Annotated in this window: 90 protein-coding genes, 5 pseudogenes and 2 riboswitches (2 of these 97 running past the window's edge); of the genes and pseudogenes, 49 read left to right on the top strand and 46 right to left on the bottom strand. The window is 70.9% G+C overall.

All coding sequences use genetic code 11. From position 1 onward, the window contains the following. Nucleotides 1-16, bottom strand: a pseudogene (locus G472_RS31400) (transposase) (its annotated part extends 288 nt beyond the left edge of the window); the annotation flags it as partial. Between the two features lie 103 nt (nt 17-119). Here G472_RS31400 and tnpA point away from each other — a divergent pair. From tnpA to G472_RS0105205, 7 genes and pseudogenes are all read left to right on the top strand, one after another. Continuing rightward, nucleotides 120-593 carry an IS66-like element accessory protein TnpA gene (tnpA, locus tag G472_RS0105230; protein ID WP_029007526.1) on the top strand — a complete coding sequence of 158 codons (474 nt, stop codon included), beginning with the start codon at nt 120-122 and terminating at the stop codon, nt 591-593. Continuing rightward, nucleotides 590-937 (top strand): IS66 family insertion sequence element accessory protein TnpB, encoded by a 348-nt coding sequence (tnpB, locus tag G472_RS0105225; RefSeq protein ID WP_029007525.1) that lies wholly within the window; start codon nt 590-592, stop codon nt 935-937. Before tnpA ends, tnpB begins: the two co-directional genes overlap by 4 nt. 79 nt (nt 938-1,016) lie before the next feature. Beyond that, nucleotides 1,017-2,447: pseudogene (gene tnpC, locus G472_RS31395) on the top strand (IS66 family transposase); the annotation flags it as partial. Nucleotides 2,448-2,752: 305 nt separating this feature from the next. Continuing rightward, the gene (locus G472_RS38700) at nt 2,753-2,938 is read left to right on the top strand and encodes a hypothetical protein (RefSeq protein ID WP_156927002.1); all 186 of its coding nucleotides are present in this window, start codon (nt 2,753-2,755) and stop codon (nt 2,936-2,938) included. Continuing rightward, nucleotides 2,925-4,997, top strand: coding sequence for a recombinase family protein (locus G472_RS0105215; RefSeq protein WP_029007524.1), 2,073 nt, complete (start codon nt 2,925-2,927; stop codon nt 4,995-4,997). The genes G472_RS38700 and G472_RS0105215 overlap by 14 nt, the downstream gene beginning before the upstream one ends. 19 nt (nt 4,998-5,016) lie before the next feature. After that, nucleotides 5,017-5,250: pseudogene (locus tag G472_RS37940) on the top strand (transposase domain-containing protein); the annotation flags it as partial. Next, complete coding sequence (locus tag G472_RS0105205) at nt 5,247-5,630, top strand: DUF3024 domain-containing protein (protein ID WP_029007522.1); 384 nt, start codon at nt 5,247-5,249, stop codon at nt 5,628-5,630. The pseudogene G472_RS37940 and the gene G472_RS0105205, both read left to right, overlap by 4 nt. 12 nt (nt 5,631-5,642) lie before the next feature. On the opposite strand, the pseudogene G472_RS31390 reads toward G472_RS0105205, so the two are convergent. The 4 genes and pseudogenes from G472_RS31390 to G472_RS0105195 form a co-directional block, all read right to left on the bottom strand. Next, nucleotides 5,643-7,004: pseudogene (locus G472_RS31390) on the bottom strand (ISL3 family transposase); the annotation flags it as partial. Nucleotides 7,005-7,399: 395 nt separating this feature from the next. After that, a complete protein-coding gene (locus G472_RS40785) occupies nt 7,400-7,594 on the bottom strand; it encodes a hypothetical protein (RefSeq protein WP_156927021.1) in 195 nt (64 codons plus the stop codon). A gap of 1,238 nt (nt 7,595-8,832) precedes the next feature. Continuing rightward, nucleotides 8,833-9,039, bottom strand: a pseudogene (locus tag G472_RS37935) (DDE-type integrase/transposase/recombinase); the annotation flags it as partial. Nucleotides 9,040-9,112: 73 nt separating this feature from the next. Continuing rightward, nucleotides 9,113-9,796, bottom strand: a complete 684-nt coding sequence (locus G472_RS0105195; protein ID WP_029007521.1) for a response regulator transcription factor — start codon at nt 9,794-9,796, stop codon at nt 9,113-9,115. Nucleotides 9,797-9,941: 145 nt separating this feature from the next. On the opposite strand from G472_RS0105195, the gene G472_RS36770 reads away from it, so the two are divergent. Beyond that, on the top strand, nt 9,942-12,332 hold the full coding sequence (locus G472_RS36770; RefSeq protein WP_084536454.1) for an ATP-binding protein: 2,391 nt from the start codon (nt 9,942-9,944) through the stop codon (nt 12,330-12,332). Nucleotides 12,333-12,343: 11 nt separating this feature from the next. Here G472_RS36770 and G472_RS40500 read toward each other — a convergent pair whose 3' ends face one another. From G472_RS40500 to G472_RS0105170, 4 genes are all read right to left on the bottom strand, one after another. Next, entirely contained in the window at nt 12,344-22,459 is a 10,116-nt protein-coding gene (locus G472_RS40500) for a beta strand repeat-containing protein (protein WP_035691093.1), read from the bottom strand. A 775-nt stretch (nt 22,460-23,234) separates the two neighbouring features. Next, a complete protein-coding gene (gene torA / locus G472_RS0105180) occupies nt 23,235-25,706 on the bottom strand; it encodes a trimethylamine-N-oxide reductase TorA (protein ID WP_035691092.1) in 2,472 nt (823 codons plus the stop codon). Between the two features lie 45 nt (nt 25,707-25,751). Further along, complete coding sequence (locus G472_RS31375) at nt 25,752-26,372, bottom strand: TorD/DmsD family molecular chaperone (RefSeq protein WP_051340447.1); 621 nt, start codon at nt 26,370-26,372, stop codon at nt 25,752-25,754. A gap of 44 nt (nt 26,373-26,416) precedes the next feature. Further along, a complete protein-coding gene (locus G472_RS0105170; protein WP_029007519.1) occupies nt 26,417-27,598 on the bottom strand; it encodes a NapC/NirT family cytochrome c in 1,182 nt (393 codons plus the stop codon). A gap of 138 nt (nt 27,599-27,736) precedes the next feature. Here G472_RS0105170 and G472_RS0105165 point away from each other — a divergent pair, with 138 nt between their 5' ends. Beyond that, nucleotides 27,737-28,444, top strand: coding sequence for a response regulator transcription factor (locus G472_RS0105165; RefSeq protein ID WP_029007518.1), 708 nt, complete (start codon nt 27,737-27,739; stop codon nt 28,442-28,444). On the opposite strand, the gene G472_RS36765 is transcribed toward G472_RS0105165, so the two are convergent. The 4 genes from G472_RS36765 to G472_RS0105145 all read right to left on the bottom strand — a co-directional run bounded on the left by G472_RS36765 (nt 28,398) and on the right by G472_RS0105145 (nt 32,720). Beyond that, nucleotides 28,398-31,166 carry an ATP-binding protein gene (locus tag G472_RS36765; protein WP_051340445.1) on the bottom strand — a complete coding sequence of 923 codons (2,769 nt, stop codon included), beginning with the start codon at nt 31,164-31,166 and terminating at the stop codon, nt 28,398-28,400. The two genes, G472_RS0105165 and G472_RS36765, sit on opposite strands and share 47 nt — an antisense overlap. Nucleotides 31,167-31,340: 174 nt before the next feature. After that, nucleotides 31,341-31,463 carry a hypothetical protein gene (locus G472_RS40495; RefSeq protein ID WP_281173321.1) on the bottom strand — a complete coding sequence of 41 codons (123 nt, stop codon included), beginning with the start codon at nt 31,461-31,463 and terminating at the stop codon, nt 31,341-31,343. A 50-nt stretch (nt 31,464-31,513) separates the two neighbouring features. Beyond that, on the bottom strand, nt 31,514-32,074 hold the full coding sequence (locus G472_RS36760; protein WP_051340444.1) for a hypothetical protein: 561 nt from the start codon (nt 32,072-32,074) through the stop codon (nt 31,514-31,516). A gap of 226 nt (nt 32,075-32,300) precedes the next feature. Beyond that, nucleotides 32,301-32,720, bottom strand: coding sequence for a hypothetical protein (locus G472_RS0105145; protein ID WP_029007517.1), 420 nt, complete (start codon nt 32,718-32,720; stop codon nt 32,301-32,303). Between the two features lie 137 nt (nt 32,721-32,857). On the opposite strand from G472_RS0105145, the gene G472_RS0105140 reads away from it, so the two are divergent. Next, nucleotides 32,858-33,646 (top strand): helix-turn-helix domain-containing protein, encoded by a 789-nt coding sequence (locus G472_RS0105140; protein WP_029007516.1) that lies wholly within the window; start codon nt 32,858-32,860, stop codon nt 33,644-33,646. A gap of 7 nt (nt 33,647-33,653) precedes the next feature. On the opposite strand, the gene G472_RS0105135 is transcribed toward G472_RS0105140, so the two are convergent. The 4 genes from G472_RS0105135 to G472_RS0105110 form a co-directional block, all read right to left on the bottom strand. After that, nucleotides 33,654-34,064, bottom strand: a complete 411-nt coding sequence (locus G472_RS0105135) for a DUF1636 domain-containing protein (protein ID WP_029007515.1) — start codon at nt 34,062-34,064, stop codon at nt 33,654-33,656. Beyond that, complete coding sequence (locus tag G472_RS38690) at nt 34,061-35,779, bottom strand: DUF6925 family protein (RefSeq protein ID WP_245593395.1); 1,719 nt, start codon at nt 35,777-35,779, stop codon at nt 34,061-34,063. Before G472_RS38690 ends, G472_RS0105135 begins: the two co-directional genes overlap by 4 nt. Further along, nucleotides 35,776-37,701 carry a TonB-dependent receptor plug domain-containing protein gene (locus G472_RS0105120; RefSeq protein ID WP_051340443.1) on the bottom strand — a complete coding sequence of 642 codons (1,926 nt, stop codon included), beginning with the start codon at nt 37,699-37,701 and terminating at the stop codon, nt 35,776-35,778. Before G472_RS0105120 ends, G472_RS38690 begins: the two co-directional genes overlap by 4 nt. Nucleotides 37,702-37,819: 118 nt before the next feature. Further along, nucleotides 37,820-38,043, bottom strand: a riboswitch (cobalamin riboswitch). Between the two features lie 289 nt (nt 38,044-38,332). Further along, nucleotides 38,333-39,235 (bottom strand): LysR family transcriptional regulator, encoded by a 903-nt coding sequence (locus tag G472_RS0105110; protein WP_029007513.1) that lies wholly within the window; start codon nt 39,233-39,235, stop codon nt 38,333-38,335. Nucleotides 39,236-39,329: 94 nt separating this feature from the next. Between G472_RS0105110 and G472_RS0105105 the strand changes: the two genes are divergently transcribed. Together G472_RS0105105 and G472_RS0105100 are read left to right on the top strand one after the other, a co-directional pair. Then, complete coding sequence (locus G472_RS0105105; RefSeq protein ID WP_029007512.1) at nt 39,330-40,172, top strand: hypothetical protein; 843 nt, start codon at nt 39,330-39,332, stop codon at nt 40,170-40,172. A 35-nt stretch (nt 40,173-40,207) separates the two neighbouring features. Beyond that, nucleotides 40,208-40,795, top strand: a complete 588-nt coding sequence (locus G472_RS0105100; RefSeq protein ID WP_029007511.1) for a YceI family protein — start codon at nt 40,208-40,210, stop codon at nt 40,793-40,795. A 48-nt stretch (nt 40,796-40,843) separates the two neighbouring features. Here the strand turns inward: G472_RS0105100 and G472_RS0105095 are convergent, their stop codons facing one another. Next, complete coding sequence (locus G472_RS0105095) at nt 40,844-42,451, bottom strand: hypothetical protein (RefSeq protein WP_156927000.1); 1,608 nt, start codon at nt 42,449-42,451, stop codon at nt 40,844-40,846. A 180-nt stretch (nt 42,452-42,631) separates the two neighbouring features. Between G472_RS0105095 and G472_RS0105090 the strand changes: the two genes are divergently transcribed. Beyond that, complete coding sequence (locus G472_RS0105090) at nt 42,632-43,354, top strand: pirin family protein (RefSeq protein ID WP_035691091.1); 723 nt, start codon at nt 42,632-42,634, stop codon at nt 43,352-43,354. A gap of 7 nt (nt 43,355-43,361) precedes the next feature. Here the strand turns inward: G472_RS0105090 and G472_RS0105085 are convergent, their stop codons facing one another. Then, nucleotides 43,362-44,117 carry an IclR family transcriptional regulator gene (locus G472_RS0105085; protein WP_029007508.1) on the bottom strand — a complete coding sequence of 252 codons (756 nt, stop codon included), beginning with the start codon at nt 44,115-44,117 and terminating at the stop codon, nt 43,362-43,364. Between the two features lie 166 nt (nt 44,118-44,283). On the opposite strand from G472_RS0105085, the gene G472_RS0105080 reads away from it, so the two are divergent. From G472_RS0105080 to G472_RS0105040, 9 genes are all read left to right on the top strand, one after another. Beyond that, complete coding sequence (locus G472_RS0105080) at nt 44,284-45,849, top strand: ABC transporter substrate-binding protein (protein ID WP_051340500.1); 1,566 nt, start codon at nt 44,284-44,286, stop codon at nt 45,847-45,849. A gap of 81 nt (nt 45,850-45,930) precedes the next feature. After that, nucleotides 45,931-46,872 (top strand): ABC transporter permease, encoded by a 942-nt coding sequence (locus tag G472_RS0105075; RefSeq protein WP_029007506.1) that lies wholly within the window; start codon nt 45,931-45,933, stop codon nt 46,870-46,872. 11 nt (nt 46,873-46,883) lie between these two features. Then, on the top strand, nt 46,884-47,813 hold the full coding sequence (locus G472_RS0105070; RefSeq protein WP_029007505.1) for an ABC transporter permease: 930 nt from the start codon (nt 46,884-46,886) through the stop codon (nt 47,811-47,813). Beyond that, the gene (locus tag G472_RS0105065) at nt 47,813-49,432 is read left to right on the top strand and encodes an N-acyl-D-amino-acid deacylase family protein (protein WP_029007504.1); all 1,620 of its coding nucleotides are present in this window, start codon (nt 47,813-47,815) and stop codon (nt 49,430-49,432) included. Before G472_RS0105070 ends, G472_RS0105065 begins: the two co-directional genes overlap by 1 nt. A gap of 8 nt (nt 49,433-49,440) precedes the next feature. Further along, on the top strand, nt 49,441-49,827 hold the full coding sequence (locus G472_RS0105060; protein ID WP_035691090.1) for a RidA family protein: 387 nt from the start codon (nt 49,441-49,443) through the stop codon (nt 49,825-49,827). Between the two features lie 24 nt (nt 49,828-49,851). Beyond that, nucleotides 49,852-50,910: an alanine racemase gene (locus G472_RS0105055; protein WP_029007502.1), complete on the top strand. Its 1,059-nt coding sequence runs from the start codon at nt 49,852-49,854 to the stop codon at nt 50,908-50,910. Nucleotides 50,911-50,927: 17 nt separating this feature from the next. Further along, nucleotides 50,928-51,968 carry an ABC transporter ATP-binding protein gene (locus G472_RS0105050; protein WP_425387972.1) on the top strand — a complete coding sequence of 347 codons (1,041 nt, stop codon included), beginning with the start codon at nt 50,928-50,930 and terminating at the stop codon, nt 51,966-51,968. Then, nucleotides 51,965-52,951: an ABC transporter ATP-binding protein gene (locus tag G472_RS0105045; protein ID WP_029007500.1), complete on the top strand. Its 987-nt coding sequence runs from the start codon at nt 51,965-51,967 to the stop codon at nt 52,949-52,951. Before G472_RS0105050 ends, G472_RS0105045 begins: the two co-directional genes overlap by 4 nt. A gap of 338 nt (nt 52,952-53,289) precedes the next feature. Beyond that, a complete protein-coding gene (locus tag G472_RS0105040) occupies nt 53,290-54,447 on the top strand; it encodes a glycosyltransferase family 4 protein (RefSeq protein ID WP_211100138.1) in 1,158 nt (385 codons plus the stop codon). Between the two features lie 117 nt (nt 54,448-54,564). On the opposite strand, the gene G472_RS36755 is transcribed toward G472_RS0105040, so the two are convergent. From G472_RS36755 to G472_RS37920, 3 genes are all read right to left on the bottom strand, one after another. Beyond that, entirely contained in the window at nt 54,565-55,542 is a 978-nt protein-coding gene (locus tag G472_RS36755) for a PRC-barrel domain-containing protein (protein WP_051340442.1), read from the bottom strand. A gap of 37 nt (nt 55,543-55,579) precedes the next feature. Next, a complete protein-coding gene (locus G472_RS37925) occupies nt 55,580-56,044 on the bottom strand; it encodes a peptidoglycan-binding domain-containing protein (RefSeq protein ID WP_084536451.1) in 465 nt (154 codons plus the stop codon). A gap of 62 nt (nt 56,045-56,106) precedes the next feature. Beyond that, nucleotides 56,107-56,277 carry a DUF1328 domain-containing protein gene (locus tag G472_RS37920; RefSeq protein ID WP_029007498.1) on the bottom strand — a complete coding sequence of 57 codons (171 nt, stop codon included), beginning with the start codon at nt 56,275-56,277 and terminating at the stop codon, nt 56,107-56,109. A gap of 304 nt (nt 56,278-56,581) precedes the next feature. Between G472_RS37920 and G472_RS0105020 the strand changes: the two genes are divergently transcribed. The 5 genes from G472_RS0105020 (at nt 56,582) to G472_RS0105000 (ending at nt 62,083) form a co-directional block, all read left to right on the top strand. Continuing rightward, complete coding sequence (locus tag G472_RS0105020) at nt 56,582-57,436, top strand: alpha/beta fold hydrolase (RefSeq protein WP_029007497.1); 855 nt, start codon at nt 56,582-56,584, stop codon at nt 57,434-57,436. A gap of 44 nt (nt 57,437-57,480) precedes the next feature. After that, nucleotides 57,481-59,415 (top strand): hypothetical protein, encoded by a 1,935-nt coding sequence (locus G472_RS0105015; protein WP_051340441.1) that lies wholly within the window; start codon nt 57,481-57,483, stop codon nt 59,413-59,415. A gap of 75 nt (nt 59,416-59,490) precedes the next feature. After that, nucleotides 59,491-60,393, top strand: coding sequence for a penicillin-insensitive murein endopeptidase (gene mepA / locus G472_RS31340; RefSeq protein ID WP_051340440.1), 903 nt, complete (start codon nt 59,491-59,493; stop codon nt 60,391-60,393). Next, a complete protein-coding gene (locus G472_RS0105005; RefSeq protein ID WP_029007495.1) occupies nt 60,390-61,460 on the top strand; it encodes an alpha/beta fold hydrolase in 1,071 nt (356 codons plus the stop codon). Before mepA ends, G472_RS0105005 begins: the two co-directional genes overlap by 4 nt. Nucleotides 61,461-61,486: 26 nt before the next feature. After that, nucleotides 61,487-62,083: an exopolysaccharide biosynthesis protein gene (locus tag G472_RS0105000; protein WP_029007494.1), complete on the top strand. Its 597-nt coding sequence runs from the start codon at nt 61,487-61,489 to the stop codon at nt 62,081-62,083. Between the two features lie 10 nt (nt 62,084-62,093). Here G472_RS0105000 and G472_RS0104995 read toward each other — a convergent pair whose 3' ends face one another. From G472_RS0104995 to G472_RS0104970, 6 genes are all read right to left on the bottom strand, one after another. Beyond that, a complete protein-coding gene (locus G472_RS0104995; protein WP_029007493.1) occupies nt 62,094-65,159 on the bottom strand; it encodes an efflux RND transporter permease subunit in 3,066 nt (1,021 codons plus the stop codon). 4 nt (nt 65,160-65,163) lie between these two features. Continuing rightward, a complete protein-coding gene (locus G472_RS0104990; RefSeq protein ID WP_029007492.1) occupies nt 65,164-66,249 on the bottom strand; it encodes an efflux RND transporter periplasmic adaptor subunit in 1,086 nt (361 codons plus the stop codon). A gap of 153 nt (nt 66,250-66,402) precedes the next feature. Further along, nucleotides 66,403-66,885 carry a DUF3306 domain-containing protein gene (locus G472_RS36750; RefSeq protein ID WP_051340438.1) on the bottom strand — a complete coding sequence of 161 codons (483 nt, stop codon included), beginning with the start codon at nt 66,883-66,885 and terminating at the stop codon, nt 66,403-66,405. Then, nucleotides 66,882-67,397: a DUF3305 domain-containing protein gene (locus G472_RS0104980; RefSeq protein WP_035691087.1), complete on the bottom strand. Its 516-nt coding sequence runs from the start codon at nt 67,395-67,397 to the stop codon at nt 66,882-66,884. Before G472_RS0104980 ends, G472_RS36750 begins: the two co-directional genes overlap by 4 nt. Beyond that, on the bottom strand, nt 67,397-68,026 hold the full coding sequence (locus G472_RS31330; protein ID WP_051340437.1) for a biotin/lipoate--protein ligase family protein: 630 nt from the start codon (nt 68,024-68,026) through the stop codon (nt 67,397-67,399). Before G472_RS31330 ends, G472_RS0104980 begins: the two co-directional genes overlap by 1 nt. 9 nt (nt 68,027-68,035) lie before the next feature. Then, the gene (locus tag G472_RS0104970) at nt 68,036-68,479 is read right to left on the bottom strand and encodes a hypothetical protein (RefSeq protein ID WP_029007490.1); all 444 of its coding nucleotides are present in this window, start codon (nt 68,477-68,479) and stop codon (nt 68,036-68,038) included. Nucleotides 68,480-68,674: 195 nt separating this feature from the next. Between G472_RS0104970 and G472_RS0104965 the strand changes: the two genes are divergently transcribed. Genes G472_RS0104965 through G472_RS31325 form a run of 5 tightly spaced genes read left to right on the top strand, consistent with a single transcriptional unit; the run spans nt 68,675 to nt 74,164 of the window. After that, on the top strand, nt 68,675-69,292 hold the full coding sequence (locus G472_RS0104965; RefSeq protein ID WP_029007489.1) for a TorD/DmsD family molecular chaperone: 618 nt from the start codon (nt 68,675-68,677) through the stop codon (nt 69,290-69,292). Between the two features lie 17 nt (nt 69,293-69,309). Then, nucleotides 69,310-69,528, top strand: coding sequence for a twin-arginine translocation signal domain-containing protein (locus G472_RS0104960; protein ID WP_029007488.1), 219 nt, complete (start codon nt 69,310-69,312; stop codon nt 69,526-69,528). A 14-nt stretch (nt 69,529-69,542) separates the two neighbouring features. Further along, nucleotides 69,543-72,434, top strand: coding sequence for a formate dehydrogenase subunit alpha (locus G472_RS0104955; RefSeq protein WP_029007487.1), 2,892 nt, complete (start codon nt 69,543-69,545; stop codon nt 72,432-72,434). Nucleotides 72,435-72,449: 15 nt separating this feature from the next. Next, nucleotides 72,450-73,094, top strand: a complete 645-nt coding sequence (gene fdh3B / locus G472_RS0104950; RefSeq protein WP_029007486.1) for a formate dehydrogenase FDH3 subunit beta — start codon at nt 72,450-72,452, stop codon at nt 73,092-73,094. Further along, nucleotides 73,091-74,164: a formate dehydrogenase subunit gamma gene (locus G472_RS31325; protein ID WP_084536449.1), complete on the top strand. Its 1,074-nt coding sequence runs from the start codon at nt 73,091-73,093 to the stop codon at nt 74,162-74,164. The genes fdh3B and G472_RS31325 overlap by 4 nt, the downstream gene beginning before the upstream one ends. Before the next feature lie 631 nt (nt 74,165-74,795). Here the strand turns inward: G472_RS31325 and G472_RS0104940 are convergent. The 8 genes from G472_RS0104940 to lysS form a co-directional block, all read right to left on the bottom strand. Continuing rightward, nucleotides 74,796-77,840, bottom strand: coding sequence for an NACHT domain-containing protein (locus tag G472_RS0104940; protein ID WP_029007485.1), 3,045 nt, complete (start codon nt 77,838-77,840; stop codon nt 74,796-74,798). A gap of 12 nt (nt 77,841-77,852) precedes the next feature. After that, on the bottom strand, nt 77,853-78,737 hold the full coding sequence (locus tag G472_RS31320) for a pentapeptide repeat-containing protein (protein ID WP_035691084.1): 885 nt from the start codon (nt 78,735-78,737) through the stop codon (nt 77,853-77,855). Between the two features lie 918 nt (nt 78,738-79,655). Further along, on the bottom strand, nt 79,656-79,832 hold the full coding sequence (locus G472_RS0104925; RefSeq protein ID WP_156926999.1) for a hypothetical protein: 177 nt from the start codon (nt 79,830-79,832) through the stop codon (nt 79,656-79,658). Nucleotides 79,833-79,880: 48 nt separating this feature from the next. Then, a complete protein-coding gene (locus G472_RS31315) occupies nt 79,881-80,213 on the bottom strand; it encodes a hypothetical protein (protein WP_051340434.1) in 333 nt (110 codons plus the stop codon). Nucleotides 80,214-80,233: 20 nt separating this feature from the next. Continuing rightward, complete coding sequence (gene hflX, locus G472_RS0104915) at nt 80,234-81,559, bottom strand: GTPase HflX (protein ID WP_035691082.1); 1,326 nt, start codon at nt 81,557-81,559, stop codon at nt 80,234-80,236. Between the two features lie 258 nt (nt 81,560-81,817). Next, nucleotides 81,818-82,723 (bottom strand): ion transporter, encoded by a 906-nt coding sequence (locus G472_RS0104910; protein ID WP_029007481.1) that lies wholly within the window; start codon nt 82,721-82,723, stop codon nt 81,818-81,820. Between the two features lie 78 nt (nt 82,724-82,801). Then, nucleotides 82,802-84,994, bottom strand: coding sequence for a helicase-related protein (locus tag G472_RS0104905; RefSeq protein WP_029007480.1), 2,193 nt, complete (start codon nt 84,992-84,994; stop codon nt 82,802-82,804). A gap of 78 nt (nt 84,995-85,072) precedes the next feature. Continuing rightward, nucleotides 85,073-86,551 (bottom strand): lysine--tRNA ligase, encoded by a 1,479-nt coding sequence (lysS, locus tag G472_RS31310; protein WP_084536485.1) that lies wholly within the window; start codon nt 86,549-86,551, stop codon nt 85,073-85,075. A 322-nt stretch (nt 86,552-86,873) separates the two neighbouring features. Between lysS and msrB the strand changes: the two genes are divergently transcribed. Both msrB and G472_RS0104890 read left to right on the top strand, forming a co-directional pair. Next, nucleotides 86,874-87,353 carry a peptide-methionine (R)-S-oxide reductase MsrB gene (gene msrB / locus G472_RS0104895; protein ID WP_029007479.1) on the top strand — a complete coding sequence of 160 codons (480 nt, stop codon included), beginning with the start codon at nt 86,874-86,876 and terminating at the stop codon, nt 87,351-87,353. Further along, a complete protein-coding gene (locus tag G472_RS0104890; RefSeq protein WP_029007478.1) occupies nt 87,350-88,351 on the top strand; it encodes an LLM class flavin-dependent oxidoreductase in 1,002 nt (333 codons plus the stop codon). Before msrB ends, G472_RS0104890 begins: the two co-directional genes overlap by 4 nt. On the opposite strand, the gene G472_RS0104885 is transcribed toward G472_RS0104890, so the two are convergent. Next, nucleotides 88,352-89,116, bottom strand: coding sequence for a sulfite exporter TauE/SafE family protein (locus G472_RS0104885; protein WP_029007477.1), 765 nt, complete (start codon nt 89,114-89,116; stop codon nt 88,352-88,354). 122 nt (nt 89,117-89,238) lie between these two features. Here G472_RS0104885 and gcvA point away from each other — a divergent pair, with 122 nt between their 5' ends. Then, nucleotides 89,239-90,120, top strand: a complete 882-nt coding sequence (gene gcvA, locus G472_RS31305) for a transcriptional regulator GcvA (RefSeq protein WP_035691079.1) — start codon at nt 89,239-89,241, stop codon at nt 90,118-90,120. Nucleotides 90,121-90,269: 149 nt separating this feature from the next. Here the strand turns inward: gcvA and G472_RS0104875 are convergent, their stop codons facing one another. Further along, nucleotides 90,270-92,714, bottom strand: a complete 2,445-nt coding sequence (locus G472_RS0104875) for a heavy metal translocating P-type ATPase (RefSeq protein WP_425387971.1) — start codon at nt 92,712-92,714, stop codon at nt 90,270-90,272. Nucleotides 92,715-92,953: 239 nt separating this feature from the next. On the opposite strand from G472_RS0104875, the gene G472_RS0104870 reads away from it, so the two are divergent. Further along, nucleotides 92,954-93,421, top strand: a complete 468-nt coding sequence (locus G472_RS0104870) for a DUF411 domain-containing protein (protein WP_245593394.1) — start codon at nt 92,954-92,956, stop codon at nt 93,419-93,421. A gap of 25 nt (nt 93,422-93,446) precedes the next feature. Here G472_RS0104870 and G472_RS36745 read toward each other — a convergent pair whose 3' ends face one another. After that, the gene (locus G472_RS36745) at nt 93,447-95,522 is read right to left on the bottom strand and encodes a tetratricopeptide repeat protein (protein ID WP_156926998.1); all 2,076 of its coding nucleotides are present in this window, start codon (nt 95,520-95,522) and stop codon (nt 93,447-93,449) included. Nucleotides 95,523-95,580: 58 nt separating this feature from the next. After that, nucleotides 95,581-96,612 (bottom strand): agmatine deiminase family protein, encoded by a 1,032-nt coding sequence (locus G472_RS0104860; RefSeq protein WP_029007473.1) that lies wholly within the window; start codon nt 96,610-96,612, stop codon nt 95,581-95,583. Between the two features lie 190 nt (nt 96,613-96,802). On the opposite strand from G472_RS0104860, the gene G472_RS0104855 reads away from it, so the two are divergent. After that, a complete protein-coding gene (locus G472_RS0104855) occupies nt 96,803-97,798 on the top strand; it encodes a glycosyltransferase family 61 protein (protein ID WP_029007472.1) in 996 nt (331 codons plus the stop codon). 234 nt (nt 97,799-98,032) lie between these two features. On the opposite strand, the gene G472_RS0104850 is transcribed toward G472_RS0104855, so the two are convergent. The 6 genes from G472_RS0104850 to G472_RS31295 form a co-directional block, all read right to left on the bottom strand. Further along, the gene (locus tag G472_RS0104850; protein WP_029007471.1) at nt 98,033-98,866 is read right to left on the bottom strand and encodes an ABC transporter permease subunit; all 834 of its coding nucleotides are present in this window, start codon (nt 98,864-98,866) and stop codon (nt 98,033-98,035) included. After that, nucleotides 98,863-99,885, bottom strand: a complete 1,023-nt coding sequence (locus G472_RS0104845) for an ABC transporter permease subunit (protein WP_084536447.1) — start codon at nt 99,883-99,885, stop codon at nt 98,863-98,865. The genes G472_RS0104850 and G472_RS0104845 overlap by 4 nt, the downstream gene beginning before the upstream one ends. Nucleotides 99,886-99,898: 13 nt before the next feature. Further along, nucleotides 99,899-101,050: an ABC transporter ATP-binding protein gene (locus G472_RS0104840; RefSeq protein ID WP_029007469.1), complete on the bottom strand. Its 1,152-nt coding sequence runs from the start codon at nt 101,048-101,050 to the stop codon at nt 99,899-99,901. 108 nt (nt 101,051-101,158) lie between these two features. Further along, the gene (locus G472_RS0104835) at nt 101,159-102,262 is read right to left on the bottom strand and encodes a polyamine ABC transporter substrate-binding protein (RefSeq protein ID WP_029007468.1); all 1,104 of its coding nucleotides are present in this window, start codon (nt 102,260-102,262) and stop codon (nt 101,159-101,161) included. A gap of 434 nt (nt 102,263-102,696) precedes the next feature. Next, entirely contained in the window at nt 102,697-104,505 is a 1,809-nt protein-coding gene (atzF, locus tag G472_RS0104830; RefSeq protein ID WP_029007467.1) for an allophanate hydrolase, read from the bottom strand. Then, a complete protein-coding gene (locus G472_RS31295; RefSeq protein WP_084536446.1) occupies nt 104,477-105,292 on the bottom strand; it encodes a GntR family transcriptional regulator in 816 nt (271 codons plus the stop codon). Before G472_RS31295 ends, atzF begins: the two co-directional genes overlap by 29 nt. Before the next feature lie 370 nt (nt 105,293-105,662). Between G472_RS31295 and G472_RS0104820 the strand changes: the two genes are divergently transcribed. The 12 genes from G472_RS0104820 to G472_RS31285 form a co-directional block, all read left to right on the top strand. Beyond that, nucleotides 105,663-106,790 (top strand): BMP family ABC transporter substrate-binding protein, encoded by a 1,128-nt coding sequence (locus tag G472_RS0104820; protein ID WP_029007466.1) that lies wholly within the window; start codon nt 105,663-105,665, stop codon nt 106,788-106,790. A 32-nt stretch (nt 106,791-106,822) separates the two neighbouring features. Further along, complete coding sequence (locus G472_RS31290) at nt 106,823-107,875, top strand: ABC transporter permease (RefSeq protein WP_051340433.1); 1,053 nt, start codon at nt 106,823-106,825, stop codon at nt 107,873-107,875. Nucleotides 107,876-107,878: 3 nt separating this feature from the next. Further along, entirely contained in the window at nt 107,879-108,805 is a 927-nt protein-coding gene (locus G472_RS0104810) for an ABC transporter permease (RefSeq protein WP_029007465.1), read from the top strand. A gap of 36 nt (nt 108,806-108,841) precedes the next feature. Then, complete coding sequence (gene biuH, locus G472_RS0104805; RefSeq protein WP_029007464.1) at nt 108,842-109,525, top strand: biuret amidohydrolase; 684 nt, start codon at nt 108,842-108,844, stop codon at nt 109,523-109,525. Further along, the gene (locus G472_RS0104800) at nt 109,522-111,063 is read left to right on the top strand and encodes an ABC transporter ATP-binding protein (protein ID WP_051340430.1); all 1,542 of its coding nucleotides are present in this window, start codon (nt 109,522-109,524) and stop codon (nt 111,061-111,063) included. The genes biuH and G472_RS0104800 overlap by 4 nt, the downstream gene beginning before the upstream one ends. 12 nt (nt 111,064-111,075) lie before the next feature. Then, entirely contained in the window at nt 111,076-111,744 is a 669-nt protein-coding gene (locus G472_RS0104795; protein ID WP_029007462.1) for a cysteine hydrolase family protein, read from the top strand. Continuing rightward, on the top strand, nt 111,744-112,088 hold the full coding sequence (locus G472_RS0104790; RefSeq protein ID WP_029007461.1) for a cupin domain-containing protein: 345 nt from the start codon (nt 111,744-111,746) through the stop codon (nt 112,086-112,088). Before G472_RS0104795 ends, G472_RS0104790 begins: the two co-directional genes overlap by 1 nt. A gap of 40 nt (nt 112,089-112,128) precedes the next feature. Further along, nucleotides 112,129-112,521, top strand: a complete 393-nt coding sequence (locus G472_RS0104785) for a c-type cytochrome (protein ID WP_211100137.1) — start codon at nt 112,129-112,131, stop codon at nt 112,519-112,521. 135 nt (nt 112,522-112,656) lie between these two features. Further along, a complete protein-coding gene (locus G472_RS0104780; RefSeq protein ID WP_051340428.1) occupies nt 112,657-112,923 on the top strand; it encodes a hypothetical protein in 267 nt (88 codons plus the stop codon). A 71-nt stretch (nt 112,924-112,994) separates the two neighbouring features. Next, nucleotides 112,995-113,369 (top strand): hypothetical protein, encoded by a 375-nt coding sequence (locus G472_RS0104775; RefSeq protein ID WP_029007458.1) that lies wholly within the window; start codon nt 112,995-112,997, stop codon nt 113,367-113,369. 116 nt (nt 113,370-113,485) lie between these two features. After that, a riboswitch (SAM riboswitch) is annotated at nt 113,486-113,564 on the top strand. Nucleotides 113,565-113,657: 93 nt separating this feature from the next. Next, a complete protein-coding gene (locus G472_RS0104770) occupies nt 113,658-114,653 on the top strand; it encodes an aliphatic sulfonate ABC transporter substrate-binding protein (RefSeq protein WP_035691074.1) in 996 nt (331 codons plus the stop codon). A gap of 14 nt (nt 114,654-114,667) precedes the next feature. Then, a protein-coding gene (locus G472_RS31285; RefSeq protein ID WP_211100136.1) for an ABC transporter permease crosses the window boundary here: on the top strand, nt 114,668-115,343 show its 5' portion. 164 nt of this gene lie beyond the right edge of the window; the window shows 676 of its 840 coding nt (coding positions 1-676); its start codon is at nt 114,668-114,670; its stop codon lies beyond the right edge, outside the window.

Genomic DNA, 115,343 nt, shown 5'->3' with positions numbered 1-115,343 from the left:
GGGAGCGCTCCAGCAGGGCGGTCGTATCCCTCCGGTGAGCGCCGCCTTGCGGGTCGGATGTTGAAGGCGGAGGTTTGCGTGGCGCGTCATCGCGCGGACGCAAACGAGTGGCAAACGTCATGGCTTACCAGCGGATCGAGGTTTTGACGGGGAACGAGCGGCGGCGGCGCTACACGCCGGCGGAGAAGGCACGGATGGTGGAGGAGGCGTTCCGGCCGGGCGTGGTGGTGATCGAAGCGGCGCGGCGGTTCGGGGTTCACGAGAGTCTGCTGTACCGCTGGCGGCGGCTGATGACGGCGGCGGCCGGGGCGGCGGAGTTCGTTCCGGTGACCATCACGCCGGAGCCGGCGGAGGGGGCCGAGGCACCCCATTCTTCCGAGCCGGAGATGGCGACCGCCGCGATGCCGCTCCCGGCGCCGGTCTCCCCGCCATCACCGCTTCCGATGACGCCTGCGATGACGGCGGCCGGGCAACGCCCGGCGATGGAGATCGCCCTGCCCGGCGGGGCGCGGGTGCGGCTGGACGGGGCGGTCGATCCGGCCCTGGCGATGGCGGTGCTGGCCGCACTGGCACCGTCGCGGCGGGCGCCATGATCCCGGTTCCGAGCGGCGTGCGGGTGTGGCTCGCCACGGGGCACACCGATATGCGCAAGGGCTGGGCGTCGTTGGCCCTGCTGGTCCAGGAGCGGTTCCGCCAGGACCCCCACAGCGGCCATCTCTTCATCTTTCGGGGGCGTCGTGGCGACCTGGTGAAGGTGATCTGGCATGACGGCCAGGGAAGCTGCCTGTTCGTGAAGAGGCTTGAGCGAGGCCGCTTCGTCTGGCCCACCCCGGCGGACGGCGCGGTCGCCATCTCGGTCGGGCAGATGGGCTACCTGCTCGAAGGGATCGATTGGCGCAACCCGCAGAAAACCTGGCGTCCGACGGCTGCCGGATGAGTGCGGCATTCTGAATCAGGCCGCGGCTCAGGCCCAGGAAATCCAACGGTTTGAGGGCGTTTCGCGGTAAACTGGCGCCATGCCTGCCGCCCCGCCGCCCGCATCGCTTGCCGACGAGAACGCCGCCCTGCGCGCTGCCTTGGCGGCCGCCGAGGCGCGGGCGGACGCTGCCGAGGCCGAGGCGGCCCGGGTCAAGGCGGAAACCTCCAACGCCGCGGCCATGATCGCCCGCTTGAAGCTGGAGATCGCCCAGCTGCGCCGCGAGCTCTACGGCGCGCGCTCCGAACGCAAGGCCCGCCTGCTCGACCAACTCGAACTCCAGTTGGAGGAGTTGGAGGCAACCGCCAGCGAGGACGAACTGGCGGCCGAACGTGGCGCCGCCAAGGCCACGACCGTCCGCTCCTTCACCCGCAGCCGGCCGGCCCGCAAGCCGTTCCCCGGGCACTTGCCGCGCGAGCGCGTCGTGGTGCCGGCCCCGACCGAGTGCCCGTGCTGCGGGTCGGACAAGCTGTGCAAGCTGGGCGAGACGGTGACCGAGACGCTGGAGAGCATTCCGCGGCAGTGGAAAGTGATCCAGACGGTGCGCGAGAAGTTCAGCTGCCGGGCCTGCGAGACCATCACCCAGCCGCCGGCGCCGTTCCATGCCACACCGCGGGGCTGGGCCGGCCCAAGCCTGCTGGCGATGATTCTCTTCGAGAAGTTCGGCCAGCACCAGCCGCTGAACCGCCAGGCTGAGCGCTTCGCCCGCGAGGGTGTGGAGCTCAGCCTGTCGACCTTGGCCGACCAGGTCGGCGCCGCGGCGGCCGTGCTGACGCCGCTGCACGACCTCATCGCCGCCCATGTGCTGGCGGCCGAACGGCTGCACGGCGACGACACTCCGGTGCCGGTGCTGGCCAAGGGCAAGACGGATACCGGCCGCATCTGGGTGTACGTCCGCGACGACCGGCCCTTCGGCGGCCAAGCACCCCCTGCGGCGCTGTTCCATTACTCGCGCGACCGCGGCGGCGCCCATCCCGAGGCGCACTTGGCGGGCTTCACCGGAGTGCTCCAAGCCGATGCATTCGCCGGCTACAACCGCCTGTACGACGCCGACCGGCAGCCGGGGGCGATCACGGACGCACCCTGCTGGGCGCACGCACGCCGGAAATTCTTCGTGCTGGCCGACATCGCCACGGCCCTGAAGCGGCGCAAGGACGCGTCGATCTCGCCTTTGGCGCTGGAGGCGGTGCGGCGCATCGACCGGCTGTTCGACATCGAGCGCGCCATTGCCGGGCTGGGGCCCGCCCAGCGTCTGGCCGCCCGCCAGGAGCACAGCGCGCCGTTGCTGGCCGAGCTGGAAACCTGGATGCGGGGGGAGCGCGCCCGCCTGTCCCGGCATGCGCCGGTGGCCAAAGCGATGGACTACATGCTCAAGCGCTGGGACGGCTTCGCGCGGTTCCTGAAGGACGGCCGCATCTGCCTGACGAACAACGCGGCGGAACGGGCCCTGCGCGGGATCGCCATCGCCCGTCCATTCTGCCCATGCCGGGCAGGATGTTGATGTCCATTACCGCTGGCACCCGCTGCATGGTCGCCGTGTCCGGGTGAAGTGGAGCGAGGCGCGCGCCACCGGCCGTCTCGCTTTCGTTGAGGCGGCGCCCGGCATCATCACCGTGTTGCCGGAATGGATGCTGGACCCGGTAGCCTGCGCCGCGATGGAATCCGGCGCACCGCGGGTCGCGGTGGAAGCGCTCATCAGCCTTCAGCGTCAGCTGACCGACGGTGGATTCAGGCGAAGCTCCTCGGACGATTCGAACATCGTCCGGGAGAAGCGACATGAAGACGCCGTCAGCATCAATGCGGCGGGCCACAGCGCGGCGCCAGCTCAGCATGGTCTTCGACACGGCACGGCTGCGAGCGATCACCCCTGCCGACCGCGCCGCAGCGGTGGTCCAACTGGCCCTTCTCCTGATGGAAGCCGCAGGCGCCGGAACCGGGGAGCGTGACGATGATGAACGCTGAACTCCTCCCGCCGTCGGTGCTCAAGCGCAAGGCCGTGGTCTACGTCCGCCAGTCCACCCAGGCGCAGGTCCAGACCAACCTGGAGAGCAAGCGCCGGCAGTACGAACTCGTCGATGCGGCCAAGCGCCGGGGGTTCCGTCGGGTCGAGGTGATCGACGACGATCTCGGGCGCTCCGCCAGCGGCACCACGGCGCGGCCCGGGTTCGAGCGGCTGGTGGCGTCGCTCTGTGCCGGCGAGATCGGCGCCGTGCTGTGCCTCGACGCCTCCCGGCTCGCCCGCAACGGACGGGACTGGCACCACCTGCTCGAACTCTGCGGGCTCGTCGAGGCCAGGGTCATCGACCTGGACGGCGTCTACGATCCGGGGCGGCCGAACGACCGGCTGCTGCTGGGCATGAAGGGCAGCATGAGCGAGTTCGAGCTGGGAGTGCTGCGCTCCCGGATGCTCGATGCCGCCCGCAGCAAGGCGCGGCGGGGCGAGCTGCGCATCAGCGTGCCGATCGGCTATGTCTGGCACCGCGAGATCGGTCTGGGCTTCGATCCCGATCTGCGGGTTCAGGAGGCGATCCGCCTCGTCTTCGCCCGCTTCCGGGAGCTGGGCAGCGCTCGCCAGGTCCTGCTGTCGCTGGCGGCGGAGGGGGTCTGCTTCCCGCGGCCGTCCGATGGCAAGAGGCTGGTCAGCTTCGACTGGACGCCGATCCGCTATCGCAACGTCATCAGCGTGCTCAAGAACCCCTTCTACGCCGGCGCCTACGTCTATGGAAAAAGCCAGCAGCGCACCGAAATCGTCGAAGGGCGGGCGCGGAAGAGCTATGGCCACGGCAAGCCGCTTGAAGAGTGGGAGGTTCTGCTGAAGGATCACCACGAGGCCTACGTGGACTGGGAGGAGTTCGAACGCAACCAGGCCCTGCTCGCCGCCAACGCCTATGGCCGGGCCGGCGGCGCGAAATCAGGGCGTGGGGGCCGCGCCCTGCTGATCGGAGTCCTGAGCTGTGCCCGGTGCGGACGGCGCCTGACCGTGTCGTATCGCGGCCGCCAGCCCAGCCAGGCCATATACCGTTGCGAACGTCCCCACCAGATGCTGGGGCTGCCACGATGCCTCGGGTTCGGGAGTTCCCGGGTGGACGAGGCGGTTGCCGGTGAACTTCTGCGAGCCGTCGAGCCGATGGCGATCGAGGCCGCGCTGGAAGCTGAGCGAAGGCATATGGAGCACCAGACCGAACGACGGCGGATAGCGGAGCTGGACCTGCAGAAGGCGCGCTACGAGGCGTCGCTGGCGGAACGACGCTACGCCGCCTGCGATCCCGACAACCGGCTGATCGCCGCGCAACTGGAAAAGAACTGGGAAGCGGCGCTTCGGCGTGTCGAGGCCTGCGAGGCGCGGGTCGCGTCCGTGTCGGCTCCCGTTTCGGTGGCCGACGTTCCGGATTTCGCCGGACTGGCGGACGATCTGCAGGCCGCCTGGAACGCACCGACGGTGACCACGAGGGCGCGCCAGCGGTTGCTCCGAACCCTCATCGTCAACATCATCGCCGATGTCGATGAGGCGGCGCGCGAAGTCATCCTCACCATTCACTGGCAGGGCGGCCAGCACTCGCAGCTGCGTCTCACCAAACCGAAATCCGGCGAGCACGGTTGCCGAACGCCCGAGGAGGCGATGGCGGTGATCCGCAGCATGGCGGCGCGCTGGTCCGATGCGGAGATCGCCGCGCAGCTGAACCGGATGGGCATGCGCACCGGACAGGGGAAATCCTGGACCGGACACCGTGTCGGCTCGCTGCGCCGGGTCCGTGGCATTCATGCCTACCGGTCCGCGGAGAAGGATGGCGAATGGCTGACCCAGTACGAGGCTGCGGCGGCGCTCGGCATTTCGCGCCACCGCCTTGTCCGGCTCATCAATGCCGGCCTGATCGTCGCCGAGCAGGTGGTGCCCGGCGCTCCCTACCAGATCCGCGCTTCCGACCTTCAGGACCAACGGGTCCTTGCCGCTATCGGACGCAAAGGAGAGCCATGCCGCCTCGCTTCCAAGGATCAACTCTCAATGTTTCCAGATACTTGAAGAAGAGGGGTACAATGAACGCACCATCGCGCTTGGAAGAAAATCGTGGCTGTTCTGCGGCTCTGACCGCGGCGGCCAGCGCGCCGCCGTCCTATACGGGCTGATCGTGACCGCGAAGATGAACGATGTCGATCCCCAGGCGTGGCTCGCCGACGTACTGGCCCGCATCAACGACCTGCCCCAGAACCGCCTCCACGAGCTCCTGCCCTGGAATTGGCGGCGGCCGGTGGAATCCGGGGAGATCGCCGCATGACCCCTCGAAGCCGATCCGCGGGATTGGCGGCATCCGAAAAGGCCGCTATCACGGCCGCATGCCAGAGCTTCATCGGTGAGGTGCTGAAACCCCGCTTCCTGCCGAGCATCCGTCCGACCGAGTTCAACTACCCCATAGACATCCTCGGCAAATGGCATGGAAACCGTTACCGGTTCCTCCAACGGTACCGATCCGGCTTCCCGGAAAATCTCGGCGAGGAGTTCGAAAGTCCGTTCGCCCGCCTCGACTGGATCGGCCGCGACCGCTTCGACATCCAATGGTTCCGCCACACCGGAACGTGGCACCGCCTCTACCACGACGTGTCGCTGACCGAAGCCTTGGAGATCCTGGAAACCGACCAGGTCCTGCATCCTCTATAGCACCACTCCCGCGGCGCTCGCCGGATGCTTACGGGCGGTCACGAAACGGCGCTGATCATCATCGAGCCTGGAGACCTCACCGGTCAGCAGGCGCACCGCTTTGCGTGGCGTCGGCGGCTCAGGCGCCTTGTCCGGCAGCGGCTTTCGGGGGGAACGCTTTGCCTTGGCAGGCGGGTCTTGCCGCCGCCGCTGGGTTCCCCAGTTCCGCACGACGGTGTACTGCCCGGCGAAGCCACGGTCCTTGAGCTCCCGCCACAGCGCGGCGGCGTTATGGCAGCCGGCCTGCCAGCGCTCCTCCAGGTAAGCGCGATGCGGGTCGAGGATGCTGGTGCCGCGGTCGTAATGCCGCCACGTCGGCGCACGCCCCGCGCGCAGCCAGCGGCCCATGGTCTTGCGCTCGACGCCGAGGCTGCGGGCGACCGCGCGGATGGACATCCCTTGCTCGCGCAGGCGAGCCGCTTCGGCAAAGCGCGCGTCGCGATGCTCCTGCGCAGCAAGCGAGCGCCGTTCCGACGTGCTCAGGCGCCGCTCCGGTGCGGGCGCCGCCGGCGCTGTGGGCTCTTCCGAGGGCGCCGGCCCGGACGGGGGCCTCGCGGAACGTGCCGCCTCCCGCAGATCGCGATGATGACGCTCCAGGATCCGTTGCAGGGCGTCGCTGCTGTTGCGCAGGAGATGCCACCGGTCGGCGATCTGGAGGGCGTCGGGGGCTCCACGGGCCGCGCCGTCGGCGTAGGCCCCGGCACGATCGCGCACGACGACCGACACGCTGGGATGCGCTGTCAGCCACGCCGCAAGCGTGTCGGCGCTACGATCTGGCAGCAGGTCGATGACCCGCCGGCGCTCCAGATCGCACAGGATGGTGCCGTAGCGATGACCCTTGCGCCAAGCCCAGTCGTCCACCCCGAGCACCGTTACCGGAGGAGCCGATGGGAGGTCGCTGGACCGCACGCGCCGCAGCAGTGTCGTGCGGCTGATCGGCACGCCCATGGTTGCGGCATGACGGGCTCCGGGATTGCCACCAAGCGCCGGGCCGATGGCCCGGTGCACCGCGCGCAACCGGTCAGTCTGGCGCGCCCGCGGACAGGCAACGTCGGGCAGCGCTTCGGCGAAAGTGCGGCGAGGGCATGCGGGTGCCGAGCAACGGAAGCGGCGGACCCGGACAAGCAGGAGGGTCGGATGGCCGAAGCTCGCCATGTCGCCAAGGCTGCGCCAATACGAGCCGTGAACCCGCCGGGACGAGGTGCCACAGCCGGTACAGGACGCCGAGGGGGCGGTCATCTGCGTGCGCAGTGTGATCCGAGGAAGGTCGGGGTCGATCTGGTCGAGAACCTGAAGAGAGGAGAGAAAGCCGAGAGAGTGCACAGAGATGTTCAAGAATACGACCGTGTCGGAGAAGCCTTCCTTCTATATGGCCATCTCGCAGCCCGGCGCAGGTCGCCACCCATTTCGGATGCCTCCTCATGCCGGTTTCAACCGCCAATCGATCACACGAAACTTTCAAGAGCCCAGTGTGCAAGCCGATGCACACCCGCCTCCCGCTTGATACGGTGTTCACCGTGTTCCGGTGTTCCTGCGGCCCCGAACCCCGCATGGATGCTGGCTTCTAGACGAAACACGCAGGATTTCCCAAGGGTGTTCCGCGAACATGATGGAACATACGGCGGTGTTCCCGCCCCATAGGGGAACACCCTTCCGAAAGCAGGTGTGCACGAGTACCCGCCTCACGCCACGTCGCCGCCCCGCGTCCAGCGGACGGTGTCCGAGTTCGTCTAGTTGGCTCTCCTCCTGGGGCTACCAGATGATTTCCACGGCGCCCGCGGCTTCCAAGTCTGCCACAAGTCGATGCCGAGTTGTGCCGCCTTCTGCCTCAGCCGCTCCGGCCTCTCATAGAAGCCGAACAGCAAGCCGGGCTCCGCGGCGCTGGCGTGCCGGACGAAGTGCAGGCCGAATGTTGTCTTGCCGATCCCCCGTCGGCCCCATCAGGGCGGTGATGGTCGCTTTGAAGAGCCCGCCACCGATGATGGCGTCCATCCCATCACGCTGACCCTCGTCATAAGCGCATCCTGGATCTGGGACGCCCGAAATCCGTCCGCGTCGCCTGATCAGCGGTGGCGCTGGGACGAGTTCTTGCCTTGTTCACTTCGCTGATACATCTATGCCGCAGCCCTCAAGCAACAAATGAGGGTGGAACTCTGCACAATGGCCCAGTTTCCGCGTGGTGGTCAGCCATCCGACGTTGGCCATAGACTCATGTTCCTACTTCCACGGGCCAACGATCAGTGCCATCCTACTGCTCCACGCACGGCGAGCCGGCGCGGACGCGTCCTCGCTGGGAGCCGGATTCTCATAGACTTAGGGGCTAGGCTGAACGTCCTGGTCCCCCAGCCGCCAATCACTGAGCACCGTCGAGCTTGCGCCGTTAGGCGGACAGAATGGGAAGAACGGGAGCGCCGACGCTGGCACGCCGCTTCCAGGTCCTACCCGCAAGCCTTTCCCATCTCCAAGCGAGCAACCCGCCCTTGGTCGGCGGCCAGCCTGGGCATCGTAGCTTCCACGGATCGATGAACCTGCGCATCCCTTCCGATTGCCTCTCCGAGTTCCACCATCGATGCTCGTTGGCGGCCACCAGTTGCTCGCGACTGTCGCTGCGACCAAGTCCATGAGGCTTAGGGGGCCCGGCGGAGTCATATTACCCAATACGTGAAACTGTAGCACACACCGTCTCCTTGACCGTGGCACGCTGTGACCCACATACTCGCAACGAACCGCCCGAACGCTATGATTTCCGCGTAGCAGCCGGAGGGCTGGGAGGCAAGCCAGGGAATCCTGGCGCCCCAGCCAACCAACCCCTTAAAAAAAACAAACAGTTCCGAGGGGTTCGGAGGCGGTGGAACGTGTTGCAACGCCTTGCAACACAGTTCGTTCTGAATCAAGGCGCTACCACCGAGTCACAAACATTCCGTGCAGCACGGATGCAACACGGACGCTGCGCCACGTTCGCCCCTGGTCATGGCGCGATTCGTCCGGTCCAATCCGGGGTGAGCCTGCATTCGGTCTGCATATCGGCCGCCGGGGGCGTGACTTGAACTCACCCTCACCGCGCGCCCGCTCGCAAGGGGCAACCATGACGGTACGCCGTCGCCGGTGAGGACGTGGCCACAATGCTGGCTACGCAGCGCGCGTCGTTTCAATGCACCCTACTCTCTTGGATCGATCGGAAACGCTGCGCGTGACGGGCCGACTTGAAGCGCTTCATCTGCCGCTCGCGTTGTCGGGTCGGCTGATGCGAGTTCTCGGCACGGTTGTTAAGCCCCTTGTGCCGGCGGTGCTCGCAGCGCAGCGTCAGGTCCCTCTTGGCCACGGCGCAGGACTTCAGCGTATCCGTGATCAACACTCGCGGTGCCCGACCTCACCGCAGAGGCCCGACCAGCCCGAACCTGACGGTACCGTCCGAATACAGTTGCCGACAAACCCGGCACGGTTCAGCCATTGCCCGCCAGTGCGTAGCCGACGCCGCGGACGGTGACGATCGGCGCCTCGCGCCCGCTGGCCTGGCGCATCTTGCGGCGCAGACGGGTCATCAGCGTGTCCACCGTGTGCTCGCTCACCGCGTCCGACGCGCGGTTGCTGATGACGTCCAGCAGGTATTCGCGCGACACCGGCCGCGGCCGGAAGGCGGCCAGGGCGGCGAGGATGTTGAATTCCCCCGTCGTCAGCGGCAGGAAGGCGCCGTCGGGACCGAACAACTCGCGCCGTACGAGATCGAGCGTCCAGCCGTCGAAACGCAATGGTGCATCGCCCGGTCCGGCGCGGCGCAGGAGGTTGCGCACCCGCGCCACGAGCTCCCGCAGGTCGACGGGCTTGGTCACGTAATCGTCGCCCACGCTCTCCAGCGCCTCGACCCGGTCGGCGGGTTCGTTGCGCATCGTCACGAAGATCAGGCCGGCGCGGTCGCGCAGCCCCAGGCGGCGGGCCAGCTCGACCCCGTTGGCATCGGGCAGGTTGATGTCCAGAAGGATGACATCCGGCCGTTCGCGGGCGAGCAGGTCCTGCATCGCCGCACCATCGGCCGCCTGGATCACGCGCAGTCCGGCCTCCTCCAGGCTGTGGGCGTACAGCAGCCGCAGTTCCACCGCGTCTTCCACCACGAGAACCGTCGCCGCCATCGCGTCCCGGACCGCTTCCCTGTCGTCCTCAAGAGCGGCCGACCATACACGAGCCTCGTCGCTCCCGCCAGCGTGCGATTTTCCCTGAACAAACCGCCGGAAATGGGCGACAAGAGAGCGGATCGGTTGGAAGCAGCGATTGGCCATGGCCGGAAGAAAATTCGCCCCACGAACCATCGTTCTTTGCCTCTTCTGCGTCGTGATGTACTACGGCGCGGCTCGACTGAGCGCCGACTTGGCGCGGGTGCCGGGATCCAACTGGACGGCGATCTGGTTCAGCTCGGGCGTTGGCCTGCTGTGCGTCCGCGCGTTCGGGACGGCGGGACTGGTGTCCGTGGTGTCGGCATCGCTGATGACGTCGATGATCTATTACGGTGTCCGCACCGGCCACCCCCTGCCGCTGGCCCTGGCCGCGTCGGCGACCACGGCGCTCCTCGACGTGATGCAGGTGTGGCTGGCCAACCGCGCCGTCCGGCGCCGGGACCTCCCCGAGCCGGGCGCCGGCGTTCCCTACGGCGGGCTCATCGCGTATCTGACGAACGTGTGCGTCCTGCCGCCGCTGGTGACCTGCACCCTGCTCGTCTTCAAGGACCCGCTGCTGGGCATCGGCCGCCCCAGCGCCGACGGCACCGCAACGGGCATCCTGACCACGCTCTTCGTCGTCGTCACCGGCAACGCCATCGGCCTGTTCCTGCTGGCACCGCTCACCGTGGTCTGGCGCCGCCGCCGTACGCTGGCCGGGCGGTGGCGGGAGCTTGCCGTCCTGCTGGCGCTCGTGCCTCTGCCCATCCTCGCCTCGACGGTCACCATCCCCCACGTCGCCGTGCTGGCCATGGCCGTGGCCCTGCTGGCGGCGCTGCGGCACGGCCTTCCCGGCTCGGTGCTGGCGATGCTGGTGCTGACGCTCGCCGCGGTCGGCACGATGATGGCGCGCCAGGGTCCCTTCCCCGTCGACCGCCCGGACCTGGCGGTGTTCGGATTCGCGCTGGTGACCGTCGTGCTCGGCGTCGCGTTCCACGTCGTCGGCGGAGCGATGGACGAACTGGCCCACCAGCGCACGATGCTGGAACGGCTGGTCGCCACGCGCACCCGGGCGCTCGAGGTCAAGTCGGCGGAACTGGCGGCAGCGGCCGACCGCAAGGCCGTGTTCCTCGCCTGGCTCAGCCACGAGGCGCGCACGCCGATGAACGCCGTCCTCGGCATGATCCGCCTGCTGCGCCGTGACGGGCCGGCCGGGGACTGGGACCAGCGGCTGGGAATCGCCGAGAACGCCGGGCGCCACCTCGTCCAGGTGCTCGACAACGTGCTGGAGCTGTCGCGCCTGGAGGCGGACCCGGCGGACCTGCGGCCGGAGCCGGCGGACCTCGCCGGGCTCGCCGGCGACGTCGTGGCGCTTCTCCAGCCCGAAGCCGGAGCGAGGGGACTGCGCCTGTCGCTGGTCCTCGGGGACGGAGCGGACGCCGGGCACCGGGTCGATCCCCTGCGGGTCCGCCAGATCCTGTTCAATCTGGTCGGCAACGCCGTCAAGTTCACCCCGGCCGGACAGGTCTGCGTGCGTCTGCGCACCGAGCCCCGGAGCGGCGGAGCCGACCTCGTGGTGCTGGAGGTCGAGGACACCGGCCCCGGTGTGCCGCTGGCCCAGCGTGAGGCGATCTTCCAGCCCTATGCCCGGGCCGGCCGCAGCGGCGCCTCCGGTGCCGGCCTCGGCCTGGCGATCGTCCGGCAGATCGTCGAGGGGATGGGTGGACGGATCGCCGTCACCGCGGGGACGCCGGGCGGCGCCCTGTTCCGGGCGGAGTTCCCGGCGGAGCGGACGCCCCTGGCCCCCGCGTCGGCCGGCGGCCCCGCCGCCCCGCCGCCGGCGCCGGCGCTCGACATCCTGGTCGTCGACGATGCCGTGGAGAACCGGATGGTCGTGGACGGCTACCTCACGCCGGGCGGGCACCGCATCGTCCACGCCTCGAACGGCGAGGACGCCTTGCAGCTCATGGCCCGGCGCCGCTTCGACCTGGTGCTGATGGACATCCGCCTGGGCGGCATGGACGGGGTCGAGGTGACCCGCCGCATCCGCGCCATGGCCGATGCCGACGCCGCGCACACCCCCGTCGTCGCCCTGACGGCCAACGCCAATCCCGGCGACCGCGACGTCTACGCCGCCGCCGGCATGGACGAGGTGCTGACCAAGCCCGTCGATCCGCTGGCGCTCCAGGCGGTCATCGCCCGCCACGCCCCGTCGAACGGTGTCGGCGTCGCCCGGTCCGCGCCGACCCCGGCGATGAGCGCGCTGTTCGCCGGGGTGGCAGCCACCCTGGCGCGGGAACTGGCCGGCCTCGGCGACGGCGACCGCGGGCGGATGGCCGCCATCGCCCACCGCCTGCGGGGGTCCGCCGCCACCTACGGGCATGACGCGCTGGCGGCGGCGGCGGCGACGCTGGAGGACGCCGCCGCGGCGGCGGACCCGGCGGCCCTGGCCGAGGCCGCCGCCGCGGTGCGGCGGGAACTCGCCGCCGTCGCCGGACGGGAGGACGCCGGCTGACGGCCGGCGGATCACCCCCCGGTCCCGAGGACGAGGATGTCGGCGGCGCTCAGCGTACGCACGTTGAGGGTGGCGATGGCCACCGCCGCTCCGGCGCCGCTGCCGTCCGCGTCGAACGACAGGACTCCGGTCGCGGTGTCGAACACCAGCCAGTCGTCGGCGTCGCCCGGCCGGTCCAGCGCGAAATTGGCCGCCGCCAGGGCACCGGCCGGAAGGGCGCCGAAATTCGGGCCGACGATGGCGATGCGATCCTCGCCCGCGGTGAAGTCCGCGATCACATCCGCCCCGACGCCCGGCGCGCCGATGACGAACAGGTCCGCGCCCAGCCCGCCGTACAGGGTGTCCGTCCCGAGATTGCCGGCCAGGACGTCGTTGCCCTGGCCGCCGTACAGGACATCGTCCCCCTGCCCGCCGTACAGGGTGTCGCCACCGAGCTGGCCGTAGAGCACGTCGTCGCCACGGTTGCCGTAGACGAGGTCGCCGTCCTGGCCGCCGAAAACGGTGTCCCGGTCCTGGCCGCCGAACAGGGTGTCCGCCCCCTGGTTGCCGTACAGCACGTCGTCCTGCTGGTTGCCGTACAGAACGTCGGCCCCGACGCCGCCGAAGACGGTGTCGAAGCCGGTACCGCCGTACAGCACGTCGTCACCGCCTTCAGAACCGACGAGATCGTCGCCGGCACCGCCATCCAAGGTGTCGTCGTCGGCTCCCAGCACCATGTGCTGCCCGGCGGCGTCGCCCGTGACCATCTGCGAGCCCTCGCCGCCGACCACCCGCACCGCGCCCGCCACCACCGCGAAGCCGACCCGATCCAGTTGCAGGACGGTGCCGGGGGGCAGGTTGCGCGCGTCGATGACGAGGGCGACCGAATCGTCGCCGCTTGCCGGACCGGCGATGACGATGGGCGCGTTCGGCGCTCCACCCGTCACCGTGGGCGTAATGGTGCGCACGGTCACCCCGGCCCCGCCGCTCCGGGTCGCCGTGTAGGCGGCGATGGCGGCGACGAAGGAGTCGCGCTCCGTTCCCTCGGGCACGATGGTGGAGACCGCTTCCGAGAGCGCGGCTCCCGCCGCGTCCGGCGATTGGGGATCCCGCGGCCCGCCGGTGCCCAGCGTCACGCCGGCCGGCACCGTCGCGGACATGCCGCCCTCCAGCGGCACCGTCTGCCCGCCTTCGGTTCCGGTTCCGGTCCCGCCTCCGGTCCCGGTCCCGCCGCCGCCGCCCGTGTCCCCGCCGCCACCGGTGCCGGGCGCCGGCGCGGTGTCGTCGTTGACGATGACCCCGGTTGCCGTCGCGGTGTCGATGACACCGGCGGACGGGTTGGACAGGGTGATGGTGAACGCCTCGTCCGCTTCCGGGTTCCGGTCGTCGGCGACGGCGAGGGTGAACGTCTTCGCGGTCTCGCCGTCGGCGAAGACGACGGTGCCGCTCAGCGCCGTGCCCGCGGCGAAGTCGCCGCCGTCGGCCGGGTGCGCGCCCGAACCGGTGATGGCGTAGTCGACCGACACCGTGCCCGCATGGTCGCGGGTCCGCGTCACCGTGACGGTGTAGGTGGCACCGCCGTCCTCACCCTCGACGCGGCTGGCGGGATCGATGGCGACGGCGAAGTGCGGCATCAGACCGGTCACCGTCAGCCCACCGTTGGCCACGGTGAAGGTGTCGGGCGTGAAGATGCCGTCCAGGACCAGGGTGAAGTCGCTGCCGGGCGTGGAGTCGAAGCCGATGTGCAGCGTCGTCACCCCGCCGGCGTGGCTGACCTCGGCCTCCGAGGCACCGACCGTGGCGCCGTCCCCTTCGGTGATGCGGTCGACGCCCAGATACAGCACGTCACCGTTGTTGAGGTCGGTGATTCGCGACGTACCGCGGGGCGGTCCGTAGTACGTGAAGACGAAATGGTCGTTCCCGCTGCCGCCGGACAGCAACATGTCTCCCCGCCTGATCATGAACACGTCGTCCCCGGCACCGCCGTCCGCCGTGTCGTCGCCGTCGTACAGGTCGAGGATGTCGTTGCCCGCCCCGCCGATGATGGCGTCCGCCCCGGCGGTGGCGATGACCCGGATGGCGCCGCTGGCCGACGAAGCGTCCAGCGCCAGGGAGGCGGCGTCGGCGAACGCGTACTCCACGACATCGGCGGACCCGGCGATCCGGTAGTCGCCGCCGCTGGCGCCGGTGATCGTCTCGAAGCCGACGACCCTGCCGAGATCGTGCGTACCGGGGTCCAGGTACAGCGTGTCATCGCCGCTGCTGCCGGTGAGCGACACCGTCGCCAGGTCGATCCCCGCCGGGAGGTGGAAGGCGGTGTCACCGCCTTCGGCCAGGACGATGGCCTCGAACCCGATCACCTCTGCGGCGAAGGGCGCGGCGTTCAGGATCAGGGTGTCGGTTCCTTCGCCGCCATCGATCGTCCCGGCGCCGTAAGACCCGTTGTAGAGATCGGGGACGATGCGCACCGTGTCGTCCCCGGCACCGGCGGCCAGATACGGCGTGTACGACACGGTGAACCGGTCGGCCCCGTCACTGCCCACGAACACCATGGGCCAGACGTTGGCCGCGGCGGTCACATCCGTGGCTTCGGTAAGGTGCACCGCCTCCACGCCGGTGAGCCGGCCTTCGAGGTTGACGGTGCCGCCGCCGGTGATGACCAGCACGTCGCCACCGAGCCCACCGTTGATGATGGCACTCCCCAGGTCGGCGGCGCTGCCGGTGATGGTGTCGTCGAGCCCGGTGGTCGGGCCGGTGGCGGCGGTGTGCGTGTCGGGTGAGACGACCGCGTTCGGCCCGGTCACCGTGACCGCCGAGCCGTGCGCCACCAGGGCGCCGTCGTCCACGGCGAGCATCGCCGGATGGAACCGGCCCATGAGGTCGATGGTGACGTCGGCTCCGGCGGTGCCGTCGGTGCCGATGTACAGCCGCGTGTTGGCGCCGTCGTAGGTGCCGAGCTGCACCTGACCGCGGGTCAGCGTGTCTCCCGTTCCGGTCTCTGCCAGGATCTCGAAGTCGGACAGGCCGTCGACCTCGATCCGGTCGTCGGCAAGCCGGACGGTGTCCAGGCCGTTGCCGCTGGCGGCGAAGCGGTAGACGTCGCGCCCGGCGCCGCCCTCCAGGGTGTCGTTGCCGGCGCCGCCGCGCAGGGTGTCGTCCCCGCCGCCGGCCTGCAACCGGTCGTCGCCGGCGCCGCCCATCAGGGAGTCCGCGGCGTCGGCCGCCGAGACCCAGACATTGCCGGCCGCGGCCGAGCCGTCGAACACGAGGCGCCCACCCTCGACTTCGACATAGAAATTCGCGCCCGCCGTGCCGGCGCCGAGGACGATGGTGCGGTCGCCCGAATCGCCGTTGATGCCGCGGACGTTGGTCACGTCGGAAAAGTCGAAGTTGCCGCCGCCCCGGATCGAGAAGCTGGCGCCGCCGGCGTCGATGACGTCGCCGGCCAGCGCCGTCGCCGTGGTGACGAAGCGGTCCTGTGCCAGGGCCGTGATCGTCTCCGGAGCGTCGGTCAGGGTGTAGGTGACCGGCCCCGGATCGTTGTCGAGGATGGTGGCGGATGCCTTCTCGACGACGATCGTCCCGCCCATCGGCAGCGAGAGCATGAACTCGAAGAGCTTGGGCTCCTCGTGCCAAAGATCGTCGACCAGCCCGAACGTGAAGGTCTTCGTCGTCTCCCCGTCTCCGAAATAGACGTAGCCCCCCAATGGGGTGCCGGCCGTGAAGTCCTGCCACGTCGCAGCGCCGGGGATGAAGCTGTAGTACACGGAGGCGGAGCCGGTGAGATCACCGCTGCGCGTCACCGTGACGGTGAAGTGGTCGGAGCCGGCCACGCCTTCGATCGGGGTCGCCGGATCGATGGCGATGGAGAAGCGGATATCCAGGCCGGTGACCGTCACCCCTTCCGTTCCGGGCAGGAAGTGGGAGGCGGTGTAGGTGCCGGGCAGCACGACCAGGGCGTCCGGATTGGCCCCGAAGCGCAGCGTCGTGTCCCGGCCGGAGGTGCCCACCACCAGCTCGTCGGCGCCCACGGGGCTGCCGTCGTCGGTGCGCACGGTGGCGACCGTCCCGCCGAGGATGCGGTCGCCGTTGTTGATGTCGCCGATGCGCAGGGTGCCGTTCCCGGCAAGGAGGAACAAATCGGCGCCTGCGCCGCCCGTCGCGACGACGCTGCCGCCGAGGAAGTGGATCTCGTCGTTGCCGGCACCGCCGGCGACGGTATCCCCGTCGTCGGCGTCGATGGTGTCGGCGCCGCGGCCGCCCGTCACCCGGACGGCGGCGCCGGCCGAGGCGACGTCCAGCGGCCGCACCGCCGCCGACCCGTCGAGGACGCCCCGGCCCCCGCCGCCGAAGGTGACGGTGAGCGGGAGGGCCGCGAAAGCGGCGTCGGCGCCCAGGGTGAGCGTGACGTCCTGCCCGGTGGTCAGGATGCCGTCGAGACCGGTGGCGTGGCCGAGGTCGAAGATCCCGTCGCCGTCGAGCACCAGGGCATCGACGCCGTCACCGCCGGACAGCGCCGTCACCGTCGCCGCCTGCGCCGCGTCCAGGGTGAGCACGTGGTCGCTGCCGTCGGTGAGGATGATCGTCTCGAACCCGGTCGCGAACGGCGCGACCGTTCCGGCCACCACCAGCGTGTCGCTGCCGTCGCCGCCGTCGAAGACCGCCCCGGTGCCGTCCCCCTCGGCGCGCACCGTGTCCGCGCCCGCGCCGGCGTTCAGGACCGCCGGTGCTCCGACGGTCAGGAAATCGTCGCCGGCGCTGCCGGTGACGGAGGTCAGGCCGGCCATGCCGGCGGCCGACACCGTTGCCGCCTGCGTCAGGACGAGCGCCTCGACGTTGGTGACACGGGTTCCCGGATCGAACGCCCCGCCGCCGCTGACCACCAGGATGTCGTCGCCGTCGCCGCCGTCGATGGTGGCGCTGCCCAGGTCGGCGGCGCTGCCGGTGATGGTGTCGTCGAACGGGGTCGTGAAGGCGGCGGACAGCCGGTCCGGCGTGATCACGGCGTTGGGCCCGGCCACGGTGATCGCCACGCCCTGCGCCACCAGCCCGCCGTCGCGGACCCCCAGTCCCTGCGGCATGATTCCGCCGGCCAGGTCCAGCACGAGGTCGGCGCCGGCGACATCGTCGATGCCGATGAAGACGCGCGTCCGGTCCGCACCCGGAGTGGCGACCCGGACCTCGCCGCGGCCGAGCGAAGTCCCGTCCCCCCGCTGCTCCAGCACCGTGAAATCGACCAGGCCGTCCACCTCCAACCGGTCCCCGCGATGGAGGTGGACCAGGTCGATCCCGTTGCCGGACGCCGCATAGCGGTAGACGTCGTTGCCGCCGCCGCCGTCCAGGACGTCGTTGCCGTGGCCGCCGACCAGGGTGTCGTCCCCGGTCCCGCCGGAGACGATCAGGTTGCGCAACGACGCCGACGCGTCGACGGTCATGGCGCCGTCCAGACCGCTGAAGTCCAGGGTCGCGCCGTCGATGAGCGTGGTGGCGCCGAGGCGGATCGTCGCCGGGGCGCCGTCGCTGCTGATGGTGTGGGCGTTGCTGACGCCGCCGAGATCGAAGGTGCCCCCGCCCCGGAGCCGGAGCCGCCCGTGGTCCGCGTCGATCACGTCGCCGTTCAGGGTCTCGGCCGTCGCGACGAAGACGTGGGCGACACTGCCGGTCAGCCGGTCCTCGCCCTCCGTCAGCGTCACCATGACCGGGGGAAGGTCGTCCTCGACGATCGTCCCGGATGCCTGCGATCGGACGAAAACGCCGCCGTACGGATCGATGAGTGTGACCGTAAAGGACCGGTCGCCGTCATTGTCCGCGTTGTCGGCGACGAACAGGGTGATGATCTCCTCGCTTTGACCCGCGCGGAACCCCACCATGTTCACCAGCGCCGAGCCGCCCCCGTCGAAGTAGCCCAGGCCGGGAATGTACACGCCGGAGAAGTTTCCCATTCCGGAAACGGTGAACGTCACGCTGCCGGGTTGCGAGATGTCACCGTCGCGCGAAAAGATCAGGGAGACGGTGTTGGTGGGGTCCCCCTCGATCCGCCGGCCCGGCGCGACCGACACCGAAAAGAGGGAGTGCGTCCGGGCCATCGCCAGGCCGGTGGCCGTCGTATCGAAGAAGGAGGCGTCATACGTCCCGTCCAGCAGGACGGTGCGGTTGGGCCCGCCGTCGGTGGCCCCGAAGGTCAGCGTCGTCGTGCCGCCGTCCGCCCGGACCGCAACCTCCCCCGCCCGGACCGCGGAACCGTCGCCGTTGCCGACCCACGTCAGGCCCGTCGCAAGGATCTGATCGCCGACGGAGAAATCGGCGATGCGCGTCGTGCCCGACGGGCCGATGACGAACCGGTCGGCCCCGGCGCCGCCCCGCAGCGTGTCGCCGGCGTCGCCGGTCAGCGTGTCATCGCCGCTGCCGCCCACCAGGAGGGACCCCGCGCCATCGGAGTCCATCACCAGGGCCCGCCGCGACCGGGAGCCGTCGACCGTGCTCCCCCTGTCCGTGGCGACGACCACCGACAGCGGCGCCGCCGCCGGGTCGTCGTCGGACCCCAGCGTGACGGTAGCGGCGGCGCCGGTGACCTGCATCCGCTCGATCCCGGTGGCGTGGCTGAGGTCGAAGGTGCCGCCGCCCGTCAGGGTCAGGGAGTCGAACCCGTCACCGCCGGAGAGGGCGGTGAGCGTCGCCGTCTGTTCCGCCGTCAGGGTGAGCGCATGATCGCTGCCGTCCTCCAGCGTGATCACCTCGAAACCGACCGGTACCGCCGACAGCACGGACGCCGCCACCACCAGCCGGTCCGTCCCTTCGCCGCCGTCGAACGTGCCGGTGACGGTGCCGCCCACCACGCGCACGGTGTCCGCCCCCGCACCGGCATGCAGCGCCACCAGCGGTCCCACCGTCAGGTCGTCGTCGCCGTCGCTTCCGGTGACCGTCTTCAGGCCGGCCATCCCGGTCACCGTCACGGTCGTTGCCGCCGCCAGCGCCAGCGCCTCGACGCCGACGATCCCGGCGCCGAGGGTCAGGGTGCCGCCGCCGGTCACCACCAGCCGGTCCTCGCCGGTCGAGGCGTCGATAACGGCATCGGCCAGATCGTCGGCGCTGCCGGTGATCGTGTCGTCCGCGGCGGTCGTCGTGCCGGTGGCGGCCGTCCGCTCGGTGGGCGACACCACGGCACCCGGCCCGGTTACGGTGATGGCGGCCCCCCTCGCCACCAGGCCGCCGTCCTCGACGGCGAGAAGGTCCGGCGTGATGGTGCCGACCAGATCGATCACGATGTCGGCACCGGGGGAATCGTCGGTGCCGATGAAGAGCCGCGTGCGCGCGCCGTCGCTCACGCCCAGCTCCACCTCGCCGCGAGCGAGCGTTCCGCCGGTCCCGGTGCCGGACCTGAGGGTGAGCTCGCTCAGCCCGTCGACCTCCAGCCGGTCGCCGCCGAAGACCAGCAGGTCGACCCCGTTGCCCGACGCCGCGTAGCGGTAGACGTCCCGCCCGCCGCCACCGTCCAGCGTGTCGTTGCCGGCCCCGCCGCGCAGGGTGTCTTCGCCCCCGCCGCCGGACAGGGCGTCCGCACCGGCTCCGCCCGCCAGGGAGTCGGCCCCGGGCCCGGCCGTCACGACCAGGGCGCCGACGGCGGCCGTGCCGTCGAGCAGCAGCGGCCCGACGACGTCCACCACCTCCAGCTCCGCCCCGTCCGCCGCGGTGCCGGCGCCCAGAACGATGGTGCGGGCCGCACCGTCACCACCGATGGAGCCGACGTTGGTCACGCCGGCGAAGTCGAAGGTGCCGCCGCCCCGCAGCGAGAAGGCCCCGCCCCCGGCGTCGATGGTATCGCCGGCGAGCGCCGCCGCCGTGGCGACAAAGACGTCCGCGGCGCCGCCGCTCAGTGTTTCGGCCGCGTCGGTCAGGATGCGCGTCGTTCCCGCCGGGTCGTCGTCGGCGATGGTCGCGGTGGCCCGCCCGACGGCGATGACGGCGCCCGTCGGGGACAGCAGCTCGACCGCGAAGGTCTCGTCACCCTCGTAGCGGGTGTCGTCGGCCACCACCAGGGTCACGGTCTTCGTCGTCTCGCCATCGGCGAAGGTGATCGTTCCCGTGAGCGGCGCATCGGCGGCGAAATCATCGCTGCCCGCGGCGTTGGCGCCGGTGGGGACGACACGGTAGGCGACGCTGACGGCACCGGAGAGGTTCATGGCCCGCGTCACCGTCACGGTGAAGCGGTCGCCGCCGGTCTGCCCTTCCGTGGCCCGGGACGGCGCCACCGCGACCGAGACGCTGGGTGCAAGACCGGTCACGACGAAGGCGCTGCCATCCCACACGAGGTTCTCGGCGCGGACGACGCCGGTGATCTCGACGGTGGCGTCGCCGCCGGGAACGGTATCGATGCCGACGGACAGGCGGGTGATGCCGCCCTCGCTGCGGACCTCGACAGCGCCGGCCTCGACATCGAGGCCGTCACCGTCGCGGAGGGTCACGGCACCGAACTGCAACCGGTCACCGTTCGCGAGATCGGTGATCCGGTACACGGAATTGGCAAAGGGGTCCGGCGGGGCGATCACGAAGGTGTCGTTGCCGCCACCGCCCGTCAGGGTGTCCGAACCGCCGCCGCTGTTGAAGGTGTCATCCCCGGCGCCGCCGATCAGGCGGTCCGCGCCGTCGTCGGTCAGCACCGTCATCGCTTCGGGGCTGGCGGATCCGTCCAGGACGACGGCCTCGTTCCCGGGATTGATGGACTCGAGGTCGTAGGTGACGGGGCCGGCTCCGTTCACGCCGCCGGCCCCGACGACATAGGTTCCCCCCCGGCCCACGACCGTCTCCACCCCGGTCATCCCGACGAGGTGGACGGTGCCGCCGTTTTCGAACACGACCGTGTCGTTGCCGTTGCCGCCGGAGATCGTCCGGATGCCGTCGAGAAAGCCGATGTCGATGTCCACCCGGCGGTCGCCGCCGTCGGCGAGAACGATCGCCTCGACGTCCTGCAGCGTTCCCGCGAACCGGTCGGTCTCGACGATCAGCGTGTCGGTGCCGGCGCCGCCCTTGAAGGTGCCGTCGACCACCCACTTGTCGCCGGCACCGGCCGAGGTGTGGCGGATGGCGCGGATGGTGTCGTCGCCGTCGCCCGCGTCGAGCGTGCCGACGATGGCGAGCGCCACATCGTTGTTTCCGCTGCTGCCCCGGACGCTCATCAGTTCCGTGCCGCTGGCCAGCACGATGCCCGCGTCGTCTTCCAGCCGGATCAGATCGACGCCGGTGAGGTTGCCGGTCAGATCGGCGATGCCCGTGCCGGTCACCACCAGCTCGTCGTAACCTTCGCCGGCGTCGATGGTGGCGCTGTCGAGGACGCTGGCGTCGCCCGTGATGGTGTCATCGCCCGGTCCGGTGACGACGGTCTCGCCCGGCCCGGTGACGGTGATCGGGACGCTCCTCAGCATCAGGGCACCACCGACCGCCACCAGCATGGCGGCCGGCAGATTGCCCTCGATGGCGATCTCGATGTCGGCTCCGGGCACCGTGTCGGTGCCGATGTACAGCGCCGTCGCGTACCCGTCGTACCAGCCGACCTGCACCTGCCCGGCCAGCAGGGATCCGCCGGTCCCGGTGGCCTCCAGGACCGTGAACGCGGCGATGCCGTCGACGACGATGCGGTCGTCCATGCCGAACGTCACGATGTCCACGCCGTTGCCGGAGGCGGCGTACGCGATGACGTCGGCGCCCGGACCGCCGTCGATGCGGTCGTTCCCGCCGCCGCCGCGCACCGTGTCGTTCCCTCCGGTGGTGCTGATCTGGTCGTCACCGGCGCCACCGATGACGTAATCGTCCAACACGTTGCATTGCAGGAGGAGCGAGCCCCTCTGCATGGCCGACCCGTCGATCGTCACCGCAACGGCGTTCATGAAGAGAAACCGGCCGGTCAGGCGCCCGTCCTGCGATGAGTCGGGGCCGAGGATGATCCCGATGCGGTCGTTGCCGCTGTCCGTCAGCCAGATCTGGGAGAGGTTGGATACGTTCGTCAGGTCGAACGTCCCGGGCCCGACAAGTCGCACCATGCCGCGTCCGGCGTCGATCACGTCGCCGACGAGATTGTCCGCGGTGGTCACGAACGTGTCACCGGAACCGCCGGTCAGGGTTTCGGGATCGCTGGTCAGCGTGTATTCGGCCATGGGGAACTCCTGCTGGGCGCGGCAGGCGTTCCGGAGGAAGGGGCGCCCGCCGGGACTCCGGTGGGCGAACCGGAGGTGGTGCGGTGCCGGCAGGGCTAACACAATGGGCGAGGCGGCGCGTTCAACCCACGTTCAGAATGGGGGTTTTCGCTTCAACGCACGTTGAAGATGATCGCATCGGCCAATGAACGATGACGCCGGAACGACATGGCCGCGGCGACGTTCGCATCTCACCCCTATTCCTTGCTCGATCGTGCCCCGGCACGTGGAGAATGAGCGAGCGGGATTGGTCCTCGCTCTCCGGCGGGTTGAGCAGGGTCAGGTCGCCAGGGCGGGCAAGCTGAGGGCAGCGCAATGCGCTGCCGTGCCTTTTCGACGCGATCGATGCCGTGCTGGCGGACGACACCGGCGGGTTCGGGCGTTCTGCCCTCCCGCAGACGCCCAGACGCCGCGCCGCCGAGCGGGCCGTATTCGGGCCCGTTGAGAAGCGGCAACATGAGAAAGATCGAAACACCCTCCGATGCTCGGATGGTGACATTGCGCCGGAGGCGCCTTCATGTCCTCCGCCATGCAGTAATAGCAGCGGAAGCGGCAGCGGCCGGTCAGGGACACCCGCGGATACGACACGGTCCGACCGAACGGATCGATCAGCGGCTCGGCAGGCGCCACCTGCGTCTCGGCCGCACCGGCCATGGTGCACCGGGGTGGTTGTCGCAACGATCCGCTCCGGCGGCCGGGAGCGTGTGCTTCCGGCCGCCGGGGCGCGGGCATCGGCTCACGCCCGGGCGGGCGTGTCGAACACGGTGACTGCCGGGGCCGTACCCTTGTACAGCTCGACCTCGGCCATGCAGGTGTGCGCCGATGTCGCCTGTCCCAGCTTCGACGTGGGGATGTCCGGCGTCAGCACGTTGGGATCACCGTACTTGCACAGGGTGCCGGGCTTGCCGCCCTCGGCCGGGTCGTACCAGGCGCCCTCCTGCAACTCGATGACGCCCGGGCGGATGTCGTCGGTGACCACCGCACCGGCCAGGCACTGGCCGCGCCCGTTGAAGACCCGCACGATGTCGCCGGTCGTGATGCCGCGGGCGGCGGCGTCCGCGGTGTTGATGCGGCAGGGCTCGCGGTCGTTGACGGCGTAGAGTTCCCTCACCTTCGTGCCGTTCAACTGCGAATGCAGGCGGTACTGCGGGTGGCTGGAGTTGACGTGCAGCGGGAACGTCCGGTCCCGCTGGCCCAGCCATTCCACGGGTTCGAGCCAGGTAGGGTGCGGCGGGCAGTCGTCGTAGCCCATCTTCTCGATGGCCTTGCAATAGATCTCGATGCGCCCGGACGCGGTGGGCAGCGCATCGACGACGGGATCCTCCCGGAAGTCGGCATACTTGGTGCGCCGCACCGCCGATTCGGGAATCTCGAACTCGACGACGCCGGTCTTGTTCCAGAACGTGTCGAAATCCGGCATCGGGATCTTCTTGGCGGTGGCTTGTCGCAGCGCGTCCTCATAGACCTCGCGAACGCGGTCCAGCTCCGACTTGCCTTCCGAGAACTCGGGCTCCACACCCAGCCGCCTGGCAAGCTCGACGAAGATGTCGTAGTCGTTGCGCGCCTCGAACACCGGATCGATGAGCTGCTTCATCGCCACGATGGCCTTGCGGGACACCACCCCCACGCGCTCGATGTCGTTGCGCTCGACGCTGCTGGTCGCCGGCAGCACGATGTCCGCGTGCCGGGCGGTGGCCGTCCACTGAAGGTCCTGAACGACGAAGGTCTCGATCTTCGCCCAGGCTTCAACCATGCGGTTGCGATCCTGGTGATGGTGGAACGGGTTGCCGCCGGCCCAGTAGCAGAGCTTGATGTCCGGGTAGACGTGCGTGCTGCCGTTGTGCTCATACGTCGTGCCGGGATGCAGCAGCATGTCGACGACGCGGGCGCAGGGAATGGTGGTGGTTCCCTTCTCCTTCGGCCACTCCTTGATCTCCTTGCGCTTGCCGATCTGCAGCGAGCCGGCGAGTCCCGGTGCGTTGGCCGTCGGCGTGCCGGCGTTGTCCAGGTGATAACGCTGGCAGAAGCCGCCGCCCGGAAGCCCCACCTGACCGACCATGGCGGCCAGGGTGACGAAGGCCCACGGGAACTGTTCGCCGTACTGCTGGCGTTGCGGCGTCCAGCCGCTGACCAGCATGGACCGGCCCTTGGTCAGGCGGCGCGCCAGGTCGCGGATCGTCTCGGCCGGCAGTTCGCAGAGCGCGGACGCCCACTCCGCGGTTTTCGGCGTGCCGTCCTTCTCGCCCAGCAGGTACTGCGCGAAGATCTCGAAGCCCGTGGTGTAGTTCGCCAGGAACTCCTCGTCGTGCAGGTTCTCCACCAGCAGCGTGTGGGCCATCCCCAGCGCCAGTGCCACGTCGGAATGGGGCCGCACCGGCAGCCACTCCGCATCGAGGATCTTGCACCCTTCGGTGCGCACGGGATCGATGAAGACGGCGGCCTTCCCCGCCTTCTTCATGGCCTCGAACCAGCCGTACTCGCCATGATCGGGGATCGCGGCGGATATCTGGTTGTTCTTCAGCGGATCGCAGGCCCAGAAGACGATCAGGTCGGTGTTGTCGAGAATGGTCTGGTGGCTGGTCTGCGGCCCTTCGGCATCGAACGATCCGACCACGTAGGGCATGATCGCCTCGATGCCCGCCTTCGAGTAGTTGCTCGACGACACCACGCTGCCACCGGTCAGGTTCATCAGGCGCTTCAGCATCGTCTGGGGATTGCCGACACGACCGATCGGCCCCCAGCCGTAGGTCCCGGTGTAGATCGACCATGGGCCGAAGTCCGTCTGCACCCGCTTGATCTCGCCGGCCACCAGATCAAGCGCCTGCTCCCAGGTCACCCGGACGAAATCGCCGGCGCCGCGGGTTTCCGGCGACGCCCCCGGCCCCTTTTCCAGCCAGGCGCGGCGCACCATCGGATAGCGGATGCGGGTCGGCGAATAGACCTGGTCCCAGGCGCCGAGGAGCTGCGGGCTGGGGTGGGGGTCCTTCTCCCACGGGCGCAGCGACACGAAGCGGCCGTTCTCGATCTTCGCCCAGAAGGCACCCCAGTGCGAGGCTTGCAGATACTCGCCGTCCGGCAGCGCGCCGGTTGCCGCGCGTGCCGCGGACCACCCGAATGGCAGCCCGGACATGGCGCCGAGCGCCGCCGCCGCCGATGCCGTTTGCAGGAAGCGGCGGCGGGATACGCGCATCTTTTCCAGTTCCATCATGGGACCCATCCTTGTTTTGAAGACCATCGTCAGGAAGCGGTGTGTTCAGGCGGCGAGCGCCCGGGCGCCATCATCGAGCAGAGTGGCGAGCACGGCGGCGAGCGGCGCGTAGAAGAGCGACCGGTCATACCGGGCGCAGCCGCGCGCGAACGCCGGCACCCATTCGGCCATCCGTTCGCGCAGGGCCGCCGCGTCGGGAGCATCGGCCCCCGCGGCGCCATCGCGCGTGAGACGGGCCAGCAGTGACAGCTCGACGGCGATGTGGTCCGGTGGTTCGACGAAACCGTCCGCCGTTTGCAGCCCGCAGGCGGCGAGCAGCGCCGCCATGGCGCCCACCGGTTCCTGGAACAGGCGCCCGGCGCCGCGGTAGGCGGACTCGAACGGCGGGGCGCCGGCCGCACCGCCGATCCCGAGGAACAGTTGGCAATAGCCGCGGTTGAGCAGGACCGTCGCCTCGTCATCCGACACCGGCGCCAGCACCGCGTCCAGGGCGCAGCGCAGGTCGGGAGCGTAGCGCGGGTCGGCCGCAAGGGCCTGCAGCGGACCGAACGCACCGTTCAGGCGCAGGGTGTGAACATCGTCGTAATCGAGCGCCGCCCCGAAGTAGCCGGCCAGTTCGCCGTAGACGTCGGCAAGCACGGGGGCCGGGAAGGACCGGTAAGACATGGTCAGGGTTTCCGTGTTGTGGGCAGAGGGGAGCGTGGCGCGGCTCACGAGCCGTGCTTCACCATGTCCTTCGCCCGGAATTGGAAGTAGGTTTGAAGGAACCGCACGTCTTCGGCGCTGAGCGCGGTGCTGTCCTTCATGTCCTTGATGACGCCGATCCACTGGTTGGCCAGGAAATGGTCGCCGTGCGGCTCGCTGTGGCAGGATCCGCAGGCCGCGTTGGCCATCTCCGCGCCGTAGGCGTTGAGAGCCTTGTCGTCGGCCGTGAACGCCGCCGTCCTGACCCAGCCGGTCACGCTGCCCTGCTGCCAGGACAAGCCGGTGTCCGGATCGGTTTCCGCCTCGCCCCGGAGGACGACCCCGTCGGCGAATTTCGCGGACATGCTGACCTGGAAGATGCGCCGGGCCCGGGCGGCGACGAGGAGGCGCCCGGCACCGTCCTGAATCCACCCCCGGATTTCCACCCTGGCGAAGTCGCCGCTGCGCTCCAGCACCTTGACCCGGGTGAGCGGGAAGACGGTGCCGTCACCCTTGCCGGGTGTGCCCTGCGGACGCTCGGCATGGATCTCCGTGCTCTCGAAGGAATACAGCACGTCGGCGCGGGCGCTCCGGGCCGGAGCGGCCTCCTTCAGTTCCGTCAGCAGCGCGCGGTAGCCGCTCGACATGTCCGGCAGTTTGTGCGCGATCCCCTTGTGGCAGGAGATGCAGGTCTGCCCCTGATCCATGCCCTTGGTCATGAGGCTCTGCGCCTTGGGACGCTGCTTGTGGATGTCCATGGCGTCCCGGGAATGGCAGGAGCGGCACTCGCGCGAGTCCGTCGCCTCCATCCTGGCCCACACGGCCTTGGCCATGTGCAGCCGGTTCTTCTCGAACTTCTCGGGCGTGTCGATGGTGCCGAGGACCGTGTGATAGACGTCCTTCGCCGCGGTGACCTTGGCGATCATCTTGTCGATGAAGGGCTTCGGCACGTGGCAGTCGGCGCAGGTGGCACGCACGCCCGACGCGTTGCTGAAGTGCGGGGAGTTCCGGTATTCCTGATAGACGGTCGCCTGCATCGAATGGCAAGAGATGCAGAATTCCAGCGAATTTGTCTTATCGATGGCGACTGAGAACGCCCCCCAGGCCGCCAGAGCCCCACCGGCAGACAGCACGGCAACAGACACCATCGTGCCGATACCTACAGGCTTTTTAAGCCATTGCCGTAGTTTGTTGACCTTCCCCAACATTCCCGGTCTCCTGCTCATCAGTCGCTTGTGGGGTATAGGAGGATTGAGATATCAGACACTTGTGAATGCCGTTTCGGCCTGATATGAACAGGATATGATCAGGACGTTATGCCGCAGGTTTCGTGTTGGAGGGTTCGAATGGCAACCGCGTCTCACCTCGTTGTTGTCGATGACGAACCGGTCGCGCGCGAGTCACTTGCCGCTTATCTCAACCGCGAAGGATTCCGGGTCAGCACCGTCAAGGACGCGCAAGAGTTGCGAAGGATTCTCGACCGGGAGACGGTCGAACTGGTTCTGCTGGACATCGGGCTTCCCGATGAGGACGGGCTGAGCGTCATACGGGGGCTGCGCGCCCGATCCGACGTGCCGGTCATCTTCGTCACCGGCAAGACGGACGAGATCGATCGCGTGCTGGGGCTGGAACTGGGGGCCGACGATTACGTCACCAAGCCCTTCTCGCCGCGCGAACTGCTGGCCCGGGTGCGCACCGTGCTGCGCCGCACGTCGGACGTTGCGCATTCCATGCGAAGGACGGTCGTACGGCGCTTTGCCGGATGGACCTTCGATGTGTCGCAGCGCCGCCTCACCTCATCCGAGGGGCAGGAGGTGCGCCTCACCCGCGGCGAGTTCGAGCTGCTCGACACCCTCGTGCGCCATTCCGGCCATGTGCTGTCGCGCGACGCCTTGCTGGACGACATCAGCCACCGCGACGGGGCGCCGAACGAGCGGACGGTGGATGCCCTGATCGCCCGTCTGCGCCGCAAGATCGAAGAAAACCCGGCCGATCCGCGCCTGATCGTCACGGAGCACGGGGTGGGCTATCGGTTTGCCGCTCCCGTGACGTGACCACGCCGGCCCAGGCGTGCCGAAGCGCCGCGATGGCGGCCGGGACAGCGGCCGCAATCGCATCCGCGTGGCTCTGAAGGTCGCCGGGGCTGCCCGTCGCGGCTTGCTCGGCCAGGCGCGCCACCTGTGCCAGATCGTGCAGACCCACATTTCCGGCCGCGCTTTTCAGCCGATGGGCGGCATCACCGAACGCCGGGCCATCGCTGCCGGCCGCCGCCCGCGCCGCTTCGGCCACCAGTTCGGGAGCGGTGGCAACGAACAGATCGACGATGCGGCCGGCCGGGCCGATGCCCAGGTCCTCGGCACGCTCCTCCAGCAGTGATCGGGTGTCGGCGGCGGTCGGGTGTTCCGCCACGTCCGGGGCGCCGATGGCGTTCGCGAGCACCCGCTCCAGGTCGTGCCGGCGGAACGGCTTTTCGAGGAAGCCGGTCATCCCCGCGGCAAGGCACTGCTGCCTGCGCTCGTTGGCGACGTCGGCGGTCAGCGCCACGATCGGCACCTCGCGGCGGGTCGCGTGCCCCAGGGCGCGGATGGCGCGGGCCAGGCCGATGCCGTCCAGGCCGGGCATGGCAAGGTCGCTCAGAACCACGTCGTAGTCGTGTTCCGCGGCCAGTGCCGCAGCGGTGAGACCATCCCCGGCGTGGGTGACCCTGTGTCCCATGCGCTCCAGCATCGTGATGGCGACCTCGGCGTTCACCGCATTGTCCTCGACCAGCAGGACCGACAGTTCCGGGAGCGGCTCGGCGACGACGGACCGCGCCGCGGAGCGCGGCGCCGAAGCGGCCCTGCGGAAGCCGATCACCACCGTGAACGTGCTGCCCCGGTCCGGCGTGCTGGCGACCGTGATCTCGCCGCCCATCATGCCGACGATGCGCTTGCAGATGGCCAGGCCCAGCCCCGTTCCACCGAACCGCCGGGTGATCGACGAATCGCTCTGGGAGAACGGGTCGAACACGTGTTCCACCGCCTCCGGCGTCATGCCGATGCCGGTGTCGGCGACGGTGAACTCCAGCCACACCCGATCCGGGTCGGAGGATCGGTCCGGGCAGCGGGCGCTCAGCACGACGCTGCCGGCCGGGGTGAACTTCACGGCGTTGCCGACGAGGTTGAGAAGGACCTGACCGAGCTTGGCCGGATCGCCCATCAGCCAGGCGGGCAGGCCCGAATGGGCGCAGCGGAACGTCAGGCCCTTGCCATTGGCCTGGGGGGCCATCGTCCCGGCGACGGTCTGCAGAAGCTCCCGGGGGCTGAAGGCGATGGTTTCCAGCTCCATCCGCCCGGCCTCGATCTTGGAATAGTCGAGGATGTCGTTCAGGACGGCCAGCAGCAGGGTGCCGGATGTGGAGATCGCGTCGAGCCAGCGTCTCTGCTGCTCCGACAGGGACGTGGTGCCCAGCAACTGGGCCATGCCGAGGATGCCGTTCAGGGGTGTGCGGACCTCGTGGCTCATGGTGGCGAGGAAGGCGGTCTTGGCCCGGTTGAGTTCGTTGGCGCGCCGGATCTCGCCGTCCCGCACCTCGTCGAGCAGGCGATGCAGATGCTGCGCGCGCAGCGCACGGACGCGCAGATCCTCCAGCGCACCGGCCATGGCCCCCGTCTCATCGGGGTAACCGGTGGCGGGAACGGGCGTGTCGAAGTCCTGCCGCGATAGCCGGCCGATGGTGGCGACCAGCGTGGCCATGGGGTGCGACAGCCGGCGCCGGACCGCGACGATCGAGAACCCGCCCAGCAGGAGGCTGATGCCGGCCAGACCGGCCATGCCCGCGAGCATCAGGAAGGCCCTCGCCTTGCGCTCCTCCGCGTGGTCGATGGCCAGGTCGAGCGCATGCTCGCCCAGCGCCAGGATGGCGTCGTAGGCGGAGACACAGAGCCCGGACCACTGGGCGGCCGGCATGGCCGGCGTGCCGGACCCGTCCAGGCCATAGACCACCTCGTCCATGCGCCGCTGGACGGCTTCGGTCACCAGGCGGCCGTTCCGGACATCCTCCACAAGTTGAGCGGGGGCGCCGGGGCGGCGCAGAAGGGTCTCAAGGTCGCGCCAGAGGGATGTGTAGGCGCCGACGTCCTCGCGCCAGGCCGCCATCTGCTCGCGATCCAGCGGTGCGTTGCGCTGAATGTTCGGGCGGAATGTGGAACAGGGGCGTCCGTAGCGTTCACGGATCAGGTAGGACGACTGCCGCACCTGCACCAACTCGGCAATGGTCGGATCGAGCATCCGCACGGTGTTGCCCACGGCAATGGACACATCGCCGAGCCGTCCGACAACGTCGAACATCGCCTGGCGCCAGGGTTCCGCCGGGGCCATGTCACGGTCTTCCAGGGGAAGCCGGATTTGCTCATCCACCAGAATCCGCAAGCGCCCGAGGTTCGCGTGGGACTCGTGCGCCGCCGCAAGCATGGCGTCCCGGTCGCCGATGTCGGTTCCGACGATCGAGGCCAGTGCGGAGGCGTAGAAGGCGTCGACCTTCCGGTGGGAGTCGTCAACGTACCGGCGCGCCTCGTCGTGCGACAGGACGGCCACGCCGGTCACCCCGACCTCGAAGCGGATGCCGACCATCGATTGAAAGATGATGCGATCCGCGTGCGTCAGGGCGACGATCCGTTCCGCGTCGCGATAGGCCAGCCATTCCCGCCCGGCCAGCAGAACGGTGATCAGCCCCAGCGCCAGGATCGACATCCAGTGCAGGACAAGGACAAGCCGGGCCAGAGACTGCTTGAACACGCCGTATTCCTCCTGGCCGGGCGAGACGGGAGGTGTGGACCCGCCGCGGCGCGGTCCCCCTCCATATCATGCGGCCAGGGGCACCGGGCCGGCAATTCGCATCACGGGGCCGGCCCCGGCGCACGCCGCGCCGTCGAGGAGCCAGCCGGATCCGCACGCCCGAGGGGACCGGGATCATGCCGGCCGTCCCGACAGTGCGGCGATCACCGTGCCGACCGGGGCCGGATCGACCGGCCCGGTGATGCGCAAGCGCTCCGTCGCGAACTTGATCCCGATCCGGCCGGCTGGTGGGGCCATGGACGTCGCCGTCGGCTCCGCCACCTCCTCCGGTGCCGGAACCCGCCGAGTCACATGAGGGCAAGAATACCCTTCACCCGCTCCTGGTATTCGGGCTCCCGAATCAACCTTTTGTCCCGGAGGGCGGCAAGATCGCGCAGCTTGGCCTCAGCCTCCTCCCGCGTGAGGCGCTGGGGAAGCGCCGATGGCGGCGCCCCGGATGCCAGAGGGTTCGGGCGCTCGGGCGGGATCATCGCGACCGAGACGGAGCCGGGGTAAACGTAGGCTGCGCCACTTCCCATATCGACAGCCGCACCGATGATGCCGCCGGCCACGATGTTCCCGAACGTGGCGCCGGCCGTGGAGGATTGCAGAACGGCACTGCCCTTGTCACCGTCCGGGTGCTCACACGTGACGGTGAGATCGCCATACGCCTTGGTGATCGTTGTCGACCCCGGCGTCTTCGGAACGGTCCACGCTCCTTTTTCATTGGCCAGCTTGCATTCCGCTCCGCCCTTCGGCGCCGTATCGACGGCGACCGCCTGCGTATTTCCGGCTGTAATGGATGCGCACGCAGAGGACGCGAGCAGGGCAATCAGGCAGAGGATGTTTCTTTTCTTTACCAATGGCATGTCGATAGCGCCTCATGAGGGAATTTCCCGGAGAAAAAAGATTTAAAATGCGTGCAACACAAATGCAACTCCCTTTATAAGGGCGGCGTCCCGACGAAAGGGATCTCCCCGGCGTGCGCCGGGCAGGAACACCCTCGACGGTTCAGGCGACGAATGATCAAGAATCACCCGTCCGACGTGCCGGACATCACGCGGGTCCACCGCTCCGTGCGGTCCGGACGTCCCGTCACTCCGCCGGCACCGGGTCGGGACGGATCGTGGCGCGGCGCAGGCCGATGATCTTCAGTTCGGCGAAGCACGCCACGGCCGCGGCCTGCCCGATCATGAAGGCGATCCCCGCGTCGGTCGGCGCGATCCAGCCCGTCAGCAGCAGGGCGATGCTGTCGACGACCCACAGCAGGTCGCCGACGATCAGGGCCACGACCACGCGGCGCGATACGGCGGAGCGCGTACCGAGGTAGGCGAGCAGCGCCGCAAGGAGCAGGAGGATCGCTCCCGCGGTGCCGACCAGCGCCGGCGGCAGACCGAGGATGGCGGCCTGCGGCTGGGCCGTGAGCAGCAGGACCGGGCCCATGACGCCGCACGCGGCGGCGTCGGCCAGGAGCACGCGGCGCAGGAAGGGCTGCACGACGACGGCGGTTCTCATGACGCTCTCCTCCGAAGGTCGGACCGGCGGCGCCGGGTCGGCGGCCGGGATGGGCGCATGATCGGGCCGGGGCCGGCGCGGCGTCGATAACCCCGGAGGTCATTGGCGGGCGGCGGAGCCGGAGCTACCATCCCCCCATGAACCGAACCGCTGTTCCCGTCGGGGATCTGCTGCGCACCTGGCGCCGGCGCCGGGGGCTGAGCCAGCTCGACCTCGCCTGCGAGGCCGACATCTCCACCCGCCACCTCAGCTATGTGGAAACCGGACGCGCGCAGCCGAGCCGGCCGATGCTGCTCCATCTCGCCGAGCGGCTGGAGGTCCCGCTGCGCGAGCGCAACGCCTTGCTGCTCGCCGCCGGCTACGCTCCCGTCTACGCCGAACGCCCCCTGGACGACCCGGCGCTGGCAGCCGCGCGCCGGGCGGTGGAACTGGTGCTGTCCGGGCACGAGCCCTATCCGGCGCTGGCCGTGGACCGGCATTGGACGCTGGTGACGGCCAACCGGGCCGTGCCACCCCTCCTTGCCGGGGCATCGGCCGCATTGCTGCGCCCGCCGGTGAACGTGCTGCGCCTCAGCCTGCACCCGGACGGGCTGGCGCCGCGGATCGAAAACCTGCGGCAGTGGCGCGACCACCTTCTCGTCCGGCTGCAACGCCAGGTCGACGTGTCCGGCGACCCCGTGCTGGCGGACCTGCGGGCCGAACTGGCCGCCCTGCCCTGCCCCGACACCGCCGCCCCAGACGGCGAAGCCCTGTCCGACGTGGCGGTGCCGTTTCGCCTGCTCACCGGCGACGGCGTGCTCAGCTTCATCAGCACGACGACCGTCTTCGGGACGGCGGTCGACATCACGCTGTCGGAACTGGCGGTGGAAGCCTTCTACCCCGCCGACGCCACAACGGCCGAGGCGCTGCGCCGCGCGGCGGGATGACGCGGGTTCAGCCGCCCTCCCCCTCCGTCCCCGCCGGACCGGCCGGGGCGGGGAGCGGGGGCACTCGGGCGACGAAGCGGCCCTTCACGCCCTCCGGCCACTGGCGGAAGGGGACGACTCCGTCGTCGGCGGCGGCGTACGCCTCCACATACGCGGCCAGCGTATGCGCCGTGTCGGCCGTCGGGGCCAGGTCGCCCAACACGTACGCCATCTTGCCCGGCGCCCGGACATGCACGGCGCAGGAGCGCTTGCAGCTCATCAGGCAGCGCATGGTGGACAGCCGGACGTCCGCCGTGCCGGCACGGCCGGCCAGCGCCGTGCGCAGCGCCCCGGCCAGCACGGCGCCGGCCGTCGGGCCGTCCTCGGTCGGCGGGACGTCGGGGTGGCGGCAGGTTTCACAGACGATGACCTCGGTCATGCGCAGGGTCCTTCGGCGTCGGTGGGAAGGGGTTCGCCGGCCTCGGCGGCAGCCTGGAGTGCGGCCACCCGGGCCACCATGCGGCCGGCGCGGTCCAGCGGCCCGACACTCTCCGCCGGCCGGCCGGCGGCCAGGGCCGCCCGCACCCGGCGCTTCGTCGCGACCAGGCCGGGATCGGCATAGCGCTCCCACAGGGCCCGGAAGGCGGCGTGGCGGGCGGCGTCGAAGGGGGTCGGCCGGCCGAGGGCGTCCTTCAGCGGGTGCGGCGGGAACAGGTGCATGCAGGGCACCCAGCCCTCGGGGATGGTGGCGGTGGCGGCGTGGGTGCGGCCGGATTTCAGCAGCTTCGGCAGGACATGGGTGTGCGGACCCTCGGGACTGCGCCCGCCGGGCGGCGGAATGGGCTGCTTCACCTCGATCCGCCCGAACCGGCAGAGGAAGACCCGCTCCGGGCCGAGGTCCGGCAGGGCCGGCCACAGGGGGTTGCCGGGGTCGAGCAACGGGCGGCCGGCGGCGGCCCGCAGGGCGGCCAGGGTGGCGGGATCGCGCGTGCGCACGCAGACGTCCGCCTGCGCCACGCCCAGCCCCAGGTCGAACAGCACCGCGTCGCGGTCGGCGGGGTCGACGGCGTCGGCGTCGGGGCCCAGCTCGCGCACCACCGTGCGGCCGGACGCGGCGCAGGCCGCCGCCGGCAGGCACAGGGCCACGGCGTGATTCCACCCCGCGGTGAACGCCGTCTCGTAGGGAACGGGGCGAACGTCGGCGGCCGGGGTGACCCGCAGGGCGCCGCGCGCCGTGGACACGCTCGCCGTCCCGTCCGCCCGCCGGTCGAGGGCGGCCGCCTCGTCCGGGTCGCGCAGGAACTCCGCGACGGCGCCGAAGGTGCCGAGGCTCCAGTGGGTGGCGGGGTCGGCGATGGCGTCGCCCAGCAGCGCCGGCAGATCGGGAGCGGTGGTCATCAGGCCTCCGGATGAGAGGAAGAGCGGTGGACGGCGACGCCGTAGGCGTCGGCGATCAGCCGGTCGGTCAGCACCCGGTCCGGCGGTTCTTTGGCCGGTAAGGCGATGGCAGAAGCGGGCGGCGCGCGGGCGTCCGTCGAAGGTGGGGGTGCCGCCGGACGGCTCCGGCAGCAGCGTCGTCTTGCCGACACCGTCGGGGCCGATCAGGCCCGGCATCCATCCCGGCCGCACCGTCAGTGACACCCGGTCGACGATGGTACGCCCGTCCGCCGGAACGGTCAGGTCGGTGGCGGTGATGCGCATCAGCCATCCCCCCGCCGCAGGGACCACACCGGCCGGATGAGGAACGGTACCCCGACCGGCGCGGTGACCACGCCCGGCTTCAGCTCCGGCCGGGACGGCGGCAGGCGGGCGGCAATGTCGGCAGCCAGCGTCAGGGCTGCCCCCGCCGGACCGGCCACGAGCAGCAAGCCGGCCGGGGTGCGCGCACACCGGTGGCCGCACCGGGTCCGGGCGCAGGGGCACGAACTCCTCCGCCGCGCCCCGGTTCACCGGCACCGCCGCGGCCGGCGCCGTGACGGTCGATGCGGTGGGCTCCCGCGCCAGCCGGGTGACGGAGGCGATCCGGTCGGGATCGACCAGCCGCAGGACCGGCTCGTCGGCGCACAGGTTGAGCGAGACGATGCGCTGCGGCGCCGCCGCCGCGCCGGCCGACGGCACCGCCGCGCGTGCCGCGGCGATGGCGGCCCGCCTCACAGCGAGAACCGCAGGCCGACGTAACCGGCGCGCCCCGGCGTGCCGTAGGTCCACACCTCCTGATACTCCCGGTCCAGCAGGTTCTCGACCCGGCCGAACACCGTCACCGTGTCGGTCAGCCGGTAGGAGGCGGCCAGATTGACCAGCGTGTAGGCCGACAGGTCGACCACGGTGCGGTTGTAGGCCGCATCGAAGGCCCAATCCGTCTGCGGGCCGTTGTAGACGACGCCCAGATTGACATCCGCCCGGTCCCCGGCGAAGCGGTAGCCGACGTTCAGGCTGGCGAGGTGGCGCGGCCGGCGCAACAGCCGGGCGCCCGTCGCGTCCTCGCCGTCGGTGAAGGTGTAGGCGGCGCGCAGGGTCACGCCGTCCAGCGGCCGCACGCTCACCCCCAGCTCCACGCCGTCGATGCGCGAATCCCCCGGCATGTTGGCGGAACTCGCGCCGGTGCCGGTGATCAGGTCGGTGATGCGCTGGCGGAAGTAGGTGGCGTCCACCACCGCCCGCCCGCCCCACAGGGGCTGGTCGATGCCGACGTCCCAGCCCGTGCCCTTCTCGGGCCGCAGGTCGGGGTTGCCGCGGTAGGTCGCGGTGTAGCCGTACAGCTCGAACAGGGTGGGGTTCTTGACGCCGGTGCCATAGGAGGCGCGCAGCTTCGTCTCCGGCCCCTCCACCGTGTATGCGGCGGTGGCGCGCCAGGTGGTGGCGTCATCGAACAGGTCGTTGCGGTCGTGCCGCACACTGCCCGACAGGTACAGCCGCTCGAACAGGCCGAGCCGGTACTGACCGACCAGCCCCGTGGACGCGATGGACCGGTCGAAGAAGGACCAGACGCTGGTGCTGACGGCCTTGTCGGCCTCGCGCTCGATGCCGGCGGTGAACACGTGCTCCGCCGGCTCGGTGGTCACCGTCAGGCTGGTCTGGTAGTCGAGGCGGGTCTTGCGCCCCTCGTAATGACCGGTGACCCGTCCCGCCTCGCGGTAATCGCGGTCGTGGTCGCTGACGGACACGCCGGCCACATGCTCCCACCGGCCGTCCAGGAACAGCGCGCGCCCCTGGATGCGGCCGAAGGCTTGCCGGCCCACCGTGTCCTGATCGGCGTCGACGGCACCGGCGCCACCGATGAAGCCGTCGGTGTCGGTGCGGAAGCGGGTGAAGCGGCCGGTCGCGGTGATCTCCGTCGTGTCGGTCGGCCGGACACCGAAGCGGGCCGACACGGTGCCGTTGCGGTGGCCGTCCGCCTCGGTGTTGCCGAGCCGCCGGTCGGCGACCGAGGTGCCGCGGGTGGTCACCCCCTGCACGCTGACGCGGGCGTCGAAGCGTTCGGTGCCCATGCCGGCGGCGGCGTGGCCGGCGCGGGTGCCGAAGGAGCCACCCTCGACCGCGGCGCTCAGGCCGGGGGCGCCGTCGCCGCGCCGGGTGGTGACGGCGATCACGCCGCCCAGGGCGTCGGAGCCGTAGAGGGCGCTCTGCGGGCCGCGCAGCACCTCGATCCGCTCGATGTCGCCGGCCAGCAGGTTGGCGAAATCATACTCGGACCCGGCGGAGGGGTCGTTCATCTCGATCCCGTCGACGATCACCAGGGTCTGGTTGCCCTCCGCCCCGCGGATGCGGACCTGGGTGGTTCCGCCCATCGGGCCGGTGCGGTTGACGGCGAGGCCGGGCACCTCGCGCAGGATGTCGGACACGACCCGGGTCTGGCGCCGCTCCAGCGCGTCGCCGGTGATGATGGTCAGCGCGCTGCCCACCTCGGCGGCGGGGGTGGCGGTGCGGTTGGCGGTGACCGACACGGGCGGCAGCAGCAGCGCTTCGTCGGCGCGGGCGGGGGCGGTCAGCGCACCGAAGGCGGTGCCCGCCAGCAGCGCGGCGATGGTCAGGCGAGCGCGGGCAACGGGACGCGGGAAGCGAACGGGGACTGTCATCGGGAAACCTCGGGCGCAATGCCGGTGGCACGTCACCGCGAAACAAGGTTCCCGGACGCCGTCTGAGCGACGGCAGCCGAATTCCCGTCCATCGGCACACCCCGTCCGACGCGTTCGCGTGTGACCACGAGCGACGGCAGGTCTCCTGGCTCGCGGGTCAGTGCCGGTTCGTCGCCTTCCCGGGACCCGAGACCCCAGTGGCCAATCGACGAACGGCTCGCCGCTTACAGTTGCGGGGGCAGCCGCGGCATAGGCTTCTTCCGGTAGCGCCGTGCGCCGCGGACAAACCGCACCGTGTTCCCTTTTCAGCCCTTGCGGGCAACCGTCGCCGCGGACCCTAGGGGGAAGCGGCGGACCCGTCAACCGATCTTTGCCGACGCCCGCCCGGCGGAGCCGGCGGGACGGCGTGTCATAGAATGGCGAAAATGGACACAGATCGTCGCTTGCACGGGCGCAGCAGAAGGCGATGAATGGGACCGCGATAGATCGTTCACAAACCAAAGGTCCGGGGACATGCAGATCCGGTTCCGCGGCGTTGCCCTGCTGCTCTTCGTGCTCAGCGTCTTCCTTTTCGTCATCATGAACGGTTCCGGCTACCTTCTGTCGTAGGGCGACACACGCATGGCGCGCATCAATTACCCAGCCGCCCCTCCAGACGGTCCCGTTCGCCGGCGAACGCGTCGGCCATGACATCAAGGAAGGCGCGCACCCGGCCCATGTGGCGCAGGTCCTCGTGGGTGAGCAGCCAGATGGCCCCCGTCACCGCGTCGATCACCGGCCCGCGGCGGCGGAACGCCGGTGTCCCGTCCGCCATGCCGCAGGGCAGCAGACCGAGTCCGAGGCCGGCGCGCACCGCCTCGATCGCCACGGCGACGGAGTTGACACGGTGGCCGATGCACTCCGGCGGGACCGTCTGCTTGTACCAGCGGGCGAGCGCGGTGTGGTCGAAGGACTCGTCCAACCCCACCCAGACGTGGCGGGCCGGATCGTCGCCGCGGTCCGCCCCGTCGAGATAGGCGGGGGCACCGTAGACGGCGAAGGCAAGGCCCGACACGGCACGGCCGACCAGGGTCTCCGGCGGGCGGTTGGTGGTCCGGATGGCCACGTCCGCCTCGCGGCGCGTCAGGCTGAGCGATGCCTCGGCCACCACCAGATCGACGCGCAGATCCGGGTAGCGCCGCCGGAACGCCGCCAGATGCGGCGGCAGCACGTACAGGGCGAGAGAGTCCACGGTGGTGACCCGCAGGGTGCCGCCGATGCGCGAATCCCGGCCCGACAGGCGGCGGTGGGCCGTCGCCAGATCCTCCTCCACCTTCAGCGCCACCCGGTGCATCTCCTCGCCCGCCGCGGTCAGGACGTAGCCGCCCGGCCGCTTGTCGAAGAGTTGCACCTCCATGGCCGACTCCAGGGCGGCGATCCGGCGCAACACCGTGCTGTGGTTCACCCCCAGCGTCCGCGCCGCCGCGGACAGGGAGCCGTGCCGCGCCACCGCCAGCAGGTAGCGCAGGTCACCCCAGTCATCCCGCTCGTTCATGCAGAATCCTTCTGCAAATAATGTCAGTTCCCGCTCATCTGCGCACAGCATAGGGTTTCCGCACCGCACCCGCCACCACGATCCCGCCCCGCCGATGACCGACCTGATCCATGATCCGTTCATCCAGTCCAGCGCCTTGCCGCTGCTGTTGAGCCTGCTGGCCGTTGGCCTGATCCACACGGTCCGGCCGGGCGGCGCGCTGCCGGCGGCCGGCATCGGCGCCACCTATCTCGCCGTTCACGCCCTGGTGGTCGGCGTCCCCGCCCTGCCCCCGCCGTCCGGTATGGGAAAGCTGTTCTGGGCTGCCGTCGCCGGCGTCGCCCTCGGCGCGCTCATCGACGCCGCGGGATGGCGGGGCCGCGCCGGCGGCGCAGCGGTGGCGACCTGGCTGGCCGCATCGCTGGTGTGGATCGCCTGGCCGGTCCTCGACTCCGCCGCGGCGGCGGTGGGCCTGGCGGTGCTGCTGGCTGCGGGGATGGGCGTGGTGTTCGGCACCGGCGGCGCCCCGGCGGACAGCCCCGTCGCGTCGGCGGCGGTCCCCCTGGCCCTCGGGTTGGCGGTGGGCGGAACGGCGCTGTTCGGCTCCTCCGCCTCCATCGCCCAGACGGGCCTGGCCCTGGCGGCGGCGGCCGGCGGCTTCCTCCTGTGGAACTGGCCGGTGGGGCGCCATGGCGCCGGGGCGTCGCTGCGCATCGCCGCGGGCATCGCGGTGCTGCTGGCGGGCATGCTCACCTTCTTCACCGGAGCGGACGCCGCCGTCCTCCTGCTGGCTCTGCCCGCCCTGCTGGCCGGGCGCCTGCACCGCCACTTGCCGTTCGACCGCACCGCGGCCGGCCGCGCCGCCGCCGGGGCCGTCCTGACGGTCGCCGCCGTGCTGCCGGCGCTGGCCGCGGTCGCCGCCGCCTACGCGCTGGGCGGCGGATCGTCGCCCTACTGACCCCCTCGTTCCCATCACGCAAGGACGTCGACCTCATGAAGATGCAGACCCTGTTCGCCGCCGCCCTGCTGGGCACCGTCGCGCTGTCCGGTGCGGTGCCCGCCGCCGCGGCCCCCGTCGCCTACACGGTGGACCCGGCGCACACGGCGGTAGTGTTCCTCGTCGACCACCTGGGCTTCGCCAGCGCGATCGGCCGGTTCAACACCGTGTCGGGCGAGATCGCCTTCGACAAGGAGGCGATGGAGAACAACCGCGTCACGGTCACCATCGACACCGCCAGCATCGACACCAACCACGCCAAGCGGGACGAGCACCTGAAGTCGCCGGACTTCTTCAATGTGAAGGAGTTTCCGCGAATGACCTTCACCAGCACGCGGGTGGAGAAGACAGGCGACGGCGCCGGCCGGCTGCACGGCGACCTCACGCTGCTGGGGGTGACCCGGCCGGTGGTGCTGGACGTCACCTTCAACAAGGACGGGGTCAGCGCGGCCAGCCGCAAGGAGACGGTCGGTTTCTCCGCCCGCGGCACGATCCGCCGGGGCGAGTTCGGCATGTCCTACGGCGCCCCCAACATCGGCGACGAGATCCAACTGCTGATCGAGGTGGAAGCGGTCAAGGGCTGACCGCCCGCCGGCCCTCCCCCGCCGCAGGCGGGGGACGAGCGGATCGGTCTACGGACGCGCCCGTTCGCGCCCCCGCCGGATGGCGACCTCCGCCGACAGGCGGGCGATCGCGGTCATGATGGGTATGTCGCGCAGCGGCCGCCCCGCCAACAGCGCGCGGGCGGTCACGGCAAAAGCCGCCCAGTCGACGCCGCCCGGCGCCTCCTTCATGGCCAGGGCGATCCACGCCATCCGCTCCGCCCACCTGGCGCGGCGCACCTCGAACACCCGGTCGAGAACGTCGGACACCGCCTTCGCGGTGATCCGCGTGCGGCCGGTGAGCGCCGCGGCGACAGCCGGGTCGTCCTCGAACCACGAGGACACGAAAGGATAGATGTTCGGCCAGGAGCCGCTGCTCGCCAGAAGCGGTGCGTCCCCCTCCGGCCCCAGCCAGCGGGTCGGCAGCGCCGCGCACAGCGAGTCCACCAGCGCGGGGATGTCCGCGTCCTGCGGCCGGAGCGTCGCGATGCCCGCGCTCTCCACCACATCCAGCAGCCCGAACGGCGGCAGTTCGCCGCTGGCGGCGTTGACGGCCAGCGCGTGGGCCATCACGGTCTCCGCATAGCCGATGCCGGAGGGCAGCAGGCCGACCTGCTCGGCCACCTGCGCCAGCAGGGATTCGGCGTCGCGCCTGGTGCCGCCGTGCTGCACCCAGGCGTCCCGGATCCCGTGCTCCGCCTTCACCAGAATCGCGGCGACGGCGTACCGCCGCCCCTCGCGCACGAGGATGAACAGCGACTGGGCGCCGGCCCCGTCGACGCCCGTGGCATATACGGTCTGCACCTTGGCCGGCGCCAGGGGTTCCACCGAGACTCCGCGGGAGCGGGCCGCGGCGATCACCGCATCGACCGCCGGGCGTTCCCCCTCGGGCAGCCAGGTCCGGGCCATGATCAGACGCCGCAGCATGGTGCCGGACACCTGGCCGCTGCGCACGGCATCGCCCAGCAAGGCGACCACGGCGGCACGGGTGTCCGCGGCGGACTCGAACAGCCAGGCCAGGACGGCTTCGCGCAGAATCTCCACATCCGGTGCGAAGGTGGCCACGGCGAACGGACCGCGCTGCGCCGACGGCACGGCGGCAATAAGATCCCGGAGCTGGGCGGCATAGATGAACACGTCGCCGGCCTCCGCGGCCAGTTCGGTCAGGTGCCCGATCAGGGCTTCCGGCCCCCCCGGAACCGACGCTTCCGGACCCGCCGCGTCGAGCCGTGCGGCGAGGTGGTGGTGCAGCGCGTCGCCGAGATCCAGCCGGGCGGCGGAGAACGCACCCGCCAGGCTGACCAGCGCCCGGGTGTCGAACGCTTCTTCCTGCGCAAGATCCAGCACGCCGGCGCGCAGGGTCGCGACACGGGCAATCGCATCGGGGTCCCCGTTCTCGGCATCGATCCCGATCGCCTCCAGCGCCGCGTTCACCATCAGCAGGATGGCATCCAGCACCGGGCCGTCCGGCGGCTCCCGCCGGGATTCCGTCGCGAACAGCTCGACCAGCGCATCGGCCAGCTCCGGCCGGGACTGGGCCACCGTCACGGCCATCGCCACCGACGATCCGGGACGCCCCCGCTTCAGCTCTCGGGCAACCTGCCGGGCAATCTCGATGAGGGGAACGGAGCGTGGCATTGCGGTGGTCTTCGCTTGTGCGCAGGAATGGATCGGATGCTAGGGCAGCGCGCCTGTGCCCGAAAGGGCTTCCGGCATTATTGCAAGATCAGGGACAATATGATCCGGAATCGCAATATTAAATCGCGCTGCGGCAACGACTATCTTCCGGTCAGACCAACCCGCACCGGGGAGAGCATCATGCACACCACCGCTTCCGGCCCGATCGTCGTCCGCCGCGCCGCGGACCGCGGACTCGCCGATTTCGGCTGGCTGGACAGCCGGCATTCCTTCTCGTTCGGCCACTATCATGATTCGCGGCACATGGGCTTCGGGGCGCTGCGGGTGATCAACGAGGACCGCGTGGCCCCCGGTGCCGGTTTCGACACCCATTCGCACCGGGATATGGAGATCATCTCCTACGTGCTGGACGGGGCGCTGGAACACCGGGACAACCTGGGCACCGGCTCGGTCATCCGCCCCGGCGACGTCCAGCGCATGAGCGCCGGCACCGGCATCGCCCACAGCGAGTTCAACCACGCGCCCGACGCGCCCGTGCACTTCCTGCAGATCTGGATCATCCCGGAGCGGCGCGGGCTGGAACCCGGCTACGAGCAGAAGACCTTCCCCGCCGCCGAACGGCGCGGCACCGCCCGCCTCGTCGCGTCGCGCGACGGCCGCGACGGCAGCCTGACCGTGCACGCGGACGCCGACCTCTACGCCTCCCTGCTGGCGCCCGGCGACACCGTCGCGCTCGACCTGCGGCCGGGCCGGCGCGCCTGGGTCCAGGTGGCCCGCGGTACGGTGACGCTGAACGGCGTGGACCTTGGTCCGGGAGACGGCGCCGCGGTGACCGGCACCGCCCGCCTGGACCTGACCGGCACCGGCGACGGCGGCGAAGTGCTGATCTTCGACCTCGCCTGATGCTCCGTCACGCCAGCGACAGCCGGCGGCCGCTGGCGCGCAACGCCTCGATCATGGCGGCCAGGTCGTCCTCTCCGGTGTCGGCGGGGACGACCAGGCAGATGGTCGCCACGCAGCGTCCGCCGACGTCGCGCACCGGCGCCGCCAGGCAGGTGGTGAAGCGGTCGACCAGCCCGGTGGTGCGGGCATAGCCGGCGGATTTGGCCCGCGCCACCTCGGCCACGAAGTCCTCCGGCGCCGTGACGCGGCCGTCGGGCAGGACGAAGTCGTCGGGCGGGATGAACGCCTTCACCTCCTCCAGCGCCAGATGGTCGACCAGCAGGCGGCCCGAGGCCGTCCACGGGATGGGTACCTTGACGCCCACGTCGGAGCTGATGCGGAAGGTGCGGCTGCCCGGCTCGTTCAGCACCACGGTGTATTTGTCACCCTCCAGCGTGCAGTACTGCGCCGTCTCGCCGGTCTGCTCCACCAGCCGCTTCACCTCGCCCCGCGCGGCACGGATACGGTCGCCGCCCTCCAGGTAGGCGCTGCCGTAGAAATGCATGGCCGGCCCGAAGAACACCGTCCCGTCGCCGTCGCGCGGTTCCAGCCAATGGGCGTCCACCAGCCGGTTGACGATCTCGTAGATGGTGGAACGCGGCGTGCCCGTGTCGCGGGCGATGTCGGCGATGCGCACCGGCCCGCGCCGCTGGTGCAGATAATCGAGAATGGCGATGACGCGGTCGATGCCGCGCGCCCGTCCGGTGGCCTGTTCGATGGTCAACGATTCCCCCTGTCCGCTGCCGGCATCGTTTTGGACTTGCCGCCATCCTTTGTCCAGTATACCGTTCTCTTGTCCGAGATACAAGAACACAGTCCGAAATATCGGACATTCCGATAGGCCCGGCACTGTGGCCGAGACGGACGGACCCAACAAACAGGGGGAGATCATGAACCTGATCAGCAGACGCGCGTTCTCCATCGCCGCCGTCGGGGCGGCGCTGACCATCGGCGCGGCGCCCGTCACCGGGCAGCCGGCCCGGGCGCAGGCTGCGCCCTCCGGCTCCGTCGTCACGGTGGCGACCATCGGCGAGCCGCCGACCCTCGACCCGGTCGGCGTGACCTCCGATCTGGTCAGCATCATCACCCAGCACATGTTCGAGACGCTCTACACCTTCGACGGGGAGTGGAAGCTGACGCCGCTGCTGGCCGCGGCGGCGCCGACGGTGTCGGACGACGGGCGGACCTACACGATCCCGCTGCGCACCGGCGTCACCTTCCACGATGGCAGCGCCATGACCGCGGCCGACGTGGTGGCGTCCCTGGAGCGCTGGACCAAGGTATCGCCGCGCGGCAAGACCACCGCGCCCATCGTGGACTCCATCACGGCGGCCGACGACGCCACCGTCGTCATCACCCTGAAGGAGCCGTTCGCGCCGCTGACCGCGCTGCTGGCCATGAACAACGGCGCCGCCGCCATCGTCCCGTCAGAGGTGGTCGACGGCGCCAACCCGCTGAAGGCGCTGGTCGGCAGCGGCCCCTACCGGCTGCTGGAGCACCGCCCCGACCAGTACATCCGCCTGGTCCGCTTCGACGCCTACGCCTCGCCCGAGGGGGAGCCCAACGGCTACGGCGGCCGGCGTGAGGCGAAGATCGGCGAGGTGCGCTTCGTGCCCGTGCCCAACGCCACCACCCGCGTGGAAGGCATGCTGGCCGGCCAGTACCAATTCGCCGACAGCCTGCCCACCGAGATGCTGGGCCGCCTGAAGCAGGGCGCCAACGTCGAGCCGATCATGGTGAAGCCCTTCGGCTTCCCGCTGATGATCATGAACTCCCGCACCCCGGTCACGGCCAACCAGACCGTGCGCCAGGCGGTGCTGGCCGCCCTGTCGCCGAACGAGATGATGCTGGCCGCCTTCGGCGACCCCGCGTTCTTCGCCCTGGAAGGCTCGATCTACGCCCCCGGCACGGCGTTCCACGACGCCGCCAGCGCGGCGGGCTACAATCAGCACGACCCGAAGAAGGCCGGCGATCTGCTGAAGCAGGCCGGTTACAAGGGCGAGCCGATCCGCATCCTCACCTCCACCCAGTATGACTTCCTCTACAAGATGAGCCTGGTGGCGCAGGCCCATCTGCAGCAGGCCGGCTTCAACGTCGACCTGCAGGTGCTGGACTGGGCGACGCTGGTGCAGCGCCGCGGCGACGAGAAGGCGTGGGACGCCTTCTTCACCTATCACACCTTCGTGCCCGAACCGTCGCTGATCACCTTCGTCAACCCCGCCTATCCGGGCTGGTGGGACACGCCGGAGAAGCGCGCCGCGCTGGCCGCCTTCAACACGGAGATGGATCCGAGTGCCCGCCGGGCCCGCTGGGCCGACCTGCAAACCCTGTTCTACACGCAGGTTCCCACCATCAAGGTCGGTGAGTTCTACAACCTCGCCGCCGCCGGCACCGCGCTGAAGGGATACACCCCCATGCCCTGGCCGTTCTTCTGGAACGCCGAACTGGCGAAGTGACGTCCGCCCGCGGGGGCGCCGGGCCGGGAACCCGGCGCCCCCGCCCGGCACACCGTGCCCATCCATCGGGAACCGTTCGCGATGCTCGTCTACGTCGTCCGCCGCATGGGCGGGATGCTGGCCGTGATGCTGATCGTCGCGGCCGTGGTCTTCGTGATCGCCCGCGTCGTGCCGGGTGACCCGGCCGCCGTCATGCTCGGCGCCGCCGCCACGCCGGAGGACATCGCGGCCCTGCGCGCCCGCCTCGGCCTGGATGAGCCGCTGGCCGTGCAGTTCGTGCTGTACCTGAAGCAGATCGTCACGCTGGACCTCGGCCATTCCATCTTCCTCGACCGTCCCGTGGCGCAGGCCCTGTGGGAACGGGCGGAGCTGACCACCTTCCTCACCCTGATGGCGGTGGGCATTGCCGTGCTGATCGGGGTGCCCGTGGGCATCGTCTCCGCCGTGGCGCGCGGGCGCGCCGTCGATCAGGTGGCGGTCGGGCTGGCCATGCTGGCCGCCAGCATCCCCAGCTTCTGGATCGGCCTGACGCTGATGAAGTACCTGGCGGTCGACCTGCCCTGGTTCCCGGTGTCCGGCTACGGGCCGCCCGACGCCACGCTGGGGGAGCGGCTGCACCACCTGGTGCTGCCGGCGGTGGCCCTGGGCATTCCCAACTCGGCCCTGATCCTGCGCTTCACCCGCACCAGCATGCTGGAGGTGCTGGGCGACGATTACGTCCGCACCGCCCGCGCCAAGGGGCTGCCGCAGCGGGTCGTGGTTCTGAAGCACGCCCTGCGCAACGCCATGATTCCGATCCTCACCGTCATCGGCCTGACCACCGCGGTGATGATCGCCGGCGCCATCGTCACCGAGACGGTGTTCAGCCTGCCCGGCGTGGGCAACCTGGTGGTCTCCGCCGTGCTGCGCCGCGACTACCCGGTGATCCAGGGGGCGCTTCTGGTGGTGTCCGGCCTCTACGTCCTGATCAACCTCGCCGTCGACCTGCTCTACGCCGCCGTCGACCCGCGCATCCGCTATTGAGGGAGGCCGTCATGGCAAGCCTGCCCGCCGCCGGCGCCCCGCCCGCCGCCACCGGTTCGGCGCCCGGTCCGGCCCCCCGACCGGCGGCCCCCCGCGGCCGGTCGCCGCTGGCGCTGCTGCTGCGCCGCCTGTTCCGCCGCCGCATGGTGCTGGTGGCGGCGGTCCTGCTGGCGGCGATCGTCGCCTGCGCCGTGGCGGCCCCGTGGATCACCCCCTACGACCCCATGAAGATGGCCATCCTCAACCGGTTGCAGGCGCCGGGGGCGGCCCACTGGTTCGGCACGGACGAGTTCGGGCGCGACGTGCTGGCGCGCGTCCTGCTGGGGGCGCAGCTTTCGCTGCTGGTGGGGGCGCTGGTGGTGGTGGTGGCCACCGTTCTGGGCACCGCGATCGGCCTGCTGGGCGGCTACGTCCGCCGGCTGGACGGGCTGTTCATGCGCTTCACCGACGCGTTGATGGCGTTCCCCGACATCCTGCTGGCCATCGCCTTCATGGCCGCGCTGGGACCGTCGCTGTTCAACGTGGTGCTGGCCCTGGGCATCGTCTACACGCCCCGCGTCGCCCGGGTGGTGCGCGCCGCCGTGCTGGTGCTGCGCGAATTGCCCTTCGTGGAAGCGGCCACGGCGCTCGGCGCCTCGACCCCGCGCATCGTGCTGGTGCACGTGCTGCCCAACCTGCTGTCGCCGATCATCGTCCAGGCCACATTCATCTTCGCCTACGCGATCCTGACCGAGGCGGCGCTGTCCTTCCTCGGCGTCGGCGTGCCGCCGACCACGCCGACCTGGGGCAACATGATCGCCGGCGCCCAGCAGTACGTCCGCCAGGCGGACTGGCTGATGCTGTTCCCCGGCATCGCCATCGTGCTGACGGTTCTGTCGCTCCAGGTGGTCGGCGACGGCCTGCGCGACGCCCTGGACCCCCGCCTGCAGAAGGTGACGTGATGAGCCATCCCCCCGTCCTGATCCGCGGGGCGCGGGTCGTCGACGGCACCGGCGCGCCGTGGTTCCGCGCCGACGTGCTGACCGCCGGTGATCGCATCGCCGCCGTGGGTCCGCGCCTGGACGCACCCGACGGCGCCACGGTGGCGGACGCCGCCGGGTGCTACCTCGCCCCCGGCTTCATCGACGCCCACGCCCACGACGATCTGGTCTTCCTGCGCCGGCCCGACCGGGCGGAGAAGGTGGCGCAGGGCGTCACCACCGTGGTGGTCGGCAACTGCTCCTTCGGGCTGTACCCCCGCGACCCCGCCGCACCGCCGCACCTGCGCGACCATTTCGCCGGCCTGCTGGGCACCGTGGCCGACGACGAGGTGTTCACCGACTTCCGCGCCTACAAGGCGGCCGTCGACGGTGGCGCCATCAACATGGTGTCCCTGGTCGGCCACGCCGCCCTGCGCCTGGCCGTCATGGGCTGGGAGCGGCGTGCCGCCACCGCGGCGGAGCGCGACGCCATGGCCGCCCTGCTGGCGGAGCAGTTGCGCCAGGGCGCACACGGCCTGTCCCTCGGCCTCGTCTACCCGCCCAGCGCCTGGGCCGACCGGGCGGAGCTGGTGCGGCTGGCCGAGGTGGTGGCGGAGCACGGCGCCCTCCTGGCCGCCCACATCCGTTCCTACGAAGGCGGGCTGACCGCCTCGGTGGAGGAGTTCCTGGACCTGCTGAAGGCGGGCGGGGCGGCGGGACTGCTGTCCCATCTCCAGGCCGCCGGGCGCCCCTATTGGGGCAGCCTGCCGCGCACGCTGGAACGGCTGGAGACGGCGCGGCGCGACGGCATCGACGTCAGCACCGACATGTACCCGTACCCCGCCGGCTCCTCGACCATCCTGCAGCTCCTGCCGCCCTCGGCCCAGGCCGGCGGCACCGACGCCCTGCTCGCCCGCCTCGCCGACGCCGGGGAGCGCACCGCCCTGCGCCGCGCCGTCGAGGACGGCGACGCCCCGAACGATCCCGGCTGGGAATCCAAGGTGCGGCTGATCGGTTGGGAGAACGTGCGCATCGGCGGCGTGTCGGAGCCGGCCCTGCGGGCCATGGAGGGGCTGTCCCTGGCCGAGATCGCCGCGGCGCGCGACGAGGCGCCGTTCGAGACGCTGGCCGGGCTGGTCATCGCCGACCGCGGCCGCACCAACATCGTGATGTTCCAGCTCGACGAAGGGGACCTGCGGGCGGTGCTGACGCACCCCCTGCACATGCTGGGCTCCGACGGGCTGCCGCGCGAGGGCGGGCGGCCGCACCCGCGCGCCTTCGGCAGCTTCCCGCGCTATCTCGCGTCCATGCGGCGCGAGTGCGGCGGCCCCGGCCCGGAGGAGGCGGTGCGCCACATGACCGCCGTGCCGGCCCAGCGCTTCGGTCTGGCCGACCGCGGCCTGGTGCGTCCGGGCATGGTCGCCGATCTCGTGCTGTTCGGCGACGACGTCGCCGACGGCGCCACCTTCGAGAACCCCACGCTGCCGCCCCGCGGCATCACCGACGTCCTGGTCTCCGGCGCCTTCGTGCTGCGCGCCGGGACCCCGACCGGCGCGCGCCCCGGGCGCGTGCTGACCCGCAACGGAAGAACGCAACAGTGAGAGACACCATGTCCAATCGCACGGCGATCTTCGCCGACAAGGGTGCGAAGCCGGCCGGCCAGTACAGCCACGCCATCGTCGCCAATGGCTTCGTCTTCGTGTCCGGCCAGGGGCCGCACCACCCGGAGACCGGCGAGAAGCCGGCCGACTTCGCCGGCGAGGTCCGCCAGACGCTGCGCAACCTGGAGATCATCCTGCAGGCGGCCGGCACCGACCTGTCCCGCGTCGTGAAGGTCAACGCCTATCTCACCGACCTCGCCCGCTTCCGCGAGTACAATGCGATCTACAGCGAGTTCTTCCCCGACCAGCCGCCGGCGCGCACCACCGTCGGCTGCCTGCTGAACGACATCCAGGTGGAGATCGACTGCATCGCCGTTCTTCCCGGCGCGGCGTAACCCGAGACGAGGGAGGCCATCACCATGCGCGTCGACGAGCTGGACACACCGGTTCCCGTCATCGACCTGGACCGGGTCGAGCACAACCTGGCGAAGATGCAGGCCTATTGCGACCTGCACGGGCTGAAGCTGCGGCCGCACATCAAGACCCACAAGCTGCCGGCGTTCGCGCGGCGCCAGCTTGAGCTGGGGGCGGTCGGCATCACCTGCCAGAAGATCGGCGAGGCGCGGGTGATGGCCGAGGCCGGCTGCGCCGACATCCTGTTGACCTACCCCGTCGTCGGAGCCACCAAGGTGGCGCCGCTGGCGGAGGTCGCCGCCCGGACGCGGCTGACGGTGGCGCTGGACAACGCCGTGGCCCTGGAGACGGTGGCCCGGGCGGCGCACCTGGCCGGCACGGAGATCGGCGTGCTGGTGGAGTTCGATTCCGGTGACGGCCGCTGCGGCGTGCAGTCGGCGGACGAGGCGCTGGAACTGGCCCGGCGCGCCCACGGCAACGGCCCGCTGGCCTTCCGCGGCTTCATGACCTATCCCCACGGTCCGCGGACGGCGCCGTTCCTGGCCGCCGCCCGCCCGCTGTTCGAGGCGGCCGGCATTCCGGTGGAGACGGTGTCGATCGGCGGCACGCCGGGTTGTTGGGACGCCCACCTGGTGGAGGGGGCGACCGAGCTGCGCGTCGGCACCTACATCTATCATGACCGCGCCACCGTCGGCGCCGGCGTGGCGGCGCCGGAGGACTGCGCCCTGCACGTCCACGCCACGGTGGTCAGCCGCCCGACCGCCACCCGCGCGGTGATCGACGCGGGGTCCAAGACGCTGTCGTCCGATAGGGTCGCCGCGGCGGTCGGCGAGGGGTACGGCCACATCCTCGAATACCCCGACGCCGTCATCACCCGCCTGAACGAAGAACACGGCGTCGTCGACCTGTCCGACTGCGACACCCGCCCCGCGATCGGGGAGCGCATCCGCATCCTGCCCAACCACGTCTGCGTCGTCAGCAACCTGCACGACGCGGTGGTGGTCGGCCGCAACGGCACGGTGGTGGACACCTGGCCGGTGGCGGCCCGCGGCTGCACCCGCTGACACCGGCGGAGGATGCCATGAACGCAATCCCTGACCGGGCGGCAGGAGCGGAGGCGATGCCCCCCGGCCTTACCCTGGACGTGCGCGATCTGCACACCCGCTTCGCCACCGACGACGGCGTGGCGCGGGCGGTGGAGGGCGTGTCCTTCCGCGTCGGGCGCGGCGAGACGCTGGCGGTGGTCGGCGAGTCCGGCAGCGGCAAGTCGGTCACCAGCCTGTCGGTCATGCGCCTGATCGCCGCCCCGGCCGGCCGCATCGCCGCCGGCACCATCCTGTTCCGCGGCCGCGACGGCGCGGTGCATGATCTGGCCGCCGCCGGGGAGCGGCTGATGCGCGGCATCCGCGGCAACGAGATCGGCATGATCTTCCAGGAGCCGATGACGTCGCTCAACCCTGTCTACCCCGTGGGGGAGCAGATCGCCGAGGTGCTGCGCCTGCACCGCGGGCTGGACCGCCATGCGGCGCGGGCCGGGGCGCTGGAGATGCTGGAGATGGTCGGCATTCCCGCCGCGGCGCGCCGGCTGGACGAGTACCCGCACCAGATGTCCGGCGGCATGCGCCAGCGGGTGATGATCGCCATCGCCCTGGCCTGCCGCCCCACCCTGCTGATCGCCGACGAGCCGACCACCGCCCTGGACGTGACCATCCAGGCGCAGATCCTCGACCTGATGCGCCAGCTCCAGGCCGGCACCGGCACGTCCATCCTGTTCATCACCCACAACCTCGGCGTGGTGGCGGAGATCGCCCACCGGGTCGCCGTCATGTACGCGGGCCGCATCGTCGAGGAGGGGGACGTGCGCACCCTCTTCAAGGCGCCGCGCCACCCCTATACGCGCGGCCTGCTGGCCTCGATGCCGCGCCTGGGGCAGGCGCACGGCGGGGCGCGGCTGGAGGCGATCCCCGGCAACGTGCCCGGCCCCTTCGGCCGGCCGGCGGGCTGCACCTTTGCCCCGCGCTGCGCCTACGCCGAACCCGCCTGCACCGCCGGCGAGCCGGTGCTGGAGACGGTCACAGCCACCCACGCCGTGCGCTGCCGCCGCTGGAGGGACCTGCCATGAGTGACGCGAACCGGCCGCTGCTGGAGGTCCGCAACCTGGTCAAGCACTTCCCCGTCAAGGGCGGGCTGCTGCAACGAACGGTCGGACAGGTGAAGGCCATCGACGACGTGTCGTTCGACGTCGGCCGCGGCGAGGTGCTGGGGCTGGTGGGCGAGTCCGGGTCGGGCAAGACGACGGTGGGGCGCACGATCCTGCGCCTGATCGAGCCGACCGGCGGCTCCATCCGCTTCGACGGGGTGGAGGTGACGGGCCTGTCCAAGTCCGCCCTGCGCGCCTGGCGCCGGCGCATGCAGATCGTCTTCCAGGACCCGTACGCCAGCCTGGACCCGCGCCAGCGGGTCGGCGCCATCGTCGGCGAGGCGCTGGTCATCCACGGCATCGGCACCCGCGCCGACCGGCGCGACCGGGTGGCGGCGCTGCTGGAGAAGGTCGGGCTGGGAGCCGACGCGCTGGACCGTTTCCCGCACGAGTTCTCCGGCGGCCAACGCCAGCGCATCGGCATCGCCCGCGCCCTGGCCGTGGAACCGGACTTCATCGTCGCCGACGAGCCGGTGTCGGCCCTGGACGTCTCCGTCCAGGCGCAGGTGGTCAACCTGATGCGCGACCTGCAACAGGAACTGGGCCTGGCGGTGCTGTTCATCGCCCACGACCTGGCGGTGGTGCGCTACGTCAGCGACCGCGTCGCCGTCATGTACCTGGGCCGGATCATGGAGCTGGCGCCCGCCGACCGGCTCTACGCCGACCCGCGCCATCCCTACACCCATGCCCTGCTCTCCGCGGCACCCGAGCCCGACCCGGATGCCCGGCGCGAGCGCATCCTGCTGGAGGGCGACGTGCCCAGCCCCATGGACCCGCCTTCGGGCTGCGTCTTCCGCACCCGCTGCCGGCACGCCCTGCCCGCCTGCGCCGAACCCGCCGCCCGCACCCCGCGCGAGGTGGCGCCGGGGCACGTCGTCGCCTGCATCCGCGACGACGTGGCGTAGAAGCCCGGCTCCCGCCGGAGGCGCCTGCCGTCAGAGGGGATTGCCCGCCGTCCGCACGGAATCTCCCGCGGCGCGGGCATTGGCCTGCAACATTGCCATTGATGTGGGTCGGTCGGACGGGTATCTCTTCGCCAACCAGGTGAAAGACGCTTCACGGAGATTGACCCGATGAATCCGGGCCGCACCGGCCATGTCCCCACAGGCCATGTCCCGGTCGCCGGTCGCCGCCCATGACCGCAGCCCTGCGCGACTCCCGTTGGCCCCGCGTGATCGTTTCAAACGGGTTCAACAAGTTCTTTCTCTCGGTTGCGGCCGCGCATGCGGCAGCGGATGGAATGTTGGCCTCGTTCCTGACCGGAGCCTACCCCACGGCCCCGGTGCGTCGGGCGGTCGATTGGACGGGGACTGCCGATCACCCCAAATGCGGGCGGTTGCTCCGGCGCGGCGATCCCCGGATTCCGGCGGAGCGCATCCGCGCCTTCCCCGTCAGCGAGGCCATCAGCATCCTTGCCTGGTGGATGGAACGTTCGGGTGTCGCCTTCGCCGACAGGGTCAACGTCGCGTCCTTCGAAGCCTACGGCCGCGCCGCGGCGAAGGCTGTGCTGGAAACGGGCGGACAGGCGCGGATCTATCATTACCGGGCCGGATTCGGGCAAAGTTCCGTCCCCGTCGCCAAGCGGATGGGCATGGTGGCGTTATGCGACCATTCCATCGCGCATCCGGCGCTGGTGGAGTATCTCGTACGGAACGAGGGGCGTTTCCCGCCTAAGGGCGAGGTTCCGCGGATGTCGCGATTCTGGACCTGCATCGCCCGCGACATCGGGCAGGCGGACCATGTCGTCGTGAACTCCGCCTTCGTCCGCAACACCATGCTGTCGCAGGGCTGGGCGGAAGACCGCGTCCACACGGTGTATCTCAGCGTCGAGGATCAGTACTTTACGACGCTGCCGGCCCGCAGCCCGGCACGCGGCCCAGACCTGCGGATCGCCTTCGCCGGTCTTGTGGAGCGCCGGAAGGGGGTGGACGTCCTCTTCGCCGCGCTGGAGTCGCTCGGCGATGTCGCCTGGAGACTGGACCTGGTGGGGCCGATCCCCGCGGAGATTGCCGGCCGTTACGCCACGTTCCTGCGCGACCCGCGCGTGACCTGCCACGGCATTCTGCCGCGCGATCGTCTGGCGGCGCTCCTCACCGAGGTGGAGGTGTTCGCCTTTCCATCCCTGTGCGAGGGCTCGGCCCGCGTGATCTTCGAAGCGCTTGCGGCGGGGTGCTTCGTCATCACCACCCCGAACAGCGGGTCGATCGTCGAGGACGGGATTCACGGCATCGTCGTACCACCGGGCGATCCGGAGGCGCTGGCCGCCGCCATCCGCAAGGCGGCGGACGACCGCGACGCCGTGGCAACCATCGGGGCGGACAACGCCGCGCTGGTCGGCAGGCGGTATCGGGAGCCCGATTACTGGCGAAACGTGCGGGACCTCTATTGCCGCATTGCCTGAGCTTTCCCCGGCGAGCGCCTCGGTTCCGGCACCCCGCCGACGCCGGGTGCGCCGGTTGCTCCTCCGGGGGTGTGCGCATCACACACCCCCGGAGGGAGGGCAATGGTTCGGGGCGCCTTACTGTGCGGTGCCCGTCCCGGTGCCGGAGCCGGTGCCGCCCGCGGCCGGCCGGCCGGCCGGCGCTTCGGCCAGCTGGCGGTCCCAATGCTGGTCGATCCGCTGGCCGAGGTCGCCCTGCGTCAATTGCCGCACGTCTGCGCTGTCAATGGCCGGGGCGTTCTCGAACGCCGTCTCCGCCACGTCGAGGATCAGCGTGTCGCTGTAGGGCGTCGGCGTCATGCGCAGGTCGCTCCAGCGCACGGGCACCAGATCCTGGCCGAAGCCGAGGAAGCCGCCGCGGCCGATCAGCACGTACTCGATGTTCCCCTGCGGACCCAGCACCACGTCGGCCACATCGCCGAGGTCCTCGTCGCGCATGTTGCGCACGTCGGAGCCGATGAGGGCGTCGATGTTCATCGGGCTTTCCAGTTGGTCCACCGGAATGGCCGCCGCCAGGTGCCGTTCACGCCAGGTGCGCATGGCAGCCTGATCCATCTCGCCGGACTCGAGCGCCGCGCGGAAGCGCTCGTGGGTGTCGCTGACGGCCGACACGATGGAGCGGCACCCGTCGCTGTAGCCCTCCATGGCCAGGATGTAGCCGGCACTCATCAGGGTGCGCATCTCGCCGCGCGGCGAAGCCATTGCGGCGGTCTCCGGCGCAGTACCGCCCGGCGCCGCGGCCCCGGGCGCCGTGGTACCCGGCGCGCCGGTCACCCCGTAGCCGGTGCCGCGGGTCCAGTAGCCGCCGGGTCCGGCCATGCCGTAGCCCGTGGTGGCGAGCTGCTGGTCAAGCTCGCGGAGCTGCTGAAGGCACTGCTGATCGGGTTGCGCCTGTCCGGTCTGGGTCTGCCCGGTCTGGGTCTGCCCGGTCTGGGCCTGCCCGGTCTGGGCCTGCCCGGTCTGGGCGGCCCCGGGAGCCGTCTGCTGCGCGACGGCCGCCGCCGGCACCATCAGCGCCAGGGCGGCGGCGCAACTCAGGAGCGTGAAACGCGTCATCGGAAGGTCTCCTCGTCGTTCATAAAAGGGCGGGGTATCAGCGGCCGGCCGTTTGCAGGGCCGCCACGGTCTGCCGGTCCAGGCGGCCGGTGGCGTCGATGCCGCGGTCCCGCTGGAAGCCGATCAGGGCGTCGCGGGTGTTCGGGCCCCAGATGCCATCGACGGCGAGGGAATGGCCTTCCGCGTTGAGTGCCTGCTGAAGGCTGCGCACGTCGGCACGGCTCAGTTCCGTGCCGGACACGCCGGTGGCGCCCGCCGTGGCACCGCCGTCGGTGCCGCCCGTCCAGTCGCCGACGGCTTCGTCGACCGGACGGTCCATCATCGAGCCGGCAGCCGCCCCTCCGGCCCCGCCGACCACGGCACCGACCGGGCCGCCGACGACGGCGCCGGCGGTCGCACCGCCGATACCGCCGGTGGCGGCGCGCCGTTCCATGGTCTGGCCGCAAGCGGCGAGCGACAGGATGAGGCCCGAGGCGAGGGCCGTCATGGTGATCGTTCGCATGGGACATCTCCCTTTTCTGTCCGGTGGCGTCGGGTTGCGCCGCGCATCGATGCCGGCCGCCGCTACAGACGGCGGCGCTGCGTGAACGCGACGATCAGGCTGACCACGAAGACGACCAGGAAGATCCAGAAAATCACCTGGGCGATGCCGGCTGCGGCCGAAGCAATGCCGCCGAAGCCGAACAGAGCCGCGATCAGCGCAATGACGAAAAACGCAAAAGCCCAATACAGCATAGGTCCCTCCTGACGATGGTTCGGGCCACCGCCGCGTCCGGACCGGCCGCCGAAGCGCTGCCGGCGGCGGCGTGGCCCGCATGCCGGTTCGGCCCGAGGGCTCTTTCCCCAACCGGCTCGCCCGGAAAAGGTTGCGCCGGTCGCCCGCAAACGCCGCCGGTTGCATCACGGCCAGCCATTCACATCCCGTTGCACCGCAGCCGCACCATCCGCCCCGCGGGCGCACCGGCCGGGAACCGGTCGGCGGAAGGCACCGTTGCAACAGGGGAACGCGATCGCCGACACGCAACCCAGCGGGACTCCCATGAGCAGCGCCGACGGCGACCTTCACGAGAAGACGGTCCGCCTTGCGGGGGGACTGCGCCTTCACGTCGACACCTCCGGGCCCGCGGACGGCCCGCTCACCGTCCTCCTGCACGGCTTTCCGGAATCCCGGTATGGCTGGCACCGCCAGATCGGCCCGCTGGCCGCGGCGGGATTGCGCGTGCTGGCGCCGGACCAGCGGGGCTACGGGCAGAGCGGCAAGCCGGGGAACCTGCGCGCCTACACGGTGGACCGGCTGGCCGACGACGTGCTGGCGCTGGCCGATGCGGCGGGCCGCCGGCGGCTGCGGGTGGTCGGACACGACTGGGGCGGGGTGGTGGCGTGGTGGCTTGCCCTGCGCGATCCGGACCGGGTGGAGCGCTGCGCCATCCTCAACGCCCCCCACCCGGCGACGGCGGCGCGGTACGCGCTGCGTCATCCCGGCCAGATGCTGCGCAGCGCCTATGTCGCGGCCTTCCAGCTTCCCGTCATCCCCGAACGCCTGGTCCGTCGCCTCGGCGGGCCGATGATGACCGCCACCAGCCGCCGCGGAACCTTCTCCGCCGCCGACCTGGAGCGGTACCGCGCGGCGTGGGATCGGCCCGGCGCCATGACGGGGATGCTCGCCTGGTACCGCGCCCTGCGCTTCGGCCGGCGCGCTCCGGGGCGGCGGGTGCGCGTGCCGGTCCTCCTGCTGTGGGGGGAGCGGGATCCGTTCCTGCAACCGGGGCTGGCGCGGGCCGCCGCCGCCCTGTGCGACGACATCCGGGTGGAGCGCTTTCCCGACGCCGGCCACTGGCTGCAGCACGAGGAAGCGGAGCGGGTCAACCGCCTGCTGATCGACTTTCTGCGGTGAGAACCGGCACCGCAGGGCACATGGAATGTAAGAAGGGGGTTGGCATGGGCTGGAAAAGGGGGCTGGGCATCACGGCGGTGGTCGTCGTGGCGGGCGTGGCGGCGGTCGCGGCGTTCGGGCGCTTCGAGTACGCCCCGATGCCGGTCCAATCGGCCCTGGTGAATCCGGAGCGCCGCCCGGACACCGTCGCCTACGACGTGCTGGGCCGCTCGGTCGGCCACGCCGAGGCCGAGCGCCTGATGGCGACCGGGGAGGGCCGCGCCTTCCTGTCGCCGGCCAACGGCGCCATCCGCGTGGACGAGGACTTCCTGGCCCTGGGGCGGGAGGCGTTCTACCGCGAAACCTTCGGCAACGAGGTGTGGGCCACCGACGTTCTGGGCATCATCGACGGTGCCATGACGCCGCTGTCGGTGGTCCGCGGGGTGCTGGCCACCGGCGGCGCCGGCACGAGCGACCTGAAGATCCGCCTGGCCAAGCCGCTGCGGCTGGGCGACCGGGTGCTGGAGGCGGGCACGGAGGTGTCCACCGGACTCGACATTCCCCGCGGCGGCCTGTTCCCGCTGGGCATCAAGGTGATCTACGACCGCGGCGCGCTCCGCGTCGGCATCACGTGCGCCGCCTGCCATTCCACGGTGGACCCCGACAGCGGGCGGGTCATCGAGGGTGCGCCCAACGCCGACATCCGCATCGGCCTGATGCTGGCCATGGCCTCCAACTCGGCCAGCTACTTCACCCACACCGACGTGCACCCCGACCGGGTGCCCGATCCGGAGGAGTTCGAGGCGGCGGTGAACGCCGTGTTCGCGGCCTGGCCGCCGGGCAACTTCGATCCCACCGTCGATCTGGTGGCCAACCCGACCAACATCCCCGACAGCTTCACCGCCTACGATCATCCCTTCGGCTGGACCGGCTTCGCCGCCATCGGCCCGTTCCGCGGACTGAACGTGCTGAACAACAACGTCCACGCCCTGAACACCGATTCCACCGCCCAGGCCGACCACGCCCCCATCCTGTTCGGCATGGACCGTGAACGGTACATCGCCACGATTCTGCGCAACGCGCCGGGTGCCGATTTCCGCTACGACCCCGCCGACGGGCGCCTGCCGTCGGAGGTGCTGGCGGCCGCCGACCCGAACCCCGGGACGCCCGGCATCATCCGGATGGTGCCCATGCCCGGCTACCCCGCCGCCGACTACCTGACCAGCGACGGGCTGATCGTCAGCGTCCCCGGATACCCGGCCTGGCACCACATCAGCGCCATCTCCGCCTTCCAGGACTCGCTGCTGCCGCCGCAGCAGGTCGCCGCCTCCGCCGCAACGGTCGCCGAGGGGCGGCAGGTGTTCGAGGCGGCGGGCTGCGCGTCCTGCCACGACGGCCCCGGCTACACCAACCACCGGGTGCTGCCGGCCGCCGAGGTGGGCGCCGACCCGTCCCGCGCCGCCGCCCTGTCCGACACCGAAAAAGCGCTGGCGCCGCCGCGCCTTTACGCCACCGACACGCCCGTGCCGCTGCCGCCGCAGCCGCACACCATCCCCATCGAACCGGAGGGGGACGCGCTGGAGCAGCTCCGCCTCGGCTGGGCCCATGGCGACACCGAGGGTGGCTACAAGGTCAAGGGGCTGGTCGGCCTCGCCTGGTCCGCCCCCTACCTGCACGAGGGCGGCGTCGCCGTGGGCCCGGACCCGGAGCGGCACCTCGGCCTGCCCGGCACGCTGCTGGCCGGCGTGCCGGTCCACCCCGGCAACAGCCTGCGCGCCCTGGTCGACCGGTCGCTGCGCGCCCGCGTCGTCGCCGCCAACCGGGCCGAGCCGAGCCTGGCGGCGGTCAGCACGCAGGGCGCCGGCCATGGCCACTGGGTGGACGAGGAGGCCGGCTTTTCCCTGGCCCAACAGGACGCCCTGATCGCCTACCTGCTGTCGCTGACCCGTCCGGACGAAACCGAGGGAGAGGACGCGCCGCAGGCCTCGACCGCGCCGTAACCGCACCGGGCGGAGCACCGGACGCCGACGGCTGTTGCGGAGGCAGAGAGGACAAACGGCAACGGAGCACGGGGCATGGCGGATCGCAGGGACCGGACGACGGCGGGGAAGGCTCTGGCCGCGCTGGGATGCGCGGTGATGATGGCGGCCGGAACGGCAGCGGCCACTGAGCGGTTGGCCACTGAAGGGCCGGCCAATGAATGGTCGTCCGTGCCCGGCCCGGCGCCGGGGCCGGCGCGGGTGTTCGGCGCCCATTCCGCGGGCTGCATCGCCGGGGCGGAGCCGCTGCCCCCCGACGGCGAGGGCTATCAGGCCGTGGACCTGGACCGGCGGCGTTACTACGGCCACCCCGAGCTGGTCACCTTCGTGCGCGACCTGGGCCGCGCCGCCGCGGCCATGGGCATGGGAACCCTGCTGGTCGGTGACATGGCGCAGCCCCGCGGCGGTCCCATGGCGAGCGGCCACGTCAGCCACCAGACCGGCCTGGACGTGGACATCTGGTTCCGCGTGGAGGCGGAGCGGCTGCCCCTGCCCGCCCGCGAAGGGCTGGAGCAGCCGCCGGTCGTCGATCCCGCGACCGGGCGCCCCGATCCCGCCCTGTGGACCCTCGGCCATGCGGAGATGGTGCGGTGGACCGCGTCCGACCCGCGGGTGGCGCGGGTCTTCGTCGGTCCCGCGCTGAAGCGCGACCTGTGCGAGCGGCCGTGGGCCGACCGGTCCTGGCTGCGCCGGGTGCGGCCGTGGCCGGGGCACGACGATCACATGCATGTGCGCCTGGCCTGCCCCGCCGGCGAGGCCGCCTGCGTCTCGCAACCGCCGCCGCCGCCCGGCGACGGCTGCGGCGCCGCTCTCGACCCGTGGTTCGGCCCGGCGCCGCCCGCCGTGGCGACCCGGCCGGCGGCACCGCGCCACCCGCAATGCCGCGCCGTCCTGACCGCCGATACCGCGGCGGCCGCCAACAATGGAGTCCTGCCATGACCGCGCCGATCCGACCGCACCTCGCCGCCGCCCTCCTCCTGACCGCCTGGACCCTGCCCGCCGCCGCGGACGTGCACGACATCGGCGCCTTCACCTTCGAGAACGGCGAGTCCATCGAGTCCATGGCCGTGGGCTACGACGCTTACGGCACCCTGAACGAGGCGGGCGACAACGCCATCCTCGTCACCCATGGCACCAGCGGCGGCCGCGACAGCTACGCCGCGTACATCGGCCCCGGCCGCGCCTTCGACACCGACCGCTATTACGTGGTGGCAGTGGACGCCATCGGCGGCGGCGACTCGTCTAAGCCGTCGGACGACCGGGGCACCGGCTTCCCCCGCTACACCCAGCGCGATCTGGTCCACGCCCAGCATGCGCTGCTGACCGGCCTGGGGGTCAACCGCCTGGTCTCGGTCGGCGGGGCGTCCATGGGAGCCTTCCAGGCCCTGGAATGGGGGCTGCAATACCCGGACTTCGTCGATTCCCTGCTGGTGATCGCCGGCGCGCCGCTGTCCGACCGGCTCTACGGCGGCATCGTCGACACCATGGTGGAGGCCATGCAGCTCGACCCCGCCTGGAACGGCGGGGATTACGAGACGAACCCCACCGACGGTTTGCAGGTGGCGGGAATGGTGTTCCAGCCCTGGCTCTACAGCGACGCCCACCTGAACGGCGTGACGGACGACGACTCCTTCGCGTGGCTGCTGCGCTCCATGGGGCGCGGCTGGGCCGAGAGCTGGGACGCCACCGACTGGATGTACCGCTACCGCGCGGCGCAGAGCCACGACGTCTCGGCCGGAAGCGGCACCGTCGAGGAGGCGCTGGGCCGCATCCGCGCCCGCACGCTGATCGTCCACGTCACCAGCGACCGCCTGTTCCCGGAGCATCACGCCCGCACCATGGACGAGGCCATTCCCGACAGCCGGGTCGTGTACATCGAGTCCGACCGCGGCCACATGGCCTGCTGCCAGTCCAACGCCGACCTGCCGGAGTACGCACAGCTTACCGACCACATCCGCGACTTCCTGGCGGAGGCGGACGCTCCGGCGACGGGATCGGCGGACTGATCGAGGATGGAAGGGAGTCACCGGCCATGGCTGACGGCGAACCGCAGGACGAGCCACGATCCCTGGAAGACGTTCTGATCCGCGTGCGCGACACCGAGGCCGGTGACCCCGTGAGCGTGGCTGACATCGCCGATTCCATCGGCCGCCGCTCCTTCGGGCCCCTGCTGCTGGTCCCCGGCGTGATCATGCTGTCGCCGCTGAGCGGCATTCCCACCTTTCCCACCCTGTGCGCGACGCTGGTGCTGCTGGTGGCGGGCCAGATGCTGCTGGGGCGGCAGCGCCTGTGGCTGCCGCGGCTGGTGGCGGCGCGCTCGGTCGACCGGGACAGGCTGAAACGGGCCATGGGGTTCCTGCTGCCGGCGGCCCGCGTCGCCGACCGGCTCTTCCGGCCGCGGCTGACCGCCCTGGTGCAGGGCCGCACGGCGCTGATCGTGCCGGCGCTGTGCGTCCTGCTGGCCCTGACGGTGCCGTTCCTGGAGGTGCTGCCCTTCCTCGCCTCGGTCATCGGGGCGGCGGTCACCCTGCTGGCCCTCGCCCTGGTGGCCCGCGACGGGCTGCTGGTCGTCCTGGCCCTGCTGCTGACCGGCGGGGCGCTGGCCTTCGGCGTGAGCTGGTGGGGGTGAACCCCGCCGGCTATTCCGCCGCCGCCGGGACCGTCCCCGCGTCGGGCGCGGCGCGGCGCTCGCGGCTCAGCAGGGTGTAGACGGCGGGCACCACGAACAGGGTGAGCAGGGTGCCCAGCGTCATGCCGCCGACGATCACCCAGCCGATCTGCTGCCGGCTTTCCGCCCCGGCGCCGGTGGCCAGCGCCAGCGGCACGGCGCCCAGCACCATGGCGCCGGTGGTCATCAGGATCGGGCGCAGGCGCAGCACCGCCGATTCCACCACCGCCTCGCGCAGGGCGAGCCCGCGTTCGCGGAGCTGGTTGGCGAACTCCACGATCAGGATGCCGTGCTTGGTGATCAGGCCGACCAGAGTCACCAGACCGATCTGGCTGTAGACGTTCAGCGTGCCGCCGGTCAGCCACAGGGCCAGCAGCGCACCGGCCATGGACAGCGGCACCGTGAACATGATGATCAAAGGGTCGACGAAGCTCTCGAACTGGGCCGCCAGCACCAGGTAGATGAACAGGAGGGCCAGCACGAAGATGAAGACGAGGCTGGAGCCCGCCTCGCGGAACTCCCGGCTCTGCCCGGCGTAGTCGGTGCGCACCGAGGCGGGCAGAACCTCTTCCGCGGCGCGGTCCAGGAAGGCCAGTGCCTCGCCCTGGGACACGCCGGGCGCGAGATTGGCGGTGAGGGTGGCGGAGCGAAGCTGGTTGAAGCGCATCAGCTCCTTGGGTGCCACCGTCTCCTCCACCGTGGCGAGGTTGGAAAGCTGGATCATCTCCCCGCCCGCCCCGCGCACGTAGATGCGGCTGAGGTCGCGCGGGGTGGAGCGGTCGCTCTCGGTCAGGCGGACGATGACGTCGTACTGCTCGCCGTCCCGCTCGAAGCGGGTGACCTGCCGGCCGCCCAGCAGGGTTTCCAGCGTACGCCCCACCGCCGCCACCTGGATGCCGGCGTCCGCCACCTTGTCGCGGTTCATGGACACCTCGATCTGCGGCTTGTTCAGCTTCAGGTCGCTGTCCACGTTGACCAGGCCGGGGAAGTCGCGGATGCGCTCCAGCATGCGCTCCACGTACTCCTCCAGGTCGGCGTAGGTGCCGGAGGTCTGGATGACGTACTCGATGGGGCGCGAGGACGCCCGCTGACCGAAGGAGGGCGGGTTGACGGGGAAGATGGTCATCCCCGCGATGCGGGCGAGCTGCGGTTGCAGGGCGGCCACGATCTCCTGCTGGCTGCGCTCGCGCTCGTCCCAGTCCTTCAGGCGGGCGAAGGCGATGTTGCGCGTCACCTCCGGCCAGCCGCCGACCACGATGTGGCTTTCGATCTCCGGCACCCCCCGCAGCACCTCCTCCAACTGGCGGGAATAGCGGAAGGTGTAGTCGATGGTGGCGCCCTCCGGCCCGGTGCCGAAGGCGCGCACGACGCCGCGGTCCTCCACCGGCGACAGCTCCGACTTCAGCATGGTCAGCAGCAGGCCGCCGCCGCCGGCCACACCCAGCGCCACCAGCACGATCAGCGGCCGCACCCGCAGGCTCGCGCGCAGCGCCGCGCGGTAGCCGCCGGCCATCCCGTCGAACATCCGCTCCAGCGCGTTGTAGACGCGCCCGTGGCGCTCGTGCGGCTTCAGCAGCTTGGAGCACATCATCGGCGTCAGCGTCAGCGCCACGATGCCCGACACCAGCACCGCGCCGGCGAGGGTCAGCGCGAACTCCAGGAACAGGCGCCCGACGCGGCCGGAGGCGAAGGCGACCGGGGCGTACACCGCCACCAGCGTCAGCGTCATGGCCACCACGGCGAAGCCGATCTCGCGCGTGCCGTCGATGGCGGCGGTGAAGGGGCTCTTGCCCCTCTCGACGTGGCGGTGGACGTTCTCCAGCACGACGATGGCGTCATCCACCACCAGCCCGATGGCCAGCACCATGGCCAGCAGGGTCAGCGTGTTGATGGAGAATCCCAGCGCGTACATCAGCGCGAACGCGGTGATCAGCGACACCGGGATGGTCACCACGGGGATGATCGACGCGCGCACCGTGCGCAAGAAGAACAGCACCACCAGAACCACCAGCACCACCGCCTCGCCGATGGTGTGGAACACCGCCTTGATGGAGCGGTCGATGAAGACGGAGGAGTCGTAGGAGATCTCGGCGCTCATCCCCTCCGGAAGGTCGTCCAGCAGGATGGGCAGTTCGCCGCGCACGGCGGTGGAGACGTCCAGCGGGTTGGCGGTGGCCTGCTTGACGATCCCGATGGATATGGCGTTGCGCCCGTTGGACCGGCTGATGCGGCGCTCGTCCGCCGCCCCCAGCTCCACCGACGCCACCTCGCGCAGGCGCACCATCACGCCGTCGCCCTGCTTGACGACGATGCCCTCGAACTGCCCGGGCGTGGTCAGGCCGGTGCGGGACAGCACGGTGAACTCGCGGTCGATGCTCTCGATGCGGCCGGACGGGATCTCCACGTTCTGCCCACGCAGGGCGTTCTCCACCTCCTGAATGGTCAGGCCGTAAGCGGCCAGCCGGGCGCGGTCCACCCACACGCGCATGGCGTAGCGCCGCTCGCCGAAGATGGTGACGTCGGCCACCCCCGGCAGGTTCTTGAAGCGATCGACGACGAAGCGGTCGAGATAGTCGGTGATCTCCAGCGGCGACATGCGGTCGCTGGTGAAGGGCATGAACAGGATGGGCTGGGCGTCGGCCTCCACCTTGGCGACGGTCGGCTCCTCGATCTCCGCCGGCAGGCGGCGGCGCACGCGGCTGACGCGGTCGCGCACATCGCTGGCCGCCACGTCGGGATCGACGGTGCGCCGGAAGGTGATGGTGATGCGGCTCGACTCCGGCCGGCTGGTCGAGGTCAGCGTGTCGATACCCTCGATGCCGGCGATGGAGCCCTCCAGCACCTGGGTGACCTGGCTCTCGATGATCTCGGCGCTGGCGCCGGGATAGGTGGTGGTGACCGACACCACGGGGTCGTCGATGCTGGGATACTCGCGCACCGACAGGCGCTGGAAGCTGACCACCCCGACCAGCACCATGACGAGGCTGATCACCGTCGCGAAGACCGGACGGCGCACGCAGGTTTCGGCGATCTTCATGGGGTCAGCCTTCCGGGGGCGGCGTCACGGGGTCCACGGCGCTGCCCTCGCGCAGGCGCTGGTGGCCGGCGGTGACCACCACCTCGCCGGCGGCAAGGCCCTCGACCACCTCCACCTCGCCGCCCTGGCGCTGGCCCAGCACCACGGGCACGCGGGTCGCCCGCCCGTCGGCGACGCGGAACACCACGCGCCGGTTGCCTTCCGGCACCACGGCCGCCTCGGGCACCAGCACGGCGTCGCTGCGCTGCGCCGCGGCGATGGAGACGCGCACGAACAGACCCGGCCGCAGCACCAGCTCCGGATTGGGGATCAGCGCGCGCACGCGCAGCGCCCGCCCGTTGACGTCGAGCTGCGGCGATATGGCGGAAACGGTGCCGGGGAACCGCCGACCGGCCAGGGCGTCGGCGGCCACCTCCACCGACTGGCCGACGCGCAGAGCCGTCAGGAACGTCTCGGGCACCCGGAAATCAGCCTTCAGCGGGTTCATGGTCTGGACCGACACCAGCGCCTGGCCGCGGCTGACGAAGCCGCCGACGCTGACCGACCGCAGACCGAGGATGCCGTCGAAGGGCGCCCGGATGACCGTCTTCTGCAAGCGCGCATCGGCCAGCGCCACCGACGCCCGCGCCGACTGCAACGCCGCCCACGCCTCGTCGCGCGTCCGCTGGGTGCCGGTGCGCTGGCGCAGCAGGGTGTCGGCGCGCTCGAAGTTCGCTTCGGCGAGGGTGAGCTGGGCCCTGGCCTGGGCCAGTTCGGCGCGCAGGATCACGTCGTCCAGGCGGACCAGCGTTTGCCCCTGCGCGACCGGCTGCCCCTCATCGAACAGGATCTCGGCGATGATGCCGTCGACCTCGGGGGCGAGCACGACGGAATCGGGGGATTCCAGGGTGCCGATGGCGTCGATGTCGACCGTGACCGTGCCCGACCGCACCGTCGCGATCTCCACCGCCACCCGCGGCGGCGCCTTGGCCGCCGTCGCGGCCGTCTTCGGCTGCGGCTCGGCGTGCACGCCGGCGAACTGCCAATAGCCCACCGCGCCCGCCGCGACCAGCGCCGCGACGGCCATGGGCAGCATGCGTCCTCGTCTCATGGTCCCGCCGTGTTCCCCGTGTCCCGTCGGCTGCCGGACTGCACCGTCCGGTTCACCGGCGTCAGCATGACCACGGGCGACCGTTCGTGCAACCATGAACGCCCCGGCCAACGGGAATGTGATCGGCCGGGATACGGTGTCCGGGCCGCGCCGTCAGGCCGGCCGCGGCGGGTCGTCCGCCCCGGTTTCCTCCTCCGGCGGGGCATCGGCGGCGGCGACCGCCGTGTCGGTCTCCGGCTCCTCCTCCCGCAGGTGGCGGAACAGGGCCTCCACCACCTTCTTCGCGTCGTCGGTCGGGCGGAGCGCGCCATAGCCGGGGGCGTTGCAGTCCCAGTCGTAATCGACCAGGGGCTTGTGGCCGGTGATGGCGGGGTCGCTCGCCCAGGCCCGGCGCAGGGCGGCCAGGCGCAGGGCCTTGGGCACGCCCTTCTTCAGGAACACGGTGTAGTCGCTGTCAGCACCCAGCGTGTCCGGGGACGGCAGGGTGGCGGGATCGACCGCCTCCTCCGCTTCGCCCTCTCCGTCGCCGTTACCGTCGCCGTCCGTCGCCATCGCATCGGCGTCGGGCGGCGGTGCGGTGCGGGCGGCCTGCTTGCGCCGCGACCAGCGGGCGAGGAAGCCGTCGTCGTCGGTCATGGTCCGTCCTCGCGCGTGTGGAGCCGGCCGGCCGGCCGGCGGGGGGCCAGGATCTCGGGATCGGCGGCGTCGCGGGTGCGCCGCCACGGCGTCCGCTCCACATGGTGCCGGGCGACGAACCCGGCCAGCCAGACGCGCACCGCCTCGGGCATGGGAACGGCGTCCAGCAGGTCGTCGCCGGCGTCGGCGTGGGCGTGCGCCTCCGCCGGATCGACGGTGGCCAGCAGCAGACGCGGGCCGTACGGCCCGCCGCGCGGCCGCAGCACCACGTAGACGGCGGGGTTCGGCCCTTCCAGATTGTGCTTGTACAGCGCGGTGTCGCCGGCGTACGCGACCAGCTCGACCGTCCCGGCGAAGAAGCGGGTCACGCCCTCGTCGTGGAACAGGACGCTCCACGGTTCCGTCGGCCGGCGGCCGGGCAGCACCGCCGCGGTGCGCCACAGGTGGTCCTGCCAGCGGTTGCGGGCCGGCCGCCGTTCCACCACCACGCCGACGGGCAGACGCTCCGCCATCACGCCGCCTCCGCGCCGGCGGGCAACCGGGTGGTGCGCCGGGCGGCACGGTGGCGGGCAAGAGGCGCAAACCCCTCCTCCTCCCACCGGCTCATCCAGTGCAGCAGGTGGCGGGCGAAGCGTTCCACCAGATCGGCGTCGCTCACCGCGTCGAAGCCCTCTTCCATCAGAGCGGTGCGGTCGGGAGCCTCGCCCGGCTCCCCCGCCTCGCCGTCCATGGTCCGCCGCACGCGCACGCCGGCCACCAGCCAGTCGGGAACCGCGTCTCCCCGCGCGCCCGGCGGCCAGGCCAGGGACACGCCGCCGATGGCGGCGCCGTCCACCGCCAGCCCGGCCGATCCGTGCAGCGTCACCGGCTTGTGCGGCGGGGCCACCGCTGCCAGCGCGTCGGCCATGGCGAGCCGCACCGCCACCCTCGCGCGGATGGCCCGCCGCAGCGCCATGTCGGGCTCCAGCACCACGGCGATCTCCAGCGCGTCGGGCGTCCCGCGCCAGCGCAGGCGGCCGGCCCCGGCCCCCGCCGCGGCGTCGGCCAGGGCGTGATCGAAGGCGCGGCCGGCGGCGCAAATCGCCGCGTCGAAGACGGGCGGCAGCAGCGGCGCTTCGGCAAGACGCGGGTGCGCGGTCATGACGGCGGCCTATTCGATGTAGTTCTCCGGGAACAGGTGTTCGGGGTTGCCGGTCGGCGACGGCTCCATCTCGGTCTCCGGCTCGCTGGCGTAGGCGTTGGGGCGCGGGGTGGGCCGGCCATCCAGCCCCGGCGGCGCCCGGCGCACCAGGCTCAGCGCCTCGTAGAGGGCGAGGTCCGCCTGCGCGCTCCCCGTCGGCTCGGGCGAGCGGGTGCCCTGGCGCGTCGGCTCGGGCATCTGGCTGTCCTCGACCTCGGGCGAGGTCAGGCCGCGCTGCTCCGCCTCCTGCGGGTTGCCGTTGCGCGGGGCGTCCTCGCCGGAATGCCAGCTCTCCACACCCGCCGGCCAGTCCGGTCCGGTGTCGCGCGGTGCGGCGTCCTGCGCCAGGGCGGCGGGGGCCAGGGGAAGCGCAACCAGGGCGACGGCCAGGGCATACGGCAGGAAACGGCGCACGGACGGCCTCCGGAAACGGGGGTACGGACACCGGCTTCAACACCGGCGACGGCGGTTCGTTTCCCGGCATGCCCTGCAAAAAGGCACCCCCACCCCGAAGCCTGCAACGTTCCACGGCCACGCTTGTTGTTCCCGGCAGAAGGGCCGCCGCCGCGACGCGGAAACGGCGCCCCGGCAACGGGAGGAGACGGCGCCATGGCCGTGGCACCGGACGAGACGGCCGCGGAGGCGGCGGACCACGTCGAGCGGGAACGGGCGCAGGCGTACCGGCTGCTGGCGGCGCTGCTGGCGCGGCCGCCCGATGGCGGCCTGCTGGACCGGCTGGCCACGCTGCACGGCGACGGCAGCCCCTTCGGCACGGCCCTGGGCGCCCTGGGGGGCGCTGCCGCCGCGACGGCCCCGGCGGCGGCGGAGCGGGAGTTCAACCGGCTGTTCATCGGCGTCGACCGGGGCGAACTGGTGCCCTACGCCTCCTATTACCGCACCGGATTCCTTCAGGACCGGCCGCTGATCCGCCTGCGCGCCGACCTGGACCGCCTGGGCATCGCACGCGCCGCCGGGGTGCCGGAACCGGAGGACCACGTGGCCGCCCTGGCGGAGACCATGGCCGGCCTGATCGACGGCGGCTTCGGCGCGCCGGCCCCGCTCGACCGGCAATTCCGCTTCTTCGACGACCACATCGCCCCGTGGGGCGCGCGCTTCTTCGCGGACCTGGAGCGGGCGCCGTCGGCCGTCTTCTACCGGCCGGTGGGCACGCTGGGCCGCCTGTTCCTGGAGATCGAGGCCGGCGCCTTCGCCCCCGGCGCCGCGTGAGAGAGGGAGACCGGGCCATGAACCGCAACGACGACAGCACGCCGGACCGCGCAAAGGCCGGCGGACCGGCACGGCGGGACCTCCTGAAGGGTGCCGGGCTGGCCGGGATCGGGGCGGCGACGCTCGCCGCCCTGCCCGGCGAGGCCGACGCCTACCAGCCGCCCGCCGACCAGGTGGCCACCCGCTACCGCAAGAGCGAGCACGTCAAGCGCTTCTATTTCCTGAACCGCCTGTAGAGGACCGACCGCCGATGCTGACGAAACGACGGCCGAAGACGCCGGGCACGCCCCTGTCCGACGCGCTGCGTTCCGTGGACGCCGGCGGCCCCGGCCGCCGCGCCTTCCTCAAGGCGGCGGGCGTCACCGCCGGCGGCCTGGCGGGGCTCGGCGCGCTGGGCGGCGGCATGATGCGCAAGGCCGGGGCCGACTCCATGATGCCCGGCGTCGAACGGGTGCTGCGCAAGAACGTCTGCACCCATTGCTCGGTCGGCTGCACCGTGGTGGCCGAGGTGCAGAACGGCGTCTGGGTGCAGCAGGAGCCGGGATGGGACAGCCCCATCAGCCAGGGCACCCACTGCGCCAAGGGCGCTTCGGTGCGCGAGCTGGTGAAGGGCGAGCGGCGGGTGAAATACCCGCTGAAGCTGGTGGACGGCGAGTGGACGCGGGTGTCGTGGGAGCAGGCGATCGACGAGATCGGCGCCCGGCTGCTGGCCATCCGCGACACCTACGGCCCCGACAGCGTGTTCTGGCTGGGCTCGGCCAAGTTCTCCAACGAAGGCGCCTACCTGCTGCGCAAGTTCGCCGCCTTCTGGGGCACCAACAACGTCGACCACCAGGCGCGCATCTGCCACTCGACCACCGTCGCGGGCGTGGCCAACACCTGGGGCTACGGCGCGATGACCAACAGCTACAACGACATCCAGCACTCCCGGTGCCTGGTCATCATCGGCGGCAACCCGGCGGAGGCGCACCCCGTGGCCATGCAGCACATGCTGCGCGCCAAGGAGCGCAACCGCGCGCCGTGGATCGTCATCGACCCGCGCTTCACCCGCACCGCCGCCCACGCCACCGAGTACGTCCGCATCCGTCCCGGCACCGACATCCCGGTGGTCTGGGGCCTGCTCTGGCACATCTTCCAGAACGGCTGGGAGGACAAGGACTACATCGCGCGGCGCGTCTACGGCATGGACGCCATCCGCGCGGAGGTGGCGAAATGGACGCCCGACGTGGTGGAGCAGGTCTCCGGCGTGCCGGCCGAGCAGCTTCTCCGCGTCGCCCGGGCGATGGCGGAGAACAAGCCGGCGACCCTGATCTGGTGCATGGGCGCCACCCAGAAGACGGTGGGCACCGCCAACGTCCGCGCCTTCTCGATCCTGCAACTGGCGCTGGGGAACATCGGCGTGCCGGGCGGCGGGGCCAACATCTACCGCGGCCACACCAACGTGCAGGGCGCCACCGACATGGGGCTCGACGTGTCCACCCTGCCCTCCTACTACGGCCTGGCCGAGGGGGCGTGGCGCCACTGGGCGCGGGTGTGGGACGTGCCGTACGAGTACATGCTGTCCCGCTTCGGCTCCAAGGAGCTGATGGAGGCCAAGGGCATCCCCACCACCCGCTGGTTCGACGCCGCCCTGGCGGAGGCCGGCGAGCTGGACCAGCCCAACCCGATCCGCGGCCTGGTGGTGATGGGTCATGGCGGCAACACGGTCACCCGCATGCCCGACATGCTGAAGGGCATGGAGAAGCTGGACCTGCTGGTGGTCGTCGACCCCCACCCCACCAGCTTCGCCGCGGTGCGCCAGCGCCGCGACGGCTCCTACATCCTGCCGGCCTGCACCCAGTTCGAGACGGACGGCAGCCGGGTCGCCTCCAACCGCTCGGTCCAGTGGGGCCAGAGGGTGGTGGATCCGATCTTCGAGTCGAAGGACGACTACGAGATCATGTACCTGCTGGCCCGCCGGCTGGGCTTCGCCGACGAGCTGTTCAAGCACATCAAGGTGAACGGCACCAACCCGGTGCCCGAGGACATCCTGCGCGAGATCAACCGCGGCTGCCTGTCCACCGGCTACACCGGCCAGTCGCCGGAGCGCCTGAAGCTCCACATGATCTACCAGCACACCTTCGACCGCATCACCATGCAGGCGACCGAAGGCCCGCTGAAGGGCGAGTATTACGGCCTGCCCTGGCCCTGCTGGGGCCATCCGGAGTGGCGCCATCCCGGCAGCCCGGTGCTCTACGACACGTCCAAGCACGTGATGGAGGGGGGCGGCACCTTCCGCGCCCGTTTCGGCATCGAACGGGAGGGCGAGACCCTGCTGGCCGAGGGCAGCTTCTCCAAGGGGTCGGAGATCGAGGACGGCTATCCCGAGTTCACCATGGCAGTGCTGCGCAAGCTGGGCTGGGATGCCGAGCTGACGGCCGAGGAGCGCCGGGTGATCGAATTGATCGGCGGCGACAACATCGACGACGTGTCGTGGGCGACCGACCTGTCCATGGGCATCATCCGCATCGCCATCAAACACGGCTGCCTGCCCTACGGCAACGCAAAGGCGCGGGCCGTCGCCTGGAACCTGCCGGACCCCGTGCCCGTGCACCGGGAGCCGATCTACAGCGCCCGGCCCGGGCTGGTCGGCGACTTCCCCTCCTACGACGACCGGCGGGACTTCCGGCTGCCGCTGCTCAACCACGCGGTCCAGAAGGCGGCGCTGGAGGCGGACGTGCCGTCGAAGTTCCCGTTCATCTACACCTCCGGCCGCCTCGTGGAATACGAGGGCGGCGGCGAGGAGACCCGCTCCAACCGCTGGCTGGCCGAGTTGCAGCAGTCGATGTTCGTGGAGATCAACACCGGCGACGCGGAGCGGCTGGGCGTGCGCGAGGGCGAGTACGTCTGGGTGGTCAGCCCCGAGGACGGGCGCGCGAAGATCAAGGCCCTGGTGACCGACCGCGTCGGCCCCGGCGTCGTGTTCCTGCCGTTCCATTTCAGCGGCTTCTGGCAGGGCGAGGATCTGCGCGGTCAGTACCCGCCGGGCACCGATCCCTTCGTGCTGGGCGAACCGGCCAACGGTGTGACGACCTACGGCTACGACCCCGTCACCTGCATGCAGGAAACCAAGGTCACGCTCTGCCGCATCGAGAAGGCGTAGAAGGAGACGAGCGTCATGGCTCGAATGGTGTTTCTGTGCGACGGCGAGCGCTGCATCGAATGCAACGCCTGCGTCACCGCCTGCAAGAACGAGCACGAGGTGCCCTGGGGCATCAACCGGCGCCGCGTCGTCACACTGAACGACGGCCGGCCGGGCGAGCGGTCCATCTCCATGGCCTGCATGCACTGCACCGATGCGCCGTGCGCCGCGGTGTGCCCGGTGGACTGCTTCTACCGGACCGACGAGGGGGTGGTGCTGCACTCCAAGGATCTGTGCATCGGCTGCGGCTACTGCTTCTACGCCTGCCCGTTCGGGGCGCCGCAGTACCCGCGCGCCACCCTGTTCGGCAGCCGCGGCAAGATGGACAAGTGCACCTTCTGCGCCGGCGGGCCGCACGCGGACAACTCGCCGGAGGAGTACGCGGCGTACGGCACCAACCGTCTGGCCGAGGGCAAGCTGCCCCTGTGTGCCGAGATGTGCTCCACCCGCGCCCTGCTGGCCGGCGACCGCGACGAGGTGGCCGACATCTACCGGGAGCGCTCGGCGCGGCGGGGCTACGGCTCCGGCGCGTGGGGCTGGTCCGTGGCCTACACCGCCGACCGGGGCGGCGCCTATGCCCCCGGTGGTCGCGCCCTTGAAGAGCCGGAGAGGACGTCATGACCCCCTTCGCCCCCGCCCGCCTGCTGCCGTTGGTGCTGCTGCTGACGGCCCTGCTGTTCGCCCTGCCCGCCGCCGCGCAGAGCGGCCCCGGTGCCGTTGCCCCCGGCGGCGGCGGAGGGGCGCCGGCACAGCCCGGCCTGGAGGGGCAGACGCCGTCGCCGGACGTGCGCTCGCCGGCGGATGTGCCGCTCTACATCCCCCACGACGGGCGGGTGCAGGGGCGGATTTCCATCCCCGACCCGGCGCTCGCCACCCTGATCCAGCCCGGGGGCCGCGACTGGCGCGGCTTCCGCATGGACTGGCTGCAATGGATCGGCGGCGTCGTCATCCTCGGCGCGCTGGCGGCACTGGCGGTGTTCTATTTCTGGCGCGGCCCCATCACGATCGAGCGCGGCCGGGCCCGCCGCTGGGTGCCGCGATTCAACAGCATCGACCGCTTCGCCCATTGGACGACGGCGCTGGGGTTCATCGCGCTGATGCTGTCGGGGTTGGTGCTGACGTTCGGCCGGTTCGTGCTGATCCCCATCATGGGCCACGGCAGCTTCGCGCCGCTGGCGGACTGGTCGAAGTATCTGCACATGGCCTCCAGCGTGCCCTTCGTGCTCGGCCTGCTGCTGATGCTGGGGCTGTGGATCCGCGACAACATCCCCACCCGCGCCGACCTGATCTGGCTGCGCCAAGCCGGCGGCCTGTTCAGCCGTCATTCCGTCCACCCCGAGTCCGGTCGCTTCAACGCCGGGCAGAAGGGGCTGTTCTGGCTGGTGGTCCTGGGCGGCCTGGCGATGGCCCTGACCGGCTATCTGCTGATGACGCCGTTCTATTACACCGGCATCGCCGGCATGCAGATCATCCACATCATCCACGCCCTGCTGGCGATGGTGCTGACCGCGGTGATCTTCGGCCACATCTACATCGGCACGGTGGGCATGGAAGGCGCCTTCGACGCCATGGGCCGCGGCGTGGTCGACGAGAACTGGGCCATCGAGCACCACAAGGGCTGGTACGACGAACAGTGCCGCGCCGGCCGGATCATCCCGGGAGACCGGATGCCGCAGGCGGGGGATGATTGAGGCCGGGAGTGCCTGCCCCCATGGTCCGCCGAGAGCGACGCATGGTCGTGCTGATTCAGCCCGGTTTCATGGTCTGCTTGGGAAAGCAGTGGTTTGGACGAGGACTGAAATCACTCTGACATGATCGTTCCCGGCGCAGAACCCTTTGCCTTTCCGGACTGCGACCGGTGGCTCAGGCTCGGGTTTCTCCATCGGAGTGGCGTTCGGACATCCGCCCGCCAATCGGTCTGTCCGGAAAGCCGTCGTCAGCGCGGGATTACGGACAGGATCGGGTTCGGCCGTCAAACGGCCGATTCGGGGACTTGCGGCCGGATGTCGGCTTTGCGCCAGGAGCGGCCATTTCGCTATTGAGCTGGAATAACCAAAGTGGGGTTTCTGAAAACCAACCGCTTTCCGGCGTCAAGCACAAAGAGTCGTCGTCTGCTCAAGCTACCCTGAACAGCGGCTTGCATCCTACCTACACGGGACGTTCGCCATGACACCGAGCAGTTACCGGCTGAGCGGCGCCAGGACCCGCTGCGCGGCTCGGGCTAGATCGGATCGCGTTAAATCGGAACCGATTTGACGCGTGAATCCGATCTACTACCAAAATGCCGGAGCAACATGCGTTTCACATAAAACGCATGTTGCTCTAGCTCTCTTTTGGGCGGGTCTGGATCTTGGGCCTTCTAACCGGGCGTGTATCCATATCGATCATATGCCGCAGCATCGCCTCGGCTCGTTCATAGAGTTCGAAGTTGCCCATCCCGCGATGGCGGCCTTCATAGGCGAACTCCCGTATCCGCATAATCATCTCCTCGACAGGCCGCAGACGCAGCGCGTCGGGGTGGCTCGCACGCAGGCGCTCTAGGATGTCGACCGCGCGCTCTTCGAAATAGCGCACGTCCTCGTACCGCATCCGACTACGTACTGAGATGATCCGCTGCAAATAGTCGTTATAGCCAGCGTCATGGTGGTACCGATAATTGTAGCGCGCATGTCTAAAACTGGCGATAGAATCTCCATGGGAGCCGAGTAACGTCGTCGCGAAGGTAAGCAGAATATTCTCTAGTTCCAGTACGACCTTCTGGCTGTTGAGCGCGGTGATCGCCTCCTCAAGATGCGATTCCAGCCCGCGCACATCCTCCAGCAGACTGGGTGCCACGGGCGGGAAATGGACCTCGGTACTCTCGCCGCCCGGCCGCCGCGCGTCGATGAGCCGCAGGCCACGCTCTGCATAGGGCCGATCTATCTGGATCTCGCCGGCCAAAACGATATGCAGCAGCCGGACCAGCGTGGCGGGCGGGATCCGTACGCGGCGTTCCGACTTGCCGCCATAGGCATTCTGCCTGTGTGTGAGCGCCACCGCGATAAAGAGCAGCGCCGAAGCATAATTGCCGAAACTCTCGAGCTCGCTGATGACGAGCCTGTTCGAGCGCGTGGCCACCGTCACGTCTTTTAGCAGTCCGCCGCCCGCAAACTCTTGGAGAAGCGCCTCAAACCGGAGAAGCTTCCTTTCGAGGTTTGACGCGAGCAACTCAGGCGTCGGACGCGGATACGCGGACGGCCCGCGCAAAAAGGTCAGGAAGTCGTCAAGCATCGGCTCGAGCATTTCCTGGACCTCGGCCGTCAGCAGGCGGACAGCGAACAGGCCGGCGAGCGCGGTGGTAGCCTCCTTCGCGCTCATGCGCCACGTCTCCTCCTCGCCGCCCCATTGTGCGACCCGGAAGCACACTTCCTCGATCTTCGTGGCGATCGTTTCTGCGGCGAAATATTCGGAAAAGCTCTTGTGGACGAACTCGAACCCAGTCTCCTCGCCCTTGGTCAGTTCCGGCTGGTTGACGATCGTGACGTCGGCGAGCTCGGTGAGATCTGACTCCATCGCCTCTGGCAGGATCGAGCGCAGGATGGGCAACCCTTCGGTGACATCGAGCGCCTCGCGTCCGGTGCTGTACATCTCCCAGGCAATAGCCTGGACGAACTTGCGCATCTGCTGCGGATTGAGGCGACCGCGCCCGCCGGCCTGCTCGTCCTGCCGGAGCGCCGTGTCGGCCACGATCGAACGATAGAGAACTGCTTTCTCCACCTCATCCACATTGTTCGTTTTAAGGTCGATCGAACCAGAGGTATGGGCGCGCGCCACGAGATGCAGCGTCAAAGGCCAGGAGACGAGATGCTCAAGTGGCGAAGTCTTCTTACCGCGGCCCTTATCCTCGCTGACAAGGTTCTCCGGATAGAAGCTCTTGGCGGTGTCGCGCGAATGCTGCTCGCGCCATTTGGCGCCCCACGCCGCGATTCGACTCCGGTCGAACGGCTGGAGCGAGATCACATGCGCGCCCGTCGGCAGCCCTAGCCCATTAGGAAACAGAGTGTCGCGTCCCGACACGATTGCCTTGGCGTGCCGTAGTGGTCCGGTCGACAGGTCTTCCTTCAGCGCATTGAAAAATTCCCGCAACTTTGTCCGACTGGCCATTACCAACTCGTCAAAGCCGTCGAGAATAAGGACGAGATTGGGCACCGACGCAAGATCGGCCACCCTGTCGATCAGCCCTAGGCTCTGAAGATGGGTTTCGATGAAGCCGCGAACGTCGTGGCTGTCCTGCAACCGGCGAAGACGCAAAAAGACGGGATGCACCTCCTCATTGGCCGCGAGCTCGGCGGCAAGGATGCGGCACAGAGTGGACTTTCCTGAGCCCGGCCCGCCTGCTAGCAGTATGAGATCGTCGCCCCCGACGCGATCACTGATCAGCGTCCCAATCAAGCCCGCCACATCAGCGACCGCTGCGTCTGATACGCGCTTTACGCCGGCCACTTTGTAAGTTGCGACGGGCTGCACGAAGACCTTGCGAACCCCAAAGCTCTCGTCGAACATGGTGATCTTGTCGTCTGGGAGCTTGGACAACGTCTCGCGGTATGCCCGCCAATTCTCCTTGCGACGTTCGCTCAGCGTGTCGTTTGCGCGCAGCCAGTTCTGGAGGGCAAGGGAAAGCCCGCGCACATCGTCCGCGACAATGTTGCGTTGGGCCTGCTGCTGCTCATAATTCAGATAAGACCGGACTGCCTCTGCGGCATCTGTGCGGCTTGATGCCCAGGCGTTATAGTCGCGCATTGCGACCTCGATGGACTTGCTGAACTCGCTGGCGCCTCTCCAGCCGCCGCGCAGAAGCCCGATTAGGGTCGAGAAGGCGCGGACCTGCTCCTCGTAATAGCTGCCGAGCTGCGATGCTGGGTTGACCGCAAGCGTGTAGGGAACGTCCAGCCCCATGACGAGTTCCATCGTCCGCTGGATATCCTCACGGAGTGACCGCGAGCCATGCGACCGTATGCTGCCCTCCGTACCGGTCTTGTCGGCTTCATAATCGGTCTTGCCTGCGACGCTATCCAAGCCCCGGAGTAGTGCACGTTGCACCGACGCGAAGTGGAGAATCGCGAACCGGTCAAGCGGGGTGATGCTCGACGCCTGCAGGGCGGAGACGGACGCATTGTCGAGCAAGCGACCAGCCGCAGATATTGCTGCTACGACAGCTTCCTGCAACTTACGCTTGAAGCTTGCGGAGTCGCAGTCGGCAGGCTGGATATGGGAAACGGTCTGCATCACCACTGCGAGTGTCCGCACATCCGCGCGGAGCTCGGGCTTGTTGGTGAGCTTCTCGTCAACGACCCCGATAATAGTCTGTGGATTGAACCTGAACGGCATGGCAAATCCCGCTTAGCCAATATGGCGAATAATGAAGGCCACTTGTTGGAGGACTCCCTGGCCAAGCAGGAAGGTGCTCAATAGTCCGCCGACCAGCAACGCGCTAGCGCACAACGTGCGTATCAGCGGCCTCTGCCACGTTGCGAAGTCATAGAGGATCTCAGGTTGCTGGAACTCGTTCAGCCACCGCTCACGGCTGAACTCGGCTACTCGGGCCGGACAGCCCAAGAAGCAGGTTGCGGCCATCGCCAGACTCGCGAAGTTGGCGAGGACCAGCGCGTGCGTCCAAGTCGGCGTGGCGATCGGGAGCAGCGGGATACCGGGCTGCCCGCCGATCTCCGCATTGAGGAAGGCGAACGCGGAATTGTACCAGGCGACGCCATTCAGATAGAGGACGGTCAGCGTGAGCGACGTATAGGCTGGGACAAAGATCCGGATGGTCGCAAGGAAACGCAGCCGGTCCCAGCCAATCCAGCGGTCGTACCAGGGCAGCGCGCTGGGATCGACAGGGATGGGCCGTAGTACACGATCGATAATATGGAACTCGGCAAGACGACCTAGGCTCCGGCTGCCGCCAAACCGGGCTCCGTCCAGGCTCTTTGCCGTGATCCTTGCCGCTCTCAGGTTGGCACCGCGGAACTCAGCGTCATCTAGCACGCAATTATTAAATTCGACCGCGTGCAGATTCGCGTCCGCAAAGCTCACATGGCGAAGATCACAGCGCGCGAAGCGTCCACCGGCGAGGTTGGCTGCGGAAAGGTCCGCGCCGGACAGGTCAAGGTCGGCCACCATAACGCGTTCGGCGGCGATAATCCCGCCTGGATTTTCTCGGCGCCATTGCCCAATCGCTTCGGCACCAGCTCGGATAAGCGATGCCTCACGCCCTTCGACTTCCATTATCCTCCCCCCTTATGCGTCCACCAAAATATGCAATAAGCACGGGCTCGTCGCAAACAAAATGCTCGCCTAAATTAACGAGCCGATCAAGTGCCACAACCCATCTGGCGTGCCGATAATGGAATGCTCCATCGGTGCTCGCCCACGCCCCACCCCGCACTCCCTTGGGCTAATATCCGCTTTTGACAATGCCTTGTTTCTCTTGAATCGTGTCTGCGATCAGCACGCCACGAAATGACATGGGGCGAGGCTGGAGCACGGCAGAGAGGCCATCCCTCCAGCGAACGTCATGCTTCCTCACTCCAGATGAGCGTCCGCTTCTGGCGCAAAGCCGACATCCGGATACTCCCCAAGTCTGCGAATCGGCCATTCGACGGCCGAACCCCATCCTGTCCGCAATCCCGCGCCGACGACGGCTTTCCGGACAGACCGATTGGCGGACGGATGTCCGAACGCCCACCCCAATGGAGAAACCCCAGCCTGAGTCACCGGACGCAGTCCGGAAAGGCAAAGACGATCATATCAGCGTGTTACAGCCCCTCGCCCAAGCCACTGTTTTTCCATACGGACCATGAAACCGGGGCGCAACATCCGGGCAGGTAGCCGCCATCGGGGGATGACCACCGCATGACGGCGGCGGTTGAAGCACCGGCCGAGTCGGCGGCCGACGCCTGGGACATGGCCGACGCCGAGGCCGTGAAGGCGCGTCCGGCGAGCGGCGAGACGGAAGCGTTCCCGGTCCCCCTCTTCCGCGAGCATCGCGCCGTCACGGCCCGCGGTCCGGCCGAGTCGGCCGGCGTCGCTCCATCCCGCCCGCCGCAGATCGAATATGCCCGCCATCCGGGGCGCATCGCCGCCGCGCGCGCCATCCCCTTGGACCGGGCGCCCGGTCGCTCACCCCCGCCCGCGGGCGGCGCCTCAATCGGACCGGCCGCCCCCGCCGGCGTGCGGTAGGGAGGGCGGGTGGTCTTCGACGCGCACGCTGTTGAGCGAGAAGGCGTCGATCGCCGAGACGGAGAACAGGTACTCGAACGCCAGGCCCGTCAGGACCGCGGCGACGAGATAGAAGGCCAGGGCGGACGAAAAGGCTTTCATGGTGCGCACCTCCCGCCGATGAAACACCGCCGGCGGCCCGGGGTTTCCTCAGGCCGCCCGGAAACCGCGCCGCTTGCGGCGCAGGCTGAGGGCGCGCACCCGCTCCATCAGCTCGCCGATCTCCGCCGCCTCCTCCAGCTCGCCCAGGTGCAGCAGGACGCGCACGTAGGTGTCGAGCAGGTTCAGCACCGCGTCCTCGTCGCTGGCGCCGCGGGCCGGGGCGCCGGTGGCGTCGAGGACGAGGGTGCCGCTGTCCGCCATCGCCTCGGCCACGGCGTTGACGGCATCGTCCAGCGTCGCGTCGTCCTCGCCCGCCGCCGCCAGCACGGGGTCGAGCATGCCCGGAAAGCTCAGGCGATCGTCGTTGCCATAGTCGGCCATCTCTCCCTCCTCTCCTCCTCTCATGCCGCCACCGCACCGCGGCGGGACAGCCGGGCCAGGCCGGCCGGCCCGATCGCCACCTGCAAATGGGCGAGACGGTCGTCGTCGTGCCGCTCCAGCACCTCGCCGCTGGCGTAGACCCGGGCGAGCGTGGCGCCGTCCGTCAGGTCCACGTCGATCGCCACCACCCGGCGGTCCGCCGTCATGCGGCCGTCCAGCAGCCGCACCAGGGCGTCGAGCCCCTCGCCGGTCGCCGCCGACAGGGCGCACCCGCCGGCGCGCGCGGCCCGGTCGGCCGCGGCCCGGCCGGCGTCGCCGTCCAGCAGGTCGATCTTGTTGGCAACCTCGACCACCCGCGGGTCGCGCTGCGGGTCGATGCCAAGGTCGCGCAGCACCCCCTCCACGTCGGCCCGCTGGGCGTCGGCGTCGGGATGGGCCGCGTCGTGCACGTGCAGGATCACGTCGGCCGACTGCACCTCCTCCAGCGTGGCGCGGAACGCGGCCACCAGGTGGGTGGGCAGGTCGGAGATGAACCCCACCGTGTCCGACAGGATCACCGTGCGCCCGGTCGGCAACGCCACCGCGCGCATGGTCGGGTCGAGCGTGGCGAAAAGCTGGTCGCGCGCCACCACGTCGGCCCCGGCCAGCCGGTTGAACAGGGTCGATTTGCCGGCGTTGGTGTAGCCGACCAGGACGACCACCGGGTAAGGCACCCGGGCGCGCGCCGTGCGGTGCAGGCCGCGGGTGCGCCGCACCTCCTCCAGCTCCTTGCGGATCTTCACGATGCGGTCGCCGATCAGGCGGCGGTCCACCTCAAGCTGGCTTTCGCCCGGACCGCCCAGAAAGCCGAAGCCGCCGCGCTGGCGCTCCAGGTGGGTCCACGACCGCACCAGGCGGGACTTCTGGTAGCTGAGCGCCGCCAGCTCCACCTGGAGCTTGCCCTCGTGGGTGCGTGCCCGCGCGCCGAAGATCTCCAGGATCAGGCCGGTGCGGTCGATCACCTTGGCGTCGAACGCCTTTTCCAGGTTGCGCTGCTGCACCGGCGAGAGCGCGTGGTCGACGACCACCAGGTCGATGGCCGCGCCGGCCGCGCGCGCGTCGGCCACCACGGCGGCAAAGCGCTCCACGGCACCGGTTCCCAGAAGGGTGGCCGGGCGCGGCCGGTCGACGCGCACCACGGCGGCGTGCGCGATGTCCAGGTCGATGGCCGCCGCCAGGCCGCACGCCTCGCGGAGGCGGGCGTCCGGCGCGCGCGCGGACTGCGCCGCGGACGGCAGGACGGGGTGAAGAACGATGGCGCGGCCCCGCGGGGCGGGCGCCGGGTGTGCGTCGATGCGATGTGCCAAGTCTCGTGCTCTCCCGTGCGGTCCGCGCCCGGCGCGGCCCGCGTTCGCATGTCCGCCGCGGCATCCATCGTGCCGGCGTCGGGCGGGTTCAGGCTCCCGGCCGCCGGAATCGGCGGCGGTCCGCAGGAATTGCGTCGGCCGATGGCCCCTTGGGCCGGCCGGTTGGTGCGGGGAGTGGTCGGGAGTGAGACCTATGTGGGAGGACGGAACTCGGTTATCAAGGGCGCCGGACCGGCCGTCCGGCGCCCCCGGTTCCGGTCATTCCGCCGACATCGGGCGGTGTTCCGCCAGCGCCCCGCGCAGGGCCGCGACGTCGGCCCGCAGGGCGCGGATCTCCGCCATCAGCGCCTCGCTGTCCGCGTGGGAGGCGGCCTTCACCGCCGCGGTGTCGTCGTGCACGGCCTCCACAACCGCCTCGCCCTCGGCGTGGGCGGCGGCCTTGATCGCCTCTTCCGTCTCCTGCCGCTCCATCTCCGTGGCGTTCTGCATGGCGCCGACGATGATGGCGATGAACAGGTTCAGCATGGTGAAGGTCGCCACCATGATGAAGGGCACGAAGAACAGCCACGCCCACGGCATCTGCTCCATGACCGGCCGGACGATGCCCATGGACCAGCTTTCCAGGGTCATCACCTGGAACAGCGTGTAGATGGAGCGGCCGAGCGTGCCGAACCATTCGTCGAACTGCGCCCCGAAGAGGTTGGTGGCGATCACCGCCGCCACGTAGAACAGCAGGGACAGCAGCATGGCGATGGCCCCCAGCCCCGGCAGGGAGGCCAGCAGCGCCCGCACCACCAGCTTCAGCCGCGGCGAGGCGGTGATCAGGCGCAGCACGCGCAGCACGCGCAGGGCGCGCAGCACCGAAAGGCCGGGCACCACCGGCAGCAGGGCGATGGCCACGACGAGAAAGTCGAAGACGTTCCAGCCGTCGCGGAAGAACGAGGCGCGGCGGTACCCGATGCGGATGGTCAGTTCCACCACGAAGACGGCCAGGATGGCCACGTCGACCACCCGCAGCAGGCCGCCGGCGGCGGCCACCGCCGTGGGCGAGGTGTCCAGGCCCAGAATAATGGCGTTGATCACGATCAGGACTGTGATGATGCGCTGAATGGGCGGGCTTTCGATCCAGGTCCCCCAGCGGGCGAAAAACGCTCCGTCGCTCATCTGATGTCCGATTCCCCCTTGGCATGAACGGCGGCCGGACGGTGCCGCAGCAACAGCCGGCCGGCAAGCCTCTTCGCGCTAGCGCCGCCGCGGGCCGTAGCGCTTGCGCGGTGCGCCGCGGAATCCCGCGGCCGGCGGCGGCTCGCGCCGGCGGGCGCGCGAGGCCAGCAGCTCCGACAGGCGCCGGCCGATGGCGTCGCGCCGGGCGCGCACCAGATCGCGGTCGGGCAGCGCGTCCGGCACCTTGCGCGCCGCCCAGAAATAGAGGTCGCAGGCCCGCGACAGACCCTCCAGCGCCGCGGCGTCCAGCCCGGCCGGGTCGGCCGGCACGACTCGGCCGAGCGGCAGCGGCACCCCCTGCTCCACCGCGTCGAGGATGGCGCCGAGCACGCGCACCTCCGCCTCCTCGTCGAGGTCGGCGGGGGCGAGCAGCAGGTCGAGCTTCACGGCCAGCGCCAGACGCCGGGCGTCCAGCATCGCCGCCAGCCGCCGCAGGCCCGACAGGTCGCCGACCCGGTAGGGCGAACCGGCGGTGCGGGCGACGGCGAAGCTGTCGACCAGCAGCGTCACCGCGTCGCTGCCCAGATGCTCCGCCAGCCGCGCCAGCATGGCCCGCGACGGGCGCACCGTCAGCGGCGCGTCGGGGCGCAGGCGCGGGTCGGCCTGGTCGAGCAGCCGGCGCAACGCCTGCGGCGTGCCGCGGGCGACCACGCCGAACTCCCCGGCCTCGTGCTTGCCGAAGCGGCCGGCGCGGCCGGCGATCTGGCGCACCTCGGTGGCGGTCAGGGGGCGCACGGCGCTGCCGTCGTACTTCTCCAGGGCGGTGAACAGGACGCGCCGGCACGGCAGGTTCAGGCCCATGCCGATGGCGTCGGTGGCGACCACCACGTCCGCCTCGCCCGCCGTGAAGCGCGCCGCCTCCCGCCGCCGCACCGCCGGGGCCAGCGCGCCGTAGACCGCCGCCACCGACAGGCCGCGGGCCAGCAGCGTGTCGCGCACGGCGTGCACCTCGCGCCGCGAAAAGGCGATCAGGGCGTCGCCGGCCGCCACCTCGTCCCACTCCAGCCGCCGTTCCAGCAGGGTCAGCGGGGTCTTGCGCTCCAGCTCCACCACCTCCAGCGGCTCGCCGAGATGGGCGGCGATGCGCTCCACCAGCGGCCGCACCTCCGGCGCGCCCAGCGCGTAGACGGTGTCGGCGGGCGCACCGATCAGGGCGGCGGTCCAGGCCCAGCCGCGGTCGGGGTCGGCCAGCATCTGCACCTCGTCGATCACCGCCACGGCGACCGGCCGGTCGGGGTCCAGCATCTCGATGGTGGACGCGGTGTGGCGGGCGCCGGGGGTGCGCAGCTCCTCCTCCCCGGTCAGCAGGGTGGTGGGGGTGCCCTCGGCGTTGAGACGCTCCATCACCTCCAGCGCCAGCAGGCGCAGAGGGGCGAGGTAGACGCCGTCGCGCGCCGCCTTCAGCGCGGCGATGGCGCGGTGCGTCTTGCCGGAGTTGGTGGGGCCGATCACCAGCACCAGCCGCCGCCCCATGCCGCGGGCCACGGGGAACAGCCGTTCGAACCGGGCGAAATCGAAATGGCGGTCCACATAGGCCCGGCCGCGCGCCTCCGCCCGTTCCCGCCGCCAGGTGTCGTATTCCCGCTCCCAGCGCTCCAGCAGCTCGTCCGGGTCGGGGCGGTTGCGCGCCGCCCGGTGCAGCCGGTCGGCCAGCGCCTCGAAGGTCCAGGCGTCCACGGCGGGGCCGGCATCGTCGGCGAAGGCGCGCAGGCGCGCCGCGACCCGCGACAGGGCCGCCTCCATGGCCGCGCGAAGGGGCGGATCGTTCTCCAGCCGCACCGCCAGATCGGCGTCGTCGGCGCCGGCCAGCTCCAGCGGGTCGAGGAGGCGCGCCACCTCCAGGCGCACCGGTGCGGGCAGGCCCGGCCACGGCAGGGCGTCGGCCAGGACGGCGCGCACCCGGGTGCGGTCCGGTGCGGCGGTCAGCGCCACCGGGGATCCGGCCAGCGCCCGCCGCCCCTGCGCCAGCAGGGCGTCGCGCCGGGTTGCCCGGTCCAGCGCGCCTTCGATCTCCCGCACCACCGCGTCGCGCCGTTCGGCCGTCACCAGCAGGTCACGCTTCCCCTTGGGCAGCGGCAGGCCCAGCGGCACCAGGCCGCGGGCCGCCGCGTGCTCCACCCGCGCACAGCCGGTGTCGGCCAGCGGCACCACCTCGGGATGGGCGCGGGCGAGGTCGAAGACCAAATGCGGGTCGGCGTCGGGCAGCGGCATGGGCGCGTCTCCGGAAGGAAGGGGCCGTTCTGGCAGAACGGCGGCCCCCTGGCAACGCGCCAACGCCGGGTGCGCCCGTCAGTCCCGGAGCGTCGGAAAGGCGATGACGTCGCGGATGGCGGGGCTGCCGGTCAGCAGCATGACCAGGCGATCGATGCCGATGCCCAGGCCGCCGGCGGGCGGCAGCCCGACCTCCAGCGCGGTCAGGTAGTCTTCGTCCAGCCCCATGGCCTCCTCGTCGCCGGCCCGGGCCGCGGCCGCCTGCGCCTCGAAGCGGCGGCGCTGCTCGCGCGGGTCGGCCAGTTCGGTGAACCCGTTGGCCAGCTCCCAGCCGTTGGCGTACAGCTCGAACCGGTCGGCCAGCCGCGGATCGTCGTCCGAGGCGCGGGCCAGCGGCGACACGTCCAGCGGCAGCGCCGTCACGAAGGTGGGCCGGACCAGCGTCGGTTCGACGACGGCACCGAACACCCACTCCAGCGCGTGGCCCCACGTCCGCGGCCCGCCGGCCTCCGCCGGCGGCGCACCCAGGCGAACCGCCTCCGCCATCGCCCGGGCGGGGTCGAGCGCCGGGAAGTCGATGCCGGTCGCCCCGCGCACGAGATCGTGCATCGCCGCGGCCGGGATGGGGCCGCCGAAGTCCAGCGTGCGCCCGCCGAACGGCACGCGCCCGTCGGGAAAGCCCGCCGCCGCGGCCGCCGTGCGCAGCAACGCCCCGGCCAGGTCCATCATGGCCGCGCCGTCGGCATAGGCGCGGTAGACCTCCAGGGTCGTGAACTCGGGATCGTGGCGGACACTCAATCCTTCATTGCGGAAGCAGCGGTTCATCTCGAACACCCGTTCCAGCCCGCCCACCAGCAGCCTCTTCAGGTGCAGCTCGGGCGCGATGCGCAGGTGCATTTCCCGCCCCAGGGCGTTGTGCCGGGTGCGGAAGGGGCGCGCCGTGGCGCCGCCGGGGACGCCGTGCAGCATCGGCGTCTCCACCTCCAGGTAATCGCCGGTCTCCAGGGCGCGGCGCAGGGCGGACACGACGGCGGAACGGGTGCGCAGCGTCCGCACCGTCTCCGGGGTCGCCAGCATGTCCAGATAGCGGCGGCGGTAGCGGATCTCGGTGTCCCTGAGGCCGGCCCGGCGGTCGGGCAGCGGGTGCAGGTTGGCGGCCAGCAGGCGCAGGGAGTGAACCGCCACCGACAGTTCGCCGCGCGCCGTCCGGCGCACGTGCCCGTGCGCCTCCACCACGTCGCCGAGCTGAACGTCCCCCGGCGGCAGGGCGCCGGGGGCAACGGGGCGGTCGCGATCCGCGAACAGTTGGATGGTGCCGGACTCGTCGCTCAGGTCCATGAACAGGCCGGAGTTGCGGACGGCGCGGATGCGCCCGGCCACGGTCACCACGGCTTCGGGGTGCTCCTGTCCGGCCGCCAGGGCGGCGTGGGCGGCGTGCAGCCGGGCGGCGTGGACACGGGCGGGGGCGGCGCCGGCGGGATAGGCGCACACGCCCGCGGCTTCCAGGGCATGCAGGCGCGCACGGCGCGCCGCGAAGACATCGCAGGGATTGGTCACGGTCACTCTCGTCTCGATGGTGCGGAACGGGGGCGGGGATTGGTCCCGCCCGGACGGCGGAACCGGGCGTCCGAACGGAACGGCCCTCACCGCCGGAGGGTGAGGGCGTCCCGTTCAGCCGCGCTTTCGCCCGCGCGCGGCACCGCAGAGGAGAGTGAACCCGACCATGAATTGCATCCGATGTCGGAAGAGATGCGCTCTGTAGCGGGAGTGCACCGCGGTGTCAAGGGCCGCCGTTCCCTCCCCGGCCGGCCGCCCTATCTGGTATGGGGTCCCGGCCGGTGCCGTCCGCGCCGGGCGACGGACGAGAAGGACACCAGCGATGACGACGACACCCGCGGGGACACCCGCCCTCTCCCCCTCCGGCTTCGACCTGACGCCGCCCTCGCCGGAGCTGCGGCGGAGGCTGGAAGCGCGGCTGACGGAGGAGGAGCGCGAGGTCCTGCTGCGCCACGGCACGGAGGCGCCGTTCTGCGGCGGCCTGCTGGGCAACAAGCAGCCGGGCACCTACTGCTGCAAGCTCTGCGGCCTGCCGCTGTTCCGTGCGGGGACGAAGTTCGACTCCGGCACCGGCTGGCCCAGCTTCCATTCCCCGTTCGACAAGGCGCATGTGGCGCTGAAGCAGGACAACAGCTACGGCATGGTGCGGGTGGAGACGCTGTGCGCCCGCTGCGGCAGCCACCAGGGCCACGTCTTCCCCGACGGGCCGCCGCCCACCGGCCTGCGCTTCTGCATCAACTCCGTCTCGCTCGCCTTCGTCCCCGACGGCGAGCCGCTGCCCGAAGGACTGCCCGAGGCATGAGTCCCCCGCCCCCGCTCTCCATCCTCGACCTGGCCCCGGTGCCGCTGGGGTTCACCCCGGCCGACGCCCTGCGCAACACGCTGGACCTGGCGCAGCACGCCGACCGCCTGGGCTATGTCCGCTATTGGCTGGCCGAGCACCACAACATGGTCGGCATCGCCAGCGCCGCCACGTCGGTGGTGATCGCCCACGTCGCGGCCGGCACCCGGCGCATCCGGGTCGGCGCCGGCGGCATCATGCTGCCCAACCACTCCCCCCTGGTGATCGCCGAGCAGTTCGGGACCCTCGCCTCGCTCCACCCCGGCCGCATCGACCTGGGCCTGGGGCGGGCACCGGGCACCGACCAGATGACGCTGCGCGCCCTGCGCCGCGACCCCGCGACGGCCGAGCGCTTCCCCGACGACGTGCTGGAGCTGCAGGCCCTGCTGGGACCGTTGCAGCCGGGGCAGCGGGTGCAGGCGGTGCCGGGGACCGGCACGGAGGTGCCGCTGTGGATCCTCGGCTCCAGCCTGTTCGGGGCGCAGCTCGCGGCCATGCTCGGCCTGCCCTACGCCTTCGCGTCCCACTTCGCGCCCGACGCGCTGGAACCGGCGCTGGCGCTCTACCGCGACACCTTCCGCCCGTCGGCGCAGCAGCGCACGCCCCGCGCCATGGTCGGCGTCAACGTGGTGTGCGCCGACACCGCGGCCGAGGCGCGGCGGCTGTTCACCTCGCTCCAGCAGGCGTTCACCAACATGGTCCGCGGCACCCGGCGGGAACTGCCGCCCCCCATCGACGACATCGAGGGCTATTGGACGCCCATGGAGAAGGCGCACGCCTCGGGCATGCTCGCCTGCTCCTTCGTCGGCACGCCCGACGCGGTGCGCCGCGACCTGGAGGCGTTCGCCCGCCGGGTGGGCGCCGATGAGCTGATGGTCGCCACCGCGGTCCACGACCACGCCGCCCGCGTGCGCTCGTACGAGCTGCTGGACGCCGCGTGGGCCGGCGGCGGCGCGTGATCACGGTGCCACCAGCGGAGCCACCAGCAGGAACACGCCCTGGCCCAGGTAGACCGCCCCGGCCAGCGTGATCAGGCGCTGGCTCCAGGTGCGGAACCGGGCGTCGCTCATGGCCTCCAGGACGCCGCGCGCCAGCGTGGTGCCGAGGACCGCCATGGCGACGCACAGCGCGACGGCCGGCAGGGTCACCGCCTCCGCCGCCGCACCGGAGGCGAGCGCGCCGAAATAGACCACCTTGACCAGGTGCCCGGCCACCTGCACGGCCGCCTTGGTGGCGACGATGCTCTGGCGCGTCAGGCCGGTGCGCACGAAGAAGGCGTCCAGCAGCGGGCCGGAGATGCCGGCGACGAGCTGGATGCCCATGCACAGCACGCCGGCCGTCTCCGCATGGCCGCGCCGCGTGACGTCGGGCGACCACCGCCCGGGGATCGCCAGCGCCAGGAACGGCGACAGGCCCAGCACGATCAGCGACACCGCCCGGCCGGGGACGTAGGCGAGCAGCGCGAAGACGGCGACCGCCACGCTGCCGCCCGCCAGGAAGCGCCCGACGATCCCCCAGCGGATGTGCCGGCGCCACAGCCAGGCGCGCCAGCCGTTGGCCGTCATCTGGGTGATGCCGTGCAGCAGCATCGCCGCGCCGACCGGCAGCATCATCAGCAGCACGCCCATCAGCACCATGCCGCCGGCCATGCCGAACAGGCCGGAGAGGAACGAGGTCGCGACGACGGCCAGGCCGAGCCCCATCGCCAGGGGAAGCGTCAGCATCGCGGGTCACCGAAGTTTTTCTTGAAGCGGTACACGAAGGGTGGCACCGCGGCGCTTGCGCCGCAAACGGCATTCCCTGATGCTGACCCCAAGGAAATGTTGGCCTGAGCGGAGGTTCGGGAATGCGGCGCCTGCCCTCGCTGAACGCCCTGCGCGCCTTCGAGGCGGCGGCCCGCCACGGCAGCTTCACGGGGGCGGCGGCGGAACTGAACGTCACCCAGGCGGCCGTCAGCCGCATGGTGCGCCTGCTGGAGGAGTGGCTGGGCGCGCCTCTGTTCGAGCGCCGGGCCAACGCCCTGGCGCTGACGGACCGGGGGCGGGCGTTGCAGCCGGGGCTGAGCGACGCCTTCGACACCCTGGCGCGCAGCGTGGAGGCTGTCATGGCCATGCGCGGCGGGCCGGTGCTGACCATCGGCGTGGGCGCCACCTTCGCGGTGCGCTGGCTGATCCCCCGCCTGGCGGTGTTCCACGCGGAGCATCCGGAGGTGGAGGTGCGCATCGCCACCGGCGGGGCCGGCCAGCCCATCCGCGACGACTGGACCTGCGCGGTGCTGCTGGGCGACGGCCATTGGCCGGGGTACGAGGTGGAACGGCTGTTCACCGCCACCATGGTGCCGGTCTGCGCCCCGGCCCTGGCCCGCACCCTGCGCCGGCCGGAGGACCTGCGGGAAGCAACGCTGCTGTCGGTGTCCCACTGGGCCGACGACTGGCCCCGCTGGTTCGCCGCCGCCGGCCTGCCGCCGCCGACCGCCAAGGGCCTGTCCTTCGGCAGCTACGCCATGGCGCTGCAGGCCGCCATCGACGGGGTGGGCGTGGCCCCGGGGGCGGAGCCCTACATCGCCGACGACCTGGCGGCCGGCCGTCTGGTCATCCCCGTCCCGCAGGCGGTGCCCATGGGCCGTTCCTGGTACCTGGTGTACCGGCCGTCCCGCCGCGAGTCCCCCGGCTTCGCCGGCTTCCGCGCCTGGCTGCGCACCATCGTGCAGGCGCAAGCGGCCATTTGATCCCCTGCCCCGACAAAAATCGGCCCGCCCCGAAGGGCGGGCCGCAAGGGCTGATCGATCGAAACACCATCCACGTTGCGATGGGGGACCATCGGAACGTCCCGCGACCATATGTCGCATCGGCCGGCGACGCAATGGCCGCGTTGCCGTCAGTTCGGCTTCCAGCCCCGCAGGGAGAGGGCGTTGAGGACGACGCTGACCGAACTCAGGGCCATGGCAGCGCCGGCCAGCACCGGGCTGAGGTAGCCGAACGCCGCCAGGGGCAGGCCGATGACGTTGTAGATGAAGGCCCAGAACAGCCCCTGCCGGATCTTCGCATAGGTCCGGCGCGACACGTCGAGCGCGCCGGACACCAGCACCGGGTCGCCGCGCATCAGGGTGACGCCCGCGGTGTGCATGGCCACGTCCGTCCCGGTGGCCATGGCGATGCCCACGTCGGCGGCGGCGAGCGCCGGGGCGTCGTTGATGCCGTCGCCGACCATGGCGACCACCCGGCCTTCCCGCTTCAGCGCGGCGACCACGTCGGCCTTGTCGCCGGGCAGCACCTCGGCGACGACGCGGTCGATGCCCAGGTCCTTCGCCACCGCCTCGGCGGCGCCGCGGCTGTCGCCGGTGACCATCACCGCGGCGATGCCCCGGGCGTGCAGCGCCCGCACCGCCTCGCGGGCCGCCCCCTTCACCGTATCGCCGAAGGCGACGAGGCCGAGCACGCGCGCCTGCGGCCCCGTCGCGGCCAGCCACGATACGGTGCGCCCGGCCGCCTCCAGGGTCGCCGCCCGTGCCTCCAGCGCCGGGTCGGCAAGGCCGTGGTCGGCCATCAGGCGGCGGGCGCCGAACAGCAGGGGGATCCCGTCGACCGTGCCGCTGACGCCGCGCCCGGCCAGCGCCCGGAAGTCCGTCAGCGCGCCCGCCGCCCCCGTCCCGCTCGCCTCGGCGCGGGCAAGCACGGCGCGGGCCAGCGGGTGCTCGCTGCCCTGCTGGAGCGCGGCGGCCCGGTGCAGCAGGCCGTCGGGGGTCTCCCCCGCGGCCGGCACCAGGTCGGTGACCCGCGGCTTGCCCTCGGTCAGGGTACCGGTCTTGTCGAAGGCGACGGCGGTCACCGCGTGGGCGCGCTCCAGCGCCTCGGCGTCCTTGATCAGGATGCCGTGGCGGGCCGCCGCCCCCGTGCCCACCATGATGGCGGTGGGCGTGGCAAGGCCCAGCGCGCAGGGGCAGGCGATGACCAGCACCGACACCGCCGTGATGATGGCCGTCTCCGCGTGGCCGGTGGTCAGCCACCAGCCGGCCAGGGTCGCGGCGGCGATCACCAGCACCACCGGCACGAAGACGGCGGACACCCGGTCGACGGTGCGCTGGATGGGCGCCTTGGACGCCTGCGCCCCTTCCACCAGCCGGACGATCTTCGCCAGCATGGTCTCGGCCCCGACCGCCGTCGTGCGCACCACGAACAGCCCGTCCACGTCGATGGAGCCGCCGGTGACCGCCGCCCCTTCGCCCTTCTCCACCGGCAGGGGTTCGCCGGTCAGCATGCTCTCGTCGATGCTGCCGCTGCCCTCGACCACCGTGCCGTCCACCGGCACCCGCTCGCCCGGCCGCACCACCACCAGGTCGCCGACCCGCACCCGGCCCACCGGCACCTCCACGTCGGTGCCGTTGCGGCGCAGCCGGGCGGTGTCGGGGCGCAGGTCCATCAGCGCCCGGATGGCGGCGGCGGTCTGCCCCTTGGCCCGCGCCTCCAGCCACTTGCCCAGCAGCACGAAGGTGATGAGGACGGCCGATGTTTCGAAATAGAGCGGCGGGTGCCCGCCGTGGCCGGCGGTCAGCAGCATCCAGGTGCTGAGGCCCCAGGCGGCCGAGGTGCCCAGCGCCACCAGCAGGTCCATGTTGCCGGTGCCGGCGCGCACCGCCTTCCAGCCCGCGACGTAGAACCGCCGGCCCAGCCAGAACTGCACCGGCGTCGCCAGCAGGAATTGCAGCCAGCCCGGCGGCATGACGGCGAAGCCCAGCATCTCCCCGGCCATGCCGGCCACCAGCGGCAGCGACAGCAGGCCGGCGGCGGCGACGTGCAGCAGGTCGCGGCGGCTGCGCTCCGCGGCCTCGTCGGGCGCGGCGACGGCCACGTCCTCCTCGTCCGGCACCGCGGCGCCGAAGCCGGCGGACTCCACCGCCTCCACAAGCCGGGCGGCATCCAGGCCGTGGCCGGTGACGCGGGCGCGCTCCGTCGCCAGGTTAACGGCGGCGGCGGTGACACCCGGCACCCGCTTCAGCGCCTTCTCGACCCGGCCGACGCAGGACGCGCACGTCATCCCGTCGATGCGCAGATCGACCTCGCCCGCCGCCGCGGTGAAGCCGGCGGCCTCCACCGCCTCCGCCACAGCCGCGGGATCGGGCGCGCCGGAGAAGGTGACGCGGGCCCGCTCGGTCGCCAGGTTGACCGCCACGTAAGCAACCCCGGGCACCCGGCGGATCGCCTTCTCCACCCGCCCGACGCACGACGCGCAGGTCATTCCGCCGATGCCGAGGTCGATCTCGGCGTTCGGGCGGACGCCGGCCCCGGCGCCCGTCATCCCGTCCCGTGCAGCCACGTCCGCCATCATGGGCTCCCGTCGTTTTTCACGCTGCCCTTATGGATGGACCTTCCTGCAACGGGAAGGTCAAGGGGTTTCGTGACGCAGCCCCGCACCCCATCTGCGTCGTCAACCGCAGACGGCGGTCATGATCCTGATCAAGGCGCCGCCGGGGTGTCCGGTTGCAGGCTCCTCACCGGTCCGGCCGCCGTCCGCTCACCCCTTTCCCCATCGGCGCCGGCCGAGCGAACAGGAGTTCCCCTGCCATGATGCCTCGCAAATACCTGCTCTCCCTCGCCGCCGCCGCCGTTGCGGTCGGCGCGGTCGTCATCGGCACGCCGGTGCTGACCACCGCCCCGGCCGCCGCCGGCACGGTGGTGGAGGTGTGGAAGTCGCCGAGCTGCGGCTGCTGCGGCGCCTGGATCGACCACATGAAGGAGGCCGGCTTCACCCTGCGCGTCCACGACATGGACGACGTCTGGCCGCTGAAGATGGCCAGGGGCGTGCCGGAGACCATGGGGTCGTGCCACACCGCAGAGGTCGGCGGCTATCTGCTCGAAGGCCATGTGCCGGCCGCCGACGTGCGCCGGATGCTGAGCGAGAAGCCGGCCATCAAGGGGCTGGCCGTGCCGGGCATGCCGCAGAGCGCGCCGGGCATGGACATCCCCGGCGAACCCTACGAGGTGCTGACCTTCGGCGGTTCCGCGGGCACCACGGTGTACGCCCGGTACTGAGGCCTGAACGGGGACGGCCGGAGGTTCAGCCGGCGGTCCCCAGGGCGCGGAGAATGCGCTCCCGCTCGGCGTGCGGTTCGACGGGCGGCCCCGCGGTCACGAGGTCGTCGACGAGCCGCCGCACGGTTCCATCGAAGCCCGGCCGGTTCTTTTCGTCGAGAATCTGCACGAACCGGCCCTCTCCGCAGAGGAACAGACGGCCCTCCGCACGGACCGGCAGGATGCCCGGCGCCACGCCGCGGCGGGTCGCGTCGTCGAGCCCGGCCACCAGGGCAACCTGGTCGAGGAAGTAGGACAGCGTCCGCTCCGCCGTCCACGACAGAAGAAAGCGCCGGATGCGGTCGAACAGGGCCAGCACCGGCGGCTCCGGCCGCAGCGCCACCAGGCCGCCGCCGATGCCGTCGTACAGCCGCGCCAGATTGCCGGGGAAATGCTGCAGGGCCAGGGGGCGGTCTTCGGTGAGCGGCGCCGTGAAGGCCGCGGGATCGGACAGGATGCAGGCGTCGATGTCCGTGACCAGCAGCGGCGTGCGATAGCGGGCGGCCAGCTCCCCCAGCCGCAGGAAGCGGGCGAAGGTGTAGTAGGTGGTCCGCGCCTCGGCGCTCAGCCCGGCCGGCGCCGCCTCGTGGCTCCAGCCCGGGCGGCAGCGGTGCCGGCCGGCGGCCAGCGCGGCCATGACGGCCGGGGTGTCGGGCGCCGGATCGACGACGTGCAGATGGACGACCTGGCCCGCCGCGGCGAACCGCTCCAGCGCGGACAGGTACAGCGGGGCGAAGCGGCGGAGGTAGCCGGCATCGCAGGCCGCGATCACCACCGGTCCGCTGCCGGGTTGGACGATGGATTCCGCGACGAAGGCCGCCTCCGACTCCGCCACCGCCGCGGCCGGCAGAGCCTCGACGCGACGGGCGAAGGCGTCACCCACCGGCACATGGACCAGGAACGGCAGGTACGGGCGCGCCGCCGCGAAGGCGTCGCGCGCCCGGTCGCCGTCGTCCCGCAGCACGGCCAGCGACCCCTGCAGGAACAGCGCCCACGCCTGCAGTTCGCCATCCACGCCGCGCCACGCCGCGATCACCGCCGACAGCAGCGCCGCCACACGGTCCGGGCGGCCCTCGGCCAGCCGCGTGTTGCACAGGCGGACCAGATGATAGTACGCGGTCTTCCAATGGAACCGGCCGCACCGGCCCAGGCGCCCCACCTCCACCAGGATTGCCGCCGCCTCGCCCGGCCGGCCGGCGGCCTCCAGCGCTTCGGCCGAGCGCTGCCACGGGGTGGGGTCTTGCGGGGTCAGCGCCATCAGGCGGCGGAAGGCGGCCAGCGCCGCATCGGTGGCGCCGGCATCGGCCAGCGCGGTGGCGAGAGGCAGCAGCCGGTCCGGCCGATCCGGTGCCGCCGCCACAAGACGGCGCAGCACCGTCAGCGCGGCGGCGGGGCGATGGGCGTCGAGCAGGGCCGCGCCGAGATTGGCCGCCGCCCCCTCGAATCCGGGGTCCGCGCGCAGGGCGCGGCGATACCCCGCGACGGCCCGGTCCGGGGCGCCGAACGCCTGTTCCGTGCGGGCGAGGTTGTACAGCACCGTGGGGTTGGCCGGTGCGGTGGCCAACGCAAGGCGCAGGTGCGCCAGCGCCTCGTTCCGGCGGTCCAGCGCGTCGAGCGCTGCGGCCGCGTTGATGCGGGCGTCCACGAAGTCGGGCTTCAGGGCCAGCGCGTCCCGGTAGCGCTCCGTGGCCTCGGCGGTCTGTCCGGCCTGCTTCAGCACGTTGCCCAGGCTGAAGAAGGCGTCCGCCGCGGGCTGAAGGGCAATGGCACGGCGCAGACTGTCGGCCGCCTCCGGCAGCCGCCCCTCGGCGCGCAGGGCCCGGGCGAAATTGGCGTGATAGGCCGCGGCGTTGCCGTTGCGGGCGATGGCGTTGCCGATCAGCTCCAGGGCGCGGGCGTTGCGGCCGGTCTGCGCGCACAGAACGCCGTACAGGTGAAGCGCGTCCGCGAAGCCGGGGATGTCCGCCACCAGATCGGCATACAGGGGCTCCGCCTCGGTCAGCCGCCCGGCCTGGTGGTGGGCGACCGCCGCGCGCAGCCGGGTCAGCGGATCGTCGCTCATCCGGCCGGGGAGCAAAGGGGACGGAGGCGGAGAGGCATCGGTATCCTTCCGGGTGCGGTCACGCCGCCGGCTGCTGCTGGGTGATGCAGTGGATGCCGCCACCGCCGCGGACGATGTCGAGGGCGGGGATCTGGATCACCTCGCGGTCGGGGAAGGCCCTGCGCACCGTGCGGTAGGCATCGTCGTCGGCGGCGTCTTCGAAGGCGGGCATGACGATGCCGCCGTTGGCGATGTACAGGTTCGTGTAGGACAGCGTCAGGCGCACCCCGTCGCGGTCGCGCCGTCCGGGCTGACGGACGGGGATGATCTCCAGCTCCCGCCCCTGCGCGTCGCGGGCCTTCTTCAGGCGGTCCAGGTTGTCCTGGAAGATGCGGAAATTGGGGTCGGCGGGGTCGTCGGTGACGATGGCCATGACCACGCCGGGCTTCACGAACAGCGCGATCTCGTCGATGTGGCCGTCCGTCTCGTCGTCCTGGTAGCCCTCGCCCAGCCAGATCACCCGGGAGACGCTGAGATGGTCCATCAGCAGCGTCTCGATCGCGTCGCGCGACAGGCCGGGGTTGCGGTTGGGGTTGAGCAGGCACTGCTCGGTCGTCAGCAGCGTGCCCTCGCCGTCCACATGGAAGGCGCCGCCCTCCATGATCAGCGGTGCGGCGTAGCGGGGCAGCTTCTGGTGTTCCAGGATCAGGCGGCCGATCTCGCGGTCGCGGTCGCACTCGGGGTAATTGCCGCCCCAGGCGTTGAAGCGCCAGTGGACCCCCGCCGCCCGCCCCTTGCCGTCGATCAGGAAGGACGGACCGGTGTCGCGGATCCACGAATCGGAGATGGGCATGGGCAGGATCTGCACGCCGCCGCCGCCGCAGGCCAGCGATGCCTCCGGCACGTCGTCGGGATCGCAGACCATGGTCACCGGCTCGAACCGGGCGATCGCCCGCGCCACCTCGGCGTAGGCGGCGCGCGCCGCCTCGATGCCGTCGTCGGGCCAGGTCTCCGGCCGGCAGGGCCACGCCATCCAGCAGCGGGCGTGGGGTTCCCATTCGCCGGGCATGTAGAAACCGTCCGCGGCCGGTGTCGTTGCCGGTGCCGTCATGCTCTGCCCCCCTTCCCGTTCGGCGTCCCGGTTCGCGTCCGGTCCGCTCGTGCGAACCCTAAACATCCGGGTGCGGATTTGGCAATGGCGGGGATGGGGGCAGCCGGCAGGGAGAGCACAACCGGTGACGGCGCGCCGGGCGCAGGGTAGAACCGGAGGGCTACCCACACCGGCGGAGGCATGGATACCCGTGGCCACGATCATCACCGGCGTCGATCTGGAACACTATCTGGATTCCGGCGTCGGCGGCGCCCGCGGCCTGCGCACGGACGACGGCGCCACGGCGGCGGTGCACTTTGCGCAGGGCTGCGTCCTGCACAACCCGCTGACCTTTCCGGTGACGCGGGACCTGCACTGCTTCCCGGCCTTCGGCATCTTCGCACCCGCCAAATACGCCATGGTCGGCGCCCCGCCGCCCCCCGGCTTCGTGCAGGCGCTCGACCGGCCGGCACCGCCGGGGCGCTATTTCGCCATGGGCTGCTCCGACAACTACTTCCACTGGCTGGTGGACTTCCTGCCGCGGCTGGCGGTGCGCGCGCTGGTGCCCGACGGTGGCGAGCGGCGCGTCGTGCTGGACCGCCCGCCCTCGGGACGGGCGCTGGAGGCGCTCCAGGTGATGGTGCTGGGGCTCGGGCTCGACGGGTTCGACCTGTTCGTCGCCGGCGACGAATGGACCGACTACCCCGACCTGGTGGTGCCCCTGCCCGCCCGCGACCGGGCGGCGGCCCTGTGGGGCGTCGTGCTGGGCCGCACCCGCGCCCTGCTGCCGCCGGTGGAAGTAGCCCGTCGCCTGTTCGTGCGCCGCGGTACCACGGGACGGCGCACGCCGGTGAACGAGGACGAGGTGGCCAATGCCCTGGAGCCGCGCGGCTTCCGCAGCGTCGATCCGGGGGCCATGAGCTTCGTGGAGCAGGTGGCGCTGTTCGCCGGTGCCGACGTCATCGTCGGCGGCCATGGCGCGGCGTTCACGAACCTGCTGTTCGCGCCGGCGGACGCCACGGTGGTGGAACTGCGCGGCAGCGTGCGCCAGCCGTTCTTCGGCCGTCTCGCCGCCGGTCGGGGGATGCGCTACGCGGAGGTTCCCGGCGCCGACGTCCCCGGCAGCCACACGGCCGCACACCATTGCGATTATGCGGTGCCGGTGGCGGATCTGCTGGATCGGCTGGACGCCCTGGGCGTCCGGTGAGGGGTCGGGCGGCGCGCTAGCGGCGGTCGGCCGGATGCCGGCGGCGCGGCGCGAAAAGAGTGGCGAAGGGGTTCGCAAAACCCAGACGGATCATCGGAAACCAAAGGACGGTAAGCATGTCACGCCTCGTGCGCTGTTGACGATGCGTGAAGAATAGCAAAGATCCGTTCACGGTTCCAGGCGTCGCCGGGCGGCCATGCCGGGCACGCATGACCACCCGGAATCGGCAGCGGATTACCCCCCCTGCAACGCCATTTGCTCGTCCCTCTGCCTTTGCTTTTCCTGCCGGGCCATCAACAGGCTGGCGATGAAGATTCCGGTGGCGACCACCAGCACGATGATGGTCGCCAGCGCGTTGATCTGCGGACTGACGCCGAATTTCACCGACGAGAAGATCACCATGGGCAGCGTCGTGGAGCCCGGCCCGGACACGAAGCTGGCGATCACCAGGTCGTCCAGCGACAGGGTGAAGGCCAGCAGCCAGCCCGAGACGATGGCCGGCGCGATGATCGGCAGGGTGATCACGAAGAAGACCTTGGCCGGGCGGGCGCCCAGGTCCATGGCCGCCTCTTCCAGGCTTTCGTCCAGACTGACCAGGCGCGACTGCACGATCACCGCCACATAGGCCATGGAGAAGGTGGTGTGGGCGATGGTGATCGTGGTCACGCCCCGCCCCGCCGGCCAGCCGACGAGCTGTTCCATGGCCACGAACAACAGCAGCAGCGACAGGCCGGTGATCACCTCCGGCATCACCAGCGGCGCGGTGATCATGCCGCCGAACAGGGTGCGGCCGCGGAACCGCCCGAAGCGCACCATCGCCAGCCCCGCCATGGTGCCCAGGACGACCGCGAAGGTGGCCGAACTGGCGGCGATGCGCAGCGACAGCAGGGCCGCATCGATGAGCTGGTCGTTGCGCATCAGCTCGCCGTACCAGCGGGTGGAGAAGCCGCCCCACACCGTGACCAGCCGGCTGTCGTTGAACGAATAGAGGATGAGCAGCCCGATCGGCACGTACAGGAAGGCGTAGCCGAACCACAGCGCCCAGGCCAGGAAGCCGAACCGTTTCATCGCCGCGCCTCCGCATCCTGCTGGCGTCCCTGGACGTACTGGAAGACCATGATCGGCACCACCAGGAACATCAGCAGCGCGATGGCCACCGCGGACGCCACCGGCCAGTCGCGGTTGGCGAAGAATTCATTCCACAGGACGCGCCCGATCATCAGCGTGTCCGGGCCGCCCAGCAATTCGGGGATAACGAACTCGCCCACCGCCGGGATGAACACCAGCAGCGAGCCGGCGATGATCCCCGGCACCGACAGGGGCAGCGTGACGGTGAGGAACGCCTTCCACGGCCGGCAGCCCAGGTCCGCCGCGGCTTCCAGCAGCGAGCGGTCCATCCGCTCCAGCGTCGCGTACAGCGGCAGGATCATGAAGGGGAGATAGGTGTAGGTGATGCCGATGTAGACGGCGATGTCGCTGTACAGGATCTCGAAATGCTCGTCCACCAGGCCCAGGGCCGCCAGGGCGTTGGAGACGATGCCGTTGGCCTTCAGGATGCCGATCCAGGCGTACACCCTGATCAGGAAGGAGGTCCAGAACGGCAGCACCACCAGCATCATCAGCGGGCCGCGCAGGGACGGCCGCGCCTGCGCGATGGCGTAGGCCATGGGGTAGCCGATCAGCAGGCACAGCACGGTGGAGATGAAGGCCATCTTCACCGACGACAGATAGGCGACGATGTACAGGCTGTCGTCGAACAGGCGGAGGTAGCTGGTCAGCGTCAGGGTGATCTGCAGCTTCAGCTCCCCGAAATCCGGATCCTCCAGCCATTCCAGCAGCGCCGAATAGGGCGGCTGGGCGATCAGCGCCTCGGAGAAGCTGATGCGGAAGACGATCAGGAAGGGGATCAGGAAGAACAGCAGCAGCCACAGGTACGGCACCGCCACCACCACCCTGCGGCCCGACAGACCGACCCGGCGCAGCACCGCCGCCACCGCGCTCCCCCGGCCCGTCGGCGCGTCGGCCGGCGCCGCGGGCGGGCCGGCGCTCGTGCGGTCGTCACCGGCGGCGAAACCCTCCCGGCTCATGGGCGTCCTCCGCTCACTGGTTCAGCACGACGCCGGCGAAGGGCCGCCAGCTCAGGTACACCTCGTCCTCCCAGGTCACCGGCAGCTCGGTACGGCGGGTGACGTTGGGCATGGTGACGCGCACGGTCTTGCCGCCCGCCAGTTCCACCAGATAGATCGACATGTCGCCGAGGTAGGCGATCTCCCGCACCACGCCGCGGGTGACGTTGCGCCCGTCGGCGGCGGCGGGCGGCGGCTCCTTGGACAGGGCGATCTTCTCGGGCCGCACGGCCACCCACACCTGCGTTCCCAGCGGCGCCGGCACACCATGGTTGATGTAGAGGTCGCAGCCCGCCTCTTCGGAGCGGACCAGCACATGGTCCGGCTCGTCCTCCACCACACGGCCCTCGAACATGTTCACCGACCCGATGAACTCCGCCACGAACTTGGAGTTCGGGTATTCATAGATCTCCGAAGGCGTGCCGACCTGCTGGATGTAGCCCTGGTTCATCACGGCGATGCGGGTGGACATGGTCATCGCCTCCTCCTGGTCGTGGGTGACCACGACGAAGGTGACGCCCAGCTTCTCCTGGATGTTGACCAGCTCGAACTGGGTGCGCTCGCGCAGGCGGCGGTCCAGCGCGCCCAGCGGCTCGTCCAGCAACAGCAGCTTGGGCCGCTTGACCAGCGAGCGGGCGAGCGCCACGCGCTGGCGCTGGCCGCCGGACAACTGGTGCGGCCGCCGCTTGGCGAAGCGGCCGAGCTGCACCATGTCCAGCATCTCGGCCACCCGCTCGCGGATCTCGGCGCGCGGCACGCCGTCCTGCTTCAGGCCGAACGCCACGTTCTGCTCCACGCTCATGTGCGGGAACAGGGCGTAGGACTGGAACATCATGTTGACGGGACGCTCGTAGGGCGGAATGCCCGACATGTCGACACCGTCGATGAAGATCCTGCCCTCGCTCGGCGTCTCGAAACCGGCGAGCATGCGCAGCAGCGTCGTCTTGCCGGAGCCCGACCCGCCGAGCAGGGCGAAGAACTCTCCCCGGTAGATGTTCAGCGACACGTCGTCGACGGCGACGAAATCACCGAATCGCTTGGTCACCTTGTCGATGCGCACATAGGGGACGGCATCGGGATCCTGCCACGGCTCAAGGCGGGTCGGCTTGCGGATCGGCTGGGCCATGCCCGGCGTTCCTCACTGCTGAAGCGGGGGGTACACAGCGAAGCGCCCCGGCCGCCCGGGCAGTCGCGCGGGGGACCGGGGCGCCGGTTCAGGCCGGTTCGGACCGGGTTACTGCCCGGTCTTCACCTTGGTCCACAGGCGGGTGCGCATGCGCTCCACCGGCGGCTTGACGGCAACCAGGGAGAACAGCCGCTCCTTCTGGTCTTCGCGCGGGAAGATGGCGGGGTTGTTCTTCACCGCGTCCTCCAGGGAGGCCAGCGTCGCCGGCACGGCGTTGCCGTACATGACGAAGTTGGTGATGCCCACCATCGCCTCCGGCTGGAGGACGAAGTCGATCAGGGCGTGGGCGCCGTCCTTGTTGGGGGCATCGGCCGGGATCGCCAGCACGTCCCACCACACCTGGGCGCCTTCCTTCGGGATCACGTACTCCACCGTCACGCCGCTTTTGGCCTCCTCGGCGCGGGATTCCGCCTGCAGCACGTCGCCCGAATAGGCCATCACCACGCAGGCGTCGCCGCCGGCCAGCAGGTTGATGTTCTGCCCGGTCACGAACTGCTTCACGTAGGGGCGGATGGAGGTCAGCAGCGCCTCGGCCTTGTCGTGATCCTCCTTCTTCTCGGAGTTGGGATCGAGGCCGAGGTAGTGGAGCGCCGTGGGAATGACGTCGATGGCCGAGTCCATCAGGGTGATGCCGCAGGGCGCCAGCTTCTGCGCCACCTCCGGTTTGAAGATGAGGTCCCAGCTGTCGAGCGGCGCGTCGGGCATCAGCGCCTTGATCTTGTCCGGCAGGATGCCGATGCCGACGGTGCCGCCCAGGTACGGCACCAGGAAGCGGTTGCCGGGGTCGGCGCTTTCAAGCTGCTTCAGGACCTTGGGATCGACGTTCTTCAGGTTGGGCAGCTTGTCCTTGTCCAGCGGCGCCAGGATGTTGGCCTGGATCATGCGCGCACCGGTCGGCTGCACCGTCGGCACGATCACGTCGTAGCCGGAGCGGCCGACCAGCACCTTCTGCTCCAGCAGTTCCAGGCTGTCGTAGAGGTCGACGTTGGTCGGGTAGCCGCTCGCCGCGGTGAAGTCGGCGAGCGTCGTCTCGCCCAGGTAATCGTTCCAGATGTAAATGTTGACCGGCCGCTTGGTCTGCGCAACGGCCCCGCCGGCCAGCGCGGCGGCGACGGCGGCGCCGAGAACGCCGAGTGCGATTCGCTTCGTCATGAGATCCCCACCCAATGGTCGATCGCCAGGGGCGCCCGCGCCCTTCCGCACGGCTTACCCGCCGCGGGCGTTATTGCACCGCCCACCCCCCGGTTTGTCAACGAAAACGGGGAGGCGGACGGGGATTCGGATGACACGGCGAGGTGGCGGCGAGGCTTTTGAAGATGTGGTCACTCCATGCTGCGGCCGTACGCCGGGCGCACGGAGAGGCACCCCCGAAAGGATCGTCGCTTGTACCGGGCGTGTTGCCCGGGGAGCAAGCGCGCCCCGGGTTGCACGGACTTGACCGGATTGCACGGATTGACAGTCGTGCTTCGGCTCCGCGTGCGTTCGATCACCGATCGGCACGATCGATCCGTGTCATCCGATCCGAAATCCGTGCAATCCGCGTCCAAATTGCCGGCATAGAAGCCATTGCCCGGGAGGCGCGGCGCTCACCGTGCAAGCCACGCCCGCCAGCCGCCGTAGGCGGTGATGTCCTCCGCCCCGGCGGCGGCGCAGGCTTCGCACAGGAAGCCCTGGACGGTGCCGCCATCCTCCAGCTCCAGGGTGCCTATGCCCAGCGGTGCGGGGATGCCCGCCACCAGCTCGCCGAAGCCGGCGGCGGGCATTTCCCACACCTCCACCTCGATGGCGCCACCCTCGCCCGTACGCACCAGCCCCGGACGCGCCGGACGGGTGCCCGGCAGGGCGTACAGGCGGTAGGCCGACGACGTACGGGTGCTGCGCACCAGCCGCCCGCCGCGCGCCGTCAGCTCGTGGTTCAGGGGCAGGCCGGTCATGTGGGCGCCCACCACGGCCACGCGCACCCGCCCGCGCCGCGGCCCCGGCTCGGGTGCCGGCTCCGGCGGAGCCTGCGGCACGCCCGTGGCGCCCAGCGGCAGGCCGGTCGCCTCGTGAAAGGCGGCGGCGATGCCCAGCACCTGCGGCTCGGCGAAGGCGGGGGCGGCCAGGGTGATGCCGAAGGGCAGCCCGTCGGGCTGGAAGCCCGAGGGCACCGCCACGCCGCACAGATCCAGCAGGTTCATGAAATTGGTGTAAGTGCCGAGGTTGCTGTTGAGACGCACCGGCTCCGCCTCCACCTCGGCGATGGTGTAGATGGTGCCGGCGGTCGGGGTCAGCAGCACGTCGGCCCGCCGCCACACCGGGGCGACGGCGCGCGCCAGCTCGCGCAGGCGGTAGTCGGCGCGGAACGCCTCGACGGCGGAGCGTGCGCCGCCCGCCTCGATGATGGCGCGGACCACGGGGTGGCCGACACCGGGATGGGCCGCCAGGAAGTCGCCCACCGCCGCCGTCCGCTCGGCCACCCGGGGGCCTTCGTAGAGCAGGCGCGCCGCCTCCAGGAAGGGGGCGAAGTCCACCGCCACGGCGGTCCCGCCCAGCGCCTTCAGGCGGGCGATGGCGTCGACGAACAGGCGCGGCGTGTGCTGGTTGCCGAAGAACTGGAGCTGGTCGGGCAGTGGCACCGCGAAGCGGAAGGGGGCCGGGCGCACCGGGGACAGGTCCACCCGGTCGGCCTCGGGGCGGGAGAAGGCGTCGTGGGCGTCGTAGCCGGCGGCCACCGCCCCCACCGCGGCGGCGTCGGCCACGGTCAGGGCGAAGACGCTGACGCAATCCAGGGATCGGCAGGCCGGGACCACGCCGCGGGTGCTCAGCAGACCGCAGGTGGGCTTCAGGCCGACGATGTTGTTGAAGGCCGCCGGCACCCGGCCGGACCCGGCGGTGTCGGTGCCCAGGGCGAAGCTGACCAGCCCCGCCGCCACCGCCACCGCCGACCCCGACGAGGAGCCGCCGGACACGTACGCGGGATCGAAGCTGTTGCGCACCGCCCCGAAGGGCGAGCGCACACCCACCAGCCCGGTGGCGAACTGGTCCAGGTTGGTCTTGCCCACGAACAGGGCGCCGGCCGCGGTCAGGCGCTGCACCACCGCCGCGGACTCCCGCGGTTCGTAGGCGAACTCCGGGCAGGCGGCGGTGGTGCGCAGCCCGGCCACGTCGATGTTGTCCTTGACGGCGAAGGGAATGCCGTACAGGGGCAATTCCGCCGGGGAACGGGCGGCCAGCGCCTCGGCGGCGGTCAGCACGGCCACCTCGCTCTCACGCGCGATCCACACCGCGTCGTCGCCATAGGCGGCGATGCGGTTCAGCACCGATTCCGCGACCGCCCGCGGCGTCACGGCACCGCTCAGATAGCGGGCGCGCAGGCTGGCGATATCAAGGCTGTCGCGGTGCGAAAAGCCCATGGGGGTCCTCCTCGTCGGCGGTGCGGTTCGGTTTATCGGCGGTGTCGGGGAACGGGCGGTCGATGGTCGCGGCGGCGGTGCGCGTCGCCACCACCTCGGCCGAGGCGACGCTGACGATGCGCACATGGGCGCGCATGGCGCGCGCCGCGCCGTCGCCGTCGCCGCACAGGATGGCGCGGACCACCTGGTCGTGCTCGGCCCAGGAGTTGGCCAGCCGGCCGAGCGCGTGGAAGGAGACGCGGCGGAACGCGGCGACGCGGCGGCGGGCTGCCAGCACCGTCTCCTCCAGTTCACCGTTGTGGGCGCCGCGGTAAAGGGCGGTGTGGAAGTGACGGTTGACCCCTTCGTACCCTTCGCGGTCGCCGGAGCGCACCAGGGCGGCGGAGTCCCGGTGCAGCGTCTCCAGAGCCAGCCGTTCGCGGGCGGTCATGCGCTCGGCCGCGAGGCGGGCGCACACCGCCTCCAGTTCGGCCATGACCTCGAACATCTGGTGCAGGCGGTCCTCGCCGATGGCGGCAACGGCGGCGCCGCGGTTGGGCTGGTGTTCGACCAGGCCGGTGGCGGCCAGCAGGCGCAGGGCCTCGCGCACCGGCGTGCGCGATACCCGGAAGCGCCGGGCCAGTTCCTGCTCCTCCAGCCGCGTGCCGGGCGGCAGGCGGCCGTCGACGATGTCATCGGCCAGCCGCTGGACGAGGTCGTCGACCAGCGTGCCCCGGGCACGCCCGTCAACCGGCGTGCCAGAGGCACGGGGTGCCCGTGCCGCCGGCCGTCCCTCTCCCTTCGTCATCGCGCCATCCATCCCGATGCCCCGTCCCCGTGGTTGCCGCAGGTCGGGCGATCACAATGCATACACCGTTCCAGTTGCCCGAACGCCGTTTAATATCATTATATATCAAGCATTTGAGTTCACATCACAGAGATGCCGGAGCTACACCCCGTCTGGTTGTGCGTAATTCTTAATCATCGTGCACGAAGATGCCGACATATTAAGCAGCTCAGGCGTCGCTGTTCTCCGTCGATGGACCGCCGCTCGGCCTATGATGATTTCAAATCAAATGCTTATGCGTTCGCCGCCGGCATGGCATGCGGCTTGCTGATTGTGTGCACGACCGAACCGGCGCCGCCGACGGCGCGACACGAAGGGGGAATTGAACACCATGGCCGCTCCGCACCGCCTTTCCCGACGCACCCTGCTGCACACCGTGTCCGCCGCCGGCGCTTTGGGCGTCCTGGGCTCCGCGCTGCCGTGGCGGCCGGCGCTGGCGAAGGACCTGGTGGTCGGCTTCGTCTACGTCGGACCGCGCGACGATTTCGGCTACAACCAGGCCCACGCCGAAGGCGCCGCGGCCGTCCGTGCACTGCCCGGCGTCAAGGTTCTGGAAGAGGAGAAGGTTCCGGAAACCGTCGACGTCGAGAAGAGCATGGAAAGCATGATCGCGCTCGACGGCGCCAGACTGCTGTTCCCGACCTCCTTCGGCTATTTCGACCCGCATGTGCTGAAGGTGGCGAAGAAGCACAGCAGCCTGACCTTCCTGCACTGCGGCGGCCTGTGGACGGAGGGCAAGCACCCGGCCAACGTCGGCTCCTACTTCGGCTACATCGACGAGGCGCAGTACCTCTCGGGCATCGTCGCCGCCCACACCAGCAAGACGAAGAAGCTGGGCTTCGTCGCGGCCAAGCCGATCCCGCAGGTGCTGCGCAACATCAACTCCTTCACACTTGGTGCGCGTTCGGTCGACCCGGCGGTGACCACGGCGGTGATCTTCACCGGCGACTGGTCCATGCCGGTGAAGGAGGCGGAGGCCGCCAACAGCCTGATCGACCAGGGCGTCGACGTGGTCACCTGCCACGTCGACAGCCCCAAGGTGGTGGTGGAGACCGCCGAGCGCCGCGGCATCTTCTGCACCGGCTACCACGCCAGCCAGGCGGCGCTGGCGCCCAAGGGCTACCTGACCGGGGCGGAGTGGAACTGGGCCAAGGTCTACACCGACTACGTCACCCTGGTGCTGGCCGGCAAGACCGTTCCCAACCTGGTGCGCGGCGGCCTGAAGGAAGGGGTGGTCAAGACCTCCGCCTACGGTCCGGCCGTCTCCGACGCCGCCCGCGCCAACGCCGACGCGGTGAAGGCGCAGTTCATGGACGGCTCCTTCGTCATCTACAAGGGCCCGCTGAAGGACAACAAGGGCAACACCGTCATCGCCGCCGGGGAGGCGCAGGGCCAGACGGACATCGCGCTGGAATCCATGAACTACCTGGTCGAGGGCGTGACCGGCAGCATCGGGTAAGGCACCACCGCTCCCCCGACGAGGACACCGCCATGCCCCTCGACCGCGTCCTTCCCACCCTGGCGGCGCTGGCCGTCTCGATGGTGCTGTTCGGCCTGTTCGTCCTGGCGGTCGGCGTCGACCCGCTGGAAACCTATGCGCTGATGTACACGGGCGCCTTCGGCTCCTGGTTCTCGTGGCAGAACACGCTGACGCGGGCCGCCCCGCTGATCCTGACGGCCCTGTGCACCGCCCTGCCGGCCCGCCTCGGCCTGGTGGTGATCGGCGGCGAGGGGGCGCTGGTGCTGGGCGGGCTGGCGGCGGTGGCGACCGCCCTGGCGCTGGACGGGCTGCCGCCGCCGGTGGTCTATGGCGCCATGGGGCTGGCGGGCATGGCGGCGGGCGGGGCGCTGATCGGATTCGCCGGGGCGCTGCGCCACGGCCGCGGCGTCAATGAGACCATCGCCTCGCTGCTGCTCACCTACATCGCCATCGCGGTGATGAAGCAGTTGGTGGAAGGGCCCATGAAGGACCCGGCCAGCCTGAACAAGCCGTCCACCGCCCCCGTTCCCGACGCCTATCTGGTGGGCACCCTGCCGGGCATGGACGTCCACTGGGGGTTGGCGCTGGGCGTGCTGTTCGCGCTGGCCGCCTGGGTGCTGATGACCCGCACCACCTTCGGCTTCGCCGCCCGCATGGTCGGCGGCAACCCCCGCGCGGCGCGGATGGCCGGGTTGCCGGTGGGCACCCTGCTGGTCGTCACCTGCGCGCTGGGCGGTGCCGCCGCCGGCCTGGCGGGGGTGATGGAGGTGGCGGCGGTGCACGGGCGGGCCAACGCGTCGATGGTGGCCGGCTACGGCTTCACCGGCATCCTCGTGGCCTTCCTGGCCCGCCAGAACCCGCTGGCGGTCATCCCCGTGGCCATCCTGTTCGGCGGAATCGGCGCCAGCGGCGGCCTGCTGCAACGCCGGCTGGACCTGCCGGACGCGGCGGTGCTGGTGCTCCAGGGGATCATCTTCGTCACCTTGCTGGCCGGCGAGGGGTTGCAGGGGCGCCTCCCGTCGCTCCGCCGCGCGCCGCCGGCCGCCCGCCCGCAGGAGGCTTGAGTCATGGATGATGGAGGTCTGGGCTGGTGGGGGGTGCCGCTGGCGGTGCTCGCCGGGGCCATCCGGGTGTCGACGCCCTTCCTGTTCGTCAGCCTGGGCGAATGCCTGACGGAAAAGAGCGGGCGCATCAATCTGGGCCTGGAAGGCACGCTGGTGATGGGCGCCATGAGCGGCTACGCCGTCGCCTACGGCACCGGCAACCCGTGGGCCGGCGTGCTGGTCGCCGGTCTCGCGGGCACCGTCTTCGGGGTGCTGCACGCCGCCATCTGCTCGCTGGAGCGGGTGAACGACATCGCCGTGGGCATCGCGCTGATGCTGCTGGGCACCGGCCTTGCCTTCTTCCTGGGCAAACCCTTCATCCAGCCGCAGGCGCCGCAGTTGCCCTCGCTGGCGCTGGGCTGGTGGAGCGACGTGCCGCAGGTGCAGTCGGCCCTGCGCATCAACGCCCTGTTCCTGGCGGGGCTGCTGCTGGCGCCGCTGCTGGTGTGGGCGTTGCGCTGCACCCGCTGGGGCATGGTGGTGCGCATCGTCGGCGAAAGCGCCGAGGCGGCCCGCGCCATGGGCTACCCGGTCAACGCCGTGCGCATGGCGGCGACGGCGACCGGCGGCTTCCTGGCGGGGGTCGGCGGCTCGTTCCTGTCGCTCTACTATCCCGGAAGCTGGAACGAAGGGCTGTCCAGCGGCCAGGGCATCACCGCCGTGGCCCTGGTCATCTTCGCCCGCTGGGATCCGATGCTGTGCTTCTACGCCGCCCTGCTGTTCGGCGGCGCCGGGGCGCTGGGGCCGGCGCTGCAATCGGTGGGCGTGACCCAGGGCTATTACCTGCTGAACGCCGCCCCGTACATCCTGACGCTCGCCATCATGATCGCGACCTCCTCCTCGCGCCACCGCCTGGCCGGCGCGCCGGCGGAGCTGAGCGTCACCCGCTGACCGCCACCGACGACGCAACGGAAGGGAGTTTCCGGCATGACCGAGCGCTTCATCCCCGCCGACCCCTACCCCTGGCCCTACAACGGCGACCTGCGGCCGGACAACACGGCGCTGATCGTCATCGACATGCAGACCGACTTCTGCGGCAAGGGCGGTTACGTGGACTGCATGGGCTACGACCTGGAGCTGACCCGCGCCCCCATCGAGCCGATCCGGCGGGTGCTGGCGGCCATGCGGGCCAAGGGCTATCACGTGCTGCACACCCGCGAAGGGCACCGGCCCGACCTGTCGGACCTGCCGGCCAACAAGCGCTGGCGCTCCCGCCGCATCGGCGCCGGCATCGGCGACCCCGGCCCGTGCGGGCGCATCCTGGTGCGCGGCGAGCCGGGGTGGGAGATCATCCCCGAACTGGCCCCCCTGCCCGGCGAGCCCGTCATCGACAAGCCCGGCAAGGGCAGCTTCTGCGCCACCGACCTGGAGCTGATCCTCAACACCCGCGGCATCCGCAACATCGTGCTGACCGGCATCACCACCGACGTCTGCGTCCACACCACCATGCGAGAAGCCAACGACCGCGGCTTCGAATGCCTGCTGCTGGAGGATTGCTGCGGCGCCACCGACCCCGGCAACCACGCCGCCGCGGTGGCGATGGTGAAGATGCAGGGCGGGGTGTTCGGGTCGGTCAGCGATTCCGCCGCCTTCACCGGGCACCTGCCATGAACGTGCTGACCCGCGTGGTGCCGCCCGAGGTGACGGCTCCCGGCGTCGAGGCGATCGCCATGACGAAGCGCTTCGGCGGCTTCACCGCCCTGGACGGCGTCAGCGTGCGCATCCGGCCGGCCACCGTGCACGCCCTGCTGGGCGAGAACGGCGCCGGCAAGAGCACGCTGGTCAAGTGCATCATGGGATTCCACCGGCCGGACGAGGGCAGCATCGTCATCGGCGACCGCGAGGTGGAGATCGACAACCCCCGCACCGCCCAGCGCCACGGGCTGGGGATGGTCTACCAGCACTTCACCCTGGTGCCGCGCATGACGGTGCTGGAGAACCTGGTGATGGCGCGGGCCGACGTGCCGGCGGTCATCGACTGGGCGAAGGAGCGGCGGGACCTGGCGGCCTTCCTGGACACCATGCCCTTCCGCATCCCCGTGGATTCGCCCGTGGCGGCGCTGGCGGCGGGCGACCGGCAGAAGGCGGAGATCGTCAAGCAGCTCTACCTGAAGGCACGCTTCCTGATCCTGGACGAGCCGACCTCCGTCCTCACCCCGGCCGAGGCCGACGAGATCCTCGGGCTGATCCGCGCCATGGCGCTGGACGGCCGGCTGACGGTGCTGATCATCACCCACAAGTTCCGCGAGGTCATGGCCTTCGCCGACGAGGTGACGGTGCTGCGCCGCGGCCGGGCCGTGGGGTCCGGCCCGGTCAGCGGCCACACCCCCGACAGCCTCGCCCGCCTGATGGTGGGGGAGGCCGCGGTGGCCGCCCCGGCGCCTCGCGCCGCGGCACCGGCCGGTGCGGTGCGCCTGGCGGTGGAGGGGCTGCGGGCGGACGACGACACCGGCATGCCCGCGGTGCGCGGCCTCGACCTTCAGGTGCGCGCCGGCGAGATCGTCGGGGTGGCCGGCGTGTCCGGCAACGGCCAGGTGGAGCTGGTGCAGGTGCTGGCCGGCCAGCGCCCGGCCGTGGCCGGCACCGTGCGGGTGAACGGCCAGCCCTACGGCGCCACCCGCGCCGAGGCGCGCCGCCACCGCGTGTTCTGCCTGCCGGAGGAGCCGTTGCGCTCCGCCTGCGTGCCCGGCATGAGCGTGGCCGAGAACATGGCGTTCCGGGTGTTCGACCGGCCGCCCTTCGCCGCCGGCGGCTGGTGGCTGAAGCGCGGCGCCATGCGCCGGGCGGCGGAGGCGCTGATCGCCCGCTACCGCGTTAAGACGACGTCGCCCGACGCGCCCATAGCCACCCTGTCCGGCGGCAACGTGCAGCGCGCCGTGCTGGCGCGGGAGCTGTCGGGCGAGGTGGACGTGCTGGTCGCCGCCAACCCGGTGTTCGGCCTGGACTTCGCGGCGGTGGCGGACATCCACGCGCAGATCGTGGACGCGCGCAACCGCGGCACCGCGGTGCTGCTGGTCAGCGAGGACCTGGACGAACTGCTGGAGCTGTCGGACCGCCTGGTGGTGATGTTCCGCGGCGCCATCGTCCACGAAACCGCCACGGCCGCCGCCGACCTCACCACCATCGGCCGCTGCATGGCCGGCCACTGAGGAGACCCGCCCTTGCCCACCGTCGCCGCCCTTCCCTTCGACTACGCCTTCCCCATGGCCGGGGTGGCGCTGGTGGTCATCGACATGCAGCGCGACTTCCTGGAGCCCGGCGGCTTCGGCGCGGCGCTGGGCAACGACGTGGCGCTCCTCGCCCCGGCGGTGGCGCCGGCGCGCGCCCTGCTGGACGGCTTCCGCGCCCGCGGCCTGCCGATCATCCACACCCGCGAGGCCCACCGCCCCGACCTGTCCGACTGCCCGCCGGCCAAGCGCCGGCGCGGGACGCCCGCCCTGCGCATCGGCGACCCCGGACCGATGGGCCGCATCCTGGTGGCCGGCGAGCCCGGCAGCGCCATCATCCCCGAACTGGCGCCGCTGCCCGGCGAGACGGTCATCGACAAGCCCGGCAAGGGCGCCTTCCACGCCACCGGCCTGTCGGACATCCTGGCCCGGCTGGGCGTCACCCACCTGGTGTTCGCCGGCGTCACCACCGAGGTCTGCGTCCAGACGACCATGCGCGAGGCCAACGACCGCGGCTTCGACTGCCTGCTGGCCGAGGACGCGACCGAGAGCTACGTCCCCGCGTTCAAGGCCGCCACCCTGGCGATGATCCGCGCCCAGGGCGCCATCGTCGGCTGGACGGCGCCGTCCGCCGCCGTTCTCGCCGCCCTGGAGTCCGCCTGATGCCCGACGCCGCGCTTCCCGTCCTGTCCCTGCTGCCCGGCGACCTGCCGCCCCTGGTGTGGGAGCCGTTCCGCGAGGGCATCGCGGTGAGCTGGATCTACCGCACCGGCGCCGGCGGCCCGGCCGCCGCCTTCCTGCGCTACGATCCCGGCGCCGCCGCACCCCACCACGTCCACGACGGGTACGAGCACATCCTGGTGCTGGAAGGCAGCCAGGAGGACGCCCGCGGCCGCTACCCCGCCGGCAGCTTCGTGGTCAACCCGCCGGGCACCGGCCACACGGTGTCCAGCCCCGAAGGCTGCCTGGTGCTGATCGTCTGGGAGCGGCCGGTTCGGTTCGTCTGAGGGTCCGGGAACAGGGCGGGTGCGGGAGCGTTGCCGGGGCATGGTCCCACGCCCGATGGAGGCGCCACCCGTGCTCCGCGTCCTATCCGCCCTGCTCGTGCTGGCGCTGGCCGCCTGCGACCGGGAGACGCCGGTGCAGCAGCGCATCGCCGGCGCCGACCCGGACCGGGGGGCGGCGCTGATCCGCTCCTACGGCTGTCTGACCTGCCACACCGTGCCGGGGGTGCCCGGTCCGCGCGGCGTCGTCGGCCCGCCGCTGGACCGGTTCGCCCACCGCTCCCTGATCGCCGGGATCGTCGCCAACCAGCCGGACACGCTGGTGCGCTGGATCATGGACCCGCCGTCCTTCGCCCCGCAGACGGGCATGCCCGCCATGGGGATCTCCATGCAGGAGGCGGAGCACATCGCCGCCTACCTCTACACCCTGCGGTGACCCGTTCCGGCCCGGGCCGTTTCGCCGTTTGTCCCACCCCTCGCGCGCCCGCGGCGGTGACCGGCCACGCCCGCCGTGCCATACTGCGGCCGGTCCCCCTTGGTGTCTTCCCGCACCCCGCCGCCGATGGCCGTCATGCCCCGTGTCCTGTCGCTGCTCCTCCTGCTCCCGCCGCTCGCCCTCGCCGCCGCCCTGCCGGCGGTTGCGGCCAGCGTCTCCGCCGCCCAGGCGGAGGCCAAGGAGGCCGCCCGCGGCGGCAACTGCACGCCCACCAAGGTGGAGGTGCTGCGCTACGCCGTCGGCCGCCAGTCGGAAACCGTGTTCAAGGTGAACTGCTCGGAAGACAAGGAGGCGTTCGTCCTCGTGCAGTGCCGCTCGCGCACCTGCACGCTGCTGCGCTGACCACATTCATCCGATGTTAACCGGCCCCGCCTGCAATGAGGGGCGACCGTCCCGCCCGTGATGGAGGCCCCATGGCACCGCTTCGCCGTTTCGCCCGGATCGGCCTGTTGCTGCCGCTGCTGGCGGCGTGCGAATCCGTGCCGCCGGTGGTGGTGGCGGGAACGGCCGCGGCCAGCGCCGTGTCGCTGACCTCCACCAAGAAGACGCTGGTCGACCACGCCGCGTCCACCCTGACCGGCATGGACTGTTCCTTCATCGGCTTGCAGGAGCACGGGCGGTACTGCCACCGGCCGATGGTGGTCGACCGCTCGCAGGTCTATTGCTACCGCACGCTGGCGGATGTGGACTGCCACCACATCCCCGACCCCTTCCGCAACGGCCAGACCGCGCTCGCCAGCCCGCCGCCGAACCTGAAGCCGGCGGCGGAGCGCGGTCTGTTCGACTGACGGCGCCCCGGACCCCTCCCAGCCCTGCCCTGCCCGCGCCCCGCACCGGCCAAGAATTTACAGATTGTTTCAGTTATACATTTTCGCGTTGACGGAATTCTACAATGTGATTAGAAGAGGTTTCACGCGCCGATTTGAGCAAACAGCTTGCGGGCGCGCTACAAATGCAGCTAAAGCGATGGGCGTCCGCCCAGCCGCCGGGCTGCGGCGGGCGAAGTCCTTCCCCGCCTCCCGCCACATACGACCGGCCGCCGATGTTGCGGCCGGCCCCGCCGGAGGTTTGTCATCATGCCCCTGCTCCTGTCCCGCCGCGCCCTGCTTGCGGCCGCCCTCGCCTCCGGGATCGCCGCCGCCGCCGGCGTGCTGCCGGGTGCGGCCCTGGCCGCCGGCACGCCGTCCGAGGTGCGCCTCGACTACGCCTATTACAACCCGGTCTCGCTGGTCCTGAAGGAGAAGGGCTGGCTGGAGGAGGAGCTGAAGAAGGACGGCATCGCCGTGCGATGGGTGCTCAGCCTCGGGTCGAACAAGGCGCTGGAGTTCCTCAACGCCGGGGGCATCGACTTCGGCTCCACCGCCGGTGCGGCGGCGCTGATCGCCCGCATCAACGGCAACCCGATCAAGTCGGTCTATGTCTATTCCAAGCCGGAATGGACGGCGCTGGTCACCCGCCCCGGCACGGGCATCGCCTCGGTGGCCGACCTCCGGGGCAAGCGCATCGCGGTCACCCGCGGCACCGATCCCCACATCTTCCTGGTCCGCGCCCTGGCCGAGGCGGGCCTGAGCGACCGCGACGTCAAGCTGGTGCTGCTCCAGCACCAGGACGGCCGGCTGGCCCTGGAGAACGGCAACGTCGACGCCTGGGCCGGGCTGGACCCGATGATGGCGCAGGCGGAGCTGGACCTGGGCGCCACCCTGTTCCACCGCAACGCCGGCGCCAACACCTGGGGCATCCTGAACGTGCGCGAGGCGTTCGCGGCGGAGCATCCGGAGCTGGTCGGCCGCGTGCTGGCGGCGTACGAGCGCGCCCGCGCCCACGCGCTGGCCAACCCGGGCGAGCTGAAGGCCATCCTGGCCGCCGCCGCCCGCCAGCCGGAGCCGGTGATCGCCCGCCAGTTGGAGCGCACCGATCTGACCCACGCCGCCATCGGCGCGGAGCAGGAGCGCACCATCGTCGAGGCCGGTCTGGCCCTGCAGCAGGCCGGCGTTCTGCCCGCCGACGCCGACGTCAAGGGGGCCGCGGCGGCGCTGATCGACCCGTCCTTCAGCCGCGCCCCGGCGCGTTAAGGGGGGGACGGGCGGTGACGATCATCAGCGCCGGCGGCGGCGCGCAGGACATCGCGGAGCGGCCCGTTCGGCGCGGCCGGCTGACCGGCGCCGTGCCGACGGCCTTCGTCGGGCTGATCGTCCCCGCCGTCCTGGCGCTGGGCTGGGAGGCGGCGGTCGCCCTGGGCTGGTCGCAGGGCCGGCTGATGCCGCCGCCGAGCCGCATCCTCGCCACCCTGTGGGACCTGGCGCAATCGGGCGACCTGTTGGTGCACGTCCTGGCCACCCTGTGGCGGGTTGGGGCGGGCTTCCTGTTCGGCGTGCTGGCCGGCACGGCGCTGGGGGCGCTGACCGGCTATCTCACCGCGGCGCGCCGCCTGCTCGACCCCACGTTCCAGGCCCTGCGCAGCATCCCGTCCATCGCCTGGGTGCCGCTGTTCATCCTGTGGTTCGGCATCTTCGAGACGTCGAAGGTGATCCTGATCGCGGTCGGCGTCTTCTTCCCCGTCTATCTCGCCACGTCCGGCGCCATCATGGGCGTCGACCGCAAGCTGGTGGAGGTCGGGCGCATCTTCCGCCTGTCCGGGCCGCAACTGGTGTGGCGGGTGCTGCTGCCGGCCACCCTGCCCGCCTATCTGATCGCCCTGCGCACGGGCCTGGGGCTGGGCTGGATGTTCGTGGTGGCGGCGGAGTTCATGGGGGCCAGCGAGG

Origin of the sequence: Azospirillum halopraeferens DSM 3675, assembly GCF_000429625.1 — a bacterium.
Taxonomy (GTDB): domain Bacteria; phylum Pseudomonadota; class Alphaproteobacteria; order Azospirillales; family Azospirillaceae; genus Azospirillum; species Azospirillum halopraeferens.
The sequence above is the reverse complement of the archived record's forward strand: the minus strand, read 5'-3'. Positions and strand labels throughout refer to the sequence as shown.

What these genes read in the sequence shown, in the direction of transcription:
- tnpA (WP_029007526.1), top strand. Translation starts at nt 120, where the DNA reads ATGGCTTACCAGCGGATCGAGGTTTTGACGGGGAACGAGCGGCGGCGG.
- tnpB (WP_029007525.1), top strand. Translation starts at nt 590, where the DNA reads ATGATCCCGGTTCCGAGCGGCGTGCGGGTGTGGCTCGCCACGGGGCAC.
- G472_RS38700 (WP_156927002.1), top strand. Translation starts at nt 2,753, where the DNA reads ATGAAGACGCCGTCAGCATCAATGCGGCGGGCCACAGCGCGGCGCCAG.
- G472_RS0105215 (WP_029007524.1), top strand. Translation starts at nt 2,925, where the DNA reads ATGATGAACGCTGAACTCCTCCCGCCGTCGGTGCTCAAGCGCAAGGCC.
- G472_RS0105205 (WP_029007522.1), top strand. Translation starts at nt 5,247, where the DNA reads ATGACCCCTCGAAGCCGATCCGCGGGATTGGCGGCATCCGAAAAGGCC.
- G472_RS0105195 (WP_029007521.1), bottom strand. Translation starts at nt 9,796, where the DNA reads ATGGCGGCGACGGTTCTCGTGGTGGAAGACGCGGTGGAACTGCGGCTG.
- G472_RS36770 (WP_084536454.1), top strand. Translation starts at nt 9,942, where the DNA reads ATGGCCGGAAGAAAATTCGCCCCACGAACCATCGTTCTTTGCCTCTTC.
- G472_RS40500 (WP_035691093.1), bottom strand. Translation starts at nt 22,459, where the DNA reads ATGGCCGAATACACGCTGACCAGCGATCCCGAAACCCTGACCGGCGGT.
- torA (WP_035691092.1), bottom strand. Translation starts at nt 25,706, where the DNA reads ATGATGGAACTGGAAAAGATGCGCGTATCCCGCCGCCGCTTCCTGCAA.
- G472_RS31375 (WP_051340447.1), bottom strand. Translation starts at nt 26,372, where the DNA reads ATGTCTTACCGGTCCTTCCCGGCCCCCGTGCTTGCCGACGTCTACGGC.
- G472_RS0105170 (WP_029007519.1), bottom strand. Translation starts at nt 27,598, where the DNA reads ATGTTGGGGAAGGTCAACAAACTACGGCAATGGCTTAAAAAGCCTGTA.
- G472_RS0105165 (WP_029007518.1), top strand. Translation starts at nt 27,737, where the DNA reads ATGGCAACCGCGTCTCACCTCGTTGTTGTCGATGACGAACCGGTCGCG.
- G472_RS40495 (WP_281173321.1), bottom strand. Translation starts at nt 31,463, where the DNA reads ATGGCCCCACCAGCCGGCCGGATCGGGATCAAGTTCGCGACGGAGCGC.
- G472_RS36760 (WP_051340444.1), bottom strand. Translation starts at nt 32,074, where the DNA reads ATGCCATTGGTAAAGAAAAGAAACATCCTCTGCCTGATTGCCCTGCTC.
- G472_RS0105145 (WP_029007517.1), bottom strand. Translation starts at nt 32,720, where the DNA reads ATGAGAACCGCCGTCGTCGTGCAGCCCTTCCTGCGCCGCGTGCTCCTG.
- G472_RS0105140 (WP_029007516.1), top strand. Translation starts at nt 32,858, where the DNA reads ATGAACCGAACCGCTGTTCCCGTCGGGGATCTGCTGCGCACCTGGCGC.
- G472_RS0105135 (WP_029007515.1), bottom strand. Translation starts at nt 34,064, where the DNA reads ATGACCGAGGTCATCGTCTGTGAAACCTGCCGCCACCCCGACGTCCCG.
- G472_RS0105120 (WP_051340443.1), bottom strand. Translation starts at nt 37,701, where the DNA reads ATGACAGTCCCCGTTCGCTTCCCGCGTCCCGTTGCCCGCGCTCGCCTG.
- G472_RS0105110 (WP_029007513.1), bottom strand. Translation starts at nt 39,235, where the DNA reads ATGAACGAGCGGGATGACTGGGGTGACCTGCGCTACCTGCTGGCGGTG.
- G472_RS0105105 (WP_029007512.1), top strand. Translation starts at nt 39,330, where the DNA reads ATGACCGACCTGATCCATGATCCGTTCATCCAGTCCAGCGCCTTGCCG.
- G472_RS0105100 (WP_029007511.1), top strand. Translation starts at nt 40,208, where the DNA reads ATGAAGATGCAGACCCTGTTCGCCGCCGCCCTGCTGGGCACCGTCGCG.
- G472_RS0105095 (WP_156927000.1), bottom strand. Translation starts at nt 42,451, where the DNA reads ATGCCACGCTCCGTTCCCCTCATCGAGATTGCCCGGCAGGTTGCCCGA.
- G472_RS0105090 (WP_035691091.1), top strand. Translation starts at nt 42,632, where the DNA reads ATGCACACCACCGCTTCCGGCCCGATCGTCGTCCGCCGCGCCGCGGAC.
- G472_RS0105080 (WP_051340500.1), top strand. Translation starts at nt 44,284, where the DNA reads ATGAACCTGATCAGCAGACGCGCGTTCTCCATCGCCGCCGTCGGGGCG.
- G472_RS0105075 (WP_029007506.1), top strand. Translation starts at nt 45,931, where the DNA reads ATGCTCGTCTACGTCGTCCGCCGCATGGGCGGGATGCTGGCCGTGATG.
- G472_RS0105070 (WP_029007505.1), top strand. Translation starts at nt 46,884, where the DNA reads ATGGCAAGCCTGCCCGCCGCCGGCGCCCCGCCCGCCGCCACCGGTTCG.
- G472_RS0105065 (WP_029007504.1), top strand. Translation starts at nt 47,813, where the DNA reads ATGAGCCATCCCCCCGTCCTGATCCGCGGGGCGCGGGTCGTCGACGGC.
- G472_RS0105060 (WP_035691090.1), top strand. Translation starts at nt 49,441, where the DNA reads ATGTCCAATCGCACGGCGATCTTCGCCGACAAGGGTGCGAAGCCGGCC.
- G472_RS0105055 (WP_029007502.1), top strand. Translation starts at nt 49,852, where the DNA reads ATGCGCGTCGACGAGCTGGACACACCGGTTCCCGTCATCGACCTGGAC.
- G472_RS0105050 (WP_425387972.1), top strand. Translation starts at nt 50,928, where the DNA reads ATGAACGCAATCCCTGACCGGGCGGCAGGAGCGGAGGCGATGCCCCCC.
- G472_RS0105045 (WP_029007500.1), top strand. Translation starts at nt 51,965, where the DNA reads ATGAGTGACGCGAACCGGCCGCTGCTGGAGGTCCGCAACCTGGTCAAG.
- G472_RS36755 (WP_051340442.1), bottom strand. Translation starts at nt 55,542, where the DNA reads ATGACGCGTTTCACGCTCCTGAGTTGCGCCGCCGCCCTGGCGCTGATG.
- G472_RS37925 (WP_084536451.1), bottom strand. Translation starts at nt 56,044, where the DNA reads ATGCGAACGATCACCATGACGGCCCTCGCCTCGGGCCTCATCCTGTCG.
- G472_RS37920 (WP_029007498.1), bottom strand. Translation starts at nt 56,277, where the DNA reads ATGCTGTATTGGGCTTTTGCGTTTTTCGTCATTGCGCTGATCGCGGCT.
- G472_RS0105020 (WP_029007497.1), top strand. Translation starts at nt 56,582, where the DNA reads ATGAGCAGCGCCGACGGCGACCTTCACGAGAAGACGGTCCGCCTTGCG.
- G472_RS0105015 (WP_051340441.1), top strand. Translation starts at nt 57,481, where the DNA reads ATGGGCTGGAAAAGGGGGCTGGGCATCACGGCGGTGGTCGTCGTGGCG.
- mepA (WP_051340440.1), top strand. Translation starts at nt 59,491, where the DNA reads ATGGCGGATCGCAGGGACCGGACGACGGCGGGGAAGGCTCTGGCCGCG.
- G472_RS0105005 (WP_029007495.1), top strand. Translation starts at nt 60,390, where the DNA reads ATGACCGCGCCGATCCGACCGCACCTCGCCGCCGCCCTCCTCCTGACC.
- G472_RS0105000 (WP_029007494.1), top strand. Translation starts at nt 61,487, where the DNA reads ATGGCTGACGGCGAACCGCAGGACGAGCCACGATCCCTGGAAGACGTT.
- G472_RS0104995 (WP_029007493.1), bottom strand. Translation starts at nt 65,159, where the DNA reads ATGAAGATCGCCGAAACCTGCGTGCGCCGTCCGGTCTTCGCGACGGTG.
- G472_RS0104990 (WP_029007492.1), bottom strand. Translation starts at nt 66,249, where the DNA reads ATGAGACGAGGACGCATGCTGCCCATGGCCGTCGCGGCGCTGGTCGCG.
- G472_RS36750 (WP_051340438.1), bottom strand. Translation starts at nt 66,885, where the DNA reads ATGACCGACGACGACGGCTTCCTCGCCCGCTGGTCGCGGCGCAAGCAG.
- G472_RS0104980 (WP_035691087.1), bottom strand. Translation starts at nt 67,397, where the DNA reads ATGGCGGAGCGTCTGCCCGTCGGCGTGGTGGTGGAACGGCGGCCGGCC.
- G472_RS31330 (WP_051340437.1), bottom strand. Translation starts at nt 68,026, where the DNA reads ATGACCGCGCACCCGCGTCTTGCCGAAGCGCCGCTGCTGCCGCCCGTC.
- G472_RS0104965 (WP_029007489.1), top strand. Translation starts at nt 68,675, where the DNA reads ATGGCCGTGGCACCGGACGAGACGGCCGCGGAGGCGGCGGACCACGTC.
- G472_RS0104960 (WP_029007488.1), top strand. Translation starts at nt 69,310, where the DNA reads ATGAACCGCAACGACGACAGCACGCCGGACCGCGCAAAGGCCGGCGGA.
- G472_RS0104955 (WP_029007487.1), top strand. Translation starts at nt 69,543, where the DNA reads ATGCTGACGAAACGACGGCCGAAGACGCCGGGCACGCCCCTGTCCGAC.
- fdh3B (WP_029007486.1), top strand. Translation starts at nt 72,450, where the DNA reads ATGGCTCGAATGGTGTTTCTGTGCGACGGCGAGCGCTGCATCGAATGC.
- G472_RS31325 (WP_084536449.1), top strand. Translation starts at nt 73,091, where the DNA reads ATGACCCCCTTCGCCCCCGCCCGCCTGCTGCCGTTGGTGCTGCTGCTG.
- G472_RS0104940 (WP_029007485.1), bottom strand. Translation starts at nt 77,840, where the DNA reads ATGCCGTTCAGGTTCAATCCACAGACTATTATCGGGGTCGTTGACGAG.
- G472_RS31320 (WP_035691084.1), bottom strand. Translation starts at nt 78,737, where the DNA reads ATGGAAGTCGAAGGGCGTGAGGCATCGCTTATCCGAGCTGGTGCCGAA.
- G472_RS0104925 (WP_156926999.1), bottom strand. Translation starts at nt 79,832, where the DNA reads ATGAAAGCCTTTTCGTCCGCCCTGGCCTTCTATCTCGTCGCCGCGGTC.
- G472_RS31315 (WP_051340434.1), bottom strand. Translation starts at nt 80,213, where the DNA reads ATGGCCGACTATGGCAACGACGATCGCCTGAGCTTTCCGGGCATGCTC.
- G472_RS0104910 (WP_029007481.1), bottom strand. Translation starts at nt 82,723, where the DNA reads ATGAGCGACGGAGCGTTTTTCGCCCGCTGGGGGACCTGGATCGAAAGC.
- G472_RS0104905 (WP_029007480.1), bottom strand. Translation starts at nt 84,994, where the DNA reads ATGCCGCTGCCCGACGCCGACCCGCATTTGGTCTTCGACCTCGCCCGC.
- msrB (WP_029007479.1), top strand. Translation starts at nt 86,874, where the DNA reads ATGACGACGACACCCGCGGGGACACCCGCCCTCTCCCCCTCCGGCTTC.
- G472_RS0104890 (WP_029007478.1), top strand. Translation starts at nt 87,350, where the DNA reads ATGAGTCCCCCGCCCCCGCTCTCCATCCTCGACCTGGCCCCGGTGCCG.
- G472_RS0104885 (WP_029007477.1), bottom strand. Translation starts at nt 89,116, where the DNA reads ATGCTGACGCTTCCCCTGGCGATGGGGCTCGGCCTGGCCGTCGTCGCG.
- gcvA (WP_035691079.1), top strand. Translation starts at nt 89,239, where the DNA reads ATGCGGCGCCTGCCCTCGCTGAACGCCCTGCGCGCCTTCGAGGCGGCG.
- G472_RS0104875 (WP_425387971.1), bottom strand. Translation starts at nt 92,714, where the DNA reads ATGGCGGACGTGGCTGCACGGGACGGGATGACGGGCGCCGGGGCCGGC.
- G472_RS0104870 (WP_245593394.1), top strand. Translation starts at nt 92,954, where the DNA reads ATGATGCCTCGCAAATACCTGCTCTCCCTCGCCGCCGCCGCCGTTGCG.
- G472_RS36745 (WP_156926998.1), bottom strand. Translation starts at nt 95,522, where the DNA reads ATGAGCGACGATCCGCTGACCCGGCTGCGCGCGGCGGTCGCCCACCAC.
- G472_RS0104860 (WP_029007473.1), bottom strand. Translation starts at nt 96,612, where the DNA reads ATGACGGCACCGGCAACGACACCGGCCGCGGACGGTTTCTACATGCCC.
- G472_RS0104850 (WP_029007471.1), bottom strand. Translation starts at nt 98,866, where the DNA reads ATGAAACGGTTCGGCTTCCTGGCCTGGGCGCTGTGGTTCGGCTACGCC.
- G472_RS0104845 (WP_084536447.1), bottom strand. Translation starts at nt 99,885, where the DNA reads ATGAGCCGGGAGGGTTTCGCCGCCGGTGACGACCGCACGAGCGCCGGC.
- G472_RS0104840 (WP_029007469.1), bottom strand. Translation starts at nt 101,050, where the DNA reads ATGGCCCAGCCGATCCGCAAGCCGACCCGCCTTGAGCCGTGGCAGGAT.
- G472_RS0104835 (WP_029007468.1), bottom strand. Translation starts at nt 102,262, where the DNA reads ATGACGAAGCGAATCGCACTCGGCGTTCTCGGCGCCGCCGTCGCCGCC.
- atzF (WP_029007467.1), bottom strand. Translation starts at nt 104,505, where the DNA reads ATGGGCTTTTCGCACCGCGACAGCCTTGATATCGCCAGCCTGCGCGCC.
- G472_RS31295 (WP_084536446.1), bottom strand. Translation starts at nt 105,292, where the DNA reads ATGACGAAGGGAGAGGGACGGCCGGCGGCACGGGCACCCCGTGCCTCT.
- G472_RS0104820 (WP_029007466.1), top strand. Translation starts at nt 105,663, where the DNA reads ATGGCCGCTCCGCACCGCCTTTCCCGACGCACCCTGCTGCACACCGTG.
- G472_RS31290 (WP_051340433.1), top strand. Translation starts at nt 106,823, where the DNA reads ATGCCCCTCGACCGCGTCCTTCCCACCCTGGCGGCGCTGGCCGTCTCG.
- G472_RS0104810 (WP_029007465.1), top strand. Translation starts at nt 107,879, where the DNA reads ATGGATGATGGAGGTCTGGGCTGGTGGGGGGTGCCGCTGGCGGTGCTC.
- biuH (WP_029007464.1), top strand. Translation starts at nt 108,842, where the DNA reads ATGACCGAGCGCTTCATCCCCGCCGACCCCTACCCCTGGCCCTACAAC.
- G472_RS0104800 (WP_051340430.1), top strand. Translation starts at nt 109,522, where the DNA reads ATGAACGTGCTGACCCGCGTGGTGCCGCCCGAGGTGACGGCTCCCGGC.
- G472_RS0104790 (WP_029007461.1), top strand. Translation starts at nt 111,744, where the DNA reads ATGCCCGACGCCGCGCTTCCCGTCCTGTCCCTGCTGCCCGGCGACCTG.
- G472_RS0104785 (WP_211100137.1), top strand. Translation starts at nt 112,129, where the DNA reads ATGGTCCCACGCCCGATGGAGGCGCCACCCGTGCTCCGCGTCCTATCC.
- G472_RS0104780 (WP_051340428.1), top strand. Translation starts at nt 112,657, where the DNA reads ATGCCCCGTGTCCTGTCGCTGCTCCTCCTGCTCCCGCCGCTCGCCCTC.
- G472_RS0104775 (WP_029007458.1), top strand. Translation starts at nt 112,995, where the DNA reads ATGGCACCGCTTCGCCGTTTCGCCCGGATCGGCCTGTTGCTGCCGCTG.
- G472_RS0104770 (WP_035691074.1), top strand. Translation starts at nt 113,658, where the DNA reads ATGCCCCTGCTCCTGTCCCGCCGCGCCCTGCTTGCGGCCGCCCTCGCC.